General features: G+C 54.2%; 103 protein-coding genes, 3 tRNA genes, 2 other RNA genes and 1 pseudogene (2 of these 109 only partly in view). 53 read left to right on the top strand and 56 right to left on the bottom strand.

All coding sequences use genetic code 11. The annotated features are described in order from the left end of the window. A protein-coding gene (locus M0644_RS11565) for a sodium/glutamate symporter (protein ID WP_286625799.1) crosses the window boundary here: on the bottom strand, positions 1-292 show its 5' portion. Its footprint begins 1,139 nt before the window's first position; 292 of the gene's 1,431 nt are visible here — the first part of the coding sequence; the start codon lies at positions 290-292; its stop codon lies beyond the left edge, outside the window. A 54-nt stretch (positions 293-346) separates the two neighbouring features. After that, positions 347-1,252: an alpha/beta fold hydrolase gene (locus tag M0644_RS11560; protein ID WP_149821004.1), complete on the bottom strand. Its 906-nt coding sequence runs from the start codon at positions 1,250-1,252 to the stop codon at positions 347-349. 83 nt (positions 1,253-1,335) lie between these two features. Here M0644_RS11560 and sat point away from each other — a divergent pair, with 83 nt between their 5' ends. Further along, on the top strand, positions 1,336-2,532 hold the full coding sequence (sat, locus tag M0644_RS11555; protein ID WP_149821001.1) for a sulfate adenylyltransferase: 1,197 nt from the start codon (positions 1,336-1,338) through the stop codon (positions 2,530-2,532). A 767-nt stretch (positions 2,533-3,299) separates the two neighbouring features. On the opposite strand, the gene M0644_RS11550 is transcribed toward sat, so the two are convergent. After that, positions 3,300-3,443 carry a hypothetical protein gene (locus M0644_RS11550; RefSeq protein WP_181495457.1) on the bottom strand — a complete coding sequence of 48 codons (144 nt, stop codon included), beginning with the start codon at positions 3,441-3,443 and terminating at the stop codon, positions 3,300-3,302. A 349-nt stretch (positions 3,444-3,792) separates the two neighbouring features. On the opposite strand from M0644_RS11550, the gene M0644_RS11545 reads away from it, so the two are divergent. The 3 genes from M0644_RS11545 to rlmB all read left to right on the top strand — a co-directional run bounded on the left by M0644_RS11545 (position 3,793) and on the right by rlmB (position 7,658). Continuing rightward, on the top strand, positions 3,793-5,352 hold the full coding sequence (locus M0644_RS11545; RefSeq protein WP_286625797.1) for a glycoside hydrolase family 3 N-terminal domain-containing protein: 1,560 nt from the start codon (positions 3,793-3,795) through the stop codon (positions 5,350-5,352). Positions 5,353-5,437: 85 nt separating this feature from the next. Then, positions 5,438-6,748 carry an META domain-containing protein gene (locus tag M0644_RS11540; RefSeq protein WP_286625796.1) on the top strand — a complete coding sequence of 437 codons (1,311 nt, stop codon included), beginning with the start codon at positions 5,438-5,440 and terminating at the stop codon, positions 6,746-6,748. Positions 6,749-6,776: 28 nt separating this feature from the next. Next, a complete protein-coding gene (gene rlmB, locus M0644_RS11535) occupies positions 6,777-7,658 on the top strand; it encodes a 23S rRNA (guanosine(2251)-2'-O)-methyltransferase RlmB (RefSeq protein ID WP_286625795.1) in 882 nt (293 codons plus the stop codon). Here the strand turns inward: rlmB and M0644_RS11530 are convergent. Further along, a complete protein-coding gene (locus M0644_RS11530; protein ID WP_286625794.1) occupies positions 7,655-8,863 on the bottom strand; it encodes a 4-hydroxy-3-methylbut-2-enyl diphosphate reductase in 1,209 nt (402 codons plus the stop codon). The two genes, rlmB and M0644_RS11530, sit on opposite strands and share 4 nt — an antisense overlap. Positions 8,864-8,905: 42 nt before the next feature. After that, entirely contained in the window at positions 8,906-10,093 is a 1,188-nt protein-coding gene (gene dxr / locus M0644_RS11525; protein ID WP_286625792.1) for a 1-deoxy-D-xylulose-5-phosphate reductoisomerase, read from the bottom strand. 117 nt (positions 10,094-10,210) lie between these two features. On the opposite strand from dxr, the gene M0644_RS11520 reads away from it, so the two are divergent. Further along, entirely contained in the window at positions 10,211-11,389 is a 1,179-nt protein-coding gene (locus M0644_RS11520; RefSeq protein ID WP_286625790.1) for a DNA double-strand break repair nuclease NurA, read from the top strand. A 2-nt stretch (positions 11,390-11,391) separates the two neighbouring features. Here M0644_RS11520 and M0644_RS11515 read toward each other — a convergent pair whose 3' ends face one another. Continuing rightward, positions 11,392-12,882 carry a hypothetical protein gene (locus M0644_RS11515; protein ID WP_286625789.1) on the bottom strand — a complete coding sequence of 497 codons (1,491 nt, stop codon included), beginning with the start codon at positions 12,880-12,882 and terminating at the stop codon, positions 11,392-11,394. Between the two features lie 117 nt (positions 12,883-12,999). Between M0644_RS11515 and M0644_RS11510 the strand changes: the two genes are divergently transcribed. Beyond that, on the top strand, positions 13,000-13,701 hold the full coding sequence (locus M0644_RS11510) for a YggS family pyridoxal phosphate-dependent enzyme (protein ID WP_149820987.1): 702 nt from the start codon (positions 13,000-13,002) through the stop codon (positions 13,699-13,701). Here M0644_RS11510 and M0644_RS11505 read toward each other — a convergent pair. After that, positions 13,655-14,026, bottom strand: a complete 372-nt coding sequence (locus tag M0644_RS11505) for a hypothetical protein (RefSeq protein ID WP_286625787.1) — start codon at positions 14,024-14,026, stop codon at positions 13,655-13,657. The two genes, M0644_RS11510 and M0644_RS11505, sit on opposite strands and share 47 nt — an antisense overlap. A 93-nt stretch (positions 14,027-14,119) precedes the next feature. Continuing rightward, positions 14,120-14,803 (bottom strand): DUF4177 domain-containing protein, encoded by a 684-nt coding sequence (locus M0644_RS11500; RefSeq protein WP_149820983.1) that lies wholly within the window; start codon positions 14,801-14,803, stop codon positions 14,120-14,122. 201 nt (positions 14,804-15,004) lie between these two features. Here M0644_RS11500 and M0644_RS13170 point away from each other — a divergent pair. Next, a pseudogene (locus M0644_RS13170) lies at positions 15,005-15,352 on the top strand (hypothetical protein); the annotation flags it as partial. Positions 15,353-15,355: 3 nt separating this feature from the next. Here M0644_RS13170 and M0644_RS11490 read toward each other — a convergent pair. Then, positions 15,356-15,835 (bottom strand): hypothetical protein, encoded by a 480-nt coding sequence (locus M0644_RS11490; RefSeq protein ID WP_286625785.1) that lies wholly within the window; start codon positions 15,833-15,835, stop codon positions 15,356-15,358. A 152-nt stretch (positions 15,836-15,987) separates the two neighbouring features. On the opposite strand from M0644_RS11490, the gene M0644_RS11485 reads away from it, so the two are divergent. Further along, positions 15,988-16,287, top strand: a complete 300-nt coding sequence (locus M0644_RS11485) for a nucleotidyltransferase domain-containing protein (RefSeq protein ID WP_286625784.1) — start codon at positions 15,988-15,990, stop codon at positions 16,285-16,287. Then, the gene (locus M0644_RS11480; RefSeq protein WP_149820979.1) at positions 16,287-16,604 is read left to right on the top strand and encodes a hypothetical protein; all 318 of its coding nucleotides are present in this window, start codon (positions 16,287-16,289) and stop codon (positions 16,602-16,604) included. Before M0644_RS11485 ends, M0644_RS11480 begins: the two co-directional genes overlap by 1 nt. 151 nt (positions 16,605-16,755) lie before the next feature. On the opposite strand, the gene M0644_RS11475 is transcribed toward M0644_RS11480, so the two are convergent. After that, positions 16,756-17,205, bottom strand: coding sequence for a hypothetical protein (locus M0644_RS11475; protein WP_286625783.1), 450 nt, complete (start codon positions 17,203-17,205; stop codon positions 16,756-16,758). 75 nt (positions 17,206-17,280) lie between these two features. Continuing rightward, a complete protein-coding gene (locus M0644_RS11470; RefSeq protein ID WP_286625782.1) occupies positions 17,281-17,580 on the bottom strand; it encodes a hypothetical protein in 300 nt (99 codons plus the stop codon). Positions 17,581-17,878: 298 nt separating this feature from the next. Between M0644_RS11470 and phoU the strand changes: the two genes are divergently transcribed. Beyond that, on the top strand, positions 17,879-18,517 hold the full coding sequence (gene phoU, locus M0644_RS11465) for a phosphate signaling complex protein PhoU (RefSeq protein WP_190278084.1): 639 nt from the start codon (positions 17,879-17,881) through the stop codon (positions 18,515-18,517). A gap of 132 nt (positions 18,518-18,649) precedes the next feature. Next, the gene (locus M0644_RS11460; RefSeq protein WP_286625781.1) at positions 18,650-20,530 is read left to right on the top strand and encodes a caspase family protein; all 1,881 of its coding nucleotides are present in this window, start codon (positions 18,650-18,652) and stop codon (positions 20,528-20,530) included. Here the strand turns inward: M0644_RS11460 and M0644_RS11455 are convergent. Both M0644_RS11455 and yqeK read right to left on the bottom strand, forming a co-directional pair. After that, the gene (locus M0644_RS11455; RefSeq protein WP_149820969.1) at positions 20,527-21,372 is read right to left on the bottom strand and encodes an ABC transporter permease; all 846 of its coding nucleotides are present in this window, start codon (positions 21,370-21,372) and stop codon (positions 20,527-20,529) included. The two genes, M0644_RS11460 and M0644_RS11455, sit on opposite strands and share 4 nt — an antisense overlap. Before the next feature lie 45 nt (positions 21,373-21,417). Next, positions 21,418-22,068, bottom strand: coding sequence for a bis(5'-nucleosyl)-tetraphosphatase (symmetrical) YqeK (yqeK, locus tag M0644_RS11450; RefSeq protein WP_149820967.1), 651 nt, complete (start codon positions 22,066-22,068; stop codon positions 21,418-21,420). Positions 22,069-22,421: 353 nt separating this feature from the next. On the opposite strand from yqeK, the gene M0644_RS11445 reads away from it, so the two are divergent. Continuing rightward, positions 22,422-23,990, top strand: coding sequence for a serine/threonine-protein kinase (locus M0644_RS11445; RefSeq protein ID WP_286625780.1), 1,569 nt, complete (start codon positions 22,422-22,424; stop codon positions 23,988-23,990). Positions 23,991-24,013: 23 nt separating this feature from the next. Here the strand turns inward: M0644_RS11445 and nrdJ are convergent, their stop codons facing one another. Next, on the bottom strand, positions 24,014-28,378 hold the full coding sequence (nrdJ, locus tag M0644_RS11440) for a ribonucleoside-triphosphate reductase, adenosylcobalamin-dependent (RefSeq protein WP_286625779.1): 4,365 nt from the start codon (positions 28,376-28,378) through the stop codon (positions 24,014-24,016). Between the two features lie 156 nt (positions 28,379-28,534). Here nrdJ and M0644_RS11435 point away from each other — a divergent pair, with 156 nt between their 5' ends. Further along, positions 28,535-29,773, top strand: a complete 1,239-nt coding sequence (locus M0644_RS11435) for an aspartate aminotransferase family protein (protein WP_286625778.1) — start codon at positions 28,535-28,537, stop codon at positions 29,771-29,773. Here M0644_RS11435 and M0644_RS11430 read toward each other — a convergent pair. Then, on the bottom strand, positions 29,770-32,751 hold the full coding sequence (locus M0644_RS11430; protein ID WP_286625777.1) for an FHA domain-containing protein: 2,982 nt from the start codon (positions 32,749-32,751) through the stop codon (positions 29,770-29,772). The two genes, M0644_RS11435 and M0644_RS11430, sit on opposite strands and share 4 nt — an antisense overlap. A 232-nt stretch (positions 32,752-32,983) precedes the next feature. Between M0644_RS11430 and M0644_RS11425 the strand changes: the two genes are divergently transcribed. The 4 genes from M0644_RS11425 (at position 32,984) to M0644_RS11410 (ending at position 35,689) form a co-directional block, all read left to right on the top strand. Continuing rightward, positions 32,984-33,736, top strand: coding sequence for a response regulator transcription factor (locus M0644_RS11425; protein WP_286625775.1), 753 nt, complete (start codon positions 32,984-32,986; stop codon positions 33,734-33,736). A gap of 40 nt (positions 33,737-33,776) precedes the next feature. Next, positions 33,777-34,952 carry an 8-amino-7-oxononanoate synthase gene (bioF, locus tag M0644_RS11420; RefSeq protein WP_286625774.1) on the top strand — a complete coding sequence of 392 codons (1,176 nt, stop codon included), beginning with the start codon at positions 33,777-33,779 and terminating at the stop codon, positions 34,950-34,952. A gap of 81 nt (positions 34,953-35,033) precedes the next feature. Then, positions 35,034-35,243, top strand: a complete 210-nt coding sequence (locus M0644_RS11415; protein WP_149820955.1) for a glycogen debranching protein — start codon at positions 35,034-35,036, stop codon at positions 35,241-35,243. A gap of 131 nt (positions 35,244-35,374) precedes the next feature. Further along, positions 35,375-35,689, top strand: a complete 315-nt coding sequence (locus tag M0644_RS11410; RefSeq protein WP_190278082.1) for a DUF5132 domain-containing protein — start codon at positions 35,375-35,377, stop codon at positions 35,687-35,689. Between the two features lie 63 nt (positions 35,690-35,752). On the opposite strand, the gene M0644_RS11405 is transcribed toward M0644_RS11410, so the two are convergent. Continuing rightward, positions 35,753-36,634, bottom strand: coding sequence for a universal stress protein (locus M0644_RS11405; protein WP_149820951.1), 882 nt, complete (start codon positions 36,632-36,634; stop codon positions 35,753-35,755). Positions 36,635-37,048: 414 nt separating this feature from the next. Between M0644_RS11405 and M0644_RS11400 the strand changes: the two genes are divergently transcribed. Both M0644_RS11400 and M0644_RS11395 read left to right on the top strand, forming a co-directional pair. After that, positions 37,049-37,336, top strand: a complete 288-nt coding sequence (locus M0644_RS11400) for a Mo-dependent nitrogenase C-terminal domain-containing protein (RefSeq protein ID WP_149820949.1) — start codon at positions 37,049-37,051, stop codon at positions 37,334-37,336. 12 nt (positions 37,337-37,348) lie between these two features. After that, entirely contained in the window at positions 37,349-38,068 is a 720-nt protein-coding gene (locus tag M0644_RS11395) for a ComF family protein (protein WP_286625773.1), read from the top strand. On the opposite strand, the gene cobS is transcribed toward M0644_RS11395, so the two are convergent. The 6 genes from cobS to M0644_RS11365 form a co-directional block, all read right to left on the bottom strand. Beyond that, positions 37,999-38,730 (bottom strand): adenosylcobinamide-GDP ribazoletransferase, encoded by a 732-nt coding sequence (gene cobS / locus M0644_RS11390; protein ID WP_149820945.1) that lies wholly within the window; start codon positions 38,728-38,730, stop codon positions 37,999-38,001. The two genes, M0644_RS11395 and cobS, sit on opposite strands and share 70 nt — an antisense overlap. Beyond that, positions 38,727-40,238, bottom strand: coding sequence for a pitrilysin family protein (locus M0644_RS11385; protein ID WP_286625772.1), 1,512 nt, complete (start codon positions 40,236-40,238; stop codon positions 38,727-38,729). The genes cobS and M0644_RS11385 overlap by 4 nt, the downstream gene beginning before the upstream one ends. A gap of 8 nt (positions 40,239-40,246) precedes the next feature. Then, positions 40,247-43,084 carry a DNA polymerase I gene (polA, locus tag M0644_RS11380; RefSeq protein WP_286625771.1) on the bottom strand — a complete coding sequence of 946 codons (2,838 nt, stop codon included), beginning with the start codon at positions 43,082-43,084 and terminating at the stop codon, positions 40,247-40,249. 75 nt (positions 43,085-43,159) lie between these two features. Beyond that, entirely contained in the window at positions 43,160-46,240 is a 3,081-nt protein-coding gene (locus M0644_RS11375; protein WP_286625770.1) for an FHA domain-containing protein, read from the bottom strand. A 100-nt stretch (positions 46,241-46,340) separates the two neighbouring features. Then, the gene (locus M0644_RS11370; protein ID WP_149820936.1) at positions 46,341-46,580 is read right to left on the bottom strand and encodes a hypothetical protein; all 240 of its coding nucleotides are present in this window, start codon (positions 46,578-46,580) and stop codon (positions 46,341-46,343) included. Further along, positions 46,577-47,248 (bottom strand): PHP domain-containing protein, encoded by a 672-nt coding sequence (locus tag M0644_RS11365; RefSeq protein WP_286625769.1) that lies wholly within the window; start codon positions 47,246-47,248, stop codon positions 46,577-46,579. The genes M0644_RS11370 and M0644_RS11365 overlap by 4 nt, the downstream gene beginning before the upstream one ends. Positions 47,249-47,368: 120 nt before the next feature. On the opposite strand from M0644_RS11365, the gene ffs reads away from it, so the two are divergent. From ffs to nadA, 4 genes are all read left to right on the top strand, one after another. After that, positions 47,369-47,465, top strand: an RNA gene (ffs, locus tag M0644_RS11360) — signal recognition particle sRNA small type. A 23-nt stretch (positions 47,466-47,488) separates the two neighbouring features. Further along, positions 47,489-48,133, top strand: a complete 645-nt coding sequence (gene hisIE, locus M0644_RS11355; protein ID WP_286625767.1) for a bifunctional phosphoribosyl-AMP cyclohydrolase/phosphoribosyl-ATP diphosphatase HisIE — start codon at positions 47,489-47,491, stop codon at positions 48,131-48,133. A gap of 78 nt (positions 48,134-48,211) precedes the next feature. After that, positions 48,212-49,708, top strand: a complete 1,497-nt coding sequence (gene crtD, locus M0644_RS11350; RefSeq protein WP_286625766.1) for a C-3',4' desaturase CrtD — start codon at positions 48,212-48,214, stop codon at positions 49,706-49,708. A 72-nt stretch (positions 49,709-49,780) separates the two neighbouring features. Beyond that, positions 49,781-50,740 (top strand): quinolinate synthase NadA, encoded by a 960-nt coding sequence (gene nadA, locus M0644_RS11345; RefSeq protein ID WP_286625764.1) that lies wholly within the window; start codon positions 49,781-49,783, stop codon positions 50,738-50,740. Positions 50,741-50,759: 19 nt separating this feature from the next. Here nadA and M0644_RS11340 read toward each other — a convergent pair whose 3' ends face one another. The 6 genes from M0644_RS11340 to M0644_RS11315 form a co-directional block, all read right to left on the bottom strand. Next, positions 50,760-51,647: a hypothetical protein gene (locus M0644_RS11340; RefSeq protein WP_286625763.1), complete on the bottom strand. Its 888-nt coding sequence runs from the start codon at positions 51,645-51,647 to the stop codon at positions 50,760-50,762. 10 nt (positions 51,648-51,657) lie between these two features. Then, a complete protein-coding gene (locus M0644_RS11335; RefSeq protein WP_286625761.1) occupies positions 51,658-52,158 on the bottom strand; it encodes a hypothetical protein in 501 nt (166 codons plus the stop codon). A 53-nt stretch (positions 52,159-52,211) separates the two neighbouring features. Then, a complete protein-coding gene (locus M0644_RS11330; protein ID WP_286625760.1) occupies positions 52,212-52,913 on the bottom strand; it encodes a lipoate--protein ligase family protein in 702 nt (233 codons plus the stop codon). Further along, the gene (adhE, locus tag M0644_RS11325; RefSeq protein ID WP_286625759.1) at positions 52,913-55,570 is read right to left on the bottom strand and encodes a bifunctional acetaldehyde-CoA/alcohol dehydrogenase; all 2,658 of its coding nucleotides are present in this window, start codon (positions 55,568-55,570) and stop codon (positions 52,913-52,915) included. The genes M0644_RS11330 and adhE overlap by 1 nt, the downstream gene beginning before the upstream one ends. A gap of 39 nt (positions 55,571-55,609) precedes the next feature. Continuing rightward, positions 55,610-56,374: a pyruvate formate-lyase-activating protein gene (gene pflA, locus M0644_RS11320; RefSeq protein WP_286625758.1), complete on the bottom strand. Its 765-nt coding sequence runs from the start codon at positions 56,372-56,374 to the stop codon at positions 55,610-55,612. A gap of 484 nt (positions 56,375-56,858) precedes the next feature. After that, complete coding sequence (locus M0644_RS11315; RefSeq protein WP_286625757.1) at positions 56,859-57,524, bottom strand: 1-acyl-sn-glycerol-3-phosphate acyltransferase; 666 nt, start codon at positions 57,522-57,524, stop codon at positions 56,859-56,861. A gap of 73 nt (positions 57,525-57,597) precedes the next feature. Between M0644_RS11315 and M0644_RS11310 the strand changes: the two genes are divergently transcribed. After that, the gene (locus M0644_RS11310) at positions 57,598-59,541 is read left to right on the top strand and encodes an ABC transporter ATP-binding protein/permease (protein WP_286625756.1); all 1,944 of its coding nucleotides are present in this window, start codon (positions 57,598-57,600) and stop codon (positions 59,539-59,541) included. Here the strand turns inward: M0644_RS11310 and M0644_RS11305 are convergent. Further along, positions 59,538-60,923, bottom strand: a complete 1,386-nt coding sequence (locus M0644_RS11305; protein WP_286625755.1) for an NAD-dependent succinate-semialdehyde dehydrogenase — start codon at positions 60,921-60,923, stop codon at positions 59,538-59,540. The two genes, M0644_RS11310 and M0644_RS11305, sit on opposite strands and share 4 nt — an antisense overlap. 162 nt (positions 60,924-61,085) lie before the next feature. On the opposite strand from M0644_RS11305, the gene M0644_RS11300 reads away from it, so the two are divergent. After that, positions 61,086-61,535, top strand: coding sequence for a fasciclin domain-containing protein (locus M0644_RS11300; RefSeq protein ID WP_149820912.1), 450 nt, complete (start codon positions 61,086-61,088; stop codon positions 61,533-61,535). Positions 61,536-61,539: 4 nt separating this feature from the next. On the opposite strand, the gene M0644_RS11295 is transcribed toward M0644_RS11300, so the two are convergent. Continuing rightward, positions 61,540-61,779: a hypothetical protein gene (locus M0644_RS11295; protein ID WP_149820910.1), complete on the bottom strand. Its 240-nt coding sequence runs from the start codon at positions 61,777-61,779 to the stop codon at positions 61,540-61,542. Positions 61,780-61,922: 143 nt separating this feature from the next. Here M0644_RS11295 and queF point away from each other — a divergent pair, with 143 nt between their 5' ends. From queF to hisG, 5 genes are all read left to right on the top strand, one after another. After that, on the top strand, positions 61,923-62,321 hold the full coding sequence (gene queF, locus M0644_RS11290; protein WP_149820908.1) for a preQ(1) synthase: 399 nt from the start codon (positions 61,923-61,925) through the stop codon (positions 62,319-62,321). Between the two features lie 19 nt (positions 62,322-62,340). Next, positions 62,341-62,412: transfer RNA gene (locus tag M0644_RS11285), tRNA-Gly, on the top strand. A 177-nt stretch (positions 62,413-62,589) separates the two neighbouring features. Next, entirely contained in the window at positions 62,590-63,537 is a 948-nt protein-coding gene (locus M0644_RS11280) for a DnaJ domain-containing protein (RefSeq protein ID WP_286625753.1), read from the top strand. Positions 63,538-63,543: 6 nt separating this feature from the next. Further along, positions 63,544-64,770 (top strand): ATP phosphoribosyltransferase regulatory subunit, encoded by a 1,227-nt coding sequence (locus M0644_RS11275; RefSeq protein ID WP_149820904.1) that lies wholly within the window; start codon positions 63,544-63,546, stop codon positions 64,768-64,770. 3 nt (positions 64,771-64,773) lie between these two features. Beyond that, a complete protein-coding gene (gene hisG / locus M0644_RS11270) occupies positions 64,774-65,409 on the top strand; it encodes an ATP phosphoribosyltransferase (protein ID WP_149820902.1) in 636 nt (211 codons plus the stop codon). A 2-nt stretch (positions 65,410-65,411) separates the two neighbouring features. Here the strand turns inward: hisG and btpA are convergent, their stop codons facing one another. Next, on the bottom strand, positions 65,412-66,302 hold the full coding sequence (btpA, locus tag M0644_RS11265) for a photosystem I biogenesis protein BtpA (protein WP_149820900.1): 891 nt from the start codon (positions 66,300-66,302) through the stop codon (positions 65,412-65,414). A 69-nt stretch (positions 66,303-66,371) separates the two neighbouring features. On the opposite strand from btpA, the gene folK reads away from it, so the two are divergent. After that, complete coding sequence (gene folK / locus M0644_RS11260) at positions 66,372-66,953, top strand: 2-amino-4-hydroxy-6-hydroxymethyldihydropteridine diphosphokinase (RefSeq protein WP_286625750.1); 582 nt, start codon at positions 66,372-66,374, stop codon at positions 66,951-66,953. Here the strand turns inward: folK and tadA are convergent. Further along, positions 66,874-67,368 (bottom strand): tRNA adenosine(34) deaminase TadA, encoded by a 495-nt coding sequence (gene tadA / locus M0644_RS11255; RefSeq protein WP_149820895.1) that lies wholly within the window; start codon positions 67,366-67,368, stop codon positions 66,874-66,876. The two genes, folK and tadA, sit on opposite strands and share 80 nt — an antisense overlap. 79 nt (positions 67,369-67,447) lie before the next feature. Between tadA and M0644_RS11250 the strand changes: the two genes are divergently transcribed. Further along, entirely contained in the window at positions 67,448-67,588 is a 141-nt protein-coding gene (locus M0644_RS11250; protein ID WP_399373920.1) for a photosystem II reaction center protein K, read from the top strand. 85 nt (positions 67,589-67,673) lie between these two features. After that, positions 67,674-68,426 (top strand): YebC/PmpR family DNA-binding transcriptional regulator, encoded by a 753-nt coding sequence (locus M0644_RS11245; RefSeq protein WP_149820893.1) that lies wholly within the window; start codon positions 67,674-67,676, stop codon positions 68,424-68,426. Between the two features lie 290 nt (positions 68,427-68,716). Here the strand turns inward: M0644_RS11245 and recJ are convergent, their stop codons facing one another. Beyond that, positions 68,717-70,969, bottom strand: coding sequence for a single-stranded-DNA-specific exonuclease RecJ (gene recJ, locus M0644_RS11240; protein WP_286625749.1), 2,253 nt, complete (start codon positions 70,967-70,969; stop codon positions 68,717-68,719). Positions 70,970-71,127: 158 nt separating this feature from the next. Between recJ and M0644_RS11235 the strand changes: the two genes are divergently transcribed. The 6 genes from M0644_RS11235 to M0644_RS11210 are packed head-to-tail and all read left to right on the top strand — an operon-like array spanning position 71,128 to position 76,912. Continuing rightward, positions 71,128-71,577, top strand: coding sequence for a hypothetical protein (locus M0644_RS11235; RefSeq protein ID WP_149820889.1), 450 nt, complete (start codon positions 71,128-71,130; stop codon positions 71,575-71,577). A gap of 12 nt (positions 71,578-71,589) precedes the next feature. After that, positions 71,590-72,579 carry an o-succinylbenzoate synthase gene (locus M0644_RS11230; protein ID WP_286625748.1) on the top strand — a complete coding sequence of 330 codons (990 nt, stop codon included), beginning with the start codon at positions 71,590-71,592 and terminating at the stop codon, positions 72,577-72,579. Positions 72,580-72,602: 23 nt separating this feature from the next. Next, on the top strand, positions 72,603-73,916 hold the full coding sequence (locus tag M0644_RS11225; protein WP_149820885.1) for a nicotinate phosphoribosyltransferase: 1,314 nt from the start codon (positions 72,603-72,605) through the stop codon (positions 73,914-73,916). Continuing rightward, positions 73,913-74,473, top strand: a complete 561-nt coding sequence (locus tag M0644_RS11220) for a nicotinate-nucleotide adenylyltransferase (protein ID WP_149820883.1) — start codon at positions 73,913-73,915, stop codon at positions 74,471-74,473. Before M0644_RS11225 ends, M0644_RS11220 begins: the two co-directional genes overlap by 4 nt. Beyond that, positions 74,470-75,180 carry an NrtR DNA-binding winged helix domain-containing protein gene (locus tag M0644_RS11215; protein WP_149820881.1) on the top strand — a complete coding sequence of 237 codons (711 nt, stop codon included), beginning with the start codon at positions 74,470-74,472 and terminating at the stop codon, positions 75,178-75,180. Before M0644_RS11220 ends, M0644_RS11215 begins: the two co-directional genes overlap by 4 nt. 16 nt (positions 75,181-75,196) lie before the next feature. Then, entirely contained in the window at positions 75,197-76,912 is a 1,716-nt protein-coding gene (locus M0644_RS11210) for an NAD+ synthase (RefSeq protein WP_286625747.1), read from the top strand. Between the two features lies 1 nt (position 76,913). On the opposite strand, the gene M0644_RS11205 is transcribed toward M0644_RS11210, so the two are convergent. From M0644_RS11205 to murC, 3 genes are read right to left on the bottom strand one after another with little or no spacing between them, the layout of a single operon-like run. After that, a complete protein-coding gene (locus M0644_RS11205) occupies positions 76,914-77,990 on the bottom strand; it encodes a TPR domain-containing glycosyltransferase (protein WP_286625746.1) in 1,077 nt (358 codons plus the stop codon). A 5-nt stretch (positions 77,991-77,995) separates the two neighbouring features. Further along, entirely contained in the window at positions 77,996-78,901 is a 906-nt protein-coding gene (gene murB, locus M0644_RS11200) for a UDP-N-acetylmuramate dehydrogenase (protein WP_149820875.1), read from the bottom strand. Next, entirely contained in the window at positions 78,898-80,322 is a 1,425-nt protein-coding gene (murC, locus tag M0644_RS11195) for a UDP-N-acetylmuramate--L-alanine ligase (RefSeq protein WP_190278349.1), read from the bottom strand. Before murC ends, murB begins: the two co-directional genes overlap by 4 nt. Positions 80,323-80,664: 342 nt before the next feature. Here murC and M0644_RS11190 point away from each other — a divergent pair, with 342 nt between their 5' ends. From M0644_RS11190 to fba, 5 genes are all read left to right on the top strand, one after another. Next, positions 80,665-81,915 (top strand): Ycf66 family protein, encoded by a 1,251-nt coding sequence (locus tag M0644_RS11190; RefSeq protein WP_286625745.1) that lies wholly within the window; start codon positions 80,665-80,667, stop codon positions 81,913-81,915. A gap of 554 nt (positions 81,916-82,469) precedes the next feature. After that, positions 82,470-82,673 carry a DUF2811 domain-containing protein gene (locus tag M0644_RS11185; RefSeq protein WP_011056228.1) on the top strand — a complete coding sequence of 68 codons (204 nt, stop codon included), beginning with the start codon at positions 82,470-82,472 and terminating at the stop codon, positions 82,671-82,673. A gap of 24 nt (positions 82,674-82,697) precedes the next feature. Continuing rightward, positions 82,698-84,101, top strand: a complete 1,404-nt coding sequence (gene hemG / locus M0644_RS11180) for a protoporphyrinogen oxidase (protein ID WP_286625740.1) — start codon at positions 82,698-82,700, stop codon at positions 84,099-84,101. A 2-nt stretch (positions 84,102-84,103) separates the two neighbouring features. Then, positions 84,104-84,349: a type II toxin-antitoxin system HicB family antitoxin gene (locus tag M0644_RS11175; protein ID WP_286625738.1), complete on the top strand. Its 246-nt coding sequence runs from the start codon at positions 84,104-84,106 to the stop codon at positions 84,347-84,349. Positions 84,350-84,509: 160 nt separating this feature from the next. Continuing rightward, positions 84,510-85,589 (top strand): class II fructose-bisphosphate aldolase, encoded by a 1,080-nt coding sequence (fba, locus tag M0644_RS11170; protein WP_149820867.1) that lies wholly within the window; start codon positions 84,510-84,512, stop codon positions 85,587-85,589. Between the two features lie 113 nt (positions 85,590-85,702). On the opposite strand, the gene M0644_RS11165 is transcribed toward fba, so the two are convergent. Further along, positions 85,703-85,776: transfer RNA gene (locus tag M0644_RS11165), tRNA-Arg, on the bottom strand. A gap of 113 nt (positions 85,777-85,889) precedes the next feature. Between M0644_RS11165 and M0644_RS11160 the strand changes: the two genes are divergently transcribed. Beyond that, entirely contained in the window at positions 85,890-87,557 is a 1,668-nt protein-coding gene (locus M0644_RS11160; protein WP_286625737.1) for a hypothetical protein, read from the top strand. Between the two features lie 24 nt (positions 87,558-87,581). Continuing rightward, positions 87,582-87,663, top strand: a tRNA-Leu gene (locus M0644_RS11155). 5 nt (positions 87,664-87,668) lie between these two features. Here M0644_RS11155 and M0644_RS11150 read toward each other — a convergent pair. Then, positions 87,669-89,108: a TldD/PmbA family protein gene (locus M0644_RS11150; RefSeq protein ID WP_286625735.1), complete on the bottom strand. Its 1,440-nt coding sequence runs from the start codon at positions 89,106-89,108 to the stop codon at positions 87,669-87,671. A gap of 45 nt (positions 89,109-89,153) precedes the next feature. Between M0644_RS11150 and M0644_RS11145 the strand changes: the two genes are divergently transcribed. Beyond that, complete coding sequence (locus M0644_RS11145; protein WP_286625733.1) at positions 89,154-89,789, top strand: TMEM165/GDT1 family protein; 636 nt, start codon at positions 89,154-89,156, stop codon at positions 89,787-89,789. 28 nt (positions 89,790-89,817) lie between these two features. On the opposite strand, the gene M0644_RS11140 is transcribed toward M0644_RS11145, so the two are convergent. The 6 genes from M0644_RS11140 to M0644_RS11115 all read right to left on the bottom strand — a co-directional run bounded on the left by M0644_RS11140 (position 89,818) and on the right by M0644_RS11115 (position 96,346). Next, positions 89,818-91,416 (bottom strand): hypothetical protein, encoded by a 1,599-nt coding sequence (locus M0644_RS11140; RefSeq protein ID WP_286625732.1) that lies wholly within the window; start codon positions 91,414-91,416, stop codon positions 89,818-89,820. 109 nt (positions 91,417-91,525) lie between these two features. Further along, positions 91,526-92,146 carry a hypothetical protein gene (locus M0644_RS11135; protein ID WP_286625730.1) on the bottom strand — a complete coding sequence of 207 codons (621 nt, stop codon included), beginning with the start codon at positions 92,144-92,146 and terminating at the stop codon, positions 91,526-91,528. Positions 92,147-92,165: 19 nt separating this feature from the next. Further along, positions 92,166-93,215 (bottom strand): SpoIID/LytB domain-containing protein, encoded by a 1,050-nt coding sequence (locus M0644_RS11130; protein WP_286625729.1) that lies wholly within the window; start codon positions 93,213-93,215, stop codon positions 92,166-92,168. 74 nt (positions 93,216-93,289) lie between these two features. Then, positions 93,290-94,279, bottom strand: coding sequence for a glycosyltransferase family 4 protein (locus M0644_RS11125; RefSeq protein WP_286627190.1), 990 nt, complete (start codon positions 94,277-94,279; stop codon positions 93,290-93,292). 91 nt (positions 94,280-94,370) lie between these two features. Next, complete coding sequence (locus M0644_RS11120; RefSeq protein ID WP_149820854.1) at positions 94,371-95,318, bottom strand: F0F1 ATP synthase subunit gamma; 948 nt, start codon at positions 95,316-95,318, stop codon at positions 94,371-94,373. A gap of 62 nt (positions 95,319-95,380) precedes the next feature. Then, positions 95,381-96,346, bottom strand: coding sequence for a hypothetical protein (locus M0644_RS11115; RefSeq protein ID WP_149820852.1), 966 nt, complete (start codon positions 96,344-96,346; stop codon positions 95,381-95,383). Positions 96,347-96,450: 104 nt separating this feature from the next. Between M0644_RS11115 and M0644_RS11110 the strand changes: the two genes are divergently transcribed. Next, on the top strand, positions 96,451-97,701 hold the full coding sequence (locus M0644_RS11110) for an APC family permease (RefSeq protein ID WP_286625725.1): 1,251 nt from the start codon (positions 96,451-96,453) through the stop codon (positions 97,699-97,701). Here M0644_RS11110 and M0644_RS11105 read toward each other — a convergent pair. After that, positions 97,671-98,255 (bottom strand): GerMN domain-containing protein, encoded by a 585-nt coding sequence (locus M0644_RS11105; RefSeq protein WP_190278078.1) that lies wholly within the window; start codon positions 98,253-98,255, stop codon positions 97,671-97,673. The genes M0644_RS11110 and M0644_RS11105 overlap by 31 nt on opposite strands. A gap of 143 nt (positions 98,256-98,398) precedes the next feature. Here M0644_RS11105 and M0644_RS11100 point away from each other — a divergent pair, with 143 nt between their 5' ends. Beyond that, positions 98,399-98,644, top strand: coding sequence for a DUF6439 family protein (locus M0644_RS11100; RefSeq protein ID WP_149820848.1), 246 nt, complete (start codon positions 98,399-98,401; stop codon positions 98,642-98,644). Here M0644_RS11100 and M0644_RS11095 read toward each other — a convergent pair. Further along, a complete protein-coding gene (locus tag M0644_RS11095) occupies positions 98,641-99,132 on the bottom strand; it encodes a metal-binding protein (RefSeq protein ID WP_286625723.1) in 492 nt (163 codons plus the stop codon). The genes M0644_RS11100 and M0644_RS11095 overlap by 4 nt on opposite strands. Positions 99,133-99,402: 270 nt before the next feature. On the opposite strand from M0644_RS11095, the gene M0644_RS11090 reads away from it, so the two are divergent. After that, entirely contained in the window at positions 99,403-101,205 is a 1,803-nt protein-coding gene (locus tag M0644_RS11090; RefSeq protein WP_286625722.1) for an N-acetylmuramoyl-L-alanine amidase, read from the top strand. Here M0644_RS11090 and ssrA read toward each other — a convergent pair. The 3 genes from ssrA to M0644_RS11075 all read right to left on the bottom strand — a co-directional run bounded on the left by ssrA (position 101,203) and on the right by M0644_RS11075 (position 104,193). After that, positions 101,203-101,588, bottom strand: a transfer-messenger RNA (tmRNA) gene (gene ssrA / locus M0644_RS11085). The genes M0644_RS11090 and ssrA overlap by 3 nt on opposite strands. Before the next feature lie 54 nt (positions 101,589-101,642). After that, a complete protein-coding gene (locus M0644_RS11080; protein ID WP_286625720.1) occupies positions 101,643-103,343 on the bottom strand; it encodes an ATP-binding protein in 1,701 nt (566 codons plus the stop codon). An 85-nt stretch (positions 103,344-103,428) separates the two neighbouring features. Beyond that, positions 103,429-104,193: a TPM domain-containing protein gene (locus M0644_RS11075; protein WP_399363249.1), complete on the bottom strand. Its 765-nt coding sequence runs from the start codon at positions 104,191-104,193 to the stop codon at positions 103,429-103,431. Positions 104,194-104,434: 241 nt separating this feature from the next. On the opposite strand from M0644_RS11075, the gene M0644_RS11070 reads away from it, so the two are divergent. Further along, entirely contained in the window at positions 104,435-104,647 is a 213-nt protein-coding gene (locus tag M0644_RS11070; RefSeq protein WP_149820841.1) for a DUF2949 domain-containing protein, read from the top strand. A gap of 8 nt (positions 104,648-104,655) precedes the next feature. Here the strand turns inward: M0644_RS11070 and M0644_RS11065 are convergent, their stop codons facing one another. The 3 genes from M0644_RS11065 to mrdA all read right to left on the bottom strand — a co-directional run bounded on the left by M0644_RS11065 (position 104,656) and on the right by mrdA (position 109,590). Then, positions 104,656-106,764 carry a M3 family metallopeptidase gene (locus tag M0644_RS11065; protein ID WP_149820839.1) on the bottom strand — a complete coding sequence of 703 codons (2,109 nt, stop codon included), beginning with the start codon at positions 106,762-106,764 and terminating at the stop codon, positions 104,656-104,658. 10 nt (positions 106,765-106,774) lie between these two features. Beyond that, the gene (locus M0644_RS13245; RefSeq protein WP_286625717.1) at positions 106,775-107,734 is read right to left on the bottom strand and encodes a M23 family metallopeptidase; all 960 of its coding nucleotides are present in this window, start codon (positions 107,732-107,734) and stop codon (positions 106,775-106,777) included. Positions 107,735-107,811: 77 nt separating this feature from the next. Next, a complete protein-coding gene (gene mrdA, locus M0644_RS11055) occupies positions 107,812-109,590 on the bottom strand; it encodes a penicillin-binding protein 2 (protein WP_286625716.1) in 1,779 nt (592 codons plus the stop codon). Between the two features lie 120 nt (positions 109,591-109,710). Between mrdA and M0644_RS11050 the strand changes: the two genes are divergently transcribed. Both M0644_RS11050 and hisF read left to right on the top strand, forming a co-directional pair. Next, entirely contained in the window at positions 109,711-110,370 is a 660-nt protein-coding gene (locus M0644_RS11050) for a hypothetical protein (RefSeq protein WP_286625715.1), read from the top strand. 15 nt (positions 110,371-110,385) lie between these two features. Next, entirely contained in the window at positions 110,386-111,180 is a 795-nt protein-coding gene (gene hisF, locus M0644_RS11045) for an imidazole glycerol phosphate synthase subunit HisF (RefSeq protein ID WP_149820833.1), read from the top strand. A gap of 38 nt (positions 111,181-111,218) precedes the next feature. On the opposite strand, the gene M0644_RS11040 is transcribed toward hisF, so the two are convergent. The 4 genes from M0644_RS11040 to larB all read right to left on the bottom strand — a co-directional run. Continuing rightward, entirely contained in the window at positions 111,219-113,657 is a 2,439-nt protein-coding gene (locus M0644_RS11040; RefSeq protein WP_286625713.1) for a phosphoketolase, read from the bottom strand. 248 nt (positions 113,658-113,905) lie between these two features. After that, a complete protein-coding gene (locus M0644_RS11035; protein WP_286625711.1) occupies positions 113,906-114,703 on the bottom strand; it encodes a TatD family hydrolase in 798 nt (265 codons plus the stop codon). 5 nt (positions 114,704-114,708) lie between these two features. Next, positions 114,709-115,005 (bottom strand): 30S ribosomal protein S20, encoded by a 297-nt coding sequence (gene rpsT, locus M0644_RS11030; RefSeq protein ID WP_149820827.1) that lies wholly within the window; start codon positions 115,003-115,005, stop codon positions 114,709-114,711. 42 nt (positions 115,006-115,047) lie between these two features. Continuing rightward, positions 115,048-115,343, bottom strand: the final stretch of a protein-coding gene (larB, locus tag M0644_RS11025) for a nickel pincer cofactor biosynthesis protein LarB (protein ID WP_286625710.1). Its footprint extends 466 nt past the window's final position; 296 of the gene's 762 nt are visible here — the last part of the coding sequence; its start codon lies beyond the right edge, outside the window — the gene reads right to left on this strand; its stop codon occupies positions 115,048-115,050.

Below are 115,343 nucleotides of genomic sequence, written 5' to 3'. Positions count from 1 at the left end.
CTAGAAATAGACAGGCAAAAACTATGTTGATGAAAATGCTGGGGGACTGCTGCCAAACTTCGAGGATGTCTTCGGCAAAAAGGCCGTTCCCTAAACCGGAGTTGGCAGCAATTTGACTGGCGATCGCCCCCAGCACACTAGGGCCAAGAATGAGTCCCAAAACGCCCGCAATCACTGAACTGGGCATATAGAGCGATCGCATCAGTACCCAACGCTGCCGCACGATTCGCCCCAAGAGTAGCAAAACACCAATAAAAATAAACGCCCAGAAAACCGTAATCAGCCTAAACATCCGCCATGCCAACTCTGAAGATTGTCGTGATCATAGAGCCTGCAACCGTAGGACTCAACCCCTTGCCAGTCTGTGGCTGCGCAACCAATCCAAAATCAGGCCATTGACGCGATCGGGCTGCTCATCGTGGGGGCAGTGACCGGTTTGATCTAGCTCCACCACTTGCATTCTTGGCTGTGCCTGTTGAAACCGTTGACTTAGCGCAGGCGGGATGAAGCGATCCTGTTTGCCCCAGATCAGCAATAGGGGTTGGGACACCGTTTTGAGCATCGTTTTAGCACTGGGGCCAAAGTCTGTACGACTCATGGCGCGGGTTATTTGCACAAAGGCGCGATCGCTACCATCGTCATAGGCAGGCGTGAGCAGGATTTCCAATAATTCATCATCCACACAATCAGGGTTGGCGTAGGCCAATTGTGCCCAACGCTTGACAATGAAGGGACGGCGAATCGCGTAAAAAAGGGTGCGCAGCAGCCAAGGAGCCGTAAAAATCTGTTCAATTCCGCTCACCAGGGGGGCGATCGCCCTTGGAATCAACTCCTCGCGCACCGCTGGATCCGGCAGACTTAGCATCACCACCCCCGCCGCCATCTGCGGATAGCGATAAGCACAGGTCAGGGCAATCAACGCCCCAATGGAGTTGCCAACAATCACCGCTGGCTGCCCGACAATCTTCTGCCAAAAGGCATGAACCTGAGCCGCCCAAAACTCAGCCCCATAGGCCGCAATGGGCTTTTCTGCTGCCCCCAACCCCATCAAATCAAGGGCATAGGTCGGCTGATGCTCTCCCAAGAGCCGCAAATTGTATCGCCAGTGCCCTAGAGAAGCCCCAAAGCCGTGGAGCAAGATCACTGGAGACCCCCCATGAGCGGGTCGCCAAAAACTATAGCGACTCTGCCATCCCCGCCAGCACCACTCCCGCTCGACGCCATAACGATAGGGGTCTACCAGTTGTCTCATGCACCTATTCGTCCAATAATGACTTCTATCTTAGTTATGAAGTTTTGCAACAGGTTCATCCAGCCCCAAAAAGGAGTTCGACCTTGAGTCCATCAGCAACAGTACAGACAAAGGATGCGATCGCCCCCCACGGCGGTATCCTCGTCAATCGGATTCTCTCCCCCGAACAAAAACAGGCGTGGCTCGCCCGTGCCGATCAATTGCCCCGCATTACCCTCGATGAACGCGCTGTCTCCGATTTAGAACTCATCGCCATTGGTGGCTTTAGTCCCCTGACCGGCTTTATGGGACAGGCCGACTACGAGCGGGTCGTTGAAGAAATGTACCTTGCCAATGGGTTGCCTTGGTCAGTTCCCATTACCCTCTCCGTCAGTGCGGAGGTGGCGGCTCCCCTAGAAATTGGCCAAACCATTCGCCTCGATAACGCAGCCGGTCAGTTTTTGGGAATTCTTGAACTCACCGAAAAATATACCTATGACAAACGCCGTGAGGCGCGCTGTGTCTATCGCACCGAAGATGACAAACACCCCGGTGTCAAGGTGGTCTATGAACAGGGAGAAGTCAACCTTGCAGGCCCGATTTGGCTCCTAGAGCGGCATCCCCATCCCCAATTTCCCAACTATTGTATTGATCCGGTGGATTCCCGTACCCTCTTCCGTGAAAAAGGTTGGCGTACCATTGTGGGGTTCCAGACCCGCAATCCGATCCACCGCGCCCACGAATATATCCAAAAATGTGCCCTTGAAATCGTCGATGGTCTCTTTTTGCATCCCCTCGTAGGTGCCACCAAGGAGGATGACATTCCCGCCGATGTGCGGATGCGCTGCTATGAAATCATGCTCGAGCACTACTTCCCCAAAGATCGGGTGATTCTGGCCATTAATCCGGCAGCGATGCGCTATGCAGGGCCACGGGAAGCCATTTTCCATGCCCTCGTCCGCAAGAACTACGGCTGTACCCATTTCATTGTTGGTCGCGATCACGCTGGTGTGGGGGACTACTACGGCACCTACGACGCCCAACATATCTTCGATGAATTTGATCCAGCGGCCTTGGGGATTATTCCCTTGAAATTTGAGCATGCCTTCTACTGCACCCGCACCCAGTCTATGGCCACCAGTAAAACTAGTCCCAGCAAACCCGAAGAGCGCATTCACCTCTCAGGGACAAAGGTACGGGAAATGCTGCGCCGGGGCGAATTGCCACCTCCAGAGTTTTCGCGTCCAGAAGTAGCAGCAGAACTGGCACGCGCCATGCGACAACCGCAACTCACGCCATAGCCTAAACATAAAACGAGGGGGTCAAGCTGACGGCAGCAAGACCCCTAACGAAGTTAGCAATGACGAAGTAACTCAACAACTAACGTGGACAAAACGTGGTTTTAGCTGGCGATCCAAACCCCCACTAGGCGATCTCAACCGATCAAGCTTGGAGCATGGACACTAGGTAATGAATTGCTGTCAACGTTGACGACCTTGGATACTGGGAGGTTACCTAGCTTTACCTTAACTCCCATGGACGACAGGATGGGGACTTCGGCAGTAACCACACAAACGATAAGGCTGGATAAAGCGAGAAGACAACTATACAACGGTGAAGCTCAAAGGATTGGTTTTGATATTACTCGCAAGACAGGAGTGAGATTTATCTTGGAGTAACTTTGCTTTATCCCGAACTCAAGGACTGGGAGGCACAAGCCTTAAGTTCACTCTTATCGTTAACCTTTCTTTCTGTGCCTACTTTTAAGTTAGCATAGGCCTTTGGGAATGCTCAAATGTTAACGGGAAATTCAATATCTGAAATATTCCTTAACTGATTCTGCAATATGCTGTTAGATTCAGTGGTTGCAACCTTTTGGTGGTATCCTTAGCGCTGGGCGTTATCTCTAGGTTTTAACAGTTTGGGCGATCGCCCCAAGCTCATAAAAAAAACTAAAAAAACTGCACCAGCCCCCTAATTGCCGCTATGGCGGAGCTGATGCGGAAGGAATACTAGTTATTTTTACCTGTAAAGTCTCTACAGGGATTCTGCTTGCGGAAGACAGTAACTAACTCTTACGGGAGGGCGTTCCCGTGAAGGGCTGTGCTCCTGTAGAAGGATAGTGATCATTGCGAGGGGTGAAGATGCGCCCAAATGCCTCCATCAAAAAGACCATCATACTTTGCAGTTTCTCACGTAGTGCTTTTAACATAGGTCAACTCCTAAAGAAAGCGATTTAGGCTTCAGCCTTTGGCTTAATGATTGAACACCGCAGGAAAAACTTGAAACTTGCTCTCCCGAAGCAACGGAATCGGACTTCGCCTCAAGATCATTAGGTACAGCCCTTTTCACATGAATGGAACACACTCAAAACAAGTAAGGCTCCTATAGAGGAGGTTCATTTCCCCTTATGCAGCCCGTACTTAGAAAAGGGCTGTAAAGGCTGTACTTTTAGTATAAAAAATCAGACCAGTTACCTGAGAGGGTTTGAGACAATTTTTTATATGCTGAATAAGAAAGTTATTCATTTGTGAAATTTTGCTCTGAATGAGATCACACCCATGACATTTATTCCCCCTCTTTCTGATCTTTCACTGCGGGCACAGGTGGCGCAGATGGTGGTTGTACGAGCCAGTGGCTACCTCTACGACAGCCAGATTCAGTATCCCGCTTGGGAGCCGCCCCAAAACACCTTAAAACACTGGATTAAAGACTGGGGAGTTGGTGGGGTGATTCTCTTGGGGGGCAGTGCCGTCGAAGTGGCAGAACGCTGTCGGCAACTCCAATCTTGGGCCACGATTCCACTGTTACTAGCGGCAGATATTGAGGAGGGGGTTGGTCAACGCTTCAGTGGTGCCACACAATTTCCCCCGCCAGCAGCTTTAGGTGCCATTGCCCAAAAGAACCAAAAACGGGCGGTTGACCTTGCAAAGGAAATGGGGGCATACACCGCAGCCGAAGCTTTAGCCATTGGCTTGAATTGGGTTCTCGCCCCGGTGGTGGACGTGAATAATAATCCCGCAAACCCAGTGATTAACGTGCGTGCCTTTGGCGAGGAGCCAGACATTGTGAGTACCCTTGCAACCGCGTTTATTCAAGGGGCACGTGCCTATCCAGTGCTCACAACGGCAAAGCACTTTCCCGGCCATGGGGATACAGCCACGGATTCGCATTTGGAACTGCCCGTGATTCCCCACGATCGCGATCGCCTGCAAGCCATTGAATGGCCGCCCTTTGTTGCTGCCATTGCCGCCGGGGTGGATACCGTCATGAGCGCCCATGTCCACCTACCCACCTTGGATGCCGGGCCACCCGCCACCCTGTCTCCCCCGATTCTCACGGGAATCCTGCGCCAAGAGATGGGGTTTAAGGGTCTAATTGTGACCGATGCTTTGGTCATGGGGGCGATCGCCAACACCTACGGTACCGCCGAAGCTGCCGTCAAAGCCGTAGAAGCAGGTGCCGATATTCTGCTCATGCCCTTGGATCCGCCGGCAGCCATTGAAGCGGTGGTTGCCGCCGTTGAGTCAGGGCGGATTCCTCCTGAGCGCATTCAGGCCGCTGTAGCCCGCATTCAAGCCGCGAAAGCTCGCCTTCAGCCTCTAGCATTACAGTTGGACTATTTCCAAACGACACCAGCCGTTGAGGTGGCCACCACCATTGCCCAAGACAGTCTCGAGCGGGCTGGCCAAGCCTTGCAACCTGTGCCCTTAGGGGTGAATTGTCTGATCGTGGATGATGCTCTACACGCTAGCTTTTTGAACCGTACTTGTCCCGCATTGACACTGCCCCCCACTTGGGGCTTTGACCAACGGGTGGTGATTGATCAGCAAACGCCCCTCACCATGATTGAGGGCTTCCCCAAGGCACCGACCTTAGTGCAGGTGTTTAGTCGTGGCAATCCCTTCCGAGGCAAAGCGGGTTTAAGTGCGCCAGCGATCGCCACCCTCGAACGACTGCAAGCCCAAAATCAACTGGCGGGTCTGGTAGTCTATGGCAGTCCCTACGCCTACCGCGAAATTGCCCAGCATCTGCACTCCGACGTGCCCCGCGTTTTTAGCTATGGGCACTACAGCATCGCCCAAGGTCTGGCTCTAGCGTACTTGCTAAAGGTTTCCTGATCTTTTGCGAGGGAATCGATAGGGAACCCCTATACTCTCTGTACGTCCCTAGAGATACCCCCATAGAGCTTGGTCTTTCATCACCATGATTAAGTTTCCCACTGCGGTTAGCTTGGCAACGCTCTACACAGTCACCACAACGCTGGCGATCGCCCCCCTGAGTTTCGCCGCCCCTCAGTCTTGGCTCGATCAACCGCCGCGCAACTGGAATCCCAACCTTCCTATCCTAGATATTCCCCCACGGGGCAATCCTGATCCCAGTGAGTTGAACCGCTGTCGCAGCACCCTACGTTCTCCCCAATCCATGGCCGATCGCCTGATCCAACAGCGAGGCTGGTATCTCGTGGGCACCCCCATTCGCCATCAGAATGTGGAAATTATTCTTGGCAATAGTCGCTTTGATGGCATGTGTCGCCCGATGGGGTATCAGGCCTTTGTTTTTTCCGGAGGACGTTACTTGGGAACGCTATCGCCGAATCTCATGGATTCCCGCGCTGATGGCTCATTCCTAGGCGAGGTCAAGTTCCAAAACGATGGCACCTTCACCGCAGACTTTGCCCGCTACACGCCCAATGATCCCCTCTGTTGCCCCAGTCGCATCAGTACTGTCACCTATCGCCTCGCAGGGGGACTCCTACCCCTGCCGCGCTTGGTGCCTGTGGCGGTTTCCACACAAGCAACAGCAAATAACCCTCCCTCCCAACCCCCAGAACTGAGCCTCAGCGGTCAACGCTGGCGTCTCAGACGCATTGGCAATCAAGCCGTGCCAGTGGATACCGCCTTTATTGAGTTTGATAGTGCTAACCGCCGTGCCAATGGTTTTACGGGCTGTAATAGCTTTAATGGTGGCTACACCGCCAACGGCCCGCGTCTGCTTTTTGCCCCCTTAGCCACCACCCAACGCCTCTGCGGCCAAGAACCCCTTCAGAGTGTGGAAACCCAGATGCTACAGGGGCTAAGTCGCACCAATCGCTACCGCGTTCAAGGAAATACGCTGCAACTCTTTGAGGGCAATCGCCTGCTATTGACCTTTGAAGCGGGTGCGACGGAAAGTCCCCTCAGTGGCCGCTGGCAACTGCAGCGCCTAGCCAATATGCCGATGCCACCGCGCAATCCCATGAATACGGCGTTTATTGAGTTTGATAGCAATGCCCAGCGAGCAACGGGCTTTAGTGGCTGCAATAACTTTAACGGTGGTTACAGCGTCAATGGCCAGCAATTGCGGTTTTCGGCAGTGGCGACAACGCGGCGCGCCTGTATTGGCCAACGGGCACAAAGGATGGAGATGTCGTTTTTACAGACCCTTGAGCAAACGAACCGCTACCGCATTGAGGGAAATACATTGACGTTCTATGATGGCGATCGCCCCCTTGCGATGTTCCAGCGAACACCCTAGGGAAGATCTGCAATCTTAGTGACTTTTCATGACTGAGAAACCTCGTCCCCGCAAAAAAAACCGACCGATCGCGACCCGCCCTCCTCGCCCCCAGCGACGCACCCCAGCTCAACCAATTCGGAAAGCACCCCCAACTGCCGAGGATGCCCCCGAACTCCTCTATGGCCGCCATGCCGTGCTCTCAGCCCTTGAAAGTGGCCGCCCCTGCAACCGTATTTGGGTGATTCCCTCGCTGCGCTACGATCCACGTTTTCATCAACGCTTGAATGAAGCTAAACAGCAGGGGGCGATTATTGATACCGTGACCCCCGAACGCCTCGATCAACTGTGCCAGGGGGGGCGCCATCAGGGGATCGCCCTTCAGGTGGCTGCCTATCACTACTGGTCCCTTGAGGATCTCTTGGCCAAGGCCGCAACCGTGAATCAACCAGTACTCTTGGCTGCCGATGGTATTACGGATCCGCAAAATCTTGGTGCCATGATCCGCACTGCGGAAGCCCTGGGCATGCAAGGGGTGATTATTCCTCAACGGCGAGCCGTGGGCATTACTGCAACAGTGGCCAAAGCCGCCGCCGGCGCCCTAGAGTATTTGCCGGTGGCACGGGTGATTAACCTCAACCAAGCCCTTGAAACCCTTAAAGAAGCCGGCTACTGGATCTATGGCCTCTCGGAACGTGGCGCGGTGCCCCTACCGAAAATTACCTTCGATCGCCCTACGGTCTTTGTGGTTGGTAGTGAAGGGGAAGGAATTAGCCTGCAAACGCAAAAGCACTGCGATGAAATTGTCGCCATTCCCTTGGCGGGGCGCACCAATAGCCTAAATGCCTCAGTGGCGGTGGGCATTGCCCTCTACGAGATCAGTTGTCAGCGATCGCCCGCTTGGGATTTGACCCAAGCATCAGAGGCCTAGGAAACCGCTACCACAGACCGCAGGGCAAAAATTTTATTGAGAACCGCCTCGACCACCTTATCGGGAGTGGAGGCACCGGACGTAATGCCAATGGTGATTGGGCGATCGGGCAGCCAGTTCTCGGTAACAGTGAGAGCGTGATGCAGCGGTTTGTGTTCAATGCGATTCCCCGGCCCAATGCGATCGGCAGAATCAATGTGGTAGGAAGGAATCCCATGTTCAATGGCAATTTCTTGGAGATGGGTGGTATTTGATGAGTTGTAGCCACCGATTACCACCATCAGATCTAAGGGTTCCTTGACCAAGTTCAGCATTGCATCTTGGCGTTCTTGGGTGGCATCGCAAATCGTGTTGAAGCTCATGAAGTGCTCATTGAGGCGATCGGGACCATACTTTTGGATCATCGTGCGTTCAAAGAGTTTGCCAATTTGTTCGGTTTCCCCCTTGAGCATCGTTGTTTGATTGGCAATGCCGACCCGCACCAGATCGCGATCGGGGTCAAAGCCCGCAGAACAAGCCTTGGCAAACTTGGCCATGAAGGCCTCGCGATCGCCTCCCTTGAGGATGTAATCGCAGACATAGCGGGCTTCTTCGAGGTTGAGGACAATCAAATAGGTGCCCGCAAAGGAACTGGTGGCGATCGTTTCTTCGTGGTTGTACTTACCGTGAATGATCGAGGTGAAGCTCACCTTTTTGTGCTTTTCAACACTGTGCCACACTTTCGAGACCCACGGGCAAGTGGTATCGACAATCGTGCAGCCCCGCTCATTCAGCAGTTGCATTTCTTGGACACTGGCACCAAAAGCGGGCAAAATCACCACATCCCCTTGGCGCACCTCACTAAAGTCCTTTGCCCCATTGACCACCGGAATAAATTCCACGGCCATTTGCCGCAGGCGCTCATTCACCGAGGGATTGTGGATAATTTCATTCGTGATCCAGATGCGCTCCGTGGGAAAGTGGGTGCGGGTTTCATAGGCCAAGGCAACGGCACGTTCTACCCCCCAACAAAAGCCAAAGGCCTCCGCCAAGCGAATCGTTACATCCCCCTCCTGCCAGCGATAGCCATTGGCGCGGATTTGCTGAATCAGCGAACTTTGATACTCCCCTTGCAGCTGCTGGTTTACTTCCTCACCGTGGCCAAAGCCTTTGCGGTGGTAGTTTTCGGAACTATGTAGCGATCGCTTGAATGCGCGGGTATCCATTGGCTTTCCTCTGAAGCAATCTGTATGGTATTTTGACACACTCTATAGCGCAACCATGGGGCTAACTCCCCGTTGTGCCAACTCCTGTACCGTTTCTCGCGCCCAGCGATCGGCGGCCAAAATGTCCTCTAGGGTAGGGTTGTTAATGTTTTGGGCAGAGTAGCGATCGCAGGTCATCTCAATCAGGCGGGGAATCTCAAGGAACGAAATCGCCTCGGCAATAAAGAGCGCCACCGCCTGTTCATTGGCAGCGTTCAGCACCGCTGGCATTGCCCCACCAGCGCGACCCGCAGCATAGGCCAGCCCCATACAGGGATACTTTTGGTGATCCGGCGATCGAAAGGTTAAATCTCCTGCCTTTACCAAGTCCAGTGATGACCAGTTGGTGGGAATTCGCTCTGGCCACGAGAGGGCATACAACAGCGGCAACCGCATATCTGGCCAGCCCAACTGCGCCAGCACGGAGGTATCCTGCAACTCAATCAGCGAGTGGATAATGCTTTGGGGATGGATCACAATCTCGATATTGTCGTAGTCCATGCCAAAGAGGTAGTGGGCTTCAATCACCTCTAGGCCTTTATTCATCAGGGTTGCCGAGTCCACAGTAATTTTGGGTCCCATTGACCAGTTGGGGTGTTTGAGGGCATCGGCCACCGTCACTTGCGGGAGTTTTTCCACCGGCCAATCACGAAAAGCGCCTCCGGAAGCAGTGAGAATAATTTTCCGCAGTCCTCCCTCGGGCACCCCCTGCAAACACTGAAAAATCGCCGAGTGCTCAGAATCAGCGGGCAAGAGCTTGACACCGTACTCCTGAAGCAGCGGCAAAACCACGGGCGCACCGGCAATCAGCGTTTCCTTATTGGCCAAGGCAATATCTTTACCCGCTTTAATGGCGGCGATCGTCGGCACCAGACCGGCACAACCAACAATGCCGGTGACCACAACATCGGCATCCCCATAGGCCGCTACCGTCGCAATACCGGATTCCCCCGCCACCAGTTGCGGTTTTTGGGGCAGATCGGCCAGTGCCGCCTCTAACTCTGGCAGTTGCTTGGCATCGGCAATACTGACAATCTCCGGCTGAAATTGGCGAATTTGCGGAATCAGTCGCTCCAAGTTACGACCCGCCGCAAGGCCAACGACACGAAAGCGATCGGGATATTGGGCAACAATGTCAAGGGTTTGGGTACCAATGGAGCCAGTGGAGCCAAGGAGAGTGAGTGCCTTCACAGTTTTTGGGGGAGGGTCAGTGGACACCTTAATATCTACCGCAGGAGGGGACACAAGGCAAACCCATACCTATTCCGTTGAGAATAGCAAGAGGCGTTTCTCTAGTCTTTCCCAGTCATGGTGTTACCCCTTTCCCAACTGGTGCAGCAACTAAATCATAAAAAGGCCGAATTTCTCAGCTATGACACCGCCCTAGCTCAGGTGCGACAGGCCTACCAACAGGCTCTCAAGACATGGCAGCAGCAAACCATTGCCGACATCACCGCTGCCATTGATCCCCAGATCCCAGATTGGGGGGCACGTCCCATTGAACCGTGGCATCAGGGGTGGCGCATTCCCTTGGAGATCCAGTGGCCCCATCGTCAGGCGGCGCGGGAGTGGGCAATGACTCAACTCATGGATGTCACCACTGTGGCGGTGGATGGTTCCCAGATTGTGCCCAGTGAAGAGCTATTTTTGCCCGTGGGTGTGGTACAGGCGGGGTGGTTTCTCAATCCCCATCGGCGCGATCGCCCCTACGCCAAGGAAATTGTCCTTGAACTAATTACACCAGCGGAACTGCGCCAAGCGGAAGAACAGTTGCGACAGCCGCAAATTTATCGCTTCCACGAACGCTATATCCATCTGCGCCGCTTTGAACTGGAATTAAAAACCCTACGGGAGCGCATGGCCGAGGTAACCGCACCCGCATTACTATTGTTTGATGGCTCCTTTGTGGCCACGTTTGCCGAGTCCTATGCCCCCGAGTGGCAGAGGCGATATGTGGCGGCACTGTGCCAAACCCTTGCCGCGAGCCGGCAACACCAGATTCCCTTGGTGGCCTATATTGATAGCTCTCAGGCACGGGATTTGGTGACCCTTTTGGGATATCTGGAGCAGCTGGCGCCGAGTCCCCACCTCTCGGATGCCCAACTGTTGAGCACGGTGTTGACCCAATGGGGCGATCGCTCCCCTGTGTTTATCTGCGATCGCGGGGGCATCCTCGAACGGTATGGCCCTTGGGCTAAGAACATTGGCTTTTGCTACCTCAAGGCCCATCAGGGCTATCCTGTGCGCCTTGAACTCCCCCTGTGGCTCTACGAAGCGGGCTTACTGGATCAGGTGATTCGCTGGCTCTGCGGTGAACTGATTACGGGTCAAGGGTACCCCTACGCCCTCGAAGCGGCGGATCAATTGGCCGTTCTCCAAGGGAGCGATCGCCAAGCCTTCCTCAAGCAATTGCAAGTCTGGGCAGAGGGCGTCGGCATGGAACTGCGCTTTAGTCGCAAATGGGTAAGTAAGCAGCAGCGGCGTTAGCTCTATTGGGACGAATTTTGCAGCGCCTTCAGTGCCTGTTCCAATTCCCCTTGCGACCTCGGCATCCAGTCTTTGCCCCGCAATCGCCGCAACATTTCTAGGGCTTCCTCACGGGTTTGACCAGTATTTTGTTGGTGCCGTTGCCAGAAGTCGTCCCACCAGCCGGGGGGTTGCTGCTTGCTGCCTGTGTATTCCGTGGGGCGCCCAGTGTCACCATCAATGACGAGGCTGCCGACATAATCGGCATTGCTATAGACCTTGGCAATTTGATCCTTGATGTGGCGCATATCCTCGGCAGCAACAACGCCATTATCGGTGGCTTTATAAAATTGCACCGTGACGCGGATGGGGAAGCGGGGATCCCGCTCGATCGGCAGGTTATCAATTTCAGTGAAGGGGCCTTCCACCTTGCCATAACTAATGACTGCCGCCTCCACATTGGAACGACCAGCGCTAGGTGCTGCCTCCATGAGGGCGGGGGCGGGCATCGAGAAAGGGGGCATAACCGATCGGGGCCGAGGGGCTTGCTTCAGGGGCACTTGGATCAGCATCACCATATTCATCCCCGCCGCTTCCGCTTGGGCAGAGGTAATCTCACCACCACCAGTTCTCACCCCAAAATCACTGGCGCGTTGTCCCACTAGGCTCGCCCGTTCGCCATTCTTATTGAAAAACAGTCGCTGCCCCCACGTCTGCCCCGCTTCAAAGGCATCCCGCTTGTTGTCAATAACGGTGGCGCTGGTACCTTGGCGAGTGACGAGAATTGCTAAAACCGCTGGATTTTTTTCGTAGCTCTGGTAGTTAAACAGCACAGGGTTAAAGGTGGCTTCCCCTTGGGGTGGAATGGGTAGGAAACAGGCTTGGGCACTCACCAGCACATGGCTATCGCGATCGGCCAAAAGGGAGCGACGATTCCCTGCCCAGGAGCGGGGATTGTGGAGATACTTGCGGAAGTTACCGAGAAATTCCTTGAGGTTGACCCGTTGAAGCGGCTTGCCCTTTTCATTGCCCACCAAGATAAAGAAGCGTTCGAGGGGAATATCCGCTGTGCGATCGCTAAAATTGGGAAAGCGAATCACGGGCATCAGACTCAGTTCATAACCCTTGGTGCGTGGGTTGTACTGCTGAATTTGAATCGTCATGTCACTGATATTAGGGCCGACGGCAGAGTTGTGGTAGCGAGCGGTGTCCTCCCATGTGATGTCAAGAATGTTCAAGCCATATTGCTCGGCAAGCCGCCGCGCTTCTGAGTTGTGGATCATGCTGCGGGTGCGCTCAATGACTTGGCGGTAGCGATCGTAGTCAGCCACAGAAACGCGCGGTGGCGGTTCAGGTTTAGGGAGTGGCGAGGGGTTTGACTCAATTCCCCAATTGGGCTGACCTTGGGCAGAGGACATAAAGTTTTCTCCTGGGGAGAGCAACTTCCCCACTAAAAGGGTACCGAGAGCGAGTAAACCAATGAGGCCAAGGGAGAGTTTGAGGGGCACAGCCATAGCAGCGTTCTGAATCCTACCCTCTAGCCTAGTCAAGGAAACTCAAAATCCTGCCATGGTTTCACTTTTTGCAACAGGGTTTTAGGATCAAAAAGCATCCTTGCCCGCAAATTGCCTGTGTTATCCGCTGCTGAAATTCGCGATCGCGCCACCCACCTCAAATCAACACTTCCCCCCCATGTCCGCCTCATTGCCGTGAGTAAGTTTATGCCAGCGGCCGCGATTCGGGCTGCCTACGAGGCCGGCATTCGGGATTTTGGCGAAAGTCGCGTCCAGGAAGCGGCCAGTAAACGCACTGAATTGGCTGACCTCACGGATATTACCTGGCATCTCATTGGCCATCTGCAAACCAATAAAGTGCGGCAGGCGCTGCAACTCTTTGACTGGATTCACACCGTTGACCGCTGGAAATTAGCTGAGCGCATCAATGCCATTCTCAGGGAAACCGACGCCCCCAGTCCCCACTGTCTACTGCAGGTGAAGCTCCGCCCCGACCCCCAAAAACACGGCTGGGAAAGATCCGAACTGGAAGCAGCCCTTCCCCAACTCGATGCCCTCTCCCATCTGCGCTGCTGTGGCCTGATGACGATTCTGCCCTTGGGGTTGCCCCCCGCAGAGCAATTGCAAGTCTTTCAGGAATTGCGGGCTTGGGGCGAGGAACTGCGTACAAAACCGTGGCAGCAGCTGCAGTGGCAGGAGTATTCCATGGGTATGACGCAGGACTATCCCCTTGCGGTGCAAGCTGGGGCAACCATGGTGCGCATTGGCACGGCTATTTTTGGCGATCGCCAAGCAACGCTAGAAATTCACCACGAGTAATGCCCTTGGAAGGGGTTGGTTCGGGAATCATCACCGGTGGCGGAAAGAGGGGACTGCCCGGCGACCAAAGTTCAACGCTATCGCAGTGCTGATCGTAGTACTCAGGATCAGTGGTGACCCGCACCGCTTGGGGTAGGCCGGGGGCAAGGTAGGCCACATCCACGCGATCGCCCGCTGGGGAATGACGCGGCGCATCATACAGATAATGCCAAACCAAAGCACGGGGCGAACAGGTCAGAACTGGTTCAGGGGTGGGGGCAGCTTTTGCGACTTGAGGGGTATAGAGCGTTGGGGTTTCCCGCAGGCGGCGGGCTTGCAGGGGCAAAGGGCAGTAACTTTTCCTCTAGGGCAGCCGGCACACTCAGCACGCGGGCACGGCGCGATCGCCCCTGCCACCCTGTCATTGCTTGAACCCTATCTAAAACCACGTCTTCCGCTTAAAAAGCAACACCACCCTATTGGGGCGCACATTGGGCTGCAAACCTGTTACGTATTCCTCGTTGCCAAAATTGGGATGCACCGTTTCATCCTCCACAAAAGAATCCACTAGCTCCCAACCCTGCTTACCCAGCTTTTCTACCTCACTCTCCAACTCCATCAGGGAAACTTCTTTTGCGGAAAATTTTGGGTACGCACCTAAAGATACTGTTTTTGCCGTAACATATACTGTCTTGTACTCCCACTTGCTATTCGGGAAAAGTCCCCCTAGCAACAGCATGAGGAAGATCGCAAGGGCTGATGTCGCCGTAATGGTTTGATTATAGAACTGAAACCGCTGCCCAAATTCCGAGAGACCTGTTTGCAGTGTTTCCTGAATAACCGCTTGCGGGGGTGGGGGGGATAGCGGTTCGGCATATTCCCATTCAGGGGTTCCCCCAGTTTTGCGCCCATAAAATTTCACGAAGTTGATCCGTCCCAAGGGTTGCCGATTTAGGATATCCACAGTTTGATCCGCTAGAGCCGTAAAGTCCACTGTTTTGTCCCTAGGGCGATTGAAAATCACTGTGAGTTGAGAGCCTGTTTGTGAAACTTCAACCGTCACTGCTTCACTGGCGATCGCGCCTTGGATCGCTTGCTTGATAGCCTCAAGATTCGTTTTCATCACTGCTCATCCCACAATATCTTTGCCTAAGTTTTATCCATTGGAGTAAGGATGCAATATGCACCGCTACGCCTTTTTTCTCCGTCCAGTCAAAGCCAAAAGCTACACTAAAAGAGCGATGCCGCAGGAACCAAGCAACAGACTGCAAGATGACTAGACCTGCTATTTTCTAGCCCGCACAGTCCTATACCTTTCGATAACTACGCTCAACTGCGCATCGAGTATCCCCTCACCGTCAGTGACCAGCTTAAAGGCTCCCTCGACTACTACCTTTACGCTGTCGGCAAGCTGCTGGTGGTTGAAGCCCAAAATGCTGACCTTGCCAAAGGCTTTACCCAACTGGCCGTTGAACTGATTGCCCTCGACCAATAGACAGAGAGTCCGCAGCCCATCCTGCAAGGGGCAGTTTCCACCGGGGATATTTGGCAATTTGGCCTCCTGCATCGAGCGCAAAAGCAAATTCAACAAAGCCTAACCCTGTACCGCGTTCCCGACGACGATCTTGAGACTTTGATGCGGATTCTTGTTAAGATTTTGGAGCCAAATTAATTTTTATTCCTGCAACAACAATCGTAGTGCTGCCAAGACCCGCCGAGGATTCTGGTGATGCAGTGCCATGCCCAACCAATAGGCCGCTTCCTCCTGTCCCATTTCCTCAATCCCCATCACACAGGCCATCATTTTGTCGCGACTGCGCATCGGCGCCAACACCCGAAAAATTAACCCTAGCCGTAGTGCCACCTCTTCTGTCAGGGAATACACCTGAGGTTCATGGGGCAGTACTTTCCCCAGCTTCACGCGCGATCGCGCCAATTGCCGTAGCACCCGCTCTTCAATGAGGGCAAGATGTCGTCCTCCTAAGCCCCCCAAACGCAAGGGCTTCACCAGATCGGGCGTTGCCACCGCAGGTAGTTGCCACACCTCCATGTGCAGATCACTGGCACGGCTATAGGTCACCCGCAGTTGATAATTCGGCTGGCCAAGGGCAGACTCTAGGCTGGGAAGGGGAGCCGCTGTCGTTGTTGGGGTCATGCTACATCTCTAAGGTCTCAGGATCAATGCTCAGTTCTTGCAGTTTAGCTGCTGCCCGTGGCCACTGATGAAAATCTGCACTACCCAAACGGCAATCTTAGGCCCAGTCTCGACTTAAGATCAATTTAATAGAGGAATGAGCAGGCGATCGCATGCGCTTAACACCTGAACAAGTGACTGGCATTCGCTCTATTGTCAGCGAATTGGCGGGCGAAGAAGCCACCGTTCGCCTTTTTGGTTCTCGTATCTACGATGATCTGCGGGGCGGCGATGTCGATCTACTCGTGGAACTGCCCTATCCAGTGGTATCGCCTGCTCTACTGGCTGCCCGCCTTGCTGGCCGAATCAGCCGCTTTTTGGATGAACGCAATGTTGATGTGGTTTTAGCGGCACCCAATCTCCTCCGTTCGCCCATCCACGAGGTTGCCCGTCAAGAGGGGATTCTTCTGTGATGCTCGATTCGCGACTTGCTGCCCGCTGGCAGTATCTCTCCCAGTTGGTAGAGCGGGAAATTCTACGCTTGGAAGCCACTGACCGGCGTTTGTTTGACCAGCCTTTTACACCAGAGCGTGCTCGTCAATTGACTGAGGATGAGGATTTAGCCGAGCGAGTGGATGCTTTTGTCTGCCGCTTTAGTCGTCTCCAAGATACCGTTGGCGATAAGCTATTGCCGACCTATTTGGCTGTGCACGGCGAGCGTACGGCAACGTTTGCCCAGAATCTGGATCGGGCTGAAAAACTGGGTCTGATCCTCGATGCCCAAGCCTAGATAGATATGCGTAAGCTGCGCAATCAAATGGTGCATGAATAGGTTGAAGATGCGGCAATTTTAGCTTCAGCGCTTGAGGCGGCTCATGGGTTTGTACCGGTATTGATTGCAACTGCTCGCCGTTTGCTCATAAACGCGACGTGAATTCCTCCTAGGTCGCAATTGAGGCACTTGCCTGCACATGGGCTGCCCCCACCCCTTGGCGACAGAGGCGTTCTGTGACCTGCTCTGGGGTATTGCCCGCCAACTCTAATCCTTTGAAAAACTCGATCGCGTAGGTGGCATGAAGTTCTTTCTCACTGGCTGCTCGCATCTGTGCTGCCCAAAAGTCCTTCACAGGTCCTAGATCATTGAGATCGCCCTCGTACTCAAATTCGAGGTGACTGCCCGCCACTGTCTGATAGTTACCCTGCCACGAGACGGTTGTTTTCGTCTCAGGGAGTTGACAGACATAGGCCAGAATCACAAAGGCATCATTTCCCTCCTGTCCCGCCAACGCCCATGCAATTTCTCCCCAAGGAGTGCGTGCCAAAATGCCTGGTGCCAACTGGCGACCGTTGAGCGGATCCGCATTTTCACCATCAAAGGCAGCAACCCCCACCTTTTGCCGAGGCAGTAAGGCTGGATCAATAAACTCATTGAGGTGACTAGCATTTGCAAGATTGCCTAGGATATGTCACAGGGCGATAAGGGCATGGGTTTTCCCGCCGCCATAGCTGGTATCAAGGCGAAAAATTGCTCCCACCTGCTCATGGCTGCCCTGAAGTCGCTGGCAAACACTGGTGAGTAATTGCCGCAATCCCCGCGTGGGATGGGTATGGGCAAAAAATTGCTGTGGGTCTTGATAGGCGGGTGGTGCTTGACCGCGAATCACCTGCGCTAAATCTGCCGCGAAATCTGAGTCGACGATCTGCCCTTGACGGACATCCGCACGGGGCGTACACACTTGAAACAGGGACGGTAAACCCGCCTCCATGAATTGGGGTCTCCTAATTTAGCTTACTTAGAAGCCTCACAGTCTTTTGCCCTCACTTTACAGCTCTTTTCGCAATAATGGCACCTGCTCAACACAGCAGAAGCTGGCCTAGGATAGCTTCCCATTTCCTTCGATGTACCCCGTATTTGAGAAAAGCACTGTGGTGTCGTCACTGAATGTATCCCGAATTTATTTCGATAAAGAACTTATTAATACCAATTCAATTTGAAGATACCGCTAATGGTGGACTCGTTGCGATTTTATTAGGCTTAATGTTACAAAGAGCTGGTCTGAGGCCGTGGCCACCCATTTTGAACGGCAACTACAACGTCTGCGCAGTGACTTGCTGCGACTGGGGACACTGGTGGAAAGTGCCTGTCAGTTGGCCTATGGTGTCTTGATTGAGCGACATCTCCTCAGTGTCGAGCAGTTGATCCAAAGGGAGCGGGACATTGACCGCAGCGCCCAAGAACTCAATCGTGAGGCGATCGCCCTGCTGACATTGCAAGCCCCTGTGGCCGAGGATCTCCGATTTTTGGTCATGCTCTCGCACCTCTGCCGCGATCTAGAGCGGATCGGCGATTATGCCCTTGAAATTGGCCGTGCGGGTCAAACGCTGCTGCGCTATCCACCCCCACCCTGCCTTGAGGACATCCGCGTGATGTTCCAGCGATCGCAACTGTTACTATCGGAAGCCCTATCCGCCATTGCTAATTTGGATCCTGAGGTCGGGCTAGCCCTTGCCAACTGCGATGATGCCGTCGATGCCGACTATCAACGTCTTTATGAGCGACTCTGCACCCCTTTGGATCCGCAAGAACCAGTGGAATTGCGCTTAATCCTCCTGCTGCTGATTCGCAACCTAGAGCGCATTGGTGATCATGCGGTAACCATTGGCCAGCGCGTCTGCTTCATTGTGCGGGGGGAAGACCCCTAGGAAAAATTGACGTTTTATGCTCGCTGTGCGCTGAATTGCGTCCACAACCTTTGAGAATAGAACTAGTCCTAATTCATAAGTGTTGTCGTGCCTGTGCTCGAATCTGAGGATGGGCCTGTTGGGAGGTAAGGCATGAGGTTAAGCCGTCGTTCTTTTTTGTACGGTGCTGCGGCACTGACACTGATGCCGTGGGTTTGGCAAACGGCAGGCGGCTCCTTGGCAGACTCTCTTCGTCCGTGGCGAGCACTCCTGATTGGCATTAACCACTATCCCCAGTTGGTGGGTGTGCCCCCTTTAGGCGGTTGTCTAACGGATGTTGAGCTAGTGAAAAACCTATTGCTAGATGGCTGGGGGCTAGCGGACAGTGACATTACGCTACTGACGGAACAGGCGGCAACCCTCGATGCGGTTCAAGAAACCCTAGGGGTGCTGGAGCACGCTGGTCAGCCCCTGTTAGTTTACTTTAGTGGCTACGGCACGCTTTGGCAGCAACAACCAGCACTGGTTTTCGCCGATGCCACAGCAGCAGGTGAGGGCATCTTACCGCTTGCTGAATTACTGCGTACCAAAGGGGTACAGGTATGGCTCGACACCCGCTTTAGCCCGCCACCCATTGAGGGGGAGATGTTGCGCTGGCGATTTGTGCCGTTGCAGCCTGTAGAGAGCCGTGGCACAGGCCAAGTTCCCAAGGATCATCTGCTGCTCTGGGCCGATTTGGGGGTAGAAACGCACCTGAATGGCGTTCCTATGGGACTCTTTACTGCTAGTTTGAGCCATTATCTAGCGGCTTTGGGGGGCGATCGCCCCTTGGCGACCAGCCTGATGTACACCGCCGATGAACTGCGCTGGCAAACTGGGGCAGAAATTCATCTCGTCAGCGATGGATTGCCGGGGAATGTCCCCCTACCCCACGGCTTTGATGGTGTGGTGCAAAGTACCGGTCACGATCGCGCCCTTCAAATCTGGTGTGGCGGCCTCAGTCCTTGGCTATTAGCCCATTGTCATCCCCACAGTCGTTGGAGCACTGCCGATGGTGCCACGGTCGTTGACATGGTTAGTTTTAATGGCATCATGGCTCAGGGGGTAAGTGGTCAGCCCCTGCAAGTGGGCGATCGCCTCTATGAGCAACAACGGCGCCTAGGGAAAAATCTGCAGCTACAAGTGGCACTAGACCCCAAGCTGAGCAAGATTGAGCGGGTAGATGCCATCAATGCGCTGACCAACGAAGAGAACGTTGCTGTGCTCAACGGCAGTGAGTCGCTGCCAGATGTGGTTCTCACTAGAAGTGCCACAGGGGGTAGCTATGGATTGGAATGGCCGGTGGGAACGTTGCTCCAACACAGTTGCACAGGTACCAATGAAGCCGCCAAAGCCAGCATCCGTCGCTTGAACCCCCTGCTGAATGTCCTGCTGGCTCAAAAATGGCTGACACTGACCTTGAACCCCACCTCTAGTCAGGTGGCCGTGTGTACAACCCTTGAGCAACTATCGCCAACGGCAAAACTCCTGAGCCGCCAATCCCCCCCCCGCAGCCCCAATCCCCTGCCGGAGGTTCTGAGCACCAAGCTGCCAGCCACGAACTTAGACACGCCCCTCACCTTGGCCAAGGGGGATACTTGCCGCTGGAGCCTCTACAACTATGGCGATCGCCCCCTCAACATTGTCGCCGTTGCTTGGGATAGCAGTCAGGGGATTCTCCTGCTGCCACTGCAAACGCAGTCGTGGCAGTTGGCGGTTGCGCCGGGCTTGAATATTCCCCTTTATACGTGGACGCTGAATCGCCCTTGCCAATGGCTGAAGGTTTTTATCATCAGCAGCCACCGCCCCCTGACTCGTTTTAGCCAACTGAGTAGCCACCCTAGCCATTCAGAGCCATTGCTAATTTCTGGTGAGGATAGTCTTGCCTTGGTTCTCGGTCTGCTAGGGGATCTCAGCAGTGAACCGGAGGGGAATGAGTTTTCCTTGGATGTGCGGGAGTGGTGTACCCAAGGCTTCACGCTGCGGGTGGTCTAGGCCAAGCGCCGCCGCAACAGGGGTTGAATGAGTAGGCTCATCCCTACGGCAACCGCCAAAAGAATCAGCAGCGCTGCTCCCAAGCTTAGGGATCCCCAAGGCGCCACCATGACCACATCACTAAACTGCCAGTCAGGATGTAAATAGACATAGCGAATCGGTTCAATCGCCAAACTGAGGGGATTGAGGCTGGCAATCCACTGCAACCAGCGCGGCATAAACGACAGGGGCACCAAGGCAGTACTGGCAAAGAGTAACGGCAGGTTGATCACAAAAATCACCGCCAACAGTTCAATGTGACCGGGCAAGGCAAAGGTGAGTCCGAGACTTAGGGCTGTCACACCAAAAACCAAGATTAGTACGGTGGCCAAGACAACTCCAATGCCCGCTAAATTCGGTAGCCCGGTTCCTAGCAGCACCCCTAGGCTGGCGATCGCCACCACCTGAATCAAACTCAGGGTTGTGATGAACAAAGCCGAGGCCAACACAATTGAAAACCGCGAAGCCAATGGCGCCACCAACAGCCGATTCAAAAAGCCAAACTCACGGTCAAACATCACCGGCAGCCCCGCATTGAGGGCGCCACTAAAGGCGGTAAAGACAATAATACCGGCACAGAGAAACTGACCATAATTGGTACTCTCGCCAAACAGACCCTGCGGCACATTCTGGAAGAGAGCCCCAAAGAGGATCAGCCAAATCAAGGGTTGTACCACCCCCGCCACCAGTGTTGAAGGGCGCCGTTGCAGTTGGATAAACAGGCGACGGGTCAAAGCGAGCGTTTCCTGAATGAATTCACCTGAGAAAATACCGGGAACAGCCCTTGCTGAAGCAGTGGTCATAACGCAACTCCGAGATCAAACCCGTTTTCTAGGGTAGCAAGGCCTCTAAACCTTGGCGGCGCCTTTCTTTTCGCTCTTTTTCGGTTTTGCTGGTGCCACCTGCATTGCCCAGTTGCGGGTGAGGATCATGCGGGGGTGAATTAAACGGTGCTGGTCAACCAACCACAACAGCGTGCGATCGCACACCCGCCACACCGCCTCCTGTAAATTTTGGTGAGCCACCTTGCGCAATTCCTCTAGCTCCACCGTCTGGCCTCGCCCCGGCTCCAAGCTATCCGCGAGAAACACAACACAACTCAAGGCATCCATTCCCGGTTGACCCAAGGTATGGTTGGCAACGGCTGCTAAGACCTGTTCATCGGTAATGCCAAATTGCTGTCGCGCCACAAGGGCACTCACATCCGCGTGAAGCAGGTGGGGATCCGCCTCATCCACCTCCGTAATCGGCAGCCCCGCCTCCCGTGCCATGCTCAATAGCCGCTCCGGCGGAAAGTACTTTGCCAAATCGTGTAATAACCCCGCCCAAGCAGCGCGATCCACATCCAAACCGTGGTGTAGGGCTAGCTCCGCTGCCATCGTTTCTACCCGCAGGATATGTTGGAGTCGGGGTGCAGGCACATTCTCCGTCAACCACGCCAAAACCTGCTGGCGATCGCACAGCGAATCTTTAGCATCAGTTGTCACAAGCGGGGTCATAGCCAAAGCCACAGCAGGGATGATGAAGTGCTACCCTTGTATCATACCGAAGGCTCTTTTCACAAGGTTGGGAAACCCTTAAAACAGTCAAAGCTACTGTCGAGCAGGATCAGCTTCGTCCCTATGCATCCCATATTTTAGGAAAGGGCTGTAAGCGTTTTGTCCAACTTCCGTAATTTCACGGATAGGGTGAGGCAAAGAAAAAAGAGTATCGTAAAAGTACGGAGTCGTCCTGTGGAAGCTATTGAATCATACTAGCGGTGGGGGCACATTCCTGTGAGCTGTGACTTGAAAACAGGTCACCCTATCACCCTTCCCCCTGTTGAACGTGCTATTCATCCCCTTGGCTGCCTATGAGTTACTGCCTAAACCCAAACTGTGTCAAGCCAGAAAACCCCGATCATGTAGAGGTTTGCCAATCCTGTGGCAGCAAATTGTTGCTCAACGATCAATACAAAGCCATTAAGGTGCTGGGGCGGGGAGGGTTTGGTACTACCTTTTTGGCCGTGGATACAAAACTGCCCGGCAACCCCAGTTGTGTGATTAAACAATTACGGCCAGCCGCCACTGCTCCCCATATCTTGGCCATGGCGCGGGAACTCTTTTTGCGGGAAGCGACCACCCTCGGCAAAGTTGGCAACCATCCACAACTGCCGCGTTTGCTTGGCTACTTTGAAAATGAAAATGAGTTCTATCTCATCCAAGAATATGTGGGTGGCCTCACCCTGCAACAGGAGGTCAAACGCTTTGGCCCCAAAAGCGAAGAAGAGGTGAAGCAGGTTTTGCAGGAAGTGCTGCCCATCCTTGATTACCTACACAAAAATGGTGTGATCCACCGTGACATTAAGCCTGCCAACTTGATCCGCCGTGATATTGACAACAAGCTAGTGCTCATTGACTTTGGTGCAGTCAAAGACAAAGTCACCCAGGCGATGGTGGAAAATGCCCCAGAGCTATCCACATTTACCAGCTTTGCCGTGGGAACACCGATGTATGCGCCGCCGGAGCAAATGGCCATGCGTCCCATCTATGCCAGCGATATTTACGCTCTGGGTGTCACCTGTGTTTATCTCCTCACTGGTAAATCACCCAAAGAGATTGAGCGAGATCCGCACACGGGGGAATGGCATTGGAAGCGGTACGTCAAAAATATCTCCCCTAGGTTTGCCGCTCTCCTCGACAAAATGCTGGAGGATAGCGTTAAAAACCGTTACCAAAGCGCGATCGATGTCCTAGCCGATCTCCAGCTCCTTGATTGCCAAGAAACACCTGCGCTGGCTGCCCCTACCGTTACAGCAGAGGATGATGACCTCAGTAATGCCCTTGCAGCCCCTCCCAGCCAAGGCCGACCCCGTGGATCAGCTCAGTCCTCTAGTTATGCCTCCTCTGTGCGTCAAAATGCTGCAGCAGCTCGGTTGCGGCAATCGCGGATGACAGGATCTCCATGGGGTGGGCCGCCAGTTGTGGGGGCAGGCTCGGGTCAGCATCTGCGCCCCAAAGTCACCGTACGGATGACGGCTGCCCAAGTGCTAACGGCCTATAAGCGGGGAGAACGGGATTTTGTGGATGTCGACCTCTCCAATGTGGTATTGCGCAATGCCGATCTCTCCGGTGCCAATTTTGCCAATGCCAATTTTACCAATGCTGATTTGAAGGGTTGTATCCTCACCAATGTGGTCTTGCGGGAAGCCAATCTTCAAGGAGCTAACCTGAGTGATGCCAATCTCTGCGGTGCCTATCTGGTGCAAGCCAACTTTGAGCGGGCAAATTTGAAGGGAGCAAAATTGCAGGATGCCTCGATCTCAGGAGCCAACTTTACCGGTGCCGATATTTCTGGGGCAGACTTCAGTATGGTCTCTGGAATGGTTCAAGGCCAACTCGATCGCGCCAAGAAGAACTGGTTTACAAAGTTGCCTAAATAGAGGGGCGAGTTTGCCCCCTTTTCCTAGGACATTAGACACTTATCGGAGTCGCAGCCCGCAGGTCCTGCTTCCATGAGGGGTTGGGTATAGCGGGAGAGGGCTTCATGGAAATCATGGATCCGCTTGCGCCGAGCAACCGCAGTGACTTCCTGCTCGTACCGTTCTTTGCTAATGGGTTCAAAGGGCAGACGCGGGAATGTTTCATGGGCATCAAAGCGTGCCAAGAGCGCCGCAGAGATATACCCTTGATCCTGCTGAATCGCCGTGTAAATTGCCGTGGCAAGGGGTTCGACTTCAGGTTCCCGTAGCTCAATGGTGGCACTGGTGTTGTGGGTGGTGTAGTGCTGCTGCACCTGCATATAGAAGTCAAACTGCGCCAAGGCCGAAAACTGGCTAATATCAATCGTGTCTGCCCCCGGCAGATCTGCCCAAGAGACGGCAACGGGAATTTCCACTAGCCACTCGGTACACCGTGGATCAAAGGGATCATCAAGAAGTTTCCCTGTCTCATCCTTATCGGACTGGGAGGGAATGATATTGTAGCCAAAGTCATAGCAGGCCATGGCCACGGGGTCGCCCTTGCGGAAGGTAATCCGTCGAATAAAGCGTTGGGCTTTGGGGGGATGCCAGCCGGGAGAGGCACCCGTCAACAGGGATTTGGTACCGGAGGGTTGGACGGTGGTACAGCGATTGGGGCGCTTGAGGCCGTGGCGATCGCAATACTCCCAGACGGTCTCATGGACAATTTGCCGCCAGCGTTGCAGGAAGGCTGCCTCTTGGGCTTTGAATTCGCGCCCTTGGGGGGTATCCGGTCGTCCCGCGGCCCACCATTCCAGCCAAGGCACACCAAAGGCATGAACACAGAAGTCAAATAGCCCCGTAAAACTGACGCCAACAATGGGATCAATAGCGCGGGAGTATTGATAGCGATCGACAACAAAGCGATGGTTCAATAGCGCTGCCACTGAGAGCGCACCAGCCTTGAAGGCTTTTTCCTGTGTGATCGTATCCGCTGGATCAATTTGATTCAGGTGGATTTCCGCAAGGTTGCAGTGGAAATCAGCACCAATAATTTCACCGCAATTGTGAGCAACAAAGCCATTGGCATCAAAGCAATTCGGGCCGGGCACGGTACAGTCATACACTGGCTCAATGCCATCGGGAGTAATTGACTCAACGACAACTGTAAAGCGTTCGGGAGGTAAGGAGTCATTATGGGCGATCGCCCCCAATTCCAGAACCCGAGCCAGCGTTGTGAGATTATCCCCTTGGATAACTAGGGATGATTCTGCAACCACCGAAACGATTCCCAAACGCAGTAGCATGCGCTGAATAAGTGAAGCTAGTTGTCGATCCCCCAGTGTGACATGCAGCCGTGGTATTGATGTTAACTGAGTCGTAACGAAAATCTCTCGGAGGAACCCGCAGTAGAATGCATAGCTGCCTTCTTCGATGGTGATTAGGCGAAAGTTCTTTTCTAAGGTATGGGGGAGTACAGCTATCCAGTCGTTTTGGCGGTGCTCAATCCCTGTGAAACAGCCTGCTGCTTGGGTTTGCACAGCAGCGCTTCCTGTGGCAACTTGATAAAGGGCTTGAGCGGTGTAACGGCCTTCTTCCCAAGTTCCCTTACCACCCCAAGGGGTTAGATCACGGTGATTGTGCAAAAGAAGGCGATCGCCTGCGTGCAATTGACCTGCTTCTACCCATTCCGTGTATTGTCTTTTCGGGGTTTGGGCGGTCACTTTCAGCAAACGATGGTTCGCGGTGAGCCGTAGGGTATAGCCTTCACGGGTGGTAAGTTTGAGAACTGGCTGGATACCACTCAGGAAAAAGCCAGCGGCGGTGGTACTAAACAATTCGCCATTGACATAGGTGCCGTGCTGTTGGCCGATCAAATCTTTGACTTGGCGCGGCCCTACTTCTGTGAGTACCCACGTATCGCTTGTAACGCAGGGATTGAGGCCATAACGACCCAAGCGGTGAGCCAGCTCCCGTTGATCGATAGTGGGCAACAGTTGCCGCAAAAACGCCTCCCCCTGTTGATTTTCATAGGCACGGAGGAAGGCCTGCTTGAGATCCGCTGTAGTCAAAAGATCGGCATTGGCGCGGGCAACGGCTTCCCCGGCCCATTGAATGGCACCTTCTCCTGAATAGAACTGACTGCGCACGGCATTGATACATTCCTCGAGACTGGGCTTGGTGTGAAAGACACGGGTGTGGTTGGCCATCCGCAGCGCATCCCGCTTGGGATCAATTCGCCAATTGCCTTGCTCATCCTGTTGCCAGAGATTTTGTTTAGCCTGGGCAAAAGCTTCATCCTCACTTGCCCCCTGACGCATACCAGCGCTGTTGTGCATCAGATAACCATCACAGTAAAAACAGTGGGCATCTTTGACCTCAATATCATAGGTCTGAACATAGTCATAGCTGCCTAGTTCTTTTACTGTTACGGGAATATCAAGACTAACTTCAGCTTCAGCAATATACCTCTCGTAATTGGCATCCACGCTTCGGAAACCTTCAAAACCCATTTCCCGCATTTGGCTATAGGTATAGGTTTCCCGCATCATGGTTGCAGGAATTGTAAAGCCATGGGCTTCCTGTCCTTGATGAATTTTGCCTTTCAAGGAATACGGTGCAATGAGACTGTTGTAGCGAGCCTTAAAAGCTGGTAGTTTGAGGTGATATTTGAGTTGCCAATGCTCTTTTTGGGGGAGTGTGACACCGATTCGAACAGCAATTCCCAAACTAGATAAAAGAGCGCTAACTTGACGAGCAAATTTAGGATATACAGTCGTTAATAGGTAAGGTGGCCGCCCACAGGCAGAACCGTCACTATCCACTAGACCTGCTAAGTAAGCACAACGCACCTCAACCGTTCCCTGCAAGATAAAGCTAGGGACTTCTAACGGTTGTTTAGGTTGCTTAATATAGCGGTGAAAGTATTCTGCAAGATGAATAGAGGTTACTCGCGATCGCAAGGTATTCTCACCTTCAATACACTCTTGTCTGGCTTGTACACCGAAGAGAGTAAGAGCACAGTTGATTTTAGTATGAATCTGCTGAGCAAGCTTGGAATCTAAACTGTTATAAACCCAACAAATGCTACCAAAGGGTTTGTTGTACTTGTTGCGTCCCAAGCTAACATAACCATCCCCGTGGGTAAAGCCAATTAACCAAGCAACATCAGCCGTCAGTTCTGGAATAGTGATTGCTTGAGAAGTATGACTACCGCGTGGTCGAGAATCAGTAAAGTCTGATGGCAAATGAGTAACTGTACCGGGTAAAACTTGAGTATTGTGAAGCAGGCGATCGCCCGGGTTTAAGGCATTGACAAATTTCCAGTGAATTCCCCCTGAAACATCCGCAAGAGTTGCGATCCGATGGTTTAGGGTAGCTCGCAGCAAGGGACCATTTGTTATTACTTCATAAGCCTCTTGGTAGCCTTGGTCAAATTTCTGGGTTACTTGCCGAAACCCTAAGGGCGTTTGCACCCAGTCCCCCACTTGGATGTCTTTGATAGGGATCAGTCCCTTGCTTGTGTGTACCAAAGCATCCTCAGGCAAACAACGCCTCACATTGCCAGCAACAACCACAACGGCTGCCTCATCAATCAGCAGACAACACTCCACAGAGGTCAACTGGCGACCCACCGCCGCATTCAACAGTGCCGCGCAGCGATGGTAGAGGTCTGGCAGCTTTACTGGATTGGCAACTCCCCCAAACCCCTTGAGCCGCTCACCCGTAGGACGCACATCACTAATGTCAATCGTCACCTGAACTGAACCAGCGAGTTGAGGATTGCTGGCGAGTTCAAGCAGCGTTTGGTAGGACTTCACCCACCCTTGGCGGCTATCCCCCACTTTGATTTGACAGGTCTGCCCCGTGAGTATTACAGTTGTTTGCTCTTGACGCGCTTCCTTGGGGGTTTGACCAATTTGACCAATGACAGTCACCTCAAGGCGATTGCAAATCGGCGGCAACTGGGAGATGTATTTCTGCTCTAGAATCGCCCCTGTGCCACAGCCCTGCATGGCCAAGTCCATCATCAGGCCAAAGGAATCCCAATCCACGACATTGGTGCTGGTGCAGTTGTAGGCACCGGAAAAGTTCTCGGGCTGGCGCACCCAATCCGTTCCTCCCACCCACAACCAACGGCCAGAGGGCAGTGCCTTCAAGTCCTGCTGCATTTCCCGGAGAAGGGCAACTTCTGCTGCGGTGAGGTGCCCCACTTCCTGTAGTCCTTGCAGGGTGCGATCGCACACCTGTTGCCAACTCTCCCGCTCGCCCGCTTCATTTTGGCGGCTGTAGGTGCGGTAAAACACGGGATAGGCTGTGGGAGCCGTAGCGGGGAAGCTGGTTTGAGGACGGGGAGGATTTTGCACCATAGGGGCAGGACTCAATGGCGGAATACTAGGTGTAGTGTACCGAAGCAATCCTTGGGGGTCAATAAGCACTAATTCTAGAGAGACCTGTAACTCCCCTGCCACAGCGAGAGGGAGATGCTAAGATAGCAGGAAGTTTTTGCTTTGAGTCCAGAGTCAATGGTTGCTGCTCTCCCAACGTCCTTCAGTACCGATGCCTTTGACCAAGTGGTGATGACCACCTATAGCCGCTTTCCCATTACGCTCGTGCGCGGTGAAGGCTGCCGTGTTTGGGATGATCAAGGCCGCAGCTATCTGGACTTTGTGGCGGGAATTGCCACCTGTACCCTCGGTCATGCCCATCCGGCTTTGGTGGAGACAGTCAGCCGCCAAATGCAAACGCTACACCACGTCTCAAATCTGTATTACATTCCCCAACAGGGGGCACTGGCGCAGTGGTTGGTGGCTCACTCCTGCGGCGATCGCGTCTTTTTCTGCAATTCCGGGGCTGAAGCCAACGAAGCCGCCATTAAACTGGCCCGTAAATACGCCCATACCGTTCGCCACATTGCCAACCCGATCATCATTACGGCACAGGCTAGCTTCCACGGGCGTACCCTCGCCACGATTACCGCTACGGGTCAACCCAAATACCAACAACACTTTGACCCCCTAGTGCCCGGCTTCGCCTATGTTCCCTACAACGATTTTGCGGCATTGCAGACTCTTGTTGAGCAGCTAGATCGATCCCAGCCCCAAGTGGCCGCTATTCTGTTGGAACCGTTACAGGGAGAAGGGGGAGTCCGTCCTGGCGATCGCCCCTACTTTGAGCAGGTACGCCAACTCTGTACCGAAAAAGGCATTCTCCTGATTTTTGATGAAGTGCAAGTGGGCATTGGTCGCACCGGATTCCTGTGGGGCTATGAAACCCTCGGTGTCGAACCCGATATTTTCACCTCCGCCAAAGGCCTTGCTGGCGGCGTTCCCATTGGTGCCATGATTGCCAAGGAGTTTTGTGCTGTCTTTCAGCCGGGGGATCATGCCAGTACCTTTGGCGGTAACCCCTTGGCCACGGCAGCAGCGCTCACGGTTTGTGAAATCCTTGAAAAAGAGAATCTCCTCGAAAATGTGCGCGATCGCGGGCAGCAACTGCGGACAGGACTACGCGAACTAGCAGCAACCTATCCCCAGCTCATTGCTGAGGTGCGCGGCTGGGGACTGATCAACGGTCTGGAACTGCAACCCGACACCCCCCTCACCGCTGCTGAAGTCGTCAAAGCTGCCCTTGCTGAGGGGCTATTGCTGGTGCCCGCGGGGCCGCAGGTGGTGCGCTTTGTCCCTCCTCTCATTGTCAGTGCTGCCGAGATTGATATGGCCTTAGGGGCAGTGAGCCGAGCCTTTGCCCACTTAACAGCCTAAAGCACATCCTTGCGTTTTTGAAAAACCCCCACTAGTCCCAGCATGAGGGCAATAATGCCCCCTAAGCGCAGGTTATTGACGGTGACATTGGCGTTGAACGTGTGCCTCTGAAGACTCCAAAAGCGATCAATAAGAGCTTCACCGCTGGCGATCGCCCGCCCCCGCTGCTCTTTCCAGAGGGCAAATTGGTCTTGCCAGCGCTCCATGGCCGCCTGATAGTCTTTGACCCGTTGATTGTACTCCTCGACGCGATCGCGATAGGCCTGATCAAACTCTAAGACCGAATTGGGCAGTGGCGGTGGATCACCCGGTTCCGGAGGTTGTGGGGGTTCGGGTTCATCTACAGCGGGGTGGTACTCCTTGCGCACGCCGGGAAAGCGGCAACGTTGAAAGAGGTTATCATCAAAACACGGACATTGCTCTAGGGCTTCAGGACTGAGTTTCTCCCGTTCAGATTTGGATTGCTGCCAGCAGGCATCCCGCGCCACATCCTGACCAAAACCGAAGAGGGACACCACATTGGCATAACTCCAGCGGGTCAACGTCACATCACTGATTAGATTGCCCACGCCCCCCAGATCCTTCAGAGGAATAATTGCTCCAGCAAAGGTAATCTGCGGTACCAAAAAGAGAATCGTTAACAAGGGAGCCACGGTTTGCGTCGGCGAGAGGGCAGAGACCAGTAACCCCATCACCATGCCACCAAAGGTGGCCAGAAACAGCGTTAGATACAAGCCAGCGATCGCCCCAATACCGAGGCTCAGATCGATCGCCAAAAACTTCACCGCCAAAAAAACCGCTGCTTGGTACAGTGCCAGCACCACTGCTGGGCCAAGCTTGGAGAAAATATAGGGCCACAGCCCCAACCCCACCATCCGTTCGCGGCGATAGATCTCCAGTTCCTTAACAATTTCCCGCATCGTCGCTAGGCTGCCCACCATCACCGCAATCAGCACAGTAACAAAGGCCATCGTAAATGCCTGCCCCGCATCCCCCTGATCCGGATCGAGAATCGTTGGCTTCCAGAGGACAAAATCCAAGGCTCCCAAAATCGGCGCGAGGGAGAGCATGAGAATGAGTGCCGCCCGATCCTGTCGCAAAATGGCCAAGTTTCGCTGGGTGAGGATCCACCACTGCCGCCACGGTGCCACTGGGGGCAAGGTTGTTTTGGGGCGTTGCGGTTGAACTTGACGGGTTGCTCCCGTATCCACATTCAGGGGACGCTGCCGCTCCACCACATAGGTTTGATACAGATGAGACTGGCGATAGCGCTGCTGCCACACCGCCGGATTGGGCTCGCTCTCAATCTTGAGGTAAATTTCATCAAAATCTTGGACATCAAAATAGCTAAGGGCTTGATCCGGTGGCCCAAAATAGGCAAGGTGGCCGCCCCGTGCCAAAAACACCACCAAATCGCAGAGCATGACATTCTTAGTCGCATGGGTAATCAGTAAAATCGTTCGCCCCTGATCTGCCAACTGCCGCAACAGCCGCATCATCTGGGTTTCTGTGCCCGGATCCAAGCCAGAAGTGGCTTCATCCAAGAAAAATAAACTGGGGCGGGTGAGCAATTCCACACCAATCGACACCCGTTTGCGCTGACCGCCACTCAGTTGTTTCACCAGTACATTGCGACGAGATGTTAACTCCAATTCCGCAAGGACGCGGTTCACCTGTTCCTGTCGCTCTTGATCGCTAAAATCAGCAGGTAAGCGCAGTCGTGCCGCATAGTCCAAGGCCTGAGCCACCGTTAGCTCGCTGTGGATAATGTCATCCTGAGGCACATAGCCAATCTGGGTGCGATAGGTGCCAAAGTAGCGGTATAGGTCGTAGCCATTGACCAGTACCGTGCCCGCCGTCGCCGGGCGAAAGCCATTGAGGGCATCGAGGAGTGTTGATTTACCGGCACCACTGCCGCCAACAATCGCGACAAACTCGCGGGGCAAAATTGAAAGGGAAATGTCTTGCAGCAGCTTTGCCCCCTTGGCGGTGGTTTTGCTGAGGTGGATGGCATCGAGGCGCAGATTGCCACTGTCGTTGTGGGGAACAATGGTTTCGTCGGGGGTAAACAGCGAGCTATAGGGGCCAATGCGCACCAAAGCCCCCGTGGGTAAAGGCACGGGTTTGCGGGGTTCAAGGCGCTGGTTATTGATGAAGGTGCCGTTGGCAGAGTCGAGATCGACAATGTACCACTGTCCTTCCTGAAGGTAGAGGCGGGCATGAAACCGCGAGACGACCGGATGATCCAGCACCATATCATTGCTGGGATCTCGGCCAATCCGCACCTGCTGGCGATCGCGCAGTTGGAGGGGGCGCGTTTGCTCCACAACCTCCGTGGCGGGCATCAACAAGTAGGTCAGCCGCAGGAATTCCCCCACATGGATCACATCCCCCGGTGCCAAGGCATGTTCGCTAATCGTTGTGCCTCGCCAGTGAAGGCCATTCTTGCTGCCCAAGTCAATAATTTTGTAATGCTCTCCCGATCGCACCAGCTTGGCATGGTGAAAGGACACAAAGGGATGGTCAATGGTGATGTCCGCCTTCGGATCCCGACCGAGAACCAGTTCCTCCTTCAGCAGCGGAAATTCCTGCAACCACTGGGGCGTTGCCACCTGCAAGATCGGCGTACTGGCAGCCCCCATCACCACCGTGCCCGGCAGTTCCGTTGTTGCCATGCCATCTGGATCAAAAATGGCTTCAAAGTCACCGATTTGTAGGCGATCGCCCGCCTTTAGAGCCACAGGGGTGCGTGGCCGCAGCTTCGTACCATTCAAAAAAGTGCCGCTGGCGCTCCCAAGATCCGCCACTTGATAACCCGTCTCCGTGGGAATAATCAAGGCATGGTGGCGGGAAATCCCCTCACCGACGAGAATCACTTGGCTTTGGGGGTCGGTACCGATAAGCAGGCGATCGCGCCCCAGTTGAATTTGCTGTCGTGAACCATCAGCCGCTAAAAGGTTGAGAATGGGCACTGCCATACCGCTTGTTTAGAAACCCCACTTCATTTTGTCACTAGAGCCAGAGTAAGAATTTTCTATTACAGGAACAAGAAAAAACCCTAAAGTATTAGTCGTTACGAAATCATTGGGATTAAATTTGCTAAATTAGCATCCAATTCATCCAGACATTGCCACTCTGTTGCACCCTCTCCCAGACATGTAGAAGAAATCTCTTTTTCCTGTACTCCGCCGTTGTTGTGGGGATGTATTCATGTTGATGCACGTTGAAATTATTGAAAGTAACCCCCACCTGCGTTCCCTCCTTGGCTGGCACCTACAGCAAGTGGGGCACATCGTTCATCTTGCCAGTGGTTGTCAACAGGGGCAGGAAGTATTTCAACTGCGACATCCCGATTTGGTTGTTCTCGATCTGGACTTGAATGAGGGCAATGGTTTGGAATTATGCCGCTGGCTTCACTACCAAAACACTGTTTTGATTTTAGTTCTTTCCGCCCATGAGGATGAAGCGGATGTGGTGACGGCGCTGCGGGTGGGTGCCGATGATTACTTGGCCAAACCCTTTGGGATGCAGGAATTTCTTGCCCGAGTCGAGGCCTTGGCACGGCGAGCACGCCCCTGTTTACCCAGTGTCCTGAACTTGGGTGAGTTACAAGTCGATTTAGTGCAGCGGCGAGTGGTGGTACGCAATGTGCCAGTGGATTTGACACCGCAGGAATTTAGCCTACTCTATGTTCTGACGCAAATGGGGGGCACGCCTTTGAGTCGTCAGGAGTTGCTGCGGCGAGCTTGGCCAGAGAGCATTGACAACCCCCGCACCGTGGATACGCATATCTTATCTTTGCGTAAGAAAATCGAAGTGGATCCGCAGCAGCCGCGCCTCATTCAAACCGTGCGCAATGTGGGCTATCGGCTGCACCTAGAGCCATTGAATGGGCGCTACCAGCAGAATGGCAATAAACCCCATTCCCGTCCCCCGCGATCGCCCCGCCACGTATTGGTTTAGACTTTGTCCAGTCTTCCTAAAATATTCTCAAGTTTCTCAAATGAGCGATCCCTTTGCGTGGCTAGAACCTGCCCTAGATGCCCTGCACCGTGCCCATTGGTATCGCCAACCCCTTCTCAGTAGCGCACCGGGGGCAGTGGTGAGTGTTGGCGAGCCACCCCGCCCATTGATTAACTTTTGCAGCAATGACTACTTGGGTCTGGCCAACCATCCGCAGGTGAAAGCAGCCGCCATTAAGGCGATTGACGAATGGGGTACTGGGGCGACCGGGTCTCGCCTTCTCAGTGGTCAACGTTGTCTTCATGAACAACTAGAGCGGGCGATCGCCCAGTGGAAAGGTACAGAGGCTGCCTTAGTCTTTAGTTCCGGTACTGCCGCCAATCTCGGTACCATTGCTGCCCTTGTGGATCAACGGGACTTGGTACTAGGGGATGCCTACAACCATGCCTGCCTCAAAAAAGGTGCTCGCCTCAGTCGGGCCGTCTTCTACGAATATCCCCACAACAACGTCGCCATCCTTGCCCAACTTCTAGAAACCCATCGCTGCCAATACCGCCGCTGTCTTATCCTCACCGATGGTGTCTTTAGTATGGATGGGGATGTTGCCCCCCTAGAGGAGATATTGGCGCTAGCCGAAGCCTACACAGCCATGGTACTGGTGGACGATGCCCACGGCACAGGGGTGTTGGGAACTAATGGTGCCGGTACCTTAGCCGCCTTGAAGCAATCGAGTCCGACCGTCATTCAAATGGGTACCCTCAGCAAAGCCCTTGGCAGTTTAGGGGGATACATTGCCGGCCCTCAAGCCCTGATCACCTATTTGCAACACCGTGCCAGCACATGGAGCTATAGCACGGGACTTTCACCTGCCGATACCGCTGCTGCCCTTGCCGCCCTTGAGCAACTACAAGCAGAGCCTGCCCTGCGCCAAGCCCTTGAGGAGCGCATTCAACAACTCGAAGAAGGACTGCAAGAATTGGGTTGCCCCGTTTTGCCCCGTCCGCTACCGACCCCCATCTTTTGCCTGCCTGCTCCCGATCCAGTCACTGTTCTCCAATGGAGTCAGAAATTACAAGAGGCTGGATGTTGGGTGGCGGCGGTACGGCCACCGACCGTGCCCTTTAGTCGTCTGCGCATCACCCTAAGAGCCGATCACACTTCTGAGCACATTGGGCAATTGTTGGCAGCGTTGGGAGCCTTATTAAAGGGCTGTTAAGAATCGCTGACGATCACTCTCTATTTCGCCTAGGCTGTAGATAGTTCCGTGCCATCGGCAAACTGTGCCAAGGAGTGAGTGATGAGGACGATTTGGGTGAGCGAGCAAATTGATCCCTCTGGCCTGCTTTATGCCTGTATTGCCTGTCGTGATGAAGCACAGGCGAGGGAGTGTGTGCAGTCTTTTGAGAAAAACTTGACGACAGAACAAAAAGCCGCCGGTTGGCAAGTGCGCCTGCGTACCGTGGCCTCTTGGGATGAGGTTCCCAGTACTGCCCTCAAGCTCTGCTAATCTTTTGGCTCAGCCCTGCATAAGAATCTTAGTGGAGCGATTAAGCCAGTGGGGACGTTGCCCTCCCTGCACCTTTGCTATGATGGGTGCGATGTGCTGATCATTTCTTTTCCTTTGGAGGATGCCGCAGAATGGAGTTTGAAGCCCTGTTACTTGGTTTAGAACCACTTACCGTGCTTGCCCTTGGGGTGGGTGCTGTTGCTGTTGCCCCCGTTGTGGGTGCCGTTGACTCAATGACCGGTCACAACTTGGCAGAGCAAGCTCGCAATGCGGCAAAATCAGGCTTGATGTGGGCGTTTGAAGCCTATGAAAAGGCACAGACGGCTGTCGCTGAAGCCAGTGAGTCTTTCCAAGACTTGGTTGCCGAAGCCCGCTCAGAAATGATGGAGCAAAAAGCAGCAAAGGCCGCCGCGCCTGAGGAACCCCGCCAAGTGACGATTAGCTAAGTTTTAGTGCCTAATTGAAATGCCTTTGGGGTAGTTCTGCTGCCCCCTCTTTATTTTTTTTAATTAGCGACCAGCGGGCGGGAAATAGATCACGGGAAAGACGCAACGGCGAATGATCTCCCCGGCAAAGCTAGGGATTGATAACTCCCAAATTTTACCGACGGAACCAGAGGAAACGGCAATCCCATAGATGTCGCGATCGTGGGCAGCGAGTTGGGCTTCAACGACAGGGCTACCAAAGCGAATCTCAGTTTCGACGTTGAGGCCATAGCCTGTGAATTCTTGCTTTAGCTCGGCAAGAATTTTTTCAGCCTTCGGACGTTGCTCGCCAACTCCCAGTTCCCCTTTGCCGGCATCGCTGATAATCCAGCAGAAGGTCAGTGCAGCAATGCTGGTTTGATCGCGCTTTTGCACGCCTTCCCGCAGTTTTTGAACAAGGTGTTGGGCAGAGGGGCTGTGGTCGTAGGGCACCAGTAGGTGGCGAAAGAGATTTTGACAGCGGAGATTCAGTTCTGCGGTTGTCATCACCCACAACACTTGCGGGCGCATAATCATCACTGGCACTTTAATCCGTTGCAGCACCTCAATGGTTGTACTGCCGAAGAGCTTCTCGTCCAAGAGATTGCGAATGGGACGGCTGGCCAGCACCAAGTCAATTTGATGCTTTTCAACGGTGTCCAGAATGGCATCGGCGGGGCGGCGGTTTTCGATGATCACTTCTGCTTTAAGATCCGCTGGAACTTTTGCGGCATCGATTTTGAGTAATTCGCGTGCCTGTTGCAGCTTTTTTTCCCGCAGCCGAGGCTTATCGCCATCCTCGTCAATGGGGCGGGCATGGAAGAAGATCAACCTGCGAGCACCCGCTGTTTTCAGTGCCTCAAGGTAGTGGGTCAGTTTGGGGAGACCATCATGGAGATCTGTTGGAATCAATATGTTCTTGAACATGCTGTTGCTCCCCGATGCCAGACTCTAATTGCAGATTAGCTTAGGAAGGGGGACGTGCGCTACTGTGGGGGCAACTTTTCGGAAAACCCCATCGTCAAGTTCAGTGGAACTCACTAGAATAAGGATGGATACAGGATCAGCATTAAATTCAACAATGTATCCACTACTACTAAATCCCTGTGAAGCAAGGAGATTGTCTATCGTGATGCGATTTTCATTAAGATTTCTCTGGGATGTTGCGCCTTGCTAAGGGCGATCCAAAGTGAATCACAACGCTCCTTTTGCCATAAAATGCAGCGATAAATTTGCCCTTCTGAGGACATTGTTTTAACTGATTGCAATTACCTTCTTAAAAAGGCGAGGAAGGAGATTTTTCGCTGCTAACTTCAATGATTGAGTTGAGGTGTTGAGTTGATGACAATTTTGACGTTGGGGCAGCGCATGCTCCGCACAATTTTGTGGCCTGTCCGGCAGTGGCTAGAGCATCTAGAAGTGCACGATCGCCAGCTAGCGCATCGTCTATGCCGCTTGATCCCCGCCCAGTGTCCCTTTGAACGCGATATCGTGGTTGCAAAATGGCATATTCACATTCCGCCCCTGTGCCACCTCAATCCCCTTTACGAGGAGCTCATGCTGTTGCGCTACCGTGCCCTCTGCTATTTGGCGGATGAGTGCCATGAGGATATTAGTGCCTACTGTTAGTACCTAGGGGGTGTGCTGGTGTGGCGATCGCTCACCTCCTTTTTGGGGCAACAGCCCTGTTCCTGTTGCGGTCGAGCCAGTCCCCAAACGATCTGTAGGGATTGTGAACGGCGGCTAAGGTCATGGGAAGTGCACCAACGCCAACGCTACTGGCGAGGCAGTCTCCCCCTTTTTCCTTGGGGGTATTATCAGCAAGACCTCAAGCGGGCGATCGCCACCATGAAATACAACAATCACCCCGAACTGGCTGCCCTGTTTGGCCAATGGTTAGCCCTGAGTTGGTTGGAAGCGAAGATCGCCCAACGCCTCCCGTTGCAGATTGTGCCCATTCCCCTCCATCGCGATAAATTGCAGAGCCGGGGCTTTAATCAAGCAGCGCTCATTGCTGAGGGGTTTTGCCGTGCCCTTGAGCTACCCCTTGCCCCAGTGGGATTAATCCGCCAAAGAGCAACCCAGTCCATGTTTCAGCTTTCACTCACAGAACGCCAAGCCAATCTTGACAATGCCTTTCGCCTTGGGCGGGGTCTGCAACGCCAGCGCTGGCTCCTTTTGTGCGATGACATTTATACCACGGGGACAACGGCACGAACTGCAGCCGCAGTATTACGGGGGGCTGGCTACAAGGTCTTGGGGATCATCACCGTGGCCGTGGCGCTGCCGGATCAATTGACCGATCCCACCGTCAAGGCAACCAACATCAAGGCTTCCGTCCACTCAACAACCGCACCATAGGTATCCCCCGTGTGACCGCCCAACTGCCACTGCAACCATGCCGGGATCAAGAGAATCAAGAGCAAACCAAAAAGTAATTGCCCGAGGGGAAGCGGCAGCAGGAAGCTGAGGAAGAGCACTAGTAAACCACTCGGCCAAAAATCGCGGGGAAAGACACCACTGGCTTTATGGATCTGACCCGTGCCTTGGGGTTTCAAATAGGGATAGCGGGCGATCGCCCACACCTGAGCAAGGCGCCCCAGCACCAATACCCACACCAAAACGCCGCCCTTCTCTAAGCTACTTAAGCTCGTGACTTTTAAGAGCAGGATCACAATTGCGGCCATGACGCCAAAAGCCCCCGCTCGACTGTCCGCCATCACCTCAAGGCGCCGCTGTTGATCCCTGACGGCTAAACCATCGGCCGTGTCCATGGCACCATCCAAGTGCAATCCCCCAGTTAATCCTAGCCAAAGTGCCACAACCAAGACACTGGCCACGAGGGGGGGAACGTGCAAAAGTGCCAGCAGCCACTGCGCCCCCCAGAGAAGCATTGCCAACAGTAGCCCCACCCAAGGACACCACTTGGCAGCTCCCGCCAATTGCATGGGGCAGTTAGGGGGAATGGGCAAACAGGTATAGAAGGCGATCGCCCCCAGCCATTCCATCCAAATGGACTTCATGGGCGAGTTTGAATCTGTGCCACGGTTCGCTGCTGCGGTTGCAGGGATTGAGCCACCCGCTGAATATCGGCAGAGGTAATGTCATTAATGGCCTCTAAACGGGCAAAGAGTTGCTGCCAGCCGCCGCCTTTTACAGCATACTCCGCCAAGAGTTTGGCCATGCCCTCATTGGACATCAGATTTTGCAGCAGTTCCATCCGCAGTTGGGTTTTTACCCGCTCCAATTCGGCTGGGGTCACGGGGGCAGTTTGCAGTGCCTTCAGTTCTTGGGCAATACCTGCGGCAAGGGCAGCCGTCGTTTGACCCGGTGCCGGTGCCCCGTAGATGAGAAAGCGATTGGGGTATTTGTTGCCGGGGAAGCCCACATAGGTTTGGACATTGAGGGCGAGTTTTTGCTCTAGGACAAGGGAACGGTACAGACGGGACGTGCGACCGCCACTGAGGAGACGTGCCAAAATTTCATAGGTGAGGTACGCGGGATCCCCCAAAGGTGGACAGGGATAGGCTTCAATATAGAGGGGTTGACTGGCGAATTCGAGGGTAATCTGCCGAGGTTCCGTTTGCGGCGGTTCGGGGGGAATCGTTGGGGTCTTGGCGGCGCCTTTGGGATAGCGACCAAAATAAACCTTGGCTAATTTCTTAACCTCTTGGGGATCCACGTCTCCCACCAGCACCATGGTCATTTTGTCGGGGGTGTAATACTGGCGAAAGAACCGTTCCACATCGGCGCGGCGCAGGTTTTGAATATCCTCACGGTAGCCAATGACGGGTTGGCGGTAGGGATGCTGACGAAAGCTGGTGGCCAAAAAGGCCTCAAAGAGTTGGCCGGTGGGGGAATTTTCAGTGCGCAACCGCCGCTCCTCAAGGATGACTTCCTTTTCTTGATAGAAGTCGCGAAAGACGGGTTCCAAAAAGCGTTCCGACTCTAGGGACATCCACAGTTCCAATTTGTTGGCGGGAAAACTGTAGAAGTAACGGGTGGCATCGGCAGATGTGGTTGCATTGAGACCCACGCCCCCGGCCTGCTGGACAATTTGGCCATATTGATTGCGAATCACATAGCGATCGGCAGCCTGCTGCACAGCGGCAAATTCCGTAATCAATGCCTGACGTTGCCGCTCATCCGTCGTGGCTTGCAGTTGCTCAAAGAGGCGATCCAGTTGGGCAAGTTTTTCTTTTTCAGGGGCATAATCCGTCGTCCCAATGCGGCGGGTGCCCTTAAAGGCCAAGTGTTCCAGATAGTGCGCCACACCGGTCTGGCCTTCCGGTTCATCAACGCCCCCCACATCCACGTAGGTGAGAAATGACACTATCGGGGCTTGGTGTTGCTCCATGACAATGAAGTGCATCCCATTGTCAAGATAGAATTCACTAATTTGATCCATGGCACGGTCAATGTAGGGGCGAATCGTTTGGGCGTCGGCCGGCAAGGAGAGGGCGATCGCCCCCAAAACAAGGCAGAGGAGAATTTGCCAGAAATAAACTTGCCAGTGGCGTTGCTGCCGCATCAACAAACCTAGTTGGCCTCCAGCCAGTTGGCCGCCGCGTAAATGTCCACCGCAAGGGGCACACTCAGGGGTACTGCTGTACTCATAACTTCGGGAATCGTAGTTTGCAGTTGTTCCCACGCCTCAGGGGTCATCTCCAACACCAATTCATCGTGGACTTGGAGCAGCAGGCGGGCTTCTTCAGGGGAAAGTAGGGGAGCCAGTTTCACCATCGCACACTTAATAATATCGGCACTGGACCCTTGAATCGGGGCATTGGCTGCCGCCCGCAATAGCCCCCGCTCGTAATTGCTCATTTTTAGTTTACTGGGATCGACATCGGCTAGCACCTCTAAAGGCTTGCCCCGCAGGACTTGCAGTTCAGAACTCTGAAATTCAAAATAGCGCCGCCGTCCCAAAATGGTTTCCACATAGCCTTGGCTGAGGGCAAGCCGTTCCATTTGCCGCAAATAGTCAAAGACCCGTGGATAGCGATCGTAAAACCGCTGAATAAACACCTTAGCATCGGCCACACTCACCCCGGCCTCACGGGCAAACCGCTGCGCTCCCATCCCGTAAATGACGCCAAAGTTAATAATTTTGCCCAAGCGTCGCTCGCTGGAACTAATGTCGGTTTTTTCTAAGAGAAACTGAGCTGTGAGATGATGGACATCCTCCCCTTTTTGGTAGGCCTCTAGCAGGGCAGGCTCTTGACTCAGATGAGCGAGGATGCGCAACTCAATTTGGGAATAGTCCGCTGCCACCAGCAACCAGCCCGGCTCGGGAATAAAGGCGCGGCGAATTTGCCGACTAAACTCGGTGCGAATGGGGATATTTTGCAGATTGGGATTAGAGGAGGAAAGGCGCCCGGTTGCCGTTACGGCTTGGTTAAAGTCCGTGTGAATCCGTCCTGTGTCTGGACGTACCAAGGTGGGCAACACATCCACATAGGTGGATTTGAGCTTGGCGAGGGTGCGATGGTTCAAAATGAGTTCAATCACAGGATGATCTCCCCGCAGTTTTTCGAGGGTTGCGGCATCGGTGGAGTAGCCCAGTTTCGTTTTATGGGTCTTTTTCGGATCTAACCCCAAGGTGCCAAAGAGCAGTTCACTCAGTTGCTTGGGGGAGGCCAAGTTAAAGGGTTGTCCCACGGCATCCCATGCTTGTTGTTGCAGGGCTGCCAGTTGCTGTTCCAGTTCTTGGGAGAGTTGCCGCAAATAGTCACTGTCAATACGAATCCCCGTGGCTTCCATTTCCGCCAGAATGGGTTCGAGGGGCAATTCTATCTCTAGGAGGAGTTGCCGCAGGCGGGGGGTCAAGTCGGCCTCTAGTTTGTCCTTGAGAAGATAGGTGGTATAGACATCGAGGCCGCAGTATTGTGCCACCGTGGCCAGAGACAGATCCGCAAGGGTTTGATCTTTGCCGACAAGACTGCGGTAGGTTTGGGCTTGGAGGGGCAGATAGCGTTGACACAGATCCTTGAGGTTGTGACTGGCTTCGGGATTAATCACATAGCTCGCCAGCATTGTGTCAAACACCACGCCTCGTAATTGAATCCCCTGAAACCGCAGCACCAAGCGGTCAAACTTGGCATTTTGCAAGACTTTGGGGTAGCGATCGCCCTCAAGAATCGGTCGCAAAGCGGCGAGGGTCTCTGGTAGGGGTAGGTTCTGCCCCTCTTTGTGCCCCAAGGGCAGATAGGCCACCTGATCAGGCGCTGCGCCCCAACAGCAGCCCAAGCCCACCAAGGCAGCATCACGGGGGTTCAAGGCCGTGGTTTCCGTGTCCCAAGCCACGGGATGGTTCGCATCGGTACAGGTTTCTAACTGGGCGATCAGCCATTGCAGTTGCTCTGGCGTTTCAATGAGTTGCACATTCACTGGATCGGGGGTGTCCGTCGGGGCAAAAAACCATGTTGCATCCGCATCGCTCTCTACATCCGGCAGTGTCCCCCCCAAGCGGAGGTGCCAGTCCTGAAGTTGCATCCGCAGGGCACGAAACTCCAACTGATCCAATAGCTGATCCAGCGTTGGCCAGTCAAAGGGACTCAGATGCAGTTCCTCTAGGGGGAGTTCCAAGGGGACATCGAGGACAATTTGAGCCAGTGTGCGGGAATGGCGGGCATCGGCCTCCCCATTGATCAGCTTCGTTCTCAGGCTGGGGGGCGTAATCTCATTGATGTGGGCGTAAATATCTTCAAGGGTAGGGTACTGACTCAGTAATTGCACCGCTGTTTTCGGGCCAATCCCCTTAATACCGGGAATGCGATCGCTGGCGTCGCCACAGAGGGCTTTATAGTCCACAATTTGCTCGGGCCAAACCCCCATTTTTTCCTTGACCTTGAGGGCATCAAAGGCCTCCAGACCCTGCTTGCGTTGGCCAAGGGTATTCCCCAGATACAAGACTTGTACTTGACCTTCGCGATCAATCAATTGAAAGAGGTCGCGATCGCCACTGACAATGGACACCTGCCATCCTTGGGGTCGCAGGCGATGGACCACCGTACCAATCACATCATCGGCTTCATAGCCCGGCTGACTCAACAGGGGTAGACGCAGTGCCCGCAGCAACGCCTGCAAATTGGCAATATCGGTCATAAAGTCCGCTGGAGTCTCCGCCCGTCCCGCCTTGTAGTTCTCATCGGCTGTGTGGCGAAAGGTGGGTTCCCCCAAATCAAAAGCAATGGCCACATGATCCGGCTGCTGCTGCTCCAGAATCTCCAGCAGCGTCTTAAGAAAGCCAAAACACACACTAGTGGGAATCCCCGTGGAGGTACGCAACCCCCCCTCTCGCCCCTTACTAAAGGCGTAGTAGGCACGAAAGGCCAAGGAATGGCCATCAATAAGCAAGAGATTGGGGGTGGACATGGGAGCGTGAAGAGGACAGCTTTTCCATTATTCAAAAAATTGCTCCAAAACCCCACCCCTGAAAATGCCAGCGTATCAACGGCTAAAGTCACGGCGTTTTTGGCAGAAGGGCAAAGCCACTAGCATTGCCAAGATGAGAATGCTTTGATCGCGCCAATGGCGTTGCACATCTACGGTAAACATGTAGCCTTGATCTCGTTGGAAGCGGCTGATAATCCCTTGGGCTTCATTGATGGCACGACTGCGTTGGCGGTTCCACTCAGAATATTTTAGTTCCCACTCATCCATGGCTGCCTGATAGGCTTGCAGCCGTTGCAGATAGTCTTGGAGCGCCGCTGGATCATTGGGGGGATCGCCGGGAGACGCCGGTCGAGGGGGGGCGGGTTCATCCACTGCCGGTACATATTTGGCGCGAATACCCGGAAAGTTGCAGGTTTGAAACAGACCCGGACCATAGCAAAGACAAAAATCCCGCTGCATCTCCTCGGTCATTTTTTCCCGCTCTTCCTCTGGCTCCAGCCAACAGGGGTCATTGGCAATGTCATCCCCCATACCCGTGAGCTTCACCATCGCCTCAAAGGGCCACTTAATCACCGTCAGATGGTTAATAATCTGCCCCGGTAACCCGAAGGAAGAAACGGGCTGAATCCCGCCACTAAAGATAATTTGGGGCACTAAAAACATCAGCACCAGTAGCGGCACAATGTTCTGGCTAGGGGCAAAGGCAGAGACCAAAAGACCCATCGCCATACCGCCAAAAATGGCAAGGGCAAGGGTGACGTACATGGCAAAAGTAACCCCCCAATCTCCCGGTAAATCCACCGCCAGCTTTGTCACCGCAAGGTAAGTGGCCGCTTGATAAAGGGCTAGCCCAAGGGCGATCGCCACCTTGGAGCCAATGTAGGGCAACAGCCGCAGGCCAATCATCCGCTCCCGCCGATAAACCTCCACCTCCTTAACCAATTCCCGCATCGTTGTCATCGCACCAATCATCACAGCAATCAGACTGGTGACAAAAATCATCGTCAGGGCTTGACCCCCATTCCCCGTTTCCGGATTAAAGAGATCCCGCTGCCAAGAAACAAAACTCAAACTCCCCAAGAGGGGGGCTATTAAGAGGGTCAGCAGTAGGTTACTACGATCTTGGCCAAGAATTGTGAGATTGCGGCGGGTGAGAATGAGAAATTGTTGCCAAGGGGAGATTTTCGACTTGGTTTCACTGCTGCGACGGGATTTGCCCTTGGTGCGCCGTTGACTTTCATCGGGCATGTGAGCTAGCACCTGCTGTCGCCCGACCACATATTCCTGATAGAGGCGCGATCGCCGGTAGGCTTCCTCTAGTTCTGCCGAAGTGGGAGCATTGGGGTTTTTCTCTTTGTCTAGGGCACGATAAATACCAGAGAAATCCTCAAGCTTAATGCCACTAAAGCGATCGCCAAAGGTAGCCCGAAAGTAGGGCAGCAGTTGATCAGGAGGACCAAAGTAGGCCAGCCGGCCGCCCGCCGCTAGATAGATCACCAGATCACACTCCCGAATATTTTGGGTGGCGTGGGTAATAATGAGAATCGTTCGCCCCTGATCCGCCAACTGCCGCAGCAAAAACATCAGGTCAGCTTCCGTGCCCGGATCTAAGCCAGAGGTGGCCTCATCGAGGAAGAAGAGACTGGGTTGCGTGAGCAATTCGGCACCAATACACACCCGCCGCTGCTGACCGCCACTGAGGCGGGAAATGGGCACATCGCGACGATGGTTCAGTCCCAATTCTGTTAACACCTCGGTCACCCGCTGTTGGCGTTCCGCTGGGGTTGTATCGGGAGGCATGCGTAGTTTTGCCGCGTATTCCAAGGCTTGGGCGATCGTCAGTTCCTCGTGGATGATATTCTTCTGCGGCACATAGCCCAATTGCGCTTGAAAGGCCTGATAGTTGCGGTAGAAATTTGTGCCATTCACCAGTACGGTGCCGGTTGTTGCTGGCCGCAGTCCATTGAGGGCATCGAGGAGCGTTGACTTGCCGCTACCACTAGGTCCCAAGATGGCCACAAACTCCTTGGGCATGATCGATAGCGAAATATCGTGGAGAATTTGCGTTCCCTTGCCCACCACCTTACTGAGGTTGATGGCATCTAGGCGCATGTGACCCGATTCGGCATATTGGGTCAGGGTTTCATCAACATTGAGGACAAGGCGATCGCTACCAATGCGAATACTGTCCCCCACCCGCAGCAGTGTGGGTTCCTCCACCTCACGGCCATTGACAAACGTGCCATTACTCGACCCCAGATCCGTGAGCAGGAAATCGCCATTGCGGCGCTCAATTTTGGCGTGGTGACGGGACACCGTTGGATGCTCAATCACCAGATCATTGCTTGGATCGCGGCCAATCGTGAACGTGTTGTATCCCACCAGCGAAATCGTCTTCACGGGGACGGTGGATGTCGCATCGGCCTCAGGAATCGCCAGTACTGTTGCTGTGCTCAACTCCGTCGCGGGGCTAAAGACAACGGCATGACGCTCTGTGTCAATGCGATCGGGCAACTGCTGCCCCACATAGGTCAGTGTGACAAATTCCGTCAGGGCATAACTCTCCCCGATTCCCAAATGCACATTCATTGCCGGTTGCGGGTCACTGAGATCTACCACCTGCAAATGCTGATCCGCAAAGCGTAATTTCAAGTGGCAGGGCAAAAGTTCAGGGGTATCCACCACCACATCGCAGGCGGGATGGGTTCCCAAAAGCGTCGTTTGCTCCTGTAGCCCCCAGCGTTGTCGCCATGTTTTGGTGCGCACTTCAATCACAGGGACTTCAGTCTCTTTGCTGACCTCAGTGGCACGGAGTTGATAGTCGTGGTAGTGCCAGATGAGGCGAAAGCGCACAGCAGAGTTGCCCAGTGTAATCAGGTCGCCATCTTCGAGGGGAATGGGGGTATTGGGCACAACCGGTTGGCCATTGAGATGGGTGCCCGCTGTACTGCCGAGATCCACGAGGTGAACTTTCCCTTCTTGCCACTCCAAGAAAGCGTGGTAGCGGGACACGGAAAGATCATTGAGGACAATGTCATTATCGGGGGCACGGCCAATTTTGAGGCCGCTGGCGGGTAGCTGAACCCCCTGCTCACTGACGGATTTGACAAGTTCTAACCATGCTGTTTGAGTCATGACCTTGGGGCAAAGGGGCTTGATGCCGGTCAGTTTACTGGATTCTGGCCGATCTGACAAAAGACGCCCGCCAAAGCTCAACCGGCGCAGAAACCTATCATTATTGCGAGGATGGCAAGGAAGGCATCGGCAAATAACTCGCCACCTGTGACCATAGAAACTGCGCTTGCTCCCACAGGCGATCGGGACCAATGCCAAAAAAGAGTTGCAATAGGAAGACAATTAGGGCAATCCTCAAGGCAGTACCCACGGTCACCTTCAGCACCCTGATCAACCAGTGCAGCACCAACCCACTGATGGCGATCGCCCCTAAGGTGATCAGGATTTCAGTCACCGTCATCGCCGCACCAAAATATCTTGGCCATGGGTATCCGTGCCGCAGGTCTCCAGCAACTGGTGTTCAACGGCCAAAGCATGCACAAGGGCTGTTGTTTCAGGGGTGGGTTCCCACACATCGGGATTGCTGTAACAGTAGTAGGTTTCCACCCCATCAATCCCCCGCGCCACAGCTGCGGGAATCAATTGTTCAGCGGGCAGCCGATAACGTGCCGGGTGCGCCAAAATTGCCAGACCCCCCGCCTCATGGAGAGCCGCAATCACCCGTTCTGCTTGTGCCAATTCTCCTTCGGGAGCAGTTCCCAAGGCGTAGGGATGCAAAACCCAGGCATGGGGGTCAAAGCCATAGCCCAGAATATGCACCTCAGTACCCAAGAGTTGAGCCGTAATTTCAATGCCCGTGTAAATTTGGGGGCGATCCGTTCCTGGATAGGCTTCTACGTAGATGCGAGCCTGAAAATAGCCCTCTAGGGCATGGTGATCGGTAATGGCAAATCCCTTGAGGCCATGGATCATTGCCTGCTGTGCCACTTGCTGCGGTGTCAGCTGGCCATCGGAGCAGATGGTATGGAGATGAAAGTTATAGCGATAGGGACAACTGGTTGCCGTCAATGTCCGAAAGAGACCTTTGAGGGTCTCCGCCTGCGTCACCATCAGTGCAGCAAGGGTCATAGGCATTACCAAATCTTACGCTGTTACCTCTTTAATATAAACTTTCTTTAAGAAACGAGAGATAAAGATTCCTAATAGGGCGATTTATGTACCTCGATGGGGTGTGCTAGGATACAAGTTGGCTCGGAATCATGCGATCGCAACGCCTCAACCTTGTCAGGTCCGGAAGGAAGCAGCAATACGGGATGCTTGCGGTAGGCGTGATCTCCGGGTCACCCTCTTGAGACCTGCGAACGATTCATGCCTGCCACTACCCTTAGCCTCCCCCTCGATGAGATTCGCTACGATGAACGGGGTTTAGTGCCAGCAATTATCCAAGACTATTTGGACGGCACCGTGTTGATGCTGGCGTGGATGAATCGGGAATCGCTACAGAAAACCCTTGAAACCGGTCGTACGTGGTTTTGGAGTCGTTCGCGCCAAGAACTGTGGCCCAAGGGCGAAACCTCTGGCCATGTCCAGTGGGTCAAAAGTATCCGCTACGACTGCGATAGTGATGCCCTGTTGTTAACAGTAGAGCAAGTGGGCCAAGTCGCTTGCCACACGGGGCAGCGCAGTTGTTTCCACCGCCATGGGGAGGCCGGACAACGGGTAGAAGACCCACCAGCAGATACCCTTTCGCAAGTGTATAACGTGGTCTGTCAGCGGCGCGACTTTCCACAGCTACAGTCCTACACTTCCAGCCTGTTCACAGCCGGTGATAATAAAATTCTCAAGAAGCTGGGCGAAGAAACCGTAGAAGTGGTGATGGCCTGCAAAGACGATGACCCCGAGGCGATCGCCGGTGAGGTGGCGGACTTGTTTTACCACACGCTAGTTGCCCTTGCCTATCATGGGGTGTCCCTGCGGCAGGTCTATGAGCAGCTTCAGTTGCGGCGGCGCTAGTTGCTTGCCGTTTTCCTTGTCAGCACTGGCTCAACGTCGTTAAAGTGCTAGATACAGGTAATTTACATAACTATACAAATGGCAAAGCAGGTGGTCGTCATTGGCGGCGGCATTGGGGGTCTGACCACAGCGGCATTGTTGGCACGACGGGGCTATCGCGTTCAGCTGTTTGAGCAGGCAGCCCAACTGGGGGGCTGTGCCTCCACATTTCAGCGGCGGGGCTTTACCTTCGATGTTGGCGCCACCCAAGTGGCTGGCCTTGAGCCGGGGGGGATTCACGCGGCAATTTTTGCTGAATTGGAGATGCCTCTGCCGGCAGCAACCCCCTGCGATCCTGCCTGTGCGGTGTATCTGCCGCAGGAAACAACGCCCATCAATGTTTGGCGCGATCGCGATCGCTGGCAACAGGAACGTCAACGCCACTTTCCCCACAGTGAGCGGTTTTGGCAAGGCCTCGAACACCTCTTTGCCATTAGTTGGCGATTTCAGCAGCGGCAGCCCATTTTGCCCCCGCGCAATGGCTTTGATCTGTGGCAATTGGTGCAAGCCCTGCGTCCGGAGACGCTTCTCACGTTGCCCTTTAGCCTGATGACGGTGACCGATTGGATGACTCTCTGTGGTGTCGGGGGCGATCGCCGGCTGCGGCAATTTCTGGATTTGCAACTCAAGCTCTACTCCCAAGTGGATGCCAGTGAAACTGCACTCCTCTATGCCGCCACCGCCCTCTGTCTGTCCCAAGACCCCCACGGCCTCTACCATCTCCACGGCAGTATGCAGGTTCTCAGTGATTTACTCGCCAATGCCTTGCAGCGCGATGGCGGTCAAATTTACACCCGGCATTTGGTGCGTTACATTGAAGTCGAGCGGGGGCGTGCCGTTGCTGTACAGGTGGAGAACTTAAAAACAAAAACCCTTCAGCGGGTCGAAGCCGATCACATTGTGGCCAATGTCCCTGCCCAAAACCTACCCCAACTCCTAGGGGATGCCCTTCCCGCGGGCTATGCTCGCCGTCTAAAAACCCTGCCCCCAGCCTCCGGTGCCTTTGTGATTTACCTTGGCGTTAAAGAGGCGGCCATTCCCACAGCCTGTCCGCCCCACTTGCAATTTCTCTACGATCCTGCAGGCCCCATTGGCGAAAACAACTCCCTCTTTGTCTCCGTCAGTCAGCCGCGGGATGGCCGTGCCCCTGTTGGCTATCGCACCCTGATTGCTTCGAGCTTCACCGAAGTGAATTTTTGGCGTCAGCCTGACTTAGACTATGCCGCCACCAAGGCGCAATACACCCAAACAGCTCTTGAACACCTCGGGGAATTCTTTGATCTGCGGCCTGAGCACATTGTCCACTGTGAAGCGGCGACCCCCCGCACCTTCTGGCGCTATACCGCGCGGCTAGATGGCATTGTCGGGGGCATGAGTCAACGCCTGAGCACCTTTGGCCCCTTTGGCTTAGCAACCCGCACCCCGATTCCTCACCTGTGGTTAGTGGGAGATTCCGTGCATCCGGGGGAAGGTACGGCCGGTGTCAGCTATGGTGCCCGTGCCCTTGTGCAGCAACTGCTCGCCAATGATGCCTAAGGGATTCCTATTTTGGTGAAAATCACTATAATAGAGAGACTCGTTACCAATTGCGAAAGGAACCCACTGCCTGTGTTTGCGACTCTCGCTGCCCCTCAACCGTCCCTGCCGTTGGATTTAATTGCGGCCATCCAAGACCTGAAGCGGGAACTGAATGCAGTGATTCTAGCCCACTACTACCAAGACCCCGCCATTCAAGATGTAGCCGATTACATTGGTGATTCCCTTGGGCTGTCGCGGCAGGCCGCCAGTACCAATGCCGATGTCATTGTTTTTGCTGGGGTGCATTTCATGGCCGAAACCGCCAAGATTCTCAACCCCGATAAGCTGGTGTTGCTGCCGGATTTGGCGGCGGGCTGTTCTTTGGCAGACAGTTGTCCTGCGGACGCCTTTGCTGCTTTTAAGGCGCAGTATCCTGACCATTGGGTGATTTCCTACATTAACTGCACTGCTGAAATCAAAGCCCTGAGTGACATTATTTGCACCAGTTCTAATGCAGTGAAAATTGTGCAGCAGTTGCCTGCGGATCAGCCCCTGATTTTTGCCCCCGATCGCAACCTTGGTCGCTATGTCATGGCACAAACCGGACGGCAGATGGTGCTGTGGGACGGCAGTTGCATTGTCCATGAAACCTTCTCCGAGCGACGCATCCTCGAACTCAAGGCCGCCTACCCCACGGCCCAGGTGATTGCCCACCCCGAATGTGAAGAAGCCGTACTCCGCCATGCCGATTTTATTGGTTCGACAACGGCTTTGCTCAACTATAGCCAACGCCAAGATCACGATACCTTTATCGTTGTCACCGAGCCGGGGATTCTCCACCAGATGCAGCGGCGCAACCCAGAGAAAACCTTTATCCCTGCGCCCCCTCAGGATCAGACCTGCAATTGTAATGAGTGCCCCTTTATGCGCCTGAATACCCTAGAAAAACTCTATTGGTGTATGCGCGATCGCCAGCCCCAGATTGAACTACCAGAAGACATCCGCCTTGCAGCGCTCAAACCCATCCAACGCATGCTGGAAATGTCCTAAACCAAGGGTGTCAGCTCCCTTAAATCTCAGCAACTGCTCGCTCAATCAGGCGACGAGCGAGGGTCTGAACGCCCGTATGGTAGTAGTAGTTGGTGCTCATGTCCAAAAAGGCTCCCAAGTAGTCGAGGTTATCCTTCGAGAGTTCAATAAAGCTTTGCAGACTATTGATCACCTTTTGCGGCGTTAACTCGTGGCTGCTGACAAATTGATGCATCCACCCCTGCACGGCATTAAAACTTTCGACAATAAAGCCCAATTGACCGCTGGGATTGCCCCCCGGCACGACACTGCCAATTGCTTTGAAGGTGGGGTTTTCCTGGAGATCATTGGGTTGCAAGCTTTGCAGTGTGCCCAAGCATTTGAGAAGAAAGTCAGGCCCTAGGGGAATCAGGCCATCAAAGCAGATGAGGGCGGCCATCCGCATCAGGGATTCACCACTGTAGTCGGCAAGGGCACGCAGGAAGTCGCCGAGGCTGTCACCGGGAATGCCATTGATTTGACAAAAGGCCAGAATTTCCACAATCAGCTTAATGCTGAGGTCAATGGACTGCGCCCGCTCTGGCTTGGGCGTCATTTTATCCAAGAAGCCGAGGAAGGAAATTTTCTCGCCCACTTTGTTGGCAAGGGCAGCCGCTCCTAAGAGAGCATCGGTGTTGTCCACGGTTTGATAGAGCCACAGTGCCCGCTGATAGCCTTGGGATTTGTCATTAAAGAGCCGCACGGCGCGATCGCCAATTTGGCGAATCAAGGCAGGATCCGTTTCCCCAGTCACATGGCGGATTGTGTTATCAAAACCAACGATATTTTGCCACTGGCCGGGAATGATGAAATCCAAGGACTTGAGGGCCATAACGGTGATGCCCCCAGTGGGGAGTTGATCAACAATTTTGTAGATAGCTTCGCTCACGGTGGTCTCCTTAGGGGGCAAGTTGGGCTAAACCAGCAAGATCAAATTTTTCAATCCATTCGCGGCGATCGCTGGCGGTAAAGCTGGGATCACGGGAGAGTACCTTCACCTGATAGCGGTTGGCCACCAGAATGGCTGTTTGTGTGGTTCCCACCTCTACTGCTGGATAGCCGGCAATCTGCATCGTACTGTTTCGAAACTTGGCGGCAGCCTCAGGGGTGCTAATCGTATCGGAAATGGCCAGCATCGCCAGTTCTTTGCCATCTTTTTTCAGCTTAGCCTCGGCAAAGCCCTTTTTCTCTTGGACATAGATGCGCTCAAAGCCATTCCCCTCGGGCGGAAAGAAGCGATTAAATTCACTGCCTTGGGTGGCTTCACGACTCACTGCCGGGGGTGCATTGCGCTGGGTGCTTTCCTGTTGCACCTGCTCATAGGGAGAGGGCGGGGTAGGGGCGCAACCGGTAATGAGAAGCGTCAGGGCTAAAACAAGCGCAGTCAGCCAGCGTGCCATGTGAATCCCCAAGACAACAAGCCAATCATAGCCTAGAAGGCGAAGCCACAGCCCTAGTTTGATACTTTGTTAATTTCTGCATTAATCTCTTGCCACTCGCGATCGCTCAAGGGTTCCGGGGTCAGTTTCACTTGCCACTGCGCCTCAAAGGCGTCCAAGAGAGCCGTTTGCACCACCTCTAAAGGGGGAAGGGACTGCCGATGGGGAACACTGCCAAATACCTGCTGCCATAGATCGAGGTCAGGAGTCAGGACAATTGAACCATGTTGCAGAACGCGATCGCCCCGCCAGGCTTGGGCACTACCAATAACTTTCTCGCCCGTAGGTAAAACCAAATCGGCCACGGTGGCTTGGGCAAAGCAATTGATCGGCGCTTGAGAGGAATAGGGGTCTTGTCCCAACTGCAGAGGCCATCCTAGGCGCTCAAACCCTACCCTCAGGAATTGACACAGATCGGTATAAACCTGTCGCCGCCGTTGCCCCAACCCCCACACCACTAGACTGTAGGTGAGATCCCCTTGGTGCAAAACAGCCCGCCCCCCCGTGGGTCGCTGCACCAGTTCGATGGGTTGCCCCTGCCAGTGCAGGTGTTGCCAGTGCTCTGGAATTTGCCGCTGACTATAGCCAAGGGAGATGGCGGGCGGTGACCAAGTGTAAAACCGCAGACAGGGGCGATCGCTAGACTGCCACAACCACCGATCCACCGCCATTTGCACCCTCCCCGGTGCTGCCAAGGGGGGCAGATAACGCCACATCAACTCGACGTTGCTTCCGCTGGATGGTAGGCTGCCGCATCCCGCCGACACCCCATATAGGCAAGGATATACAACTCCTTCAGGTCCTGAATCAGCGGATAGCGAGGATTTGCCCCCGTGCACTGATCGTCAAAGGCGAGTTCGGCCATGCTTTGCACCTGTTCATAGAAGGCTTGATCCTCACTGTTGAGGGCTTCCTTAATGGTGGCTGGAATCTCTAACTGCGCCTTCAGGTCTTCAATGGCGGCAATCAGGCGCTCCACTTTTTCCTCTGGAGTGCTACCACCCAATTCAAGAAAGTCGGCAATTTGGGCATAGCGTTCCTTGGCTTGTGGATACTTGTACTGTGGAAAGATTGCCTGTTTCAGAGGGGCATCCGTGGCGTTATAGCGGATGACATGGCAAATCATCAGCGCATTGGCAAGGCCGTGGGGCAAATGGAAGGTGGAGCCAAGTTTGTGGGCCATCGAGTGGCAAACCCCCAAGAAGGCATTCGCAAAGGCCATGCCGGCGATCGTCGCTGCATAGTGAACTTTCTCGCGAGCTTCTGGGTCAGCCGCCCCCAAGCGATAGGCACGGGGTAAGTACGTAAACAGCAGTTTGATTGCCTCCAATGCCAGTCCCTCAGTAAACTCCGTCGAGAGCACCGATACATAGGACTCCAAGGCATGGGTTAGGGCATCAATGCCGCCATAGGCCGTGAGTTTCTTGGGCATGTGCAGCACCAAGTCGGGATCCACAATCGCCATGGTGGGCGTGAGGGCATAGTCCGCCAAGGGGTATTTAATCCCCACGCGATCGTCGGTAACCACTGCAAAGGGCGTTACTTCGGAACCCGTCCCCGAGGTCGTGGGAATTGCCACCATCATGGCTTTTTGACCCAAGGGGGGCAGTTGGTACACCCGCTTGCGAATATCCATGAAGCGCATGGCCAGGCCGTCAAACTCTACTTCGGGATGCTCGTACAACAGCCACATCACCTTGGCCGCATCCATGGGTGAGCCACCCCCCACGGCAATAATCACATCGGGCTGATAGTCTCGCAGCAGTTCTAGGCCGCGATTCACCGTACTCAGGGTCGGGTCTGGCTCCACTTCATGGAAGATGTCGTGCTTGATGCCCAGTTCTTCGAGGGTGTGCACAATCGGGTCAGTGATGCCCAAGTCAAAGAGGGGTTTATCGGTGACGAGGAAGGCGCGTTTTTTCCCTTCCAGATCCCGCAGGGCAATGGGTAGGCAGCCGGGTTTGAAGTAAATTTTCGGCGGCACGCGGAACCAGAGCATATTTTCGCGGCGATCGCTCACCGTTTTGATATTCAACAGGTGATGGGGACCGACATTTTCCGACGTGACATTACCGCCCCACGTACCACACCCCAAGGTCAGCGAGGGATCCAACTTGAAGTTGTAGAGATCCCCGATCGCCCCTTGGGAAGAAGGTGTATTAATCAGAACCCGCGCCGTTTGCATGCGGTATTTGAAATAGGCAATATCATCTTGATTGCGGGGATCGGTGTAGAGCACAGAGGTATGCCCCATGCCGCCAAAATTCACCAACTGTGCGGCAATCTCCACCCCTTTGTGGAACTGGGGTGCCCGATACAAGGCCAATACCGGACAGAGTTTCTCATAGGAAAATGGCTCCTGCGACCCGACTTCACTCACTTCGCCAATGAGTACCCGCGTCTCGGGCGGCACTTGGATATTGGCCATTGCAGCAATGGTGGCTGCCGATTGACCAACAATGGCGGCATTGAGACGACCATCTTTCAGGAGGAGTTGTGCCACCCGCTGCCGTTCCTCAGGGGAGAGAATGTAGCCCCCCCGCCGTTGAAACTCGGCCTTGACCGCATCATAGATCTCATCAACAACAATCACCGCCTGCTCCGAGGCACAGATCATGCCATTGTCAAAGGCCTTACTCAGGAGAATCGAACTCACTGCTGTGGGAATATCGGCTGTGGCATCAATGAGCACTGGGGTATTCCCCGCCCCGACCCCGATCGCCGGATGGCCAGAGGAATAGGCCGCCTTCACCATGCCCGGCCCTCCTGTAGCCAAAATCAATTTAATTTGGGGGTGCTGCATCAGGGCTTGGGAGAGTTCAATGGTGGGTTCATCAATCCAGCCAATAATATCTGGGGGCGCCCCGGCAGCAACCGCTGCATCCAACACCACCTTGGCTGCGGCCACCGTACAGCCCTTGGCTCGGGGGTGGGGCGAAAAGATAATGCCATTGCGGGTTTTCAGGGCAATCAATGCCTTAAAGATGGTCGTCGAAGTTGGGTTCGTCACCGGCACCACACCGGCAATGATCCCCACGGGTTCAGCAATTTTTTGAATGCCAAAAATGGGATCATCCTCAATTACGCCGCAGGTTTTCTCATGTTTGTACTTGTTGTAGATATATTCCGAGGCAAAGTGATTTTTAATGACTTTATCTTCGACAACCCCCATGCCCGTTTCGGCAACGGCTTGTTTGGCAAGGGGAATCCGCGCTTGGTTGGCCGCCATGGCCGCTTGGTGGAAAATGTGATCCACCTGCTCTTGGGTAAACTGGGCATACTGGGTTTGTGCCCTTTGGACGCGCTCAATGAGTGCTTCGAGATCGGCAATGGTTTGAACGGGTTGAGAATGAGTTAAGGCTTGGGCAGTCATGGGCGACTCCTTAGGAAAGAAATTTCTTAAATGGGCAAGTTAATGAACGTTGAGATCGTATTCACGGAAGAGGGCGATCGCCCGCTGGACATCCTCTGGACTCGCCGCCGGCGTATCAAACAGTTCATAGGGCAGCCCTAATTGCTGCCATTTGTATTCCCCCATTTTGTGAAAGGGCAACACCTCCACTTTCTCCACGTTACGCAGACCCGACACAAATTGCGCCAATCCCCGGATATTTTCGGGATCATCCGTCAGCCCCGGTACCAAGACAAAGCGGATCCACGTCGGTTTATGGATCTCATCTAGGTACTTGGCCAACTCCAAGGTGGGGGTAATCGTGACACTGGTGACCCGCCGATAGGTCTCGGGCAGAAAGGATTTAATGTCGAGCAACACCAGATCCGTTGCCGCCACCACCGGCTTGGCCGCCTCCAAAACCACATAACCTGAGGTATCTAGGGCAGTGTGCAATCCCAACTCGTGACAACGCTCAAAAATTTCGCGGACAAATTCTGGCTGCATCAGGGGTTCACCGCCGCTGGCTGTTACGCCCCCTTGGCGCAGATAGGATTGGTAGCGCTGAATATCGGCAATCAGTTCATCCACGGTTACGAGCTTGCCCTGATGGGGTTCACGACAGTCGGGATTGTGGCAGTACAGACAGCGCAGCGGACACCCTTGGGTAAAAATCACATAGCGGATACCAGGGCCGTCGACTGTGCCACAGGTTTCAACGGAGTGAATGTAACCTGTCACCTTTTGTTTTTCGGGTTGTTTTTCAGGGAGTGTAGAAACCATCATTGGAACCTCGGTGACAATAGATCGCTTGAGATAGCGTTTATAGGGTTGAAGAGCACCTCTCTAAGAATTCGCTAAAATTTTAATCGCTTAAGAAAGTATCCCGGTAACAAAAACTCCGTTTTCAATTGCTCTCTACATCTTGCCTACGGCCTAGGGGGTACATCTGTTATGTAGCCATTTTGAACGTGCTCCATTCTTGGGAAAAGAGCAGTACAGTGCTGCGCTTGGTAAAACTATAATTTCAGCATAAAAGCAGAGGCACAATTTGCCCGCTGTCTTAATTAACTTTTAGGATTGGTGGTTGTTTCGCAACGTTGCCTAACTTAATAAAGAGTCTTTAAGTACACCCCTATTGATGGGCGATCGCTCGCTCAAAGCTTGGAAAATATCAAGATTGAGGCTTTTGAGGACTTGTTCAATCTTGTCTTTATTCTACAAAATTCTCTTGATCTAGGCCAATTGCGTGATTAGTGACAAAGTAGCTCTACTCGCCCTGCGATCGCGCACATTTGCGGGCCTCAAGCACGGCTGCATGTAAGGCTGCTTCCAGTTGCTGCGTTAATTCCATAGCCTGTTGTTTGAGGTTGCCCTCGCGCTCAGCGGGCGTCCACAGGGGCGCTCCAATCCAAAGGGCTACCCGCGCACGAAACTGCGGCTGTGGATCGTAGGCAATACCAACGGGAAAAATCGGCAGGGGGCGATCGGCCTGCAAGACAAGACGGGCAAGACCGGGCTTCAGGGGACGTACTACCTGATCCGGCACAATCCCACCCTCGGGAAAGATCACTAGGGGCTGACCTGCATTGAGAATCTCCAGCACATGGCGCAAACTACTGGGCTGAGGACGGTTGAGGTTCACAGCAAAGGCACCCAGACGACGGATAAACCAGCCCTGCACCCCGCCAAACTCGATCGCATTGGTCATAAAGCGTAGCGGATAAGGCCACACCAAGGGCAAAATCACCGGATCCCAACGGCTACAGTGCTTGGGGGCAAGCAAGAAATGACCCTCCTTGGGCAACTGCTCGCGACCGACAATCGTAATCCGCGAAAAGTAAAGGGGCAAAAATAGGCGATGAATTGGCCACAACCCCCAATAGAGCCACGGTGAGATATGAGATGTGGTGGGTGCCGTTTTTTTATGGCGCATCCGTTCTCCTCTGTAGCTGCCCCCACTACAATAGTAGGCCTGTAGCCCCTTGCCACTGTCGAGGAACAAGCCAATGTCGCAGCCGACCCATCGCTTTAATCTCCGTGTTTGGGGGCAGTTTCTGCGGATTGCCCAACCCTATTTCTTTCCCCGCGATCGCTGGGGCAGCAGTGTGATCTTTATCCTGCTGCTTTTTCTAGTCATTGCCCTCATGTTTGGCTTCCTCTTCGGTCTGACGGCAGCCGTGACCTTTGGCCTTAATGCCCTTGCCCCCGAACTGATGGGACAAATTGCTGGCGGCCTCATGGAGATGATGCAATCCCTGTGGGCACAGCCCCTCAGCCGTAGTATTCTGCTGGGGACGGTGATTGTCCCCTTGGGCGTTTTTGCGCTGCTGCGGCAACCCCTGCTGCCGCGGTGGCAAGCGTGGGCACTCTTGGGGTTACTGCTGATGCTTTCCCTCTCTGTGAGTGGCCTCAACGTGATCATTAGCTTTGTCGGGCGCTTCTTCCAGACGGCACTGGCGGAGAAAAATGCTGAAACCTACTGGCGATTCCTCTTGGTGTATGCTGGCGTTTTTGTGGTGGGGACGCCGATTGTCGTCATTTATCGCTACGTGCGCGAATATCTAGGGCTGCGCTGGCGGGATTGGCTCACCCGTCATTTTTTGGATCGCTATTTCCAGAATCGAGCCTACTACACCATCGAAAACCAAGGCGAGATTGATAACCCTGATCAACGGATCACCGAGGATATCCGCTCATTTACCCAAACCTCACTCCAGTTTCTACTAATCATTCTGGGCGAAATTATTGACCTCATTGCCTTTAGTGGCATTCTCTGGAGTATCTCCCAAACCCTAACGCTGACCTTGGTTGGCTATGCCATTGTCGGTACGATTGTGACCGTTTTGATTGGGCAACGCCTGATTTGGCTGAATTTTAACCAACTGCGACGGGAAGCAGACTTTCGTTATGGCCTTGTCCATGTGCGCGATAATGCCGAGTCCATTGCCTTTTATCGCGGTGAAGGCCAAGAGTCGGTACAGGTGCGTCAACGCTTTCTCGAGGTGCTGCGGAACTTTAACCTCTTGATTGGCTGGCAGCGCAATCTGGAGTTTTTCACCACGGCCTACAACTACTTTGTGGTGATTGTGCCAGCAGCTGTGGTTGCTCCCCGCTACTTTGCTGGTGAGATTGACTTTGGTGCTATTAGCCAAGCCAGCTTTGCTTTCTCGCAGGTGCTGGGGGCACTCTCAATCATTGTGAACCAGTTTACGAACCTCACGGGCTTTATTGCGGGTATTGAGCGTTTGGCAGAGTTTGATGAGGTTTTGACAACGCCCCCAGTGCCCCCCCAATCCCAAATTCAATTGGTGGAGAAGTCCTACATTGCCCTAGAACACGTGGCTGTGGATACACCGAACTTGGCACGGCGGCTGGTGGAAGATGTCACATTTGCCCTTGAGGCGGGGGAAAGTGTGGTGATTATGGGGCCGAGTGGGGTGGGTAAAAGTTCGCTCCTGCGGGCGATCGCTGGACTCTGGCAAAGTGGCAGTGGCCGTATTATTCGTCCCCCCGTAGATGAAGTGCTCTTTTTGCCCCAACGCCCCTATATGGTGCTGGGTACGTTGCGCACCCAACTGCTCTACCCCAGTGGCGATCGCCAGACCCCGGACGATGTGCTTTTGCACGCCCTTAACGAAGTCAACTTGGCACATTTGCCGGATCGCGTCGGTGGCCTCGATGTGGAATTAGCGTGGGATGATGTGCTGTCGCTTGGGGAGCAACAACGACTGGCGATCGCCCGCCTGCTGCTAAATCACCGCCCCTACGCCATTTTGGACGAAGCCACCAGCGCCCTAGACTTAGCCAACGAAAAACGGGTCTATGAGCACATTCAGCGCACCACCCGCAACTACATTAGTGTTGGCCATCGTGAGAGCCTGATGCAGTACCACAAGTACGTTTTAGAACTCAAAGGCGATCGCGAATGGAAATTTTATGCCCTCAGTTAGGTATCGCCGTAGCGGCACACTGTTTTAATATTGACAAACTCCAACAGTCCTGCCCGTCCCAGTTCACGGCCATAGCCAGAGGTCTTGATCCCGCCAAAGGGCAAACGTGGATCTGACTTGACCATCGCGTTAATGAAGACAGCACCCGCTTCGAGATCCCGCACGAGGATCTCCGCTTCATCGCTCTCCTGTGTCCAAGCACTGGCGCCTAAACCAAAGGGTGTGGCATTGGCCAGTTCGATTGCCGCAGTTAGGGACGGTACCCGAAAGAGCATTGCCACAGGCCCAAATAGCTCTTGGGTAAACACGGGGTTATCTGGAGTGACCTCTGCCAACATCGTCGGCGCAAAGAAATACCCCTGCTGACAATGGCTCGGCAGATCAAGGTTGCGGCGGTAAAAGACCTTGGCACCATGGGCAAGGGCAAGTTCAACCTGGGCGTGGAGTTCATCACGGATGGCGGCAGTAGCAAGAGGCCCCAGTTGTGTGGTGGGTTCCAAGGGATCGCCAATCACCCACGTCTCGAAGGCGGCTTTCATGCCCTCGGCAAAGGTGTCATAGACAGCCTCATGGACAATAAAGCGTTTAGCCGCAATGCAGGATTGGCCATTGTTAATCATGCGGGCTTGGACAGCGGTGGCAATTGCTTGGGGGATATTGGCACTGGGCATGACAATAAAAGGATCACTTCCCCCCAGTTCCAGAACGGTTTTCTTGAGGTGCTGACCTGCTGCTTGGGCTAAACTTTTGCCCGCTGCTTCGCTGCCCGTGAGAGTCGCTGCCTTAATACGCGGATCCGCCACCAGATCAGCAACGGCACTGCCAAGAATCAGCAGGGTTTGAAAGACCCCCGCAGGAAAGCCCGCTTCCCTCAAGAGCTGGGCGATCGCCAGCGCGCACTGAGGCACATTAGAAGCATGCTTGAGCAGAACCACATTCCCCGCCATCAAGGCCGGTGCCGCAAAGCGAAACACCTGCCAAAAGGGAAAATTCCACGGCATCACGGCCAAAATAATGCCAAGGGGCTGGTAATGAATCCCGCTGTAGCTTGCCTCTGTGGGAATTAATTCAGGCCGCAGGAAAGCTGTCCCCTGCTCGGCATAGTAACGACACACCCACGCACATTTGTCAATTTCAGCCCGCGCCTCTGTCATTGGTTTACCCATCTCAAGGGTCATGAGGCGAGCAACCGCATCCCGCTGCTGTTGCAGGAGATTTGCTGTGTTTTCTAGCCACTGGGCACGCTGCTCAAAGGCTGTCAGACGATAGGTCTCAAAGGTCGTCGCCCCTTGGGCAATCGCCCTCTCCACTTCCTCAGCCCCTAAGGGGGAAAAAGTTTTTAAGACCTCAGCCGTTGTGGGATTAACCGACGCGATTGCCATGATTAAATTTCCCTATCTGGCTGACGCCAGCGATCGCTAGCGCCTAGGACGTGGGTTCAGTATGCTAATTCTAGCGTTTGTTACAGTCCCTATCCTCTTGATGAATGGGGCGATCGCAAACCATCGTTGTGCATTTTCATCGCAGTTTTGGGGCACGCTTTTATGGCAACCATTGTTGATGTTGCAGTGAATACTCCTGGCTTTTCCACACTAGTGACTGCTGTCAAGGTGGCCAATCTGGTGGAAGCCCTGCAATCGCCGGGGCCTTTTACGGTGTTTGCCCCCAATGATGATGCCTTTGCCAAGTTGCCCGATGGCACCATTACCTCCCTTGTGCAAAATCCTCCCCAGTTAGCGCGGATTCTCAAATACCATGTGGTTGCCGGTGCCTACAAAGCCGCCGACCTGAAAAAGATGGGAATTGTCACTTCCCTCGAAGGTTCCACTATTCCGATTCATGGCGATCATCCCTTGGAAGTCAAAAACGCCACTGTCCTTGCCGCTGATATTGAAGCGGAGAACGGTATTATCCATGTCATTGACACCGTGATCTTGATGGGGCTGAATCCAGCCCACTCCTTTCAGGACACCAACATCCCCTACAAAGTCTAGGGCGTTAGCGAATTTCCCGCACCAAAAGCCCTTGGCGGATTTTCTCCTCCACAAACTGGCGGTAAAGCTCTAGCTCTTCATAGGTGACTTTGCCATCGGCGCGAATTTGTCGCTTGATTTGCGCCATTTCGTCGACAGTCAATACGCCGTCGGCGATCGCTCGCTCTAGCAGTTGTTTGAGTTGGGCTAGTTCTGCTTTATCGGCCTCTGAGAGAGGGGTTCCATTTGGCTGATAACGTTCCATAGCACTCTTGCCTCAACAACCTCTCTACCCTATTCTCACCCTGCAACGTTGGTGTCGAGGGGCTAGGAACTTAAATCTTGATAAACTTTAGTTATGGTCTAAAAAGAATCTCTGAGTCGTTCTCAAGCTGTTGGAACCAAACAATGCAAGTATCAGAAATGAAGTACGGCGAACGCGCCATTCAAGAAGGGCAACTGATTACATTTCCCAATCCACGTCCCGGTCGGCAATACACCATTGAGATTACCCTGCCGGAGTTTACCTGTAAGTGTCCATTTTCTGGCTATCCTGACTTTGCCACGCTTTACGTTAGCTATATTCCCCATGAAAAGGTGGTGGAACTGAAAGCGATTAAGCTTTACATCAACAGTTATCGCGATCGCTACATTTCCCACGAAGAAGCGGTGAATCAAGTCCTCGATGATCTCGTGGCCGCCTGCGACCCCCTCTACATGAAAATCAAAGGGGACTTTGCCCCCCGTGGCAATGTGCATACCGTTATTACAGTCGAACACCATCGCCAGCCGGACAGTTCGTGCTAAAATTATAGACTGCAAGACTGCGGACGTAATTCAGTGGTAGAATGTCAGCTTCCCAAGCTGAACGTCGTGGGTTCGAGTCCCATCGTCCGCTTTCCCTAAAAACCACCAAAATACGGTACTCTAGGACATTTCAGAGATTCAAAGCTGCCCTTTCGCGCTAGCGTGGCGGAGCCATGAAGGGCGGGGCTTTACCCAATTGTTTGGTCACCAACCCCCTCTATCAGCAGGTATAATCTAATGATGTTCTGCCCCTGCGGTTTCACTGATTATGCCCTTCGAGATCAATCACGGTCTGGGTCGCTTTAACTCCAAACGGGATCTCCATGCTGCCCTAGGCATTCCATTGTCGGCAGCACCCGGGGAAATTCGCAAGCGGTATCTCAAAATTGCCAAGACACTGCACCCCGACAGCCGTGATGATGAATCGGGCAAAAAAATGGCCAGTGATTTGCTCTCCAAGTTTGTGAATCCTGCCTATGAGGTGCTTTCCCAAGAAAAAGAGCGGGAAGAATATCAAGTCATTTTGCGCTTGCTTGAAAAGCAACTGCTAACGGCCAATATTGTGCCAACGCCCACCTTTGATTTGGCACAGGAAGTCTTTAACGCCGCCAATATTGAAGAAGCCTATCAAAAGGCGCTCAATACCCTTGCCCAAGATCAGTACAAAGACTTAAACAATGCCCTGAAAATTAGCGAACAAATTAGTGAACTCAATTTGATTTACTTGTGGCGATCGGCGGGCGGCAAGGCAACCGCAGCCACACCCACCGTTTCTACGCCTGCACCCCCACCCAAATCAGATGAAACCCAAGTGCGTGCCACACCAGCAGCCGCCACAGGGACGACACCGCCGACAGAGGCTCCCAAAACAGAGCAATTTACAGAGCAATACCTCCGACGGGCAGAGGAACTCTTTAATAAAGGCATTTATCTGGAAGCCATCAAAGAATTGAAGGATGCCCTGAAAATTGACCCCCGCAGTGCCCGCTGCAATGCTCTCCTAGGCAAGGTGTACCTGCAACAAGGCTCCCTCAGTATGGCCAAAATTCACTTTAATCAAGCCCTGAAGCTGAATCCTCAAGAGGTGACGGCCATACAGGGACTCGAAGCAATTAGCAAGAGGGAGCGCAAAGCCCAGCAACAGCAAAAAAATACTGAGCCGCCAAAACCGGAGAAAAAGAAATCTTCCTTCTTTGGTCTTTTTGGGAAAAAATAATTCACTATGGTGTATCAACCTGCCTGTGGTGCCCGCGATATTTTGCCCCTTGATGTGGCACGGCAACGGTGGCTAGAGCAGCGCTTGGAGCGCGTCTTTCAAAGCTGGGGGTATCAAGAAATTATTACGCCGACGATCGAGACCCTAGCAACCCTCACAGCAGGGGGAACGGTTCATCCCGAGACGGTCATTCAAGTCCAAGGCAGTGGTGATGAACCCTTGGGATTGCGGCCAGAATTAACGGCTTCGATCGCTCGTGCCGCTGTAACTCGTATGGCAGGCAGGCAACTGCCCCAACGGCTCTATTACAAAACCAATGTCTTTCGGCGGACAACCGTGGCAGAGTTGGGCAACCAGCAGGAATTTTTCCAAGCGGGAGTGGAGCTACTGGGGGCAACAGGTTTAGCGGCGGATGCAGAAATTCTCTGGCTGGTGCAGGAGTGCCTTGGGGCGTTAGCGGTTGAGGAGGCCTATCTCTTGGTGGGGGATGCCCACCTGACGCAACAGTTGCTCAGTCCCTTTCCAGCGGAGCTGCAAAAAACGGTGCGCCAGTGCTTGGCTAATTTAGACCGCGTGAGTTTGCAGGCTCTCCCCGCTCCTTGGCGCGATCGCGCCCTTGCCCTCTTTGATCTACGGGGCACTCCAAGGGAAGTGGGGGAACGCTTGGCGCAGTGGTCTGACGTGGCAGGGGTGGCCGATCGCTTTGGGGAATTGCAACAGTTGTTGGGCTTGGTGGCTGAGTCTTTGGCGATTACCCTTGATCTCAGCCTTGTGCAGTCCTTTGATTACTACACGGGGATTATCTTTGAGGTTTTAATTCCCACGGAAACGGAACTGCGGTTGGTGGCTCAAGGGGGGCGCTATGATCAACTGCTCAGTATCTATCATCCAGACGGTGCCACGGTGCCGGGGATTGGTTTTGTCTTTAATGTCGAGGCGCTCTTGCAGGCGATCGCCATTCCCCCAGCGGCTCTCTTAGCTCCCCGTAGTCAGTGGCTGGTGGTTCCCCGCACAAGCAACGCCCTCGCTGCTGCCCTCCACCATGCCCAAACCCTACGCTTGGATGGCTCGACTCGGGTGGAGTTGGCACTTCTAGATCTGACGCCAGAACAAATCCGCGCCTATGCCCGCGATCGCCAGATTCCCTATATTGCTTGGATTGAGCGTGATGCGCCACCGCAGATCGAAGCCCTCAGTGATGGGGCAACCTATTTGCAGATTCAGAGTGTCTAGGCCATGCTAACGATCGCCCTACCCAAAGGTGCCCTACTCAAAGATAGTATTGCCTACTTCCAACGGGTGGGCTTAAATTTTGCAGCGCTCCTCGAGCCGGGAAATCGCCAACTACAAGTGCTTTCTGAGGATGGCCGTGCCCGTGCCCTTTTGGTACGTGCCCAAGATGTCCCGGTTTATGTGCAGTATGGTCAAGCGCAGTTGGGCATTGTGGGCTACGATGTGCTGCGGGAAAAAAATCCCCACGTGGCCAAGCTAGCGGATTTAGGTTTTGGTCAGTGTCGGCTGTCGGTGGCCGTCAAAGCCTCTAGCCCCTACCGCAGTGCCCGCGATTTGCCCCCCCATTGCCGCGTCGCCTCAAAGTTTGTCCGCTGTGCCGATGCCTTTTTCCAGCAGTTGGATTTGCCCGTGGATATAGTGCCGCTCTATGGTTCGGTGGAACTGGGACCGATTACGGGGATGGCAGAGGCGATTGTGGATTTGGTGTCAACGGGGCGCACCCTCAAGGAAAATGGCCTTGTGGAGTTAGAGCAAATTTTTAGCAGCACCGCCTACTTGATTGCCCATCCCCGCAGCTATCGCCTCAACCTCAATGGGCTTGGACACTATGTTCCGCAGTTAACAGGAGCGATCGCCTGATCTCATTTTTGGCCGTGCACAACCATGGCTGGCAGGGGTTCATTGATCGACCCCCGGCAGTTGCCATTGGCGCGATTGAGTTCCTGAATCTTGTGGTGGGCCCGCTGCCATGCTTCGACAAAACGGCTGACACGAATGGGGTCAATGGGTTGTTCAATCTGGCCATTGCGCTTCAGAGAACTGGCAACAATGACGCCGTTGACGTAGGGCACTAATTGCTCCACATTGTCCCAAGAGGCACCACTGCCAATAAAGAGGGGTTGTCCCTTGGCGGCACTGGCGGCGACGGATAGATCTTCCTCAGTGGGCGGATGTCCCGTTGCCCAACCCGAGAGAATCACCCCATCGGCGAGTCCCCGTTCAAAGGTGTCCCGTACCGCAGTGGCGAGGTTCGGACTGTGGAGCGGCTGGGCGTGCTTTACCATCACATCGGCAAAAATTTTGATGTCTTGCCCCAGTTCGCGGCGGTAGCGCAAGAGTTGATGGGCTTGGCCTTCAATAATGCCTTGATCTGTCGCCATTACCCCAGTGAGCACATTAACGCGGATAAATTGTGCCCCGGTACAGGCAGCGATCGCCAGACCACTGAAGGCATCATTGCGCAGCACATTCAGGCCAATGGGCAAGGCCACCAGATTCTTTAACCGCTGCACCACCAAGGTCATGGCACTAACGACGGCGGCATCCACCCGATCTTTGGTGAAGGGAGCATCAAAGAAATTCTCAACAATAATGGCATTGGCTCCCCCTGAGGCGAGGGCTGTGGCTTCCTGTTCTGCGCGGTCAATAACGGCCTTCAGGCTCCCCCCCCAACGGGCAGAGGTGGGTAAGGGAAGGAGGTGGACAACACCAATGACGGGGGTTGCAGTGTGAAAGAGAGTCTGGAGATCCACAACGATTTCGGCAATAGGTGAACAGTGCAGGTATAACAGGAGGAGTGGCAGGCACTCTACACAGGCACAATGGCAGAATGCACTGACTTAAGTATATCCCCGTCTGACCCCCCCCTCGTGGCGATCGCCCTCGGAAGCAACCTTGGTGAGCCATTGCTGCAACTGCGCTCAGCCGTCCAAGTGCTTGCCCAAACGCCGGGGATTCATGTCTTAGCCTGCTCGCCGTGGTATCGCACGACCCCCGTAGGCCCCCTGCAACCGGACTACTGGAATGGCTGTCTTATTGCCCGAACGCAACTTTCCCCTTGGGCACTTCTGCAAACGCTGCAAAGGATTGAGACGCAGTTTGGTCGCCAACGGCAAGAGCATTGGGGATCCCGCACGCTTGATCTGGATCTGCTGCTCTATGGCGATCGCGTCATGACCACTGCCGAACTCACCCTGCCCCATCCCCGCTTGGCCGAGCGACCCTTTGTCCTTGTGCCCCTTGCAGCGATCGCCCCCCACTGGCGACACCCCCTACTGGGTGAAACCATCCAAACCCTACGGGAGCGGGTGGGGGATGCGGGCATTATTGCCGTTCTTTCTGACGATGCTGGCGAAACCACGTTTGCAACTGCTGCCGACAGGCCGCCGCCTGAACCCCGCTAATCACCTGAAGCCGGTGGAACACCGCTGGGCTTTGCGGAAGTTGCAGCACTGAATCAATGGCCCCTGCTTTTGGATCGGTCGTCCCGTAGATGAGGGTGTGAATGCGGGCTTGAACAATGGCAGCGGCACACATCGGGCAGGGTTCTAGGGTCACATAGAGGCGGCAGCCCGTTAAATACCACGTACCTAGACGTTGACCCGCGCGGCGGAGGGCAATGATTTCCGCATGGGCAGTGGGGTCATGATCTCGCTGGCGGCGATTTTCCCCCGTGGCAATGAGTTCATTCTCGGCACTGACAATCACCGCGCCTACGGGCACTTCATCGGCGGCTCCTGCCTGTGCTGCGAGGGCGATCGCCTGTTGCATCCAAAAGTCATGCGGGTCTGTTTCGGATAAAGGGAGAATGTCTGGCATGGCGATCCCGTTGCCGCAGTGGCTATGGTACTATTTTTTCAGTTCTCTTGCGATCGCTGAATTCTTTTAGGAAAACACCATGATTGATTCTTTAGTTTTGGTTGCTAAACTCCCGGAAGCCTACGCCATTTTTGATCCCCTCGTGGATGTACTGCCGGTAATTCCTGTGCTCTTTTTGGCCTTGGCCTTTGTTTGGCAAGCCGCTGTCGGTTTCCGTTAAAGATAGCTTCGATCAAAATAACCCTGTTGACTTGCCCCGTTGATTTCAGCGGGGTTCTTCTTGACTTTTGGCATGTGTTTCCCCTATGGCAGGTCACAGTAAGTGGGCAAACATTAAACGGCAAAAGGCGCGGGTGGATGCCCAAAAGGGCAAGACCTTTGCGCGGCTATCGCGAGCGATTATTATTGCGGCGCGGCATGGGGGAGGGGATCCAGCGGGCAACTTTCAACTGCGCAGTGCGATTGAGAAGGCAAAAGCCGCGGGGATTCCCAGTGAAAATATTGAGCGGGCGATCGCCAAGGGCACCGGTACCCTCGACAGTGATGCTCCCCTAGAGGAAATTCGCTACGAAGGCTATGGGCCGGGGGGTGTGGCGTTTTTGATTGAGGCCCTCACGGATAATCGCAATCGCACGGCAGCGGATCTGCGGGCAGCCTTTAATAAACAGGGGGGCAACCTCGGCGAAACCGGCTGTGTGGGCTGGATGTTTGAGCAGTGGGGCATTGTTACTGTTACCGCCCCTACAGATGAGGAAGCCTTCCTTGAGGCACTACTGGCGGCGGATGTGGAAACCTACGAGATCCTAGAGGGGGTGGCTGAAGTGCGCTGTCCCGTGCCTGCCCTAGAAACCGTCAGCGAAACCCTGAAAGAACACGGCTACACTGTTCTCGACACCGAAAGCCGCTGGGTCTCAATGAATACGGTAGAAATCACCGATGAAGATACCGCGCGGCGCGTCCTTAAGCTTATGGATGCCCTCGAAAATCTCGATGATATTCAAAGTGTGGCCACCAACGTCACGATGAGCGATGCCCTCATGGAGGCGATGTACGTCTAGGCATCCGTGGTTTTACGGGATTTTGGCAAAGATTTCTGCGCTGCTGAGACTCAAAAAATTGAGTGGAAACACGGTAGGCAGCCAAAGGCAGCCGTGGGAGCATAAAAGTACGGTTGCAGGCATTGCACCGAGGCACGTTGTGTGTAACCAGACTGAGGCTCTCCTGAGAGCGATCGCTCTTCTTCTCTCAATCAACGTTGATTGCCCGTGTGTTCCCGCCTTTGTGTGTTTCCCCTGTCGGCTCGTGTGTGTTCCTCAGGTTCCCTGCTGAAAAAAGTTGTAGCCAGTTTTTAATGTGTTTCCTGAAGCGCTGGGAGGGGGGCGGCAGCGAAATAGCGACGACGGAAATTTTCCTCGGCGATCGCTGCTGTGAAGGTCTCTAAGGCCACCGCCGTATGGGGGGAAGACTTCACTTCAGGTGGCCATTCACACCAAAACTCTTCTCCGCTCTGCATAACTTGAACCCCCAGTGTCTCCAGCACATTGAGGGCATAGTTCAAGGTGGCCGCTTCAATGCCAAGGTGTTCCCGCAACTCCTCGCGTTGTAAAGATGTTCCCTGTTGACTGGCTTGTTGGCATAACGTCAAAAATACCTGCCAGACTTTTAGGGCGTCCTGCTCTGGGGGGAGAGAGTAGGCCAGAATTAAAGGTTGCTGTTCCCTTTTCGCTCGCTGAATCCACTGGCGCCAGCTTTCCCGTGATGTCGGGCAAGTTTCGACGCGCAGACCCTTGCCGCTTGCCTCGTGGGGGCGATCGCGATAATCCATGAGGGACTGAAAAGAGGCCGATTGGATGACATTCGTTGCACTGGGTCGCAGCTCTTTAATGACGGCTGATAGGGACTTTTGCCACTGCTCTAGCTCAATCACCAGATCACAGCGTTCTTTGGGACAATCCGCCACTTGATGATCCCACCACTTGGCAGGAAAGGAGGACTTCCCTTGGGGATCGCGAAGCAGCATTGAGACGTATTTTCTGATGTTCTGATTCCCCCTGTTCTGGTTATCTTTGAGGTCAGTAAGTTCCACATTGCGCACCAGCAATCGCGGCAAGGGATGGTGAGTTGAATCAAAGGGAGCCAACACTTCCAGTTCCCTGAACAATCGCTCATTGAGTTGATCCAAGGTCACTTCCAAGTCAATCCGCAAGGGTTGCGGTGTGGCGCTAGCTGTGCCCTCCTGCTGTGCCAAGAATTGGTTGAGGGCGGCTTCCAAAAGGGGAATATGCGCCACCTTCAGCCGAAAGCCCGCTGCATAGGGATGCCCGCCAAACCCCTCAAATAAGTGCCGTTGGCTATAGAGTGCCTCATAGAGGTCCACAAAGCCATCAGACCGCGCTGAACCTGCTGCCATTCCCGTTTCTGGATTTGTCTGAAGCAAAATGGCGGGGCGGCCATAGGTTTTGACAATCTCGTTTGCCACTAGCCCCAAAAGACTCAAGGGCCAACTGTTATCGGTGAGGAGAATCACCCGCGATGCTGAGAGGTCCAACTGAGCGACTTTGGCATGAGCCATCTGAGCAATCTCTTTTTGGCGTCGCTGCCGTTCTGCATTCACTTTTTCAATGTGCTGTGCCAACTGCCGTGCTTGACGCCAATCTTGGGTGGTCAACAGCGTAATCAAAGGCCGCACATCTCCCTCTACACGACTGACAGCATTGAGGCGGGGTGCGACGGTAAAACTAATCTGCCGTTGCCGAGCCGTGTCTTTGGACGCGCCCTGCAAAAGGACAGCAATACCCGGGCGGAGGGGCTGACGCTTGCCGAGTTGTTCTAGGCCGCGCTGGGCAAGGTAGCGGCACTCATCCCTCAATTCAACCAAGTCGGCAATCAGGCCAATGGCCACCAAATCAAGGAGGTTTTCGAGGGCATACCCTTGGGTTTTCTCTGGCCATGTTGCGTAAACGGCTTCCAAGAACTTGTAGGCAACGCCAACCCCGGATAAATGGCGCAGGGGATGCTCCCAAGGCAACTGCCGCGGATTGATCAGCGCCACAGCCCCCAAGGGTGTGGGTTCAAGGGTGTGGTGATCGGTAACAATCACCTCCATCCCCAACTGACGGGCAAAGGCAATTTCAGCACCATTGGTACAGCCCGTATCACAGGTAATGATCAGGGAAACTCCTTTTTGCTGAAGCTCCTCAAGGCCATGGGGCGAGAGACCATGGGAATCTTGCTGGCGATTTGGAATATAAAAGTCCACCAATTGCGCCCCCAAAAGCGGTTTTAGCCCTTCCCAGAGAACGGCGGTGGCCGTGACCCCATCGGTGTCAAAGTCTCCCCAAATGGCAACGTTTTCTTGATTGTTTAGGGCTTTCTGCAAACGGGCTAGGGCAGCTTGCATTTCTGGAAACTCAAAGGGAGAGGCAGGTTGGTAGTGTCGCCAATTTAAAAAAGCGGGCACTTGCCGATGAAGATCGCGATAGCCCCGCTGCCAAAGCAACTGGGCAGTGATTGCCCCCGCATCGGGGTGGAGGCTCTTGACTTGCTCGATAAAGTCTAAGGGGGCAGGGTGAGCAGAACAGGATTGCCAAGGACGCTGCATGGAAGTTCAGTTTCTAGGGAAGGGCAGCAGAGATATTCTTTGACTATTCCTTTAATCATAGCGATCGCCCGCGCAAGCTGGAGAAACCAACAAGAATTTCTGCTGATCTCTACCCCTACCCATAGGGTAACGATACAATCAGGACAGCCATTGGGGATATGAGAAACGTGAATCATACGTTTTTAGTTGATGGGGGGCGGTGGCTGCTCAAGGGAATGTGGTTAGAGGCCAATCAGGAACCCATTCCCGTGACGGGGAGGATTCTTGTCTCCTACGGCCAAGATGACTGGTTTTCAATGGCCGCCAAGATCACCTTTCCCGATCAAGTCAAGCCAGAATTAGTGTTGCAGTCGCGGGGGAAGTTGGAATTGGATGAGCAGGTGTTTACCTATGTGCTCCAACACAGCCTCTTTGGTCGGCTGGAGGGAGAGGGATGGATTACGCCCCATGCGATCGTGCAGCAGTTTATTTTGCTGGGGGATGCCAACCGCTGTACAGGCTTCGAGCACTACTGGCAACTGGATGCCAATCATTACACACTGCTGAGTGGGATTCACAACAGCCATAAGCTCAAACATTTGCTCGAGGCAACGCTTGAACGGGTTTAGCGGCCTGCACGGATGCGCTGGCAATGGCGGGTGTACGAGGAACTCCTTCGAGAACCCTTGGCAACGGCGCAGCGGGTCTGGCGATCGCGCTCAGGGATTTATCTGCGCCTCGAAGATGAACAAGGTCAAGTCGGCTACGGTGAAATTGCCCCCCTTCCCGGCTGGGGCAGCGAAACCCTCAGTGCCGCTATTGCCCTGTGTCAGCAACTGCCCACCCACCTCACCCCAGAGATCATTGCCGCAATTCCTGAGGACTTACCCGCCGCCCAGTTTGGTTTTGCCACGGCATGGCAAAGTGTGAGCCAACTTCCCTATCGGCTACGCCCTTGGCCAATCTGCGCCCTTTTAGGCAGTGGTCGAGCCGCCCTTGAGCAGTGGCAGCAGCCTTGGCAGCAGGGGCAAACTACCTTCAAATGGAAAGTCGGTGTCCTGTCCCCAGAGGAGGAGCAAGGGATCCTCAGGGAGCTACTGGCCGCACTGCCTCAGGGGGCTAAATTACGCCTTGATGCCAATGGGGGTTGGGATTTGGCAACTGCAGAGCGGTGGTTTGCTTGGCTCGATCGCCATGGGAACGGCAAAATTGAGTATGTGGAGCAACCGCTACCCCCTGACCAATGGCAAGCCCTATTGACCCTAGCCCAGAGGGTGACAACACCAATTGCCCTCGATGAAAGTGTGGTCAGTGCCACTGAATTGCAGCGTTGGTTAGAGCGCGGCTGGCCGGGACGCTTTGTGATTAAGCCAGCGCTTTTTGGCTCTCCAGAACGCTTGAGTGTCCTGTTGCGTCAAGGTTTAGAACCGCAACGGTTGGTCTTTTCCTCTGCCCTCGAAGGGGCGATCGCCCGCACGGCAATTTTTCAGCTCTTTGAAACATGGCAGCCCTGTCATGCCCTTGGCTTTGGCGTCGAACGCTGGCGATCGGCTCCCCTACTGACCACTCTTGCGGATTACACAGCGATATGGGATTGCCTTGACAATTATGGTAAAAATTACTATAAATAAAACATCCTTCACCTCTCAAAGCCATGACAGGTTTCACCTTGGCCGCCAGTGATTACAGTTTGCTGACGGATCTCTACCAACTGACAATGGTAGCCACCTACGCAGGTGAGGATTTGGCTGGGACGCCCGCCAGCTTTGAACTCAGTGTGCGGCGACTGCCCCGGGGATGCACCTATTTGGTGGCCATGGGGTTGGCTCAGGTACTGGAATACCTACAACAGGTGCAATTCACCCCCCAGCAAATTGATTACTTGAAAAGTCTAGCGGTTTTTGAGCGGGCACCTGCAGCATTTTGGGACCTGTTGAGCCACAGTGAGTTTCGTGGGGATGTCTGGGCGGTTCCGGAAGGGACAGTGGTGTTTGCCCAAGAACCCCTGCTGCGGATTGAAGCCCCCCTCTGGCAAGCCCAGTGGCTAGAAACTTGTCTGCTCAATATCGTGAACTACCAAACCCTTGTGGCCACCCGCGCTTCTCGGCTGCGCCAGTTGGTGGGGGCAGAGATTGATCTGTTGGAATTTGGTACGCGCCGTGCCTTTAGTCCCCAAGCGTCCCTGTGGGCAGCACGCTCAGCCCTCGCCGCCGGATTTACAGCCACCTCGAATGTCTTAGCAGCACAGCAGTTGGGGGTTTCCCCCACAGGCACGATGGCGCATTCTCTGGTGATGGCGATCGCCACCCTCGCTGGTACAGAACAGGATGCCTTTACGGTTTTCCTGCGTTACTACCCGGAAGGGGCACTCTTGGTAGACACCTATGACACCCTCGCCGCCGTTGCTACTTTGGCCGATCGCCAAGCGGCCGGGGAAATTATCGTCAAGGCCGTGCGCATTGATTCAGGGGATCTCCTCAGCCTCTCCCAAAAAATTCGCCAGCTCTTGCCCCAAACAAAAATTATTGCCAGTGGGGATCTCGATGAAGCCGAAGTTCGGCGCTTGAAAGCAGCCAACGCCCCCATTGATGCCTATGGCATTGGCACCAAGCTGGTCAGCGGCGAAACCGTCAACGGTGTCTATAAACTAGTGGAGATCAATGGTCAGGGGGTGATGAAGGTCTCCAGTGGCAAAATGACCCTACCCGGACGCAAGCAAATTTATCGCCGTCCCAGTGGGGATTGCCTTGCCCTTGCCAGCGAGGAAAATGTTTGGGGCAGACCGCTCCTCGAACCCGTCATGAAGGCAGGGCGCCCCCTCTCTCCCCCGGAGTCTTTGGCGACAATTCGCGATCGCCACCGTGCCAGCCTAGCAGAGTTGCCCGAGACCCTCTTGGATGTGACCCAGCCCGTGGTTTATTCCCCTGCCCTTGACACCCTGATTCAACAATTACGCCACCGCCCATGACGATCGCCCTTTTTGGTACCAGTGCTGATCCACCCACCGCCGCCCACGGGGATATTCTCCAGTGGTTGAGCGATCGCTATGACCGCGTCCTAGTGTGGGCAGCCGATAACCCCTTCAAAGGGCAGCAAACCCCCTTGCCCTATCGCCAAGCCATGCTCAATCTCTTGGTGCGCAGCCTCAACCGCCCCAACGTCGAACACCACCCCGAACTCAGCCACCCCTACACCATCCATTCCGTTGAGCAGGTGAAACAACAGTGGCCCGATGAACCCCTCACCCTTGTGGTGGGCAGTGATGTTCTCGCTAAGCTGCCCCAGTGGTATCAGGCGGCGCAGCTCCTTAAACAGGTGAAGCTCTTGGTCTTGCAGCGTCCCGGCGTCATCATTGACCCCAAGGATTGGCAAGCTGTGCGGCAATTGTGTCCCCAGATGGAACTGGCAAACTATCGGGGGCCAGCGGTCTCCTCGACGACCTATCGGCAACAGCGGGATGAACAACAACTTCTGCCGGCGATCGCCCAGTATATTCAGCAGCAAGGACTCTACTCCCAGCCATGAGCGCCTCCCCTTTGCCCCTTGCGGAATTTGTTGTCGGTGTGGACAACGTCATTTTCTCCGTGGATACGGATCAAAATCGCCTCCTTGTGCTCTTGGTGCAGCGACAACAGGTGCCCTTTGCCGGGTATTGGAGTCTCCCCGGTACCCTCGTGCGGCAGGGGGAATCCCTCGAAGCGGCTGCCTATCGCACCCTCGCGGAAAAAATTCGCGTCAGTAACCTCTATCTGGAGCAACTGTACACCTTTGGCGAACCGGCGCGGGATCCCCGCGAGACCACCTATGGCAAGCGCTATCTGTCGGTGAGTTACTTTGCCTTGGTGCGCTTTGCCGATGCGGAACTGATTGCGGTGGGCGAATCTCCAGTGCAGTGGTTTGCCCTAAGTACCTGTCCAGAACTGGCCTTTGACCATAGCAAAATCTTGGCCTATGGTCACCGCCGCCTCTGCAATAAGCTGGAGTACAGCCCTGTGGCTTTTGATGTGTTGCCTGAGTATTTCACCCTCAATGATCTTTACCAGTTTTACAGCACCGTTTTGGGAGCCAACTTCTCCGACTACTCCAATTTCCGCTCACGGCTTTTGAAACTCGGCATTTTGCAGGATACGCACCAAAAAGTGATCCGCGGCGCGGGCCGACCGGCAACGCTCTACCGCTTCGATCGCGAGGCCTTTGCGCCCCTTAAGGATAAGCCCCTAGTTTTTGTCTAACCTTTGAGGAATTTCTATGGCTGTGCATCTGTGGATTGCGCAACTGAACCCCACCGTCGGCAGTCTCAAGGCCAATGCCCAAGCAATTCTCACCGCAGTCCAAGAGATCCGCAGCCAGCACCCTCTGGATTTGCTGATCACCTCTGAACTCGCCCTCTGTGGCTACCCCCCCAAGGATCTGCTCCTCAACCGCTACTTTGTTGAAGCGATTCAAGCAGAACTGCACCGCCTTGCCGCTGCCTTACCGGCTGATGTGGCAGTTTTAGTGGGCACAGTGCTAGCCAATCCCGCCGCTGGCGTCAAGGGAGAAAAGCCCCTCTACAATGGCGCAGCCCTCCTGAAGGGGGGACAGGTGCAACAGGTCTTTGCGAAGCAGTTATTGCCCACCTACGATGTCTTTGATGAATGTCGCTATTTTGCCCCCGGCGGTACGGAGAATCTCTTTACGCTGACGACGGCCAGCGATCAACTCAAAATTGGCGTCACCATCTGTGAAGACCTCTGGAACAATGAGCAGTTTTGGGGAGAGCGGCACTACCAGCGCAATCCGGTTGCTGCATTGGTGGCCCAGGGAGCAGATCTGATTGTGAATCTTTCGGCATCGCCCTACTGTGTGGGGAAACCGAAGTTACGGCAGGCGTTGATTGAACATACGGCTCGCCAATATGGCTGTCCCTTAATCTACGCCAATCAGGTGGGAGGCAATGATGATTTGATTTTTGATGGCAGCAGCTTAGCGGTGAATCGTCAGGGGCAGATCGTTAGCCAAGCCAAGGGGTTTCGTGAGGACTACCTAGCCGTGCGCTGGGAAAAGGGAGACCTCGAACCAACGGCGATCGCCCCTGCAGCCACGGGCGAACCTGAGGAAATTTGGCAAGCCTTGGTTTTAGGGGTGCGCGACTATGCTCGCAAATGTGGCTTTCAACAGGTGGTGATTGGTCTCAGTGGCGGGATTGATTCCGCCTTGGTGGCGGCGATCGCGACGGCAGCCTTGGGCAACCAACAGGTGCTGGGGGTGTTGATGCCCTCTCCCTACAGTTCCGATCACTCAATCACCGATGCTAAGGACTTGGCCGCAAATCTGGGCATTGCCACGCAGATCTTACCGATTGCGCCCCTGATGCAGACCTACAGTGAGGTGCTGGCGCCTCTATTTGCTGGTACCCCCAGTGGAGTTGCTGAGGAAAATATCCAAGCCCGTATTCGCGGTACGCTGCTGATGGCGATCGCCAACAAGTTTGGCCACTTGCTCATTTCCACCGGCAATAAATCCGAACTGGCGGTGGGCTACTGCACCCTCTACGGCGATATGAATGGTGGCCTTGCAGCCATTGCCGATGTACCGAAAACCCGTGTCTATGAACTCTGCCATTGGCTGAATCAGCAGGCCGCTCAGGGGCATCCGATTCCCGATCTGGCGATCGCTGGTGCCGTTGTCATTCCCCCCCACATTCTCACCAAAGCCCCCAGTGCCGAACTCAAGCCCGGTCAAACGGATCAGGATAGCCTACCGCCCTACGACATTCTCGATGGCATTTTGGTACGAATGATCGATCGCCACCAGTCAGATCAGGAAATTGCCGCTGCGGGATACGACCTAGACTTGGTGCAGCGGGTGCGCCGCATGGTTCAACGGGCAGAATTCAAACGTCAGCAGGCGGCACCGGGGTTGAAAGTGACCGATCGCGCCTTTGGTTCCGGTTGGCGGATGCCGATTGCCGCCCAGTGGTAAGCTACAGCAGTCCCATGGCTTGCAGTTCTTGGCTGAGGCGTTGCGCTTCTTGGGGATTTTGAACCTGCAGTAAATGAATGGCTTGCTGCAGTTTGTCAAGGGCCGGTCTGACTTGTCCTAAACGCAGCAGCAGTGCCCCCTGATTTTGATAGGCTAAGGCACAGGTGGGATCCACGGCTTGCAGGCGATCGTAGGTGGCAAGGGCATCGCCCCAGCGTTTCAATTGCTTTTGGGCCTCCGCCAGCCGCAGATAGGTTGCCAGATGCATCACCTCAGGGGTGGGGGTTCTGAGGGCGGTTTCATAGGCTTGGATGGCTGCCGGCCACTCACCGCGTTCGGCATAGAGATTGCCCCGTTGATAGTGGAGTTCGTAGGCAACGGCGGGGGGGACGCTTTTGACCTTTAGCCCCTGCTCCAGACAGTGCTGAGCCTGCTGCCAAGCTCCTTTAGCCAGATACACCCCTGCCAATTTACTCCACAGGTAGGCATCCTCAGGGTGCTGCTCAAGGTGGCGGCGCATGATCCGCTCCGCCCGTTCCTGCTTTTGTTGTCGCTGGGAACCAAGGTAGCCACTGTGCACAATGGCCACACGGTTAACTTGACCAATTTGCCAATGGGGTTCCCGCTGTTGCAGGGCAAGAACGCTGTCATCAATCGTTTCGTGGTACGGACGCTGAAAAAAGAGGTCGGGATGGTGACGAAAGAGGCGCGACACATAAGTATAGGGGGGCACAACGCCCAATTCCTGCCGCAGCAATACCACCACCAGCCAATTCGGTTGTCGGCAGATCTCAGGCAGCACGGCGGCAAAGGACGGTGTCAGCGTTTCATCCGCATCGAGAACCAGTACCCACTCGGTAGTGACATATTGCAGGGCAATGTTGCGAGCGGCAGCAAAATCCTCTTGCCAAGGAACTTCATAGACCCGTGCTCCCCACTGGCGGGCGATCGCCACCGTTTCATCCTGTGACCCCGTATCCACAATCACCGCCTCATCCACCACACCAACCACACTGGCAAGGCATCGGGGTAAGCGTGCCGCCTCATCCCGGACAATCATACAGAGGGTAATGGCCATAGCAACTAGGCAAAGTCACCAATCAGCTTCACTTCCGGCTGCAACCACACGGACCAGTGATCCGCAACAGCAGCTTGTACATGGCGAATCAAGCGATAGACATCCATCGCTGTTGCGCCGCCACAGTTGAGAATAAAGTTGGCATGTTTTTGGGAAACTTGGGCGCGGCCAATCTGGTAGCCCTTCAATCCCGTTTGCTCAATCAACCAACCGGCCGCCTGCTGCTGAGGATTGCGAAAGACACTGCCACAGTTGGGGAAGTCGTAGGGCTGCGTCCGCAGGCGATCGCTCAGGTGTTTTTGGGTGTCTGCTTTGACCTGGGCTGGATCATGTCCCGGTTCCAGCTGCCATGTGGCCTGCAACACCAATCGCTGGCTGTTCTGAAGACAAGAGGTACGGTAGCCATAGCCCAACTCCCGTGCCGCCACCACCGCCAACGTGCCATCGGGTTCTAAAATCACTGCTGACACCAACCGCTCCGCTGTACAGCCGCCGTGGGCACCCGCATTCATCACCACTGCCCCGCCTACGGTACCGGGAATGCCAACAATCCACTCCAGACCGCGCCAGCCCAGTTTTGCGGCATAGTGAGCCAACTTGGGCAAGGGATACCCCGCACCCACCGTCAGTTGTCCAGTTTCTAGATCACTTTTGAGATAGCGCAGATGCTTGGTTGCGATCACAAGACCCGCCACACCGCGATCGCTCACCAGCAGATTAGACCCTGCCCCCAAAACCGTAATTGGCAGTTCCTGTTCCTGCGCCCAAATGTAGGCTGCCTGCAATTCAGCGACCGTACGCGGTTCCACAAACCATTCAGCACAGCCACCCACATTCAGGGTCGTAAACTCGGCAAGGGAGATGTGGCGTTGCAGAGGGCACTGGGTTTGGGGCAAGCAGGGCAAGGTCATAGGGCGATCGCCTCAGTGAGGGAAGAGACACTTAATTGTTCTTGATCCGCCATTACAGACGGAATCAGTTGATTGAGGTTGCCAGCCCCAAGAAAGATCACCAGATCCCCAGGTTGCAGCAGATGCGCCAAGCGAGTTTGTACCGCTTCAAGGGTGGCGCAATAATCCACTGCAGCATGATACTGACGGGCACAGGCGGCCACATCGGCACCACTAATTGTGCCGGGATTGGGTTCACCCGCACTATAGATATCCGTCAAGATCACGTGATCCGCTGCGGTGAAGCACTGGCCAAAGGCCTCGAGAAAGGTTTGGGTGCGGCTATAGCGATGGGGTTGAAAGACTGCCACGATCCGTTGCCAAGGGGCGTGCGTACCCACCTGCAGGCGGGCTGCTTTTAGGGTAGCTATAATTTCGCTGGGATGGTGGGCATAGTCATCAATAAAGCGAATCCCATTCACCTGTCCCCGTTCTTCAAAGCGGCGGCGGGCACCGCGAAACTCCAATAAAGCAGCAGCAATGGTGGCAAAGTCAATGCCAAGATAACGTCCCACTGCAATCACCGCCAGAGCATTTTGGAGATTGTGGGCACCTAAGACACTCAGTTGCAGAATGCCAAGGGACGTGCCCCGCTCCCAAACCCGTGCCGTGGTGCCCTCAGAGGTGTATTGAATATGATCCACACAGTAGTCCACCGTCGCTTGTCGCTGAAGGCTATAGGTCAACAGGCGCGGATGATGCAGGCGATCGTGGATATTCGGACAATCGGCACAGCCAATCACAATGTCTGCCTGATCAGCAAACTGCTGAAACGTGGCCACCACCTCTTCCAAGGAATTGTAGTGATCGGGGTGGTCAAGCTCGATATTCGTAATGACGCCAATATGGGGATGGAATTTGCGCAGGGAGCCATCGGACTCATCCGCTTCAGCAACAAGGTAAGGACCTTGACCCACGCGGGCGTTGCCCTGCCACGCCGCCACTTCACCCCCGACGATAATCGTTGGATCCAGCCCGGCTTGCAACAGCAAATAGGCAATCATGCTGCTGGTGGTTGTCTTACCGTGGGTACCGGCAACGGCAATACTTTGGTGACGGTGCATTAGGGCAGCCAGCAGATCGGAACGATGAAAAATTGGACAGCCCAATCGTTGAGCCGCTTGATATTCAGGGTTATCGCTGCCAATGGCAGTGGAGGAGATGACTTGAGGCAGCGGGGCAAAGGGATACCTTTCAAGGTTGGCCGCACTCTGACCAATAAAGATCTGCACACCTAACTCAGCCAGTTGCTCGGTCAAGCGGTTGGGACGCAAATCGGATCCAGACACCCTAAAGCCCTGCTTGGCGAGAATGTAGGCAAGGGCTGACATACCAATACCACCAATGCCAATGAAGTGGAATGGACGCTCACTAAACTCCATCACTGGCTGATTTGCCACAAACAACTCCTTTGCTCCACCAAAAAGAAATACGTTAATCAATAATTAATATCAATAGATTAGTATCAATAGGCATAAATCCTTAGGCTCATCATAGCAGGTCACCCTCAATCCTCATGGGCTAATACTGGCAGATCCAAGGCAAATATGTCACTCTGAGCCAAAAATTTTTTGCAAACAGTTTATTCAGCCCGTGGCACCCTCTTCCTTGGGGATCAGCAGTTCGACAAAGAATAAACTCTAGCAGAGACAAATTCAGTGCGGTGTAAGGTAGAAGGTTGATACCGCCTTGTCGGTGTGCCGTTATCTTTCTGAGGACTGGGAATGCTGACGAACTTGCTGGCTTGGAGTATGGCGATCGCCAGTTTAGGCTTGTATCTGTTGGGGTTCTTCCTGCCGGAACTGTACCGTAGGTTTGATCTGGTGGCCAGTGGCGCGGGATTATTCTTTGCCCTGACTCTGTGGATCTATGGCGATCGCATTGGCGGTGGATTGCTCCTAGGAACAGCAGCCGCAGTGGCCTTAATTCTCTGGTTGGGTTGGCAGACCCTCAGCTATCGCTGGCAACTCACCTACCCGGGCGATCGCACCGACACCCAAAAAGCTCAAGCCCTCTGGCAAAAAGTCCAGTCTCTGCTGCCCGAAGGTACCTTTGCAAAAATCGGTGAGCAACTGCAAGGCTTCATCAGTAGCTTGCGCGATCGCCTCCAGAAACAGCCGGATCGCCCCCAGCTTCCTGTGGATACCCCACCACCGCCGATGGATACTGGCGACATTAAAGAAGATCTGTGGACAGGGGAAACCAGCACCCCCAGTACCGTTGCCGAACAACCCACCCCAGCCACTGAGGAAGCTGCCGCAGTCCCAGAAGAATCTGCTGAACCAGCGCCAGTCGCAGAAACAACAGCCAGTCCCACCGCAGACACTCCTACAGACGCACCGGCTGATCTGCCGTCCGAAGGGGTTGCCGAAATGACTCCCCCAGAAACCCCTAGTGTTGAAACGCCGCAGCCGCCCACTGCCAGTACCCCAGAGGAGTCAGAACCAGCAACGGTTACTGCTTCAGAAGAACCAGCTCCTCCTGAGACAACAGTTGACGCTCCAGAACCCACAGTGACCGCCGAAGCACCAGAAGAGCACGCATCTCCTGAAACGGCAATTGAGACTCCAGAATCCACGGTGACTCCTGAGGCAGTGGCAGAACCAGCCCCTCCTGAAACGGCAGCAGTGACGCCCCCTGAGACAGTCGTTGATGCCCCAGAACCCACGGCAACTCCTGAGCCAGTGGCAGAACAGGCAGTTCCTGAAACAGTGGTTGAGACTCCAGAACCGACGGCGACCTCTGAAGGAGTGGTTGAACCGCCTCTAGTCTCTGAATCTGCTCCCGATGCTGAACCGACAGAAACGCTGCCTCCAGTGCCAGAATCGCGCACCGCTGCCGCCGATCTCCTAGGGGATATTCCCGAAAGTAGTGATATTGAGGATGAGGGAATATCAGAGGGGACAACCATCGAAAATCCAGAACATACTCCCCCTGAAGATGATGACTGGCCGCCCCCTGAAGCCCGTCTATGACCTCTCACGCCATCGGGTACAGGGCAGGACTTATCGCTCCGCGAATCCCGCAAAAGTTAATAAAGTCATGAATCCCTGACTTTTGCTGCTTTTATTTTCTCTGAAGCGAACCTTAATAGAACCTTAATTTTCCCCTAACTTTCCCCAAAAATTCCCCAATTTTCCCAAGGTTTTCCACAGATTGGGGCAAAGTTTTCCACAGGCCTTGACGGTGTGATCGGATTTCAAGACATTTCTGGGGATAACTGCTGCTGGAGCCTTGGGGAAAATGCAAGGAGCGCCAAAAGTCCGGAAACGCTTATTCTGTCGTGGATTGCGATCGCCAAGATGGGTGAAAACAAGGATTGACAGACCCCAAGACAACCCAGACAATGGAGTTCCACGGATAGAGATTCACTTGCTCTGAAACCTTGTGAATGTAGGGCTAAATCCCGCTCTGAGTCAGGGGTCTGGGGATTTGGTCAGAACTTTTATGGGAGTTTTCCACAGGTTTACCCAGGGCGAGCTGATGGCGCCTGCAATTTTGTCTTGGTTTTATTGAGGTAACTCACGGTATGAACGCTCAAGCCACGATTAGTATTCTTGCCGAGATTCCAGAGGAGCTACACGAGACCCTGAAATACTACCTCGAGCGGCATCCCGATTGGGATCAGGATCGCGTCTTTGTGGCCGCACTGTCCCTCTTTTTGCTGCAAAATGGAGAATGCGATCGCCGCACGGCACGGGTCTATCTCGACTCGTTGTTCAAGCGATCCTAAACACGTTGGAGGGTAGCAAAACGGGTGAGTGAAGTAGATGTCGCAATTGTGGGTGGTGGCCTCAGTGGCCTAAGTCTGGCTTGGCGGTTGCAGCAAAGCGCCCCCCAGTACAGTGTGGTTCTCCTAGAGGCCAGCGATCGCCTTGGGGGGAATATTACGACACAAGCAGCGGAGGGCTTTGTTTGGGAACTGGGCCCCAATAGCTTTGCACCGACCCCTGCCCTGTTACAACTCATTGCTGAGCTGGGCTTGCAGTCGGAACTGATTCGGGGCGATCGCCACCTACCGCGCTACATCTACTGGCGGGGACACCTCTACCCCCTAGAACCCACCCGTCCCCTTGCCTTAGCCACCTCAAATCTCCTCAGTCCTTGGGGAAAAGTGCGGGCAGCCCTTGGTGCCCTTGGGTTTGTGCCCCCCTATCTGGGCAGTGGCGATGAATCAGTTCATTCATTTTTCCGTCGCCATTTGGGGCAAGAGGTGGCTGAACGGCTGGTGGCGCCCTTTGTCTCTGGGGTTTATGCGGGTGATCCACAACAACTGAGTGCCGCTGCTGCTTTTCGCCGTATTGCCCAACTGGAAAAACTCGGGGGTGGCCTCATTGCCGGTGCCCTGCGCCTACGGCGTCAACAAGCCCCTAAACCGAAGCCGCCTACGGGTGTGCAGATGCGACCGGGGGAACTTGGCTCCTTTAAGGAAGGCTTGGCTGTGCTACCTCGGGCGATCGCCCAACAATTGAAGGCACCGATTCACCTGCAAACCCCGGTTCAGGAAATTACCCCAGAATCCAAGGGTGGCTACCTGCTGCGCAGTGGTGAGCAAACGTGGCACGCCCGCAGTGTGGTCTTGGCAACGCCCGCCTATCAAACTGCAGAGTTGGTAGCACCTTTTCAACCAGCGATCGCCCGTGTTTTGGCTACCATCCCCTATCCCACCGTGGCCTGTGTGGTCTTGGCCTACCCCGCTGGACTCGGGCGCAGTGTCCGCCCCGGCTTTGGGGTACTCATTCCTCGCGGTCAGGGCATCCGCACCCTTGGCACCATTTGGTCGTCCTGTCTCTTTCCCCAACGCACTCCCGCCGGTTGGCAAGTCTTTACGAGTTTTATTGGCGGTGCCACGGATCCTGATTTGGCTAGCCTCAGCGAAGAAGCCATTGTCCAGCAGGTGCAGCAGGATTTGAGCCGACTCCTTGATTTACCTGCAGCCAAGGCACGCTTACTCGGTATGAAGGTTTGGCGACGGGCGATTCCCCAATATATTGTCGGCTACCCTGAGCAGTGGCAGCAGGTGACCCATGCCCTCAGTCAAACCCCCGGCCTTTTCCTGTGTAGTAACTATGCTGAGGGTGTCGCCTTGGGCGATCGTGTTGAACATGGCAATCGAACCGCTGCTGCTGTTGCTGCCTACCTTTCAGGAGGCCAGCCCTAGGGATGTCGCTGTCGGACTATATGAATGCGGCTCTTGAGCGGGCTATCTATCACTTCAATGCAGAGGATGGACTGATTTACGGTGAAATTCCAGACCTTGAGGGGGTCAAGGCCCATGGCAAGACAGTGCTTGAATGCCGCGAGCATCTCTCCGAACTCTTAGAGGATTGGATCTACTTCCATGTCTCGCGGGGCATTGCCGTACCCGTGATTAACGGCATTGAAGTTCCCGTACGGGAGATTTTTTGAATCTCACCCTCTTTGGGTACCCCTTATCTATAGAACAAGGACTGTATTCTCAATAGGCCAGCGATCGCTCCCCTGTAACATAAACGAGCAAACATAGCCTAAGATTATCGGTAAGGTTAACGAAGCGATACATCCGCTCTACTAAGGAGGACATAACCCTATGGCACTCGTACCCATGCGCTTGCTGCTCGATCACGCAGCCGAAAATGGTTACGGCATTCCCGCCTTCAACGTCAACAACATGGAGCAAATCCAAGCCATCATGCAGGCGGCCCATGAAACCGACAGTCCCGTGATTTTGCAAGCATCGCGGGGTGCCCGTAAATATGCTGGGGAAAACTTCCTGCGTCACCTGATTTTGGCTGCGGTGGAAACCTACCCCCACATCCCCATTGTCATGCACCAAGACCATGGTAACGAGCCTGCCACCTGCTACTCCGCCATTCGCAACGGCTTTACCAGTGTGATGATGGATGGCTCCCTTGAAGCCGATGCCAAAACCCCCGCCAGCTATGAGTACAACGTGGCCGTCACCAGCGAAGTGGTAAAAGTCGCGCACTCCATTGGTGTTTCTGTGGAAGGGGAACTCGGCTGCCTTGGTTCCTTGGAAACCGGTAAAGGGGAAGCCGAAGATGGTCATGGGTTTGAAGGTGCCCTCGATCACTCAATGCTGCTCACTGACCCCGATCAAGCTGTGGACTTCGTGGAGCGTACCCAAGTGGATGCCCTTGCAGTGGCCATTGGTACCAGCCACGGTGCCTATAAATTTAGCCGCAAACCCACGGGTGAAATCCTCGCCATCAGCCGCGTGGAAGAAATCCACCGTCGTTTGCCCAACACCCACTTGGTGATGCACGGTTCTAGCTCCGTACCCCAAGACTTGATTGACATCATCAACCAGTACGGTGGCACGATTCCTGAAACCTACGGCGTGCCTGTGGAAGAAATCCAAAAAGGCATCAAGAGCGGTGTCCGCAAAGTGAACATTGACACCGACAACCGCCTAGCCATTACCGCTGCGGTGCGCGAAGCTCTCGCCTTGGCACCCAAGGAATTTGACCCCCGTCACTTCCTGAAGCCATCCATTAAATACATGCAAAAAGTCTGTGCCGATCGCTATCAGCAATTTGGCACCGCCGGCAACGCCAGCAAAATCAAGCAACTCAGCCTTGATGACTATGCTGCCAAATATGCCAAAGGCGAACTGAAACAAGTGACTCAGAAAACCGTGGTGGTCTAGGCACTCTGCGATCGCTGAGCAACGATAAGTAACGTGATAGAGGGTGGCTACGGTCACCCTTTTTGATTTGAATAAAAAATAATAGCTCTATAGTTTTATTCAGCTTTACTCAACGGGCTTGGAGGGACTCGAACCCCCGACCTGCTGATCCGTAGTCAGCCGCTCTAATCCACTAAGCTACAAGCCCAAGTCAGGAACACTATCCTAGCATGAATTCCCAGAGAGATCAAAGGGGCGAAAGGAAATTTGCGCGCGGGTGTGTCATAGTCGGGAGCGGAGACCCTTGACTCAAACGGATAGATGCTGAAGAAACTCCACCGCTGGTTCTTGACCACTCCCCATCTGCCGCGATCGCTGGTGGCTTTTGGTCTGAGTCTGGCTGCCCTTGCCCTCTTGGATAGCAGTGCTAATCTTGTCCTCGCTCATCTAAAAGCAACTGCCCCAAGGTTCTTTGCTGGCTTGGTTGCTGGTACCTTTGACACTGGCTTTGCCCCAGAGGTGTGGCTCTCGGTGATTGGCCTCACCCTCGGCACGTTAATCATTGTGATTTCCATTGCGGCGCAAAATATCCCCAAAATTACTGAACTGTACATGCAGGACTGGACGAGCCTGATCTATGTCTGGTGTCTGGTTTTGGGGGGTGCCCATATCTTCTACATCAAGATTTTGCAGGACTTGGGCAGGCATCCTGTGGGTAGCATCCTGTTGAATTTATACGGCCTCTTGCCCTTGGCAATTTTGACGGCACTACCCTACATCTTCTACATCCTCAAGTCCATCCAGCCAGAAAGTGTGGCTCAGCAAATTTACCGCCGCCAGTATCACTACATGAGTCGACTGGGCATTGTTCTCAAGGATGGGGTGTCCTATCAACCGCAGTTTTTGCGCCGTAGTCAGGCTCACCTGATCGCGGGATTGAACCAATTGGATGATTTGCTGGCCTATGTGGCGTTTCGCGGGGCGCAGGCTGAAATTATTGGTGTAGTCAGTGAACTACTGCAGCACTACATCAGTTGCAAACCCAGCTACCCGGCCTATTTCTTTCGCCTCAGCGGTGCGGTGATGGGGGATATTGCCTTCAAGACCATGTTTGATCAATTTGGTCAAATTGAAGAGAACCATACCTTCTACGAGCAAAAGTGTTTTCGGCTCCTTGGGAATGCCTATGTGCGCTTTTTGGAGGAGGAGCAGTTTCCTCTCGCGTCGCTGTGTGGCTCTGAGATGTGCGCGATCGCCCACCGCATTCTCAGTAGGGGGGATGACATTTTACTGGACCTAATCATTATTCGCTTTAATACAATGATGCGCTTTGCCATTAAACACGGCAGTCGTCACAACGAGGCACGCAATCTCTATAACTTGGCTTTTCACTATCGGCGGTTTATTGAGAGTCTGGTGCATTACCAGCGACCCCACCTCACCCAAAAGTGTGTGAATTATCTACGTGCCTACGGGAATGAAGTCTATGAGTTAGCACAGAATAGTCCTGCACTGTATTTCATTGTTGATGTCTTTGCCGCTGAGCTAAAGAAGGTCTTAATCTTGGTGAACGAGCAGCAGTGGGAGGAGCGACTGCAACTGGAACTCCTCGAGGAAATGCTGCGCCTAGATAATCCGCCGGAACTGCGGCAACCCCAAAATGGCGATCGCCCCTATGGCAAAAGTACAGGGGTTCGCCTACTACAAATGGGACTCGCCCTCTTTTACTTGGCACGGCAGCAACCTCAGTTTGCGCAGCGGATTGTTGAGGATATGGTGGAGGATGCAGCGGTTCTCGGCTTGGCGGGGTTTAAGCGTCTCTTTCAGCAAAATTGCGATCGCCTGCGCCAGGCTCAGCCCAAGTTTTGGGAGGACACCGATCGCGGCAATGCCAATTTGTACTACTCAGAACACACCGAGCAACTGCCTGCCCTACAGACCCTTGTGGATCGCGCTTGTCACGCTCTGGAGATAACTCAGTCGTCCTAAAGCATGGTATAGTAATAAGTCTGAGGGCGAGTGGCGAAATGGTAGACGCACTACACTCAAAATGTAGCGGGGGTTCCCCATGTCAGTTCGAGTCTGACCTCGCCCATTGACTTAGCCGCCACCAAAGACTTGGATATTGGCAAAGGCACACACCGGTGAAGCGTGACCGACACGAATGGCCTGGTTGGGTTCGCCCTTACCACAAAACGGTGTACCAAAAATACCGAAGGTGGAGGCATCTCCCACCGCAATGAGGCTGTGCCAAAATTCAGGCGTAGTACCACGGTAATTAGGGTTGCGCAGGGTTTTGGTCAGGCGGCCATTTTCAATGCGCTTGGCATATTCGCAGCCAAACTGAAATTTGAGGCGATAGTCGTCAATTGACCAAGAGCGATTGGACTCCATGTACACCCCTGACTCGATGTTGCCGATAATCTGATCAAACGATTGTGTGCCCGGCTCGATATTCAGATTGGCCATCCGGTCAATGGGGGGACGATTCCAAGAACAGGCGCGGGCATTGGCAACACCAGGGACACCCGCTCGCTGTTGACTTTCAAGGCTGCCCAGACCGCGCAGGAGGCGTCCTTCCTTGATGAGATAGATGCGTTCAGCCGCCACCCCCAAATCATCAAAGGCATAGCTGGCCAGTTCACCGGCAACGGTCGGATCAAACGTGACGTTCAAGAGGGGGGAGCCGTACTGCCGCTGCCCAAAGTCCTCAAGGCGAATAAAGCTGCTGCCGGCATAGTTGCGCTCATCCCCCAAAATGCGGTCTAGCTCTAGGGGATGACCAATGCTCTCGTGGATTTGCAGCATCATTTGATCGGGGGCGAGCACCAGTGTTGTCGTTGTTTCTGGGCACTCTTGGGCACTGAGGAGTTCAACGGCCTGCTCGCCAATGTGGCGGGCGCGATCGCTCAATTGATCAGTCGTCAGCCATTCCAGACCCCCTTGATAACAGCGGGCTAACCAACCGTGATCTGTCCGTTGCTGCACCACCCCTGCCCCCTGAGCCGTGGCGCTCATATCGGTGAGCACTTGATAAAATTGCTGTTCAATTTGACTGCCATCACTGGTGAACCACTGGTTAGTGGTCTCTACGGTTTGCACAAAGGCACGGGTTTGGACAATATCGTCACTAACCTTGAGCCAATGGCAAAGGTCTTGGAGTAAGTGATTCAATTCAGCGGCTGAAAGTTGGTCAAAAGGTTGCCGCTGGGGCGATCGATAGTGTCCCTTGCCCTTGCCCCGTGCCGCTGGCGTAAAGTTAAAGACTCGCCAATGGGCAGCGGTTTTCGCCTGTTGATAGGCCTGCTGAATCGCCCGATGGATAGCACTGGGTTGCAAATCTGGGGTTGCTGTATAGGCAAATTGACCATCGACGAGCACCTCAACCATGACGCCCCGCTGGCGCGATCGCTGGTTCATTTCAGGATTTCCATCCCGAGCACTGCGAGTCGTGACAATCTCCTCAACGTAACGCAGCCCTAGCCAATCGAGGGGTAAATCAATCTGATTCAAGATGGCAGTGAGATTCGGTGCAGTCATGACAGCGTGCTACTTTAAGGAATGGTAAAGTTTGAATCCTTTCCTATGCTAACGGCTTTTACTGCGGGGCTGTCCCTCATCGCGATTTCTGAGCTGGGAGACAAGACCTTCTTTATTGCCATGGTTTTGGCGACCCGTCACAGCAAGCGGTGGGTTTTCCTAGGGTCATGGGCGGCTTTAATTGTGATGACACTGCTTTCAGTGGCCGTGGGCAAGGTCTTTCAACTTTTACCGCGAGAGTTCACCTTCTATGCGGCGATTTTGCTCTTCACCATTTTTGGTCTCAAGATGCTGATTCAAGGCTGGCGGATGGGGGATAGCCCCTGTGAGGAGGAGTGTGAAGCGGCAGTGGAAACCGTTGAAAAGGCGGAAGCCAATCTCAGCCGTTGGGGCAGTAACCCTGCTTGGGCGACTTTTGTGGAGGCTTTTAGTCTCACCTTCATTGCTGAATGGGGCGATCGCACCCAAATTGCCACCATTACCCTTGCTGCCACCAGTCATGCCCTAGGGGTTGCCCTCGGCGCGCTTCTTGGTCACGGCATCTGTGTGGCGATCGCGGTTCTAGGCGGCGGCCTGATGGCTGGACGCATCTCCGAACGGACATTGACCTTGGGCGGTGGTGCCCTATTTTTAATCTTCGCGATTGTTACCGCCTTGCAAGGGGTGCCAAGGGCTTCTTGAGCCGCTTCTGAATCTAGAATCCAATTGGTTATAGGAGGCGGCCAGAGGTGGCAAACTCCTGCACCGCAGTGCGAATAAAGTCTTCAAGGGAGCGCACCCCGGCTTGATCCTCGAACACCTTCGGCAGATTGTTTTGAATTTTTTCGCGGATAAATTGGCGATACTCAGCGCTTTGACCCAGTTCAATGGCTTTTTGAATATAGGCAGAAACATCTGGCGCAATTAATTCCGGTAGCTCTAGGAGTGTGAGAATACCAGCGGTATGCCGCCCCCGCATAAAGCGTCCTGGTGTGGTCACCATAGGGACTTGGGCATAGTAGAGGGCTTCAAGGGTAGAATTTCCCCCTGACCATTCAAGGCTGTCTAGGAAAACATCGAGACAATGCAACATGGAGGTAAAACCATAGAAGTTTAAGGGGCGTGAGAAAAAGCAGTACGCCCTATAGTCAAGGTTTTTGGCAGCAAAAGCTCGTTCTAGACGTCCTTCAAACCGCTGGCGGCTGTTTTTGGTCATAAAGTGGGTAATAAAAACAAATTGGCAATTCCCGACTGCTGCGGCAATTTCGGGGTAGATGTGGTCAAACTGTGGCAGGTACTTAAAGACACTTTGCAGGCAACCGTAGATAACGGCATCGCTTTTGAGGCCGAATTCCTCCCGCGTAATGGGCGATCGCGGATCGGGTGGCGGGGGACTAAAGGCAATCCCCAGATTTTTTAGCCTGATCAGCTTTTCTGTGTAATGCGTTTCGCCATCAGGGGGTTCCATCAACTCACTACTGAGGAAATAATCAATTGTGGGTAAGCCAGAGGTGTCGGGATGCCCCCAAGACATACATTGAATCGGCGCTAATTTCAGAGCGGCAATCTTGATCAGTTCCAGATCCATGCCCAGTTCGGGGAAAATCACTAGATGTAATTGATCGGCACGAATCTGCTCAAACCATTCTTGAGGCGATTTAGTGCCCATGACAAAGCGATGGCAATAGCTCTCTGCGGCCCCTGTCCAGCGATCGCGATAATCTCGCACGTAGTAGCCATAAAGCTGAAATTGTGTTTTATCAAGATGTTTAAGCCAGCCGTGGAGCAGCAACTTCCAAACCGTATGCGCACGAAAGTGCCCTGAAACAAACCCAATCCGTAGGGGTTCATTGACCTTCACTGGTGGCATTGGGGGGTGTTCTTTGGCGGCTGGAATCACACTGGTCATGATTTCGTAGATCATCTGCCCGTACTGTTGTTGGACATCGCGGGTTTCTTTCCCTTGATAGGGCAGTAAAAATGTGTTCACATTCCCCAGCCACTCAGAGAGATATTGTTTCTTATCTAAAGAGAAACTTTGAAACGTTTGATAGAACTCGGCAACGGATTCTCTGATTTTTTGACGGCAATCCTGTAGCTCTTCTACATCTTTATAAACGTAAATCAAGTACCTCGTACACTTGAGAAAGTCAATGCCAATTTGCCAGTCAGGTCTCAGTTCAATCGCTTTTTTGTAGGCTGCTAGTGCCTGTTGTAAATCACTATCAACACCACTGATCATGCCCAACAGGTACCAACATCTTGCCATGGTGGGATCCATTGCTAAGGCATGGTTGAGGGCTGAGATCACTGCTTGATACTCATTCATCCTCCACTTATCAATCGCCAGTTTTTCCCACCCCTTGGCAAAGGCAAGGTGGCCTTTTTGTTGAGTCGTTCTTGCAATGAACTCTTCGATACACCCCATAACCTGAAACTTAGCAATCCCGACGGTATAAGCGCATGTATTTGAGGATAATCTCCCGTGCCTTCGGGCGTAAATCCCGTTTCAGTTGCGGATTTTCATCCACGTGATTCACCGCTTGCCAGACTTGACACCAACTGACATCAAAGAGGGTTTGTGCTTCCACAAGGCCGCGTACCATCGCGATCGCATAGCTTTCGGGGTCACGTTCCTGTGCCATATTGAGAAAAGACATCCCCCGCTGTGGTTGAAAGTAGTTGTCCATTGCTGTGAGATACCCTAGGGCCATTAACTCATCGGCGGTAAGGCTTTCCAGCGGGATATTTTCAGGGGTCGTACCCTGTCTTAGGGCAAGATAGGCGCGGTAGGCTTGACCATTGGCTTTGCCGTTGAAATCCCAGCCGAGGGCATTGATCAGGGCAGCTTTGTGATCTGTGGGAACCTGCGGCGAAAAGAGCCACTCCGACATTTTCAGATCAAGGCGGCCACTGCGCTTGGCTCGCATCACCATGGGGACATCGGTATAGGCTTCGTAGAAGGGGGTGGAGGTCAAGGGCGAATCTGCTCGCCCACTGTACTGAAGGCAGACCACCGTTGTCAGGGCAAGGGCAGTCGCTAAAAGAGGAGATTTCATGGACTTGGCCTCCAAAGAGTTATTGGGTTTGCAGTTGCGATAGACCCGCCCCCGGATAGTAGGTGCCTAAAATTTGCAGGTGGTTATAGCCGCGCTTGCCCAGTTCATAGGCACCTGTTTGGCTCATGCCACGCCCGCCAAAGACATCGCGCACAATGTCGTCGGTTGCTGCATACATCGAAACCATCACTCGTCCACTTTTGGTGAGGACAATGCCCCGCGTGGCTTGGACTGCCGCTTGAGTGGTGTTCCACTCGGTTTCAATCCCACGATACACCTGCCAACGCTCGTCGTTCCCCAGATCAAAAAAGCGGCTAGCGGGTTGAAACATTTGGGCAAGGGCATAGGAACGGGCGGCGATCGCCTGGGCTTTGAGGGTTTCCATTGGCCAGTCGGGATAGACCTCTGAACCCACGACACTGACGAGGTATTGTTCCAAGTCCACTTGATTGACGGCTGTAACCGTGTTTCCTTGGGCAATGAGGCGCACCACACCGCGATACCATTTATCGCCAACAAACGCAAGTTGATTGCTGGGGCGAATCCAGAGGGAGGGGGCAAGGGGTTGGCCATTCCAGAGCAAAAAGCCATCGCGGGCTGTGACCACGACCCCTTGGGAAGGGGTAAGCTGCGTCATCACTTGCTGTTGATCATTGGTGACAGCGGTAGCTACGGCGGTGCCAACGGTCAGTTGACTTTGATCGCGGGCGATCGCCACCCGCACTTGGGGTGCAGGACCTTGGCTCGGAGGCACGGGTTGCAGAGCAGGAGGGGGCACTGTGGGCAACATTGCCTTGGCGTGGGTAGAGGTAGCCGCTGATGGTTGGGGGGCTTGATTGGGGACAGTTGCTAATAGGGGATCGCGGCCATCCAAAATCGGCCGGGGCAGAGGTCGTTCAAGTTGAACTGGGTCAGGTAAAGGCATTGGTTCTGAGAGAGCCATCGGTGTTGGGGACAGGCTCCGCAAAAACCAGAACCCTAGACCCGCACTAGCGATCGCAGCCATCGTAAAGGAAATGAGCAAGGGTGAGTGTCCTCGCTTTGTCCCTTGGAACAGAACCCAGCCCATCCAAGTGTCATCTCCACTAGCACCTTGCCTATTGTATAGGGGAGCACGGAATTTGCCATGCAACATTTGCTGGTTTAGGGCAGAGAGGAAACTGCTACCCGTTGTAGCCATTGCTCCACCCTATCCCCATAAACAGCTAAGCTATACTCCTGTTCCGCCTGCTGCCGACAGGCCGCCCGATCAATTTGATCAATCTTGCCAATGGCAGCAATTAAGGCCTCGACAGAATCCGGGGTAATGAGAAACCCGGTTTGACCATCACGGACAATTTCACTCGGCCCACCGCGATCGTAGGCAATGACGGGAACGCCACAGGCAAGGCTTTCGATGACCACATTGCCAAAGGCTTCAACCCAGCGGGAGGTGAGTAGGAGAGCACGACACCGCCGCAAGCGTGCCTGCATTTCCTGAGTGGAGAAAAATCCCAAATATTCAATGGGGGCATTGGGGTAGTTGGCTTGAATGCGCTGCCAATAGTCTATATCTTGCAGTTGCCCCATGATTTTCAAAGGGGTGCGGGTGACATTGACGGCGGCGACAGCATCTTCGAGTCCCTTTTCGGGAGCAATGCGTCCCAGCCAGCACAGGGAATCCTCTGGCTCTGCACAAAAGTCATAGAGGGAAAGATCCAGACCACTGCCCAAACACACACAGCGATCGCCAAAGGGGAAGGTGGCCGCTTGGGTACGGGTATAGACACTAATGGTTCCCGGATAGTCATCAATGACACGGGCGATCGCCTGATCCATCACGTCTGAAACCGAGGCCATGCTCACCAAATGCCCCACCGGCCGACTCAAAAAGGGAGTGAGGTAAAAGGGCAGCCAGTCGTAGGCAAAGTTGACAATGACATCAAATTCCTGTTGAAGCTGCCGCACCCGTGCCCACATATTGGCTAACACACTATTGGCCGGCAGGGTAATGGGTTGATCGCGGCTTTGATGCTGCGCTGGCACTTGAAGGGCACCCGCTACTGGTTCAATGGTTGTCGCCACTGGCAAGTGGGAACCCTCGGGGGCCAGGATGTGAATGGTATGCTGGCGATCGCCCAAGGCCTGAGCCATATTGAGGATCGTCAATTCAACACCGCCCCCTTTTCCTGTGCCTAGAGGGCCAACCGAAGTGGAAACAAAAAGCAGCTTCAGAGGTCAACTCCTAGCGCAGAGCCTCAGCACCCGCCACCACTTCGAGAATCTCTTGGGTAATGGCGGCTTGACGCGCTTTGTTGTAGGAGAGGGTGAGGGTCCCAATCAGCGCTTGAGCATTATCGCTCGCGTTATTCATTGCTGTCATCCGCGCTGCCAATTCCGAGGCGGCGGCCTCTTGCAGTGCCCGTAGCAACTGGTTATTCAAGTACAGGGGCAGCAGGGCATCGAGAATTTGCACGGGATCCTGCTCAAAAATCATATCGGAGGGCAAAGCGGGCAAGGTTGAGGTGACTTTCTCGCGGTTAACTTCCAGATGCGAACCCCGCGTCGTCAGCCGAAAAATCTCATCATCGGGCGCCTCTAGCCCTTGGGGATCGAGGGGGAGCAGGGTTTGGACAACGGGCTTTGAACTAATGAGGGAGACAAACTTGGTGTAGATGAGTTCCACCCGATCCACCGTTTCCGAAAGAAAGAGGGAAAGCAGTTCACTGGCAATTTGACCCGCTTCACTGGCGGAGGGGATTTGCTCTAGGCCAGAGTACACGGCATCAATGGGATAATTACGGCGCTGGAAGTATTGGGCTGCCTTGCGACCGACAATGACAAGAATATACTTGACGCCCTCGGCTTCCAGTTCTTGGGTACGCTCCTTGGCACGGCGAATGACGTTGGTATTGTAACCGCCGCACAGACCGCGATCGCCCGTCACCACCAGCAGCGCCACCGTCTTCACAGGACGCTTGGCCAATAGCGGTAAATTGGCATCCTCAAAGCGCAGTCGGGTTTGCAAGCCATAGAGCACCTGGGCTAAGCGATCGGCAAAGGGACGGCTCGCCATGACCTGCTCTTGGGCACGGCGAACTTTTGCTGCCGCCACGAGGCGCATAGCTTCAGTGATCTTGCGGGTATCTTTGATTGTTTTGATGCGATCGCGAATAGCTTTGAGATTGGGCACGGTAATCTAGACTCCTAAGCAAAGCGTCCCTGCCCTAAGATTTTAGCCCAGAGGGGGATCGCCTAAGCAGTCTTTTCACTTGACCCACCCCTACCAACCAGCGTTGTGATCACAGGAACTGCCAAAGCGGCGACAGGGGGAATGATGCGGCCAATGGGCTGCGGCAGATTTAAGCTGACGCTCAAAGCAGAAACCACCGTTGCCGCAATGCCACTGATCCAAAGCACGGTGTCACGCCGCCGTTGTTGTCGCTTTAGTTGGCGATTTTCTTGGGCAGCAAGGGTGAGTTCAGTGGGGACAACGGTTGCGGATTGGTTGCGCAGCACCTCTAAATCGTGCTGCAGACCGAGCAGTTCATTTTGCGCTTGGGCAAGTTCCTCTTGCAGGCGATCGCGCTCCCTTTCCACTTGGGTGAGTTGCCGCGTTATCTCCGCCAGTTGTTGGGCAAGGCCGGCGTCTGGGGGATTACCGAGAAGGGCGGTATCCTCCAAAGGAGCGGGTGGTGAAGCAGCCAATACCGCCTGAAGTTGTTGTTCGAGAGCTGTTTTTTCTGTTTGCAGTGAGGCAAGTTGATCTTGAAGTTCTTGAATTTGTGAGACTTGGGATTGCAGGGTTGCCACTTGACTTTGCAGTTCCTGAATCTGGGAGGCTTGCAGTTGCAGTGTCACCAGTTGCTGCTGAAGTTCATCTTGCTGAATGAGAGCCTGGGCCAGTTCCTGTTCAAGATTTTGCCGCAGGCCGCTCAAGGTGGCATTTTCTTCCTGGAGGCGAGCAAGGTCTTGGCTCAGTTGATCTCGCTGCTGTTGAACGTTGTGCAGTTCTGCGGTGAGCTGGCTAATTTGCTCCTGTAGGGCTTGGTTTTGGGCGATCGCCCGCTGTTCTGCGGTAAGGGTGAGTGACTCCAATTCAGCCGTCAGGGAGTTGAGATCAATATCCTGTGCGGGAGGCTCGTCCAACTCACCCAAATCAGTAATGATGTTTTCTAGGAGATCGTCGGGTTGGTTGCTAGGGGGTTCTGGACTGGCCATGATCCTGATACCTGCGCGCGTGCTAAGAATTGCTCCAATTATAGCGATCGCCGTCCCTATCCTCTAGGCTAGAAGGCGTTCGTTCCTAGACCGACTCGACTAAAATGCTCAAACGCGAATTGGGGCTGTGGGGCGCCACTTTAACAGGTCTAGGTTCCATGATCGGTACGGGTCTGTTTGTCAGTTTAGGCATTGCCACCGACCTCGCTGGCCCTTGGGTGTTGATAGCCCTGATCCTAGCAGCCGCGATCGCGCTGTGTAATGGCCTCAGTAGTGCCCAATTGGCTGCCTCCCATCCTGTGAGTGGGGGCACCTACGAGTATGGGTATCGCTATCTTTCTCCCCCTTTCGGCTTTACAGCGGGGTGGATGTTTTTACTGGCCAAATCGGCTTCTGCAGCCACTGCTGCCCTTGGCTCTATGGCCTATCTCTTCCAATGGCTCGGCCTAGAGGACAATAGCGGGCGCTGGCAAATCATGGCTGCTCTGGGGCTACTGGCGGTCTTGACCTGTGTGGTGCTTTTGGGCATCCGGCGATCGGTGCAAGTGAATCTGGGGATTCTCCTAGTCACGTTCACCAGTTTGTTGCTCTTTGTCGGCATTGGCCACGTCCAACAACAGGGAGGGCTACTTTGGTCGGCAGCATCGCAACCACTCTCGCTCAAGAATCTTCTCCAAGCAACGGCACTGCTCTTTGTCGCCTATGCCGGCTATGTCCGTATTGCTGTGCTGGCGGAGGAGGTCAAGACTCCTCGGCGAACCATTCCACGAGCCATTGCCCTAGCCATTGGTATTGTTGTTCTGCTCTACTTCAGTGTTGCCTTGATTGTTCTGGGGAGTCATGGCTCTGGGAAGTTGACCACGGCTGCCTCTTTAGAGATTGTCGCCAGTGAATTGAGTGTCTCTTGGCTGCCGCCTCTGATTACGCTGGGGGCGATCGCGGCCATGGTGGGGATTTTGCTCAATCTGTTGCTCGGCCTCTCCCGTGTGGTGTTGGCAATGGCGCGACGGCGAGATTTACCGGCAATTTTGGCTCAGATTCCAGCCCAAGGAAAACAACCTGTTGCTGCCATTCTTGCGGTGAGTGGGGGGATTGCCCTCTTGATCCTGATTGGCAATGTAAAAACTACGTGGTCTTTTAGTGCCTTTAGCGTGCTGATTTACTACGTCATTACCAACCTTGCCACACTGCAACTGAAGGAGCCACAATTTCCCCGCTGGCTTGCGGTTGCAGGTTTAATCGGCTGTCTAGGGCTGGCTTTTTGGGTCGAAGTCCAAGTGTGGCTGTCGGGGTGTGGTCTCATTCTTCTTGGACTTGCTTGGCACTACTGGGTGCGGAGGGCAAAGGCCGTTTGAAAGTCTTGCCGGGTCATTGGTTGCGTCACCTCTAGCCCCTCACCCCCTAGGACGCGCAGGGGTTCACCCCCAATGGAAATCCAAACTGGCGCATTGGGATTACTCACTGTTGCTGTGTACAGTACCTGTCCTAGGCGTGCTTGCATCGAAGCACTTCCCCCCCCTTTGGTAAACTCTGGGGAGAGATCCACATGGATGCCATCGGCCTTGACTTCTACCCGATTGACACGGGTATTTTCCGGAATGCTGGTAGTGACATCTTGATTGGCAGGACCCGCCAAAAGCCGCTCGAGACGAGATTGAATAAAGAGTTCTGGCCGCGTTGCCGGGGTATTGATCCGTACCGTAGAGGGCACTAAAACGAGGCTATCCCCTTCATTCTTGACCCAAAAGATTTGAGTTTCCTGCTGCTGGGCAACTTCCGCCGGATTAGGAACCGGATCTCCCTGCCGGGGGGGACTCAAGGTTAGCCATGCCGCTGTGCCAGCCGAGGCAAGGCCAATAACCGCCAGCACAATCAAGGCGGGGCGGGAGCGGGTGACTTTTGCTACCATCACGATCTCTCCTTGGCGGGATGCACCTGCCTTTACCTTAGACGCTATGATTCAAGGGTAAAGTTCCAGTGCCTGTGGCCTTAGGGGCAGTTGCCCACTGCTTAAACTAGAGGATAGTTCTCCCCTTAGATCAAGTTTAAGTCATGGTGCAAACGACTCCCCGTGCAGAAGAACTAGCCACTGCCCTCCTTGATGCGGTTAGGATTGCTCCCCAAGATTGGCATCGCCTCAAAGGAAATCGCCGTGCCCGCGCCCTCGAACAGGCGGCTGCCGCTCTGGTCTATCTCCTCAAGGAAAATGATGCTGAGGCACTGGCGCATCTCCAACAGGCAGTGGGTTGGCTCGATCGCTCCATTAGTGCGCCGCCTTGCCCTACGCACCACCATTAGCGGTGCCAGCGTCGCCACCGAGAAACCACCAGATCGCTGGTGACATGAAGCAGTGCCGATAGCTCTAGGCCAAGGGCGATCGCAACTCCCCAGCGCCAGTCAATTCCCGGCCAACGATGTAGCCATTCCTGCACAAGGGAAAGGTGGCCTGTGAATGCGGCGACCCCGGCCACAAGACCCAGTCCTAACCCCAACCAAAAGCTGAGATAGAGCAACCGAATCACCGTGCCCACCACTGGGCCATGGGTCCAAAAGGAACGATGGTGAAAGGCTTTTTGGTAGGGTAGCCATATTGCCCGCAACCAGCCCCAACGGTAGTAGGGTAAAGAGGCGGTATCGAGGTCTGGACTGAGGAGAAAGCCGCCAATACCAAAGCTACTGCTGGCAATTGCCCCCCAGATCCAATCACGGGTGAGGGCACTGGCGGTGAAGCCCACAAGGGGCATGCCGATCCAAGTCAGGCGATCGTGGGTAGGGCCACTGGGCATTGAGGATTCCGCAGATATTTCCTAGGGCAAAGCTACGGCAAAACGGGCTAGATCATGCAATCGGAGAACTCATTGGCACCCGTGTGCGTCTAAGTGGACTTGAACCAAGCTGAAATTTGAATCTGATGAAGGGCGATCGCGCAAAACTAAATCGCAGGGTGTGCCAGTTCACATACCTGTCCCCGATCAAGTATGCTGAGCACGTTTGAGCGAGCGGCTTGGCTAGCCAACTCGGCAGTGTATTGTGCATCGCTGGTGGAGGAAGCGTGAATGGATCAACCGTGGCGTTCTTGGCAATTTCGAGCTGTAGTGAGTTTGCTATGGGCACCTGCCGCTGCACTGGTCATGGCTCAGCCTGCTTCAGCCAGCCGTCTACAATTGTGGCGACTTAACCCTGCCACCAATCAACTAGAAATTCGCACCGAACGCGCTGTTCAGCCCCGTGCTGAGTTGGTCTATAACCCGACCCGCCTTGTCATTGACTTGCCGGGTGTCGTTCTCGGTAGCCCCCAGATCAGTCAAAACTACAGTGGTGCCATTCGCCAAGTGCGGGTTGCTCAGTTTGACCCCCAAACGACGCGGATTGTGGTGGAATATGCGGCTGGTTTTACAATTGACCCGCAGCAGGTGCGCTTTCGGGGAGTCACGGCTAATAACTGGTTGGTGCAACTGCCTACCCCCCAGCAGCAAACAGTTTCGCTACCGCCGCCACCCCCACCGTCTCCTCCTTCTGCTCCTCCCGTAACGCCCACAGGGCCGCTGCAAGTGCGAAGTTGGCGGGCAGATGCCACAGGTTTTCTAGTGCTAGCCGATCGCCCCCTGCCCGAAGGAAGCTACACTATTCGCCGCCCTCGGCGCGATCGCATTGAAATTCTCCTCAGCAATAGTGAATTGATTCGCAACTTTAGTCCGCGGCGCTTGGAACTGCGCCGCTTTGGTCGGGATCGTGTCCGGGCAGAGGTACGGACTCAGAGCAATCGCCAAGTCCAAATTACCCTCGACATTGACCCTCAAGATGCCGATTGGCAAGTGACGCCCCGTAATGATGGCTTTGTGATTGTGCCTTCAACCACGGCCATTACACCCCCACCTCCGCCACCGTCCCAACGCCCTAGTGTGATTCCTGCAGCCAGTGCTCAAACTCCTGTCACAACGATTCAGCGCGTTGACTTGGGGGGACGAGAGTTGCTGATTCAGGGCGATCGCACCCTTTTCTATAACGTGGGCTGGGAAGGCAATCGCTATCGCATTCGCCTACGGCAAGCACAGTTGGACAGTAATCTGCGCGAACCCCGCCTAGTTACCGGTAGTCCCTTAAGCAACATTGAATTTCGTCAAGAGGATAACCAAACCGTCTCGATTCTGCTCACCCCAGCGCCCAACTTTCGCATCCTTGGCCCTCGTCCCCTGTCAGCTGAAGCGTTTGTGGTGCAAATTCAGGGAGCAAATGACCCTCCGAGCAGTACGCCCACCCCAATTGATATTCCCCCCACAGCAACCCCTCAGCCCCCCAATCAGCCCGTCCCCCGCGGCCGGTTTGTGGTGGTCATTGATCCCGGACATGGCGGACGCGATCCCGGTGCCATTGGTATTGGCGGCATTCGTGAAAAGGATATTGTTCTCGATATCAGCCTGCAAGTTTCCCAATTTTTGCAGCAGCAAGGTGTGCAGGTGATTATGACCCGCACCACAGACATTGACTTAGACTTGGCTCCTCGGGTCGCCATTGCGGAACGGGCACGGGCAAATGCCTTTGTGAGTATTCACGCCAATGCTATTAGTCTGGCTCGCCCCGATGTCAATGGTTTAGAAACCTACTATGCCCCCGGACGCTCCAGTCGTTTGGCATCTGCCATTCACAATAGTATTCTCAATTCCTTGAACATTCGCGATCGCGGGGTGAGGGCGGCACGATTCTATGTGATTCGCAATACGTCAATGGATTCTGCCCTTGTCGAGACAGGATTTGTCACGGGCGCAGAGGATGCCGCAAACTTTCAAAATCCTGCATGGCGGACGCAGATGGCACGGGCGATCGCCCAAGGCATTTTGAACTTTTTGCATGGAAGATGATGGAGCTGACGGGAGTCGAACCCGTGTCCGCCCTAGCTATTCATCGACTGCTCCTTCACAGGTTTAGCCTTTCTGACCCTCAGGCGGGAACTGTTCCTTATCCCGAACAGTAGGATGCTCTGGTAGAGTCTTTGCTAAACAGCCCACCAGAGAGAACTGCCTAGCGCATCCGTTGGGGTCAACCCGCTGCCCTTAACGGAGTCGGACAACGAGTGCTCGAACCTGTTTAGAGGTCTTAGGCTACCGCAGCAGCTTTACGAGCGAAAGGAACGATGTTGTTCGCAGTTACTTTTGGTTTGGACTCTGGATTAACGAGAGATAGCCCACTCTCGACCTGCATCACAGCCCAACTTTCACTAGGACGTCGAAGCCGTTTCAGCCCCTTGTGTAGAGCTACTCCTAAGTTAGCGCATTTTTTTGGAGTTGACAACGGCTAATTATTCAAGCGATCGCCGGCCAATGGTTCGCGGTTTAGGACGGGGTGCCGGGCCTGCCATTGCCACCATGCGATCCAACTGTTTGTGGTGGGCAAAATACTCTTGCCACAGGGCAGGGGCATCCAGCGTGTCACCCCCATGAGTTGTTAAGCGTTGCCGCACGCGACAGAGGACAGGCGTATTCACACAGGCACCCGCAATAATCACTTGCCCCTTACTCAGGGCAGGGAGTTCCTTGAGCAGATCTCGGCCAGCGGCTTCGACCCCATGTTTAAGGCTCTCTTGATCGACAGGGTTGACAATCCGCAGCATAAACTGGCTCATACACTGGGAGAGCACATCGCTATCCAGTTTGCCAGGACGCTGGGTAATCAGGCCTACCCCAAGGCCAAATTTACGGCCCTCACTGAGAATCGTGCGCAGTACCTGCTTACATTGGGAAGATTCATGGGCGGGGGCAAAGCGGTGCGCCTCCTCAATTAAGATGAACACCGGGTAGGGGAGGTACTGCTCATCCCCCTCAAAGACGCGGTCTTTTTGGGTATTCATGCGGGCATGGTTGGTTTGGCGCAAAATTGCCGTGGCAATCACCTGCTGCTCCTCAAGGGGAATCTCATTCATTTGCAGGATGGTGACTTGGCCGGGGGCAAACAACTCGCAGGGGGGCAAATGCTTGTAGGCATGGAAATAGTCAGAGCGCTGCATTTTTTCCAGCTTCCAAGCCAAGGCATCAGCCGAGGAACCCTGCTTGACATTGCCCTCTTCATCCTCAACGCGATCCACAGCATAGACCGCTGCAATCAAGTCTTCGGTACTCCAACGGCCATCTTTGAAACGACCGCGTACTTCGTCATAGGCTTTTTTGAGAATGGCCTGCTGGCGATCGCTCATCGGGGGGAGCAGCGTCAGAATATCGTAAAACTCTAGGGAAGAAACACGAATTTTGACCTCTTGGGGCGTAATAATTCTCACTTGGGGTTGATAGCCATCCGCCCCTTGAAAAGCGGGGTGTCCCCTCAGCTGCGCCAGCGTGTGGTATTCACCATGGGGGTCGAGGATCAGCACTGCGGCGCGATTTTTCGGCGACAGCAATTCCTCCACCAATACCCCTGCGGTATAGGATTTCCCGGAACCTGTGCCGGCTAGAATGGCCACATGCGTACTCACCAGTTCCTTGACATCGAGGGCAATGGGCACAGCACCCTCCTGCCGCAACAACAGTGAACCGATATGGGCAGCCCCCACCTCCTCTGGCTTTTTCTTATTGAGGACATGCCGCAACAGCGCATCGTCAGCTAAATAGACCTTGGCACCCGGCAGGGGAAGCCGCCGCAAATTATTAAAGCCAAAGACCTCATGAAATTCCCCCATCACTTCTACGGTCATTTCGTAGAGTTCCGCCGGTTCACAGGTAAAACCAATCAGGGCAGCCACCGCACCGGGATTCAGTTCGTGATCAGCAAACATCCGATCCGGTAGATGCTCAATCAGACGGCAGCCAGTAATCTTGCCCAAGACTTGGTGAACAGCAGCAGCATGGGAGTTTGAGGCCACACTTGGGGAATGGCTCAACTCATAATAGACAAATTCACCCATTCGCACAGGCTGGGCATCGGCAGTAATAAAGACGTACTCGCTACCGCTGTCTCCGGGGCCTTTGACAATGCCGACAATGTGACGCGAGGAATGATGACTATTCATAGCACGGGACGGGTTCCCCAACCAAGGGTGTAGTGTAGTTAACCCCAATCCTACGCGATTTTCTGATCAAGGGTCTGCAAGGTGCCTATTCCTCAAGCACTGGCGGCGGCCCACTGGGGGCAGGAATTAAAAAGGCAACAATGGCACCCAAGGCAAAACCAGCAACATTGCGCAGAACGGGTAGCCATTCTTGGGTGCGCACTAGAACAGGACCAAGGCCAAAGGCAAAGAAAAGCATCCCCCACAGGGGCGAAAAGAGGAGAATCCACGTCCAAGCCACTTTTTGATCCGCACGGCGGGGACGAGCCACAAAGCCCAAAATGATGCCGCCAAAGATGGAGGTGGCAAGGGTGAGAAGCCATTGCTCTTGGGGTAATCCCGGTACGGCACGGCACCCCCCTTGGGCAAGGCAGGTTTCAATGGCATGAAGCGATTGCAGGATGGCCTGATCTTCGCCGTTGTCACGGACAAAGTATTGATTGCCAAAGCGGGTTTGCAACTCAACCCAAAAGGTGCGCTGGAGGACGCGGTAGGCGGTGTCACCAACATTGAAGTTCAAAAGATTGCCGCCGCGCGTATCGGCCACCAGCAGAATACTGCGATCGTCTAAGTCCCAAAAATCCCGCACTGCTAGGCCGGGGGTGCGATCGTACTGGGTGAGGACGCGCAACTTCCAGCCCGTCTGTGCTTCAAATTCTGCCAGTTCGCTGTCAAGGCGTTCCTTTTGAACGGGTGTCAGAATCTGCGCTAAGTCAACAACATTGGTTGGCTCCGCGGGCAACAACTCTGGATTGTTGAAGCTGTGGGCAGGGGCGATCGCTCCCAACCAGCAGAAGCTCACAAGCACCATCACTAAACCAATTTGGCGAAACCAGCGCCGAACTTGTTGAAGCATCGTAATAAAAATTTACAAATAGGGCATCTTTTTTAATTATCTTAAGGGTATGCTGCGAAACATTGCAATCAGCCTCGGCGTCTTCTCAGATAATATGCAGCTTTTGTTAAACTCACCCTATCCTGAGAATCCCATTGCTATACTGCAAGTCTAAAAGTTTTGTTGTCCCTGCCTCATCAGTCACTCCTCACGTGCGATGCCCTACTCTCCTCAACTACTGCAATACCTTGAACAGGAACTGGCACTGCCGCCAGAGAGTATTGCGATGGCTTTGCGTCAGTGGCAACAGCAGCGCGGATCTTTGCCGATTATTCTTTGGCAGTATGGCTTCATTACCTTGGAGCAGTTGGATCGGATTTTTGAGTGGCTGGATCAAACGCGGGGCGATCGCCTGCCTAAGGCTCCGTAAGTGGCAAACTAAGTTTTCGACAACAATCCTCGGTGCCGTAGTAGAGGTTCAGTAATGGGTTCACGGCCGCGGAAGGCTTTGAAGATCTCCATCGGGGGTTGGCTGCCGCCAAGGGCAAGCACGGTTTCGCGATAGCGTCGTCCCATTTCAGCAATGGCTTGCTCGTTGTCTAGGCCTGCTTCCTCAAAGGCGGCAAAGGCATCGGCACTGAGAACTTCTGCCCACAGATAGCTGTAGTAACCCGCAGCATACCCCCCAGCAAAAATGTGGCCAAAACTACAGAGAAAGGCATCCTCGGGCAAGGGGGGCAAAATGGTTGTTGTCTGCGCTAGGCGATCGCGCACCTGTTGGGGGGTTTCTCCTTGCCCCGGTTGATAGCGATGGTGCAGTTCTAAATCTAACAAACTAAAGTGCAACTGCCGCAATAGGGCACTGCCTGCGCGATAGGTACGGGCAGCAACCAGTTTTTCATAGTAGTGTTCTGGCAGGGGTTCCCCCGTTTCATAGTGGCGTGCCATGCCAAAGAGCGTTGGCCGATGGTAGCACCAGTTTTCCATAAATTGACTGGGAAGTTCGACGGCATCCCACTCCACATTGTTGATGCCCGCTGCCCCCGCTTCATCCACCCGCGTCAGCATGTGGTGCAAACCATGCCCAAACTCATGGAAGAGGGTTTCCACTTCGCTAAAGGTCATCAGGCTGGGCTTGCCATCCACTGGGGGGGTTTGATTGCAGACCAAGTAGGCAACGGGTAAGCGGGTGCGCCATTCCCCCTGAATGCGATATTTGGCACGGCCAAGGCAATCGTCCATCCATGCCCCACTGCGTTTTTCGGCAGGACGGCTGTAGGGGTCAAGGTAAAAGTGGGCGATCGTCAGATGATTTTCATCGAGGATGGCAAAAAAGTGCACATCAGGATGCCAAACGGGTACTTGACCATCCGCAGGCACCACCGTCACCCCAAACAGTCGCTTCACTAGGCCAAATAAGCCCTCCAGCACTTGGGGGAGAGGAAAGTAGGGACGCAGTTCCTCATCATTGAAGTCAAAGAGCGCCTCCCGCTGCCGTTCAGCCCAATAGGGAATATCCCAGTGCTGCAGATCGGTGGCTTCGGGTGCCCCTTGGGCAGCAGCAAAGGCTTTCAGTTCTTCCAGTTCTTGCGCCGCCGCACGATAGCTGACTTGCCGCAGTTCCTCGAGGAGCTTTTCCACACTGGCCACACTATCGGCCATTTTGCTGGCAAGGCTGAGTTCAGCATAGGTGTTGAATCCCAAAAGCTGTGCCTCTTCGACCCGCAGGGCAAGGATGCGCTCAAGAATGGGACGGTTATCCCACTCACCACTGCTGGCACGGGAAATGTAGGCGCGATAGAGCTGCTCCCGCAAATCCCGCCGTTGGCTGTGCTGCATAAAGGGGCCAAAGCTGGGGAAGTCGAGGGTAATGTGCCATGGCCCTGTTTCGGGGGTGGCGGTCTCAATGCCATCTTGGCGAGCGGTTTGGGCAGCCAGCGCCAGTAGGCTGGGGGGAAGTCCAGCCACTTCATCGGGTTGGGTGAGCTTGAGGCGAAAGGCCTTGGTGGCATCCAAAAGGTTATTGGAAAACTGGGTGGATAGCTCGGCCAATTCCAGTTGAATGGCATTAAAGCGTTCCTTGGCAGCACCCGTTAGGCTGACACCACTGTGTTCGGCGTTGCGAATGGCGGCTTCGACAATGCGTTTACGCGCAGGGGAAAAGGTTTGGAACTCAGGACTGGCAGCCAGTGCCTTAAAGCCTTCATAGAGGGGGCGCGATTGACCCAAACGGGTGTAAAACTCCACTACTTGGGGTTGAACGGCTTCGTAGGCTTGACGCAATTCGGGACTATTTTTGACGCCGGTGAGATGACTGACAATGCCCCATGTCCAACCGAGGCGATCGCTCAAACGTTCGAGGGGTTCCACTAGCCCTTCCCACGTGGGCGTGAAGGATTGCTCGAGGGTCTCTAATTCTTGGGTGAGTTCCTGCAACAGTTGGCGCACGGCTGGCTCAACATGGCTCACCTCAATCTGATCAAAGGGGGGAAAACCATCGCCCCGCAAGAGGGGATTATCGGTGTGAGGGGAAGTCGCAATAACCATCGGTATCCTACTAACTGCGATTCGATTGCTGACGCGCTTGGGCGATCGCCTGCTTTAACTGTGCTAAGGCCAATTCTAACCGCGCTTCGGGGGCAACGGGAATCAACCCCTGAGCCGTCATCTCATGGATTTCAAAATGCAGGTGCGGACCTGTGGAGTTGCCAGTACTGCCGACAAGGCCAATAACATCCCCCTGCTTCACCCATTGACCGGGATTGACAAAAAGCTGTGAGAGGTGGGCATAGAGGGTTTGGTGCTGTTCTGGCAGGTGTTGCAAAATGACGGTGAGGCCATAGCCCCCCAGCCAGTTCGACTCAACCACACGACCATCAAAAACTGCCAACACGGGTGTCCCTTGAGGAGCGCCCAAATCGGTTCCCGAATGGAAGCGGCGATCGCCAAAAATGGGATGGATGCGCCAGCCAAAAGTTGAGGTAATGGGCACCGGAAACGGCAAGGGAAAGAGCATTTGGCCATTGTTGACCTTTAGCCAACGCAAGGGATTCGGTCCCGGAAAGGGCTGGCGTACATAGGCCGGCGCAGCCGTTTGGGCAGATGGCACAAAATTTCTTGGGTTTGCAGCCACCAAGGGGCGATGGGAAGCTGGAGCAGAAGGTGATGTAGCCGTGGGGGTCACTAGGGGGTGTGGAGCACCTTGGGCTTGGCAAATGTTGGGGGGAACGCCCTCGCTAACGATCGCTTGACAGCCTGTCGAGCGTTCTTGGATCACCACGGGGATAGAGCGGGCAGGCTTCAGGTTTTCAAGGGGTTCGCTGCCGGGAGGTGGATCCACGGGGTCTGTGGAGAAAACAAGAGGCTCACTGTCCACCGGTTGAACAGGATTGACAAGGATCGGTGCAGCCGCTTCTGGTTCAGCAAGAATCGTTTCAGCAACACTCTGGCGAGTCCCCAAGGCGGTTGTCAAGAGACCTATTGTCAGCCCAAGGGCAAGGACGCGCTGCTCGATCATGGTTCACCCCATCACACGCATTCCTTCAAATTCTAGGCGCAACCTTGGGGAATGACAATCTGCTTGGCCGCAAGGGGCTAGCGATCGCGAATTTTCATATAGGTCTGAATCACTTTGAGCACCATCGGACCTGCCACAGACCCACCCCCACCACCAGAGTTTTCGGCAAAGGCGACGACCACAATTTCCGGTTTGTCTGCAGGGGCATAGGCACCAAACCAAGTGTGGTTAGGGCGAGGTGGGTCTTCCCCGGTACCACTTTTGCCGGCGATCGCAACCTCAGGAACATTCAGGGCAGCCCCTGTACCACTGGTCACTACCTGCCGTAACCCTTGGCGCAGCACTTGAATGGTAGAGGGCTTTAAGTTCAATGATTGTCGCCAGCGATGGGGATTGTCGGAAGCAATCAGGTGTGGCCGCACTTTATAGCCCCCATTGGCAGGCACTGCAAACATGACCGCGGCTTGAAGCGGACTCACCTGCAAGGCCCCTTGACCAATGGCGGTAATCAAGGAATCGCCGTCGTACCACCCCTCGCCAAAGGTTTCTTGCTTCCACTGGGGGGTTGGCACAAATCCGGGAGCTTCACCGGGTAAGTCAATGCCGGTTTTAGACCCCATTCCAAAGCGATGCGCCCAATGAATCAGGGTTTCAGGTCCAATGCGGCGCGCCACTTGACCAAAAAAGGTGTTACTACTCCATGCCATGGCACCGGCAAAGCCCAGAGGGCCAAAGCCCGCCCGGTTCCAATCGTGGAAGGCAAAGCCCCCTGTGTAGAGGGCAGGATAGGTCATCAGTACCGTATCAGGGCTAAACTTCCCAGACTCCAGACCCGCCACCGTCGTTACGATTTTGAACGTACTCGCGGGAGGGAACCCTTGGAGGGCACGGTTGACAAAGGGAAATTGCCGCCGTTGTAGCTCGTCCCACTGGGCTTGGGTCATGCGGCGGGCAAACCAATTGGGGTCAAAGGCAGGATAGCTGGCAAGGGCAAGAATCGAACCATCGCGGGGATCCATGGCCACGATCGCCCCCGGCCGACTCCCTAGGGCTGCTTCCGCCGCTTTTTGCAAGTCCAAATCCACTGACAGCGTGATGTCATTCCCCGGTCGAGCCACCTTTTGGCCTAGAATGCGAATCACTTTACCTTGACCATCCACCTCCACCTGCTGACCGCCCCATGTCCCCCGTAGTACCTTTTCATAGGTGGCTTCGACGCCCATTTTGCCCATGACATCGCCAAGGCGGTAGCCCTGATCCCGGCGTGCTGCTAGTTCCTCCTCATTCAGTTCGCCGATGTAGCCAATGATGTGAGCTGCCGTTTCGCCGTGGGGATAAAAGCGCATGGCCTCGCGGTCAATTTCGACCCCCGTCAGGAAATTGCGGTGTTCTTCAAGGGCAACAATTTGCGCTTGGCTAATCCCTTGGGCAATGCGAATCAACGAAGGAGAATTCACCCCTGCTTGTTTGACCCGCGCTTCGATCTCACTGGCAGGGATATTGAGCACCCGCGAGAGAATGTTCACCGTCTGCGGCCATTCGGGCTTTTTCGCCGCAAGGGGCCAGAGAAATACCGAGTAGGAGAACTTATTTCCCGCGAGGATCCGCCCTTTGCGATCCAAAATCTTCCCCCGCTCCGGCGGTTTGGGAATTAGGCGAATGCGGTTTTCATCGGCCATCTGGCGGTTGCGATCGCCCTCAACAATTTGCAGATACCCCAAGCGGGCACCAATGCCCCCCAGCAAAAATATGGTCATGATCGAGAGCAACACCAAGACCCGACCCTGTTTGCCAACCACACGATCGTAGGCTTGGTAGGTGAGGGGACGAGGGGGACGGGTTTTTAGCATTGCCATAGGCAGGGGGGAGTTGAAGAATTGATCACTGAGGCTATTCAATTGCCACTCTATCAGATGCGCTAAGACCAGAGGTCAAGAATTCCGATAACCTAGAAGAAGTCTCTGTACTGCCGCTTCATGAAGCGATCGCGCTGCCGTCCCCAAGTCCAAGCCCCCAGTCAAAATCTGGACTCGTTCCTCGATGTCCTCACCAATACCGTGGGGGTGATGATCTTTGTCTGCCTCTTTGCCAGCTTGACAGCAGCAGTGTCTCCTGCTCTTGTGCGCACGCCCATTGCCCGCGAAACCCGCAAGCAGGTGTATTTCTTTGAGTGTCGTGAAAATCGCGCCCTGCCCCTTGAGGAGGATCAAGCCAGTGAGGCCATCGATCGCCACCTGCGGCGCATTACAGAAAATCCCTTTGCAGATCCCCGCCAAATTCAGCAACAACTAGAGTCCTTTCGCCACCGTACCCGCCACTACGATGTGCGCCTGAGTTTGGTGCACAGCCAAGGGCAACCAATTTTGCAAACCCTTTTTGAACCCCGCGATCGCAGCGGTGGCGAATCCTTTAGCACGCTGGAAAAACCCGCGTCCAACTTTCGGCGTACCATTGATCGCCTCTCCCCCAGCCGCTATTCCCTTGTCTTTTTTGTGCGTCCCGATAGCTTTGATTGTTTCCGGGCAGCCCGTGCGGTGGCTTGGCGCAGTGGCTTTGATGTCGGTTGGGAACCGATGGCGGAGGGTCGCGCCATTATCTTTGTCAGTGGCGGGGGTCGCCGTGTCACTGTGCAGTAGTCCCAAGGAGGCTAAATGCTTGCCAAACGAATTTTGCCCTGTCTGGATGTGAAGGCGGGTCGCGTCGTCAAGGGCGTGAACTTTGTCAACCTGCGCGATGCCGGCGATCCGGTTGAACTGGCGCAAGCCTACAATGCAGCGGGTGCGGATGAGCTGGTGTTTCTCGATATTACGGCCACCCATGAAGAGCGGAACATTATTATTGATGTCGTCTATCGCACCGCGGATCAGGTGTTTATTCCCCTGACGGTGGGGGGCGGGATTCAGTCCCTGACGATGATCAAAGACCTATTGCGCGCCGGGGCAGATAAAGTCAGCCTGAATTCGGCGGCAGTGCGGCAACCCGATCTCGTGAATCAGGCCAGCGATCGCTTTGGTGCCCAATGTATTGTTGTCGCCATTGATGCGCGGCGCGAACCCCATTGGGATCCTAAAAACCCCCGTTGGCAAGTCTATGTGCGCGGCGGACGGGAAGCTACGGGGCTAGATGCGATTGAATGGGCGGTGGAAATGGCTAAACGGGGTGCGGGCGAACTGCTGGTGACCAGTATGGATGCCGATGGGACACAGGCGGGCTACGACCTCGAATTGACGCGGGCGATCGCTGAGCGGGTGGAGATTCCTGTGATTGCCTCTGGGGGGGCAGGTACCTGTGAGCATATTCGCGCGGCTCTTGTGGAAGGGAAAGCAGAGGCGGCACTGTTGGCTTCGCTTCTACACTATGGCCAACTGACGATCGCCCAGATCAAGGACTATCTCCATCAGCACCAAGTGCCCGTGCGCCAAGAAGAACCCCTCCCTTGCCGATAAGCGAAGAGAGGGGCAGAACATCAACCTAGAGGATCAAGCTAAAATGGCCAAGTCCAGTGGCTAAACTCCGGCTTGTCCACACCGTACTCGTAGGCGTAGTTGCGGGCTTCAATTTGCATGTTGCGGAATTTCTCCTTGGCATGGGCACCCGCCACTTGAAGACCGGGGAGGCGATCAATGGCATCAATGGCAAGACTAAAGCGATCAATCTCATTATTGATGGCCAACTCAAGGGGGGTGTTAATGTTGCCCTTTTCTTTGTAGCCGCGCACGTGCAAATTACGGTGATTGTGACGGCGGTACGTGAGACGGTGGATCAACCACGGATAACCATGGAAGTTAAAGATAATCGGGCGATCGAGGGTAAAGAGACTATCAAAGTCGCGATCGCTGAGGCCGTGGGGGTGTTCGGTTTCCGGTTGCAGCTTAAAGAGATCCACCACATTGATATAGCGAATCTTCAGCTCTGGAAACTCCTGCCGCAGGAGGGCGATCGCCGCCAACGCCTCTTGGGTAGGAATATCCCCCGCACTGGCCATCACCAGATCCGGTTCACAGCCTTGATCATTGCTGGCCCAATCCCAAATGCCGACTCCCTTGGTGCAGTGGATAATTGCCTGATCCATTGTCAGGTACTGCAAGTGCAACTGCTTGTCGGAGACAATCACATTCACATAATTTTTGCTGCGCAGGCAGTGATCCGCCACCGACAGCAGTGAGTTCACATCAGGCGGTAAGTAAATGCGCGTAACCTTCGCACTCTTGTTGCAGACAATATCCAAAAATCCCGGATCTTGGTGGGTAAAGCCATTGTGATCCTGCCGCCACACCGTGGACGTAATCAGCAAGTTCAATGAGGCCACATCCGCCCGCCACGAGAGTTCATTGCAGATGCTCAACCATTTGGCGTGTTGGTTAAACATCGAGTCAATGACATGGACAAAGGACTCGTAGGTGGAGAAGAAGCCATGGCGACCCGTCAGCAGATAGCCCTCCAGCATCCCCTCCATGGTGTGCTCGCTGAGCATTTCAATGACGCGACCATTAGGGGACAATTCACCGCCATCGGCGTCCTCCTCAAAGTATTCCGCAATCCAGAATTTCTTGCTGACCTCGTAAATGGCATTGAGTTTATTCGAGGTATTTTCATCGGGACCAAAGACACGGAAATTGGTCATGTTATTGCGCATCACATCCCGCAGGAAGACCCCAAGGGGACGGGTATTTTCCACCTCAATTTGGGCGGGTTTCTCAAACGTAATGCCGTACTGCCGAAAGTCGGGCATTTTCAAATCCTTGCGCAATAGCCCACCATTGGCGTGGGGATTCATGCCCATACGGTAGTTGCCGGTTGGCGCCAAGGCCTTGAGTTCAGGACGAAATGTGCCATTCTCATCAAAGAGTTCTTCGGGGCGGTAGCTGCGCAGCCAATTTTCAAGGAGCTTAAGGTTTTCAGGGTTGGTGTGGACATCGGCCATGGGCACTTGGTGTGCTCGCCAGAAGCCTTCCACTTTGTGGCCATTCACTTCCGCGGGGCCTGTCCACCCTTTGGGGGTGCGCAGCACAATCATCGGCCAACGGGGCAAGGTGGTGACGCCCTCTTCCCGAGCTGCTCGTTGAATCTCCTTAATTTTAGTCACGCAGTAGTCGAGGGTGGCGGCCATTGCTTGGTGCATTGAGGGGCGATCGGAACCTTCCACAAAGCAGGGTTCATACCCTAGGCCCCGGAAGAAGTTTTCCAAATCCTGATGGGGAATCCGTGCCAAAATCGTCGGGTTGTTAATCTTGTAGCCATTCAAGTTGAGAATCGGCAAGACTGCCCCATCGCGCGCCGGGTTGAGGAATTTATTGATGTGCCATGAGGTGGCCAAAGGCCCCGTTTCTGCTTCCCCATCGCCAACCACTGCCGCCACAATTAAATCAGGATTGTCAAAGGCAGCACCACAGGCATGGGAGAGGACATAGCCCAATTCTCCCCCTTCGTGTATCGAGCCGGGCGTTTCTGGGGTGCAGTGGCTCCCAATGCCACCGGGGAAGGAGAACTGCTTGAAGAATTTTTTGAGGCCGTGGGCATCCTCACTAATGTTGTGGTAAATCTCGGTGTAACTGCCTTCAAGGTAAACAGGTGCCAAGACCCCCGGTGCCCCATGACCGGGACCCGCTAGGAAAATCACCTCCTGTTGGTACTTTTTAATAATGCGATTGAGGTGAAGGTAGCAAAAGGACAGACCTGGACTCGATCCCCAGTGACCAAGGAGGCGTTTTTTGATGTGTTCAGGCTTGAGGGGTTCCTTGAGTAGGGGGTTATCGAGCAAATAGATCATGCCCACGGCCAGATAGTTACAGGCACGGAAGAAGGCATCCATGGCCTCAACTTCACTATCACTCAAGGGCTGTCCTTGAATCGTGGCGCGAGCCGGCCCAAAGGCATGAATATCAGCGGTGAGTTCGGTGGGACGGGGAGGAGAGCTAACCATACAGTATCCTCGTCAAGTCAGCATGAGTATCAGGAAAATCAACTTAGATCAATAGATCAAAGTAAAGTGCCAACGGCATTCAAAAGAGTCCACAGGTTACTAAAAGCATTTGCTAATTAAGGACACATCCTAAACAGCCGTCTTTAGCCTACAGCCCCATCCTAGGATGCTGAAATGGCTAGGCTCGCAAATGCGCTAGATTTTTTAACGTTGATTCGACTCAGTGAATGCCCCAATGCCTGAAAAATTTATGCGGCAAGTTCAGCGGGCAGCGGTAAGCGAAAGAGCTGACAGGCGTTGAGGGTGGTTTGCTGTTCTAATTCCAAGAGGTCACATTGTCGCAGACGGGCGACGGCTTCAGCCACAAAGCGCACATAGCTGGGTTCATTGCGTTTTTCGCCGCGTTTGGGCACAGGGGCAAGGAAGGGGCAATCCGTTTCCACCAGTAGGCGATCGCTGGGAACCATTTGTGCCGAGGCATGAATTTGTTTGGCGTTCTTAAACGTGACGGTGCCGCTAAAGCTGATAAAAAGACCCAGATCGAGAAACCACTCAGTTTCTTCGGGGGTACCGCCCCAGCAGTGCATCACTCCTTGCACCTGCCCGCGATCGCGCACAAACTGTTGAAGCAAATCCCGCGCGGCAGCGGCTGCTTCCCGACAGTGGATAATCACTGGCAGATTCAAGCTGTGGGCAACCTCCAACTGTGCCCAAAAGGCCGCTTCCTGTTCTTCGCGATTCGTGGCTTTGTAAAAATCTAAACCCGTTTCGCCAATGGCCACCACTTTAGGATCACTGGCGGCAAGGCGGGCAATTTTTTCCTTGAGATCCGGCTGCCACTGCTCCGTATCTAGGGGATGGAGACCCACTGCCATAAAGAGTTCGGGAAACTGCGCGGCAAGGCTCTGAATGGTGGGAAATTCACTGGGTTCAACGCAGGAGTGAACCAGCCGCACCACTCCCGCCGATCGCCAGCGTTTAGCCACTGAGTCGAGATCGGGCGCGTACTCTGGAAAGTTGAGATGGACGTGGGTATCCACCAACATGGGGATTAGGCAGCCGGTTGCAGCGTTTTGTTGAGGATACGGGTCAGCCGCGCTTTACGACGGGCACCGGTGTTGCGATGGAGAACACCGCGCTTAACGGCTTTGTCAATTTTGCTAAAGGCCAAGTTGAGTCGCTGCTGGACTTCCGCCAGTTTTTCCGGAGTGGGATCGGCAGCATACTGACTAATAGCCGTCAAGTAGTTTTTAATCAGCGTCCGCACTGCCGAGCGATAGGCTTTGTTGCGAAGACGGTTGCGCTCAGCAATTTGGGCACGTTTAGCGGCAGATTTGATGTTAGCCACAGGTCACCTGATGATCAATCACACATTAAGAACAAATAACCATTATAACCGTTGACTGAGCGATCGCAAGATCTTGGCTGCCAGCATTGCCGCCCCAAAGCCATTGTCAATATTGACGACACCAATGCCGGGGGCACAGGAGTTGAGCATTGTCAGTAGCGCTGCCAAACCGCCAAAGTTCGCGCCATAGCCAATACTGGTGGGCACAGCAATCACGGGCACTGAGACTAGCCCCGCCACCACACTGGGCAGTGCCCCCTCCATGCCAGCAATCACAATGAGCACGGCCATCTCCTCTAGGCGATCGCGCACACTCAACAGCCGATGAATCCCCGCCA

The sequence above is a fragment of the Thermosynechococcus sp. B1 genome, assembly GCF_030322985.1.
GTDB lineage: Bacteria > Cyanobacteriota > Cyanobacteriia > Thermosynechococcales > Thermosynechococcaceae > Thermosynechococcus.
This window is presented reverse-complemented; position numbering and strand designations above follow the sequence as displayed.

Excerpts from the sequence above, each read along its gene's own strand:
- M0644_RS11560 (WP_149821004.1), bottom strand. The coding sequence starts at position 1,252 with ATGAGACAACTGGTAGACCCCTATCGTTATGGCGTCGAGCGGGAGTGG.
- M0644_RS11550 (WP_181495457.1), bottom strand. The coding sequence starts at position 3,443 with ATGTTAAAAGCACTACGTGAGAAACTGCAAAGTATGATGGTCTTTTTG.
- M0644_RS11545 (WP_286625797.1), top strand. The coding sequence starts at position 3,793 with ATGACATTTATTCCCCCTCTTTCTGATCTTTCACTGCGGGCACAGGTG.
- M0644_RS11540 (WP_286625796.1), top strand. The coding sequence starts at position 5,438 with ATGATTAAGTTTCCCACTGCGGTTAGCTTGGCAACGCTCTACACAGTC.
- rlmB (WP_286625795.1), top strand. The coding sequence starts at position 6,777 with ATGACTGAGAAACCTCGTCCCCGCAAAAAAAACCGACCGATCGCGACC.
- M0644_RS11530 (WP_286625794.1), bottom strand. The coding sequence starts at position 8,863 with ATGGATACCCGCGCATTCAAGCGATCGCTACATAGTTCCGAAAACTAC.
- M0644_RS11520 (WP_286625790.1), top strand. The coding sequence starts at position 10,211 with ATGGTGTTACCCCTTTCCCAACTGGTGCAGCAACTAAATCATAAAAAG.
- M0644_RS11515 (WP_286625789.1), bottom strand. The coding sequence starts at position 12,882 with ATGGCTGTGCCCCTCAAACTCTCCCTTGGCCTCATTGGTTTACTCGCT.
- M0644_RS11500 (WP_149820983.1), bottom strand. The coding sequence starts at position 14,803 with ATGAAAACGAATCTTGAGGCTATCAAGCAAGCGATCCAAGGCGCGATC.
- M0644_RS11490 (WP_286625785.1), bottom strand. The coding sequence starts at position 15,835 with ATGACCCCAACAACGACAGCGGCTCCCCTTCCCAGCCTAGAGTCTGCC.
- M0644_RS11485 (WP_286625784.1), top strand. The coding sequence starts at position 15,988 with ATGCGCTTAACACCTGAACAAGTGACTGGCATTCGCTCTATTGTCAGC.
- M0644_RS11480 (WP_149820979.1), top strand. The coding sequence starts at position 16,287 with ATGCTCGATTCGCGACTTGCTGCCCGCTGGCAGTATCTCTCCCAGTTG.
- M0644_RS11470 (WP_286625782.1), bottom strand. The coding sequence starts at position 17,580 with ATGGAGGCGGGTTTACCGTCCCTGTTTCAAGTGTGTACGCCCCGTGCG.
- M0644_RS11460 (WP_286625781.1), top strand. The coding sequence starts at position 18,650 with ATGAGGTTAAGCCGTCGTTCTTTTTTGTACGGTGCTGCGGCACTGACA.
- M0644_RS11455 (WP_149820969.1), bottom strand. The coding sequence starts at position 21,372 with ATGACCACTGCTTCAGCAAGGGCTGTTCCCGGTATTTTCTCAGGTGAA.
- yqeK (WP_149820967.1), bottom strand. The coding sequence starts at position 22,068 with ATGACCCCGCTTGTGACAACTGATGCTAAAGATTCGCTGTGCGATCGC.
- M0644_RS11445 (WP_286625780.1), top strand. The coding sequence starts at position 22,422 with ATGAGTTACTGCCTAAACCCAAACTGTGTCAAGCCAGAAAACCCCGAT.
- nrdJ (WP_286625779.1), bottom strand. The coding sequence starts at position 28,378 with ATGGTGCAAAATCCTCCCCGTCCTCAAACCAGCTTCCCCGCTACGGCT.
- M0644_RS11435 (WP_286625778.1), top strand. The coding sequence starts at position 28,535 with ATGGTTGCTGCTCTCCCAACGTCCTTCAGTACCGATGCCTTTGACCAA.
- M0644_RS11430 (WP_286625777.1), bottom strand. The coding sequence starts at position 32,751 with ATGGCAGTGCCCATTCTCAACCTTTTAGCGGCTGATGGTTCACGACAG.
- M0644_RS11425 (WP_286625775.1), top strand. The coding sequence starts at position 32,984 with ATGTTGATGCACGTTGAAATTATTGAAAGTAACCCCCACCTGCGTTCC.
- bioF (WP_286625774.1), top strand. The coding sequence starts at position 33,777 with ATGAGCGATCCCTTTGCGTGGCTAGAACCTGCCCTAGATGCCCTGCAC.
- M0644_RS11415 (WP_149820955.1), top strand. The coding sequence starts at position 35,034 with ATGAGGACGATTTGGGTGAGCGAGCAAATTGATCCCTCTGGCCTGCTT.
- M0644_RS11410 (WP_190278082.1), top strand. The coding sequence starts at position 35,375 with ATGGAGTTTGAAGCCCTGTTACTTGGTTTAGAACCACTTACCGTGCTT.
- M0644_RS11405 (WP_149820951.1), bottom strand. The coding sequence starts at position 36,634 with ATGTTCAAGAACATATTGATTCCAACAGATCTCCATGATGGTCTCCCC.
- M0644_RS11400 (WP_149820949.1), top strand. The coding sequence starts at position 37,049 with ATGACAATTTTGACGTTGGGGCAGCGCATGCTCCGCACAATTTTGTGG.
- cobS (WP_149820945.1), bottom strand. The coding sequence starts at position 38,730 with ATGAAGTCCATTTGGATGGAATGGCTGGGGGCGATCGCCTTCTATACC.
- M0644_RS11385 (WP_286625772.1), bottom strand. The coding sequence starts at position 40,238 with ATGCGGCAGCAACGCCACTGGCAAGTTTATTTCTGGCAAATTCTCCTC.
- polA (WP_286625771.1), bottom strand. The coding sequence starts at position 43,084 with ATGTCCACCCCCAATCTCTTGCTTATTGATGGCCATTCCTTGGCCTTT.
- M0644_RS11375 (WP_286625770.1), bottom strand. The coding sequence starts at position 46,240 with ATGACTCAAACAGCATGGTTAGAACTTGTCAAATCCGTCAGTGAGCAG.
- M0644_RS11370 (WP_149820936.1), bottom strand. The coding sequence starts at position 46,580 with ATGACGGTGACTGAAATCCTGATCACCTTAGGGGCGATCGCCATCAGT.
- M0644_RS11365 (WP_286625769.1), bottom strand. The coding sequence starts at position 47,248 with ATGACCCTTGCTGCACTGATGGTGACGCAGGCGGAGACCCTCAAAGGT.
- hisIE (WP_286625767.1), top strand. The coding sequence starts at position 47,489 with ATGCCTGCCACTACCCTTAGCCTCCCCCTCGATGAGATTCGCTACGAT.
- crtD (WP_286625766.1), top strand. The coding sequence starts at position 48,212 with ATGGCAAAGCAGGTGGTCGTCATTGGCGGCGGCATTGGGGGTCTGACC.
- M0644_RS11335 (WP_286625761.1), bottom strand. The coding sequence starts at position 52,158 with ATGGCACGCTGGCTGACTGCGCTTGTTTTAGCCCTGACGCTTCTCATT.
- M0644_RS11330 (WP_286625760.1), bottom strand. The coding sequence starts at position 52,913 with ATGTGGCGTTATCTGCCCCCCTTGGCAGCACCGGGGAGGGTGCAAATG.
- adhE (WP_286625759.1), bottom strand. The coding sequence starts at position 55,570 with ATGACTGCCCAAGCCTTAACTCATTCTCAACCCGTTCAAACCATTGCC.
- pflA (WP_286625758.1), bottom strand. The coding sequence starts at position 56,374 with ATGATGGTTTCTACACTCCCTGAAAAACAACCCGAAAAACAAAAGGTG.
- M0644_RS11315 (WP_286625757.1), bottom strand. The coding sequence starts at position 57,524 with ATGCGCCATAAAAAAACGGCACCCACCACATCTCATATCTCACCGTGG.
- M0644_RS11310 (WP_286625756.1), top strand. The coding sequence starts at position 57,598 with ATGTCGCAGCCGACCCATCGCTTTAATCTCCGTGTTTGGGGGCAGTTT.
- M0644_RS11305 (WP_286625755.1), bottom strand. The coding sequence starts at position 60,923 with ATGGCAATCGCGTCGGTTAATCCCACAACGGCTGAGGTCTTAAAAACT.
- M0644_RS11300 (WP_149820912.1), top strand. The coding sequence starts at position 61,086 with ATGGCAACCATTGTTGATGTTGCAGTGAATACTCCTGGCTTTTCCACA.
- M0644_RS11295 (WP_149820910.1), bottom strand. The coding sequence starts at position 61,779 with ATGGAACGTTATCAGCCAAATGGAACCCCTCTCTCAGAGGCCGATAAA.
- queF (WP_149820908.1), top strand. The coding sequence starts at position 61,923 with ATGCAAGTATCAGAAATGAAGTACGGCGAACGCGCCATTCAAGAAGGG.
- M0644_RS11280 (WP_286625753.1), top strand. The coding sequence starts at position 62,590 with ATGCCCTTCGAGATCAATCACGGTCTGGGTCGCTTTAACTCCAAACGG.
- M0644_RS11275 (WP_149820904.1), top strand. The coding sequence starts at position 63,544 with ATGGTGTATCAACCTGCCTGTGGTGCCCGCGATATTTTGCCCCTTGAT.
- hisG (WP_149820902.1), top strand. The coding sequence starts at position 64,774 with ATGCTAACGATCGCCCTACCCAAAGGTGCCCTACTCAAAGATAGTATT.
- folK (WP_286625750.1), top strand. The coding sequence starts at position 66,372 with ATGGCAGAATGCACTGACTTAAGTATATCCCCGTCTGACCCCCCCCTC.
- tadA (WP_149820895.1), bottom strand. The coding sequence starts at position 67,368 with ATGCCAGACATTCTCCCTTTATCCGAAACAGACCCGCATGACTTTTGG.
- M0644_RS11250 (WP_399373920.1), top strand. The coding sequence starts at position 67,448 with ATGATTGATTCTTTAGTTTTGGTTGCTAAACTCCCGGAAGCCTACGCC.
- M0644_RS11245 (WP_149820893.1), top strand. The coding sequence starts at position 67,674 with ATGGCAGGTCACAGTAAGTGGGCAAACATTAAACGGCAAAAGGCGCGG.
- recJ (WP_286625749.1), bottom strand. The coding sequence starts at position 70,969 with ATGCAGCGTCCTTGGCAATCCTGTTCTGCTCACCCTGCCCCCTTAGAC.
- M0644_RS11235 (WP_149820889.1), top strand. The coding sequence starts at position 71,128 with ATGAGAAACGTGAATCATACGTTTTTAGTTGATGGGGGGCGGTGGCTG.
- M0644_RS11230 (WP_286625748.1), top strand. The coding sequence starts at position 71,590 with ATGCGCTGGCAATGGCGGGTGTACGAGGAACTCCTTCGAGAACCCTTG.
- M0644_RS11225 (WP_149820885.1), top strand. The coding sequence starts at position 72,603 with ATGACAGGTTTCACCTTGGCCGCCAGTGATTACAGTTTGCTGACGGAT.
- M0644_RS11220 (WP_149820883.1), top strand. The coding sequence starts at position 73,913 with ATGACGATCGCCCTTTTTGGTACCAGTGCTGATCCACCCACCGCCGCC.
- M0644_RS11215 (WP_149820881.1), top strand. The coding sequence starts at position 74,470 with ATGAGCGCCTCCCCTTTGCCCCTTGCGGAATTTGTTGTCGGTGTGGAC.
- M0644_RS11210 (WP_286625747.1), top strand. The coding sequence starts at position 75,197 with ATGGCTGTGCATCTGTGGATTGCGCAACTGAACCCCACCGTCGGCAGT.
- M0644_RS11205 (WP_286625746.1), bottom strand. The coding sequence starts at position 77,990 with ATGGCCATTACCCTCTGTATGATTGTCCGGGATGAGGCGGCACGCTTA.
- murB (WP_149820875.1), bottom strand. The coding sequence starts at position 78,901 with ATGACCTTGCCCTGCTTGCCCCAAACCCAGTGCCCTCTGCAACGCCAC.
- murC (WP_190278349.1), bottom strand. The coding sequence starts at position 80,322 with ATGGAGTTTAGTGAGCGTCCATTCCACTTCATTGGCATTGGTGGTATT.
- M0644_RS11190 (WP_286625745.1), top strand. The coding sequence starts at position 80,665 with ATGCTGACGAACTTGCTGGCTTGGAGTATGGCGATCGCCAGTTTAGGC.
- M0644_RS11185 (WP_011056228.1), top strand. The coding sequence starts at position 82,470 with ATGAACGCTCAAGCCACGATTAGTATTCTTGCCGAGATTCCAGAGGAG.
- M0644_RS11175 (WP_286625738.1), top strand. The coding sequence starts at position 84,104 with ATGTCGCTGTCGGACTATATGAATGCGGCTCTTGAGCGGGCTATCTAT.
- fba (WP_149820867.1), top strand. The coding sequence starts at position 84,510 with ATGGCACTCGTACCCATGCGCTTGCTGCTCGATCACGCAGCCGAAAAT.
- M0644_RS11160 (WP_286625737.1), top strand. The coding sequence starts at position 85,890 with ATGCTGAAGAAACTCCACCGCTGGTTCTTGACCACTCCCCATCTGCCG.
- M0644_RS11150 (WP_286625735.1), bottom strand. The coding sequence starts at position 89,108 with ATGACTGCACCGAATCTCACTGCCATCTTGAATCAGATTGATTTACCC.
- M0644_RS11145 (WP_286625733.1), top strand. The coding sequence starts at position 89,154 with ATGCTAACGGCTTTTACTGCGGGGCTGTCCCTCATCGCGATTTCTGAG.
- M0644_RS11140 (WP_286625732.1), bottom strand. The coding sequence starts at position 91,416 with ATGAATGAGTATCAAGCAGTGATCTCAGCCCTCAACCATGCCTTAGCA.
- M0644_RS11135 (WP_286625730.1), bottom strand. The coding sequence starts at position 92,146 with ATGAAATCTCCTCTTTTAGCGACTGCCCTTGCCCTGACAACGGTGGTC.
- M0644_RS11130 (WP_286625729.1), bottom strand. The coding sequence starts at position 93,215 with ATGGGCTGGGTTCTGTTCCAAGGGACAAAGCGAGGACACTCACCCTTG.
- M0644_RS11125 (WP_286627190.1), bottom strand. The coding sequence starts at position 94,279 with ATGGCTCAGGCCTTGGGCGATCGCCAGCATACCATTCACATCCTGGCC.
- M0644_RS11115 (WP_149820852.1), bottom strand. The coding sequence starts at position 96,346 with ATGGCCAGTCCAGAACCCCCTAGCAACCAACCCGACGATCTCCTAGAA.
- M0644_RS11110 (WP_286625725.1), top strand. The coding sequence starts at position 96,451 with ATGCTCAAACGCGAATTGGGGCTGTGGGGCGCCACTTTAACAGGTCTA.
- M0644_RS11105 (WP_190278078.1), bottom strand. The coding sequence starts at position 98,255 with ATGGTAGCAAAAGTCACCCGCTCCCGCCCCGCCTTGATTGTGCTGGCG.
- M0644_RS11100 (WP_149820848.1), top strand. The coding sequence starts at position 98,399 with ATGGTGCAAACGACTCCCCGTGCAGAAGAACTAGCCACTGCCCTCCTT.
- M0644_RS11095 (WP_286625723.1), bottom strand. The coding sequence starts at position 99,132 with ATGCCCAGTGGCCCTACCCACGATCGCCTGACTTGGATCGGCATGCCC.
- M0644_RS11090 (WP_286625722.1), top strand. The coding sequence starts at position 99,403 with ATGGATCAACCGTGGCGTTCTTGGCAATTTCGAGCTGTAGTGAGTTTG.
- M0644_RS11080 (WP_286625720.1), bottom strand. The coding sequence starts at position 103,343 with ATGAATAGTCATCATTCCTCGCGTCACATTGTCGGCATTGTCAAAGGC.
- M0644_RS11075 (WP_399363249.1), bottom strand. The coding sequence starts at position 104,193 with ATGGTGCTTGTGAGCTTCTGCTGGTTGGGAGCGATCGCCCCTGCCCAC.
- M0644_RS11070 (WP_149820841.1), top strand. The coding sequence starts at position 104,435 with ATGCCCTACTCTCCTCAACTACTGCAATACCTTGAACAGGAACTGGCA.
- M0644_RS11065 (WP_149820839.1), bottom strand. The coding sequence starts at position 106,764 with ATGGTTATTGCGACTTCCCCTCACACCGATAATCCCCTCTTGCGGGGC.
- M0644_RS13245 (WP_286625717.1), bottom strand. The coding sequence starts at position 107,734 with ATGATCGAGCAGCGCGTCCTTGCCCTTGGGCTGACAATAGGTCTCTTG.
- mrdA (WP_286625716.1), bottom strand. The coding sequence starts at position 109,590 with ATGGCAATGCTAAAAACCCGTCCCCCTCGTCCCCTCACCTACCAAGCC.
- M0644_RS11050 (WP_286625715.1), top strand. The coding sequence starts at position 109,711 with ATGAAGCGATCGCGCTGCCGTCCCCAAGTCCAAGCCCCCAGTCAAAAT.
- hisF (WP_149820833.1), top strand. The coding sequence starts at position 110,386 with ATGCTTGCCAAACGAATTTTGCCCTGTCTGGATGTGAAGGCGGGTCGC.
- M0644_RS11040 (WP_286625713.1), bottom strand. The coding sequence starts at position 113,657 with ATGGTTAGCTCTCCTCCCCGTCCCACCGAACTCACCGCTGATATTCAT.
- M0644_RS11035 (WP_286625711.1), bottom strand. The coding sequence starts at position 114,703 with ATGTTGGTGGATACCCACGTCCATCTCAACTTTCCAGAGTACGCGCCC.